The sequence below is a fragment of the Streptococcus mitis NCTC 12261 genome, assembly GCF_000148585.2.
In the GTDB taxonomy this organism is placed as follows: Bacteria; Bacillota; Bacilli; order Lactobacillales; family Streptococcaceae; genus Streptococcus; species Streptococcus mitis.
In genome coordinates this window covers 579,703-695,045 of the sequence record NZ_CP028414.1, presented here as the reverse complement: position 1 = coordinate 695,045, position 115,343 = coordinate 579,703, and the positions used below count along the sequence as shown (strand labels likewise).

Sequence of the window (115,343 nt, the reverse complement as noted above, 5' to 3'; positions counted from 1 at the left end):
AATGTGACCCGTATTATCCGTATAAGCGATATTCAACGCCTGCGATTTGTCCCTTCAACTGTCCAAACAGCCCAAAAAAATAGATTTAAGAAAGAGTGAGATGTAGTTGCTTCATCCCACTCTTTTTTCTTAGCGAATTTGTTCAAAATGTAAATGAACCGCGATGTGATCTCCATAACCACTTCTTTCCAAGTCACGTTGTAGACGATAGGAAATGTAGTGTTCTGCAATGGTAATGTAACCTGCACCCAGTAAACGATGTTCAACCAAAGACTGAATCATGCTGATGGTCGCACGTTCCACCTTGGCCTCTTCCAAATCCAAAACCACTTTCTTAGTGACTTGTGCAAGGTTTTGACGTAAATCATCTGTCAATACATAGACAGTCTGGGCTGCTTTTAAGATAGCTTGGTAAATCTTATCTGGATTAAATTCAGCAATTTCTCCATCACGTTTGATTACTTGCATAGGTATCTCCTTTATTCTTTGTTTTCTTTAATTTCTGCCAGCATTTTTTCTTCTTCTGCTGTCAGTTGATAATGTTCAAGCAAATCCGGTCTGCGTTCATAGGTTTTCTTTAAACTCTCATACAGGCGCCACTGACGAATCTTTTCATGGTGTCCACTCATCAGTACATCTGGCACAACCATACCTCGATAATCGTAGGGACGTGTGTACTGAGGATATTCGAGAAGCCCAGAAGAAAAACTATCATCTTGGTGGCTAGACTCCTTGCCAATCACTTCTGGAATCAGGCGTACCGTAGCATCAATCATGGTCATAGCTGCCAACTCACCACCAGTCAGTACATAGTCTCCCAGAGAAACCTCATCTGTCACCAAGGTCTTAATACGCTCATCATAACCCTCATAGTGCCCACAGATAAAGATTAACTCTTCCTCTTGAGCCAAATCCTCAGCATAAGCCTGATCAAACTGCTTTCCAGCAGGATCGAGGAGAATGACGCGCGGATTTTTCTTTTCAATAGCATCAAAGGCATCGAAAATGGGTTGGGCTCGGAGCAACATCCCCTGACCGCCTCCGTAGGGCTCATCGTCGACATGGCGGGCCTTTTCAGCATTTTCTCGAAAATTATGATACTGGATATCCAAGAGCCCCTTTTCTCGAGCCTTTCCAACGATTGAGTGCTCTAGCGGAGAAAACATCTCTGGAAAAAGGGTTAAAATATCAATCTTCATCGTCTAACCCTTCTAAGATTTCCACATCGACTCGGTTATTTGGAATATCAACATTGAGAATCACTGGTGGGATATAAGGCAAGAGCAAATCACGCTTGCCTTTTCGCTTGACCACCCAGACATCGTTAGCACCTGGTTGCAGGATTTCTTTGATGGTTCCAATCAAGTTATCACCCTCATAGACTTCCAAACCGATAATCTCGTGATAGTAGAATTCACCATCGTCTAGGTCATTCAAATCTTCCTCAGCAACCTTGAGACTGTATCCCTTGTACTTTTCGATAGCGTTGATATGGTACATATCTTTGAATTTAATAATGTCAAAGTTCTTCTGTTTACGGTGGCTAGCGATGGTCACTGTTTGAACAAACTGATCTTTTTCATCAAACAAAGCCAGCTCAGTACCTTTTTTAAACCGTTCTTCTGCAAAATCCGTCACAGACAAGACTCGCATCTCACCCTGCAATCCTTGCGTATTGACGATTTTCCCAACATTAAAGTAGTTCATCTTGTCTCCTGTACTTTATTTCTATCCATCTTATTCTAACAATTCTCGAATAATAGTCGCAATTTTTTCTGATTCTGACCATTGTAAATAATGGTGATTCCCTCCTAAAATGAGTTTAGTATTGGAAGTCCAATATTCTGATTCTCTGTACTCTTTTTCTCTATAAGGCTGACAAAAAATAAATACAGGGGTACAAGTTTCTATCGACAAATTCTCAAAATCTTCCTCAGTAATCTCTCCAGATATTTGAAATCCTGGATCTTGATTTTCCAACTCTGAGCCTTTTCCCTGCATTATTTCCCAGATTTCTTTATTAATTTCAGGTCTAAATGTTGCTTGAGTTAAGTTCTTAAAATAAAGTTCAGGACCACACTCGTCAATCAGCCTCATCTGCTCTTCCATTTCTGGATAAGAATTTTCTGAAAAATCAGCAAACATGACGTTTTTAGTTGTCGGTTCAATTGCTACTAAAGCCTGACACTTAATTGGTTTCTTGAGCAATTTACAAGCTAAAATTCCACTCAAACTATGTACACAAAGTATATATTCAGAAATCGCCAATTCTTCAAGTACTTCATAAACTGCATCTGCAAGATTATCCAGATTTTTTCCAGCTTGGTCATTCATCGGACTCCTACCTGTGTTCGGAAAATCAATAGTCAAATAACCAATTGTAGGAGGAAGTTTTTCAAGTATAAGTGAAAAATTTTCATAACTTGGTAGCAAACCTGCGCCACTTAAACAAACTAGCATTTTCTTTTGCTTTTGATAAGTAACAGAGAGACTACCAATTTCTGTAGATACTTCAATCCTCTTCATAAAGAAATCCACTCGTTCTATATAATGAATTATTAAAAATCCTTATCCTTTATTTTAACACGTTCCAAGGATTTTCTCAAGTTGGAGGAAGATACATAGAGGGGTCGCTATAGTCCAAAAAGTGCTAATAGTTTCCTCTTTAATGTTAATTTATATTTGAAAGATGAGATATTCACATTCCCATTATACATATTACTATAAAATGTATACTCGCCAATTTCACCCTGACTTGTTTTCCATTTCATTCTTAAACTAGGCATATTCTCTGGTAAATTTGTATGAATCAATAAGCATGTATAATTCTTTAAATTTTTAACTGTATGCAGTTTATCATTATCAACTAAACGATTACTTTTTGAATCATAGATTAAAGAATAAAATTCTATAATTTCAATATCAACTTCCTTTGGATAAAAAATCAAATGGTTATAATGTTTATCATTTTCATCATGTTTAAACTCATATATATGATGAAATCTCGTATGTAAGGAATCAAATTCGATTGGTTTAATTACCTGAATTTCGATATTATTGATATAGGCCTTATTCTGAAAACTAATTTTTAAAATTACACCTATAAAAGTCGAAATCTGTAAAATTCGCAATAACCAATCAATGTACATTGCCCAATCTATGTTTAAAATACAATCAATGTTCATTCTTTTCCAGTCCCCCTTCAAAAATCCTTCCAAATCCCGATTATGCTGTTACTTGATGGATGCTATTTTACACTTCTCCACACAAAAAAAGCGAGACATCCGTCCCGCCCTTCTTATTTTTCGTCAATAACGATTCTTACTTTTTTGTCTTCAGTTGGGACAGAGTAGACAATCGTTCTTATCGCAGAAATAGTGCGACCCTTACGACCGATTACACGACCCACATCGCTTTGATCAAGATCCAAATGATATTCCAAAAACTCTGGTGTATCTTCAATCTTGATAGTTAAGGCATCTGGTTGTGAAATCAAGGGTTTCACAATCGCAATAATGAGATTTTCAATCGTATCCATCTGTCAACCTACTTTAAACTTATTTTGAGAATTTAGAATCGTGGAATTTCTTCAATACACCTTCTTTTGAAAGGATGTTGCGAACTGTATCTGAAGGTTGAGCTCCATCAGCCAACCATGCAAGAACGCGGTCTTCTTTCAAAGTTACTTGGTTTTCAGCAACAAGTGGGTTGTAAGTTCCAACTGTTTCGATGAAACGTCCGTCACGTGGTGAACGTGAATCTGCTACGTTGATACGGTAGAAAGGTTTTTTCTTAGAACCCATACGAGTCAAACGGATTTTAACTGCCATTTTTAAAGTCTCTTTTCTTATTTTTTATTTCGGTGAAATAGCTAAGCTATTTAGCACATGTTCTATTATAGCAGATTTCTGGCAGGTGTCAAGAAAAAAACTTGACAGACTATAAAATTCTTAAACCTTTTAGAAATTTGTTATATTTTTAAAGAAAAATCAGAAAGAGAATGTCATGAATCCTTTTTTAGAAACATTTTATAAAGACCACCAAGTCAAACCCTTCATATCGCCTGAACGAGATTTGAATACTTGGCTCCTAAATCCTAAGCCCGTTCCCAAACGAAATATCAAGGATTTTAAGAACGATATCTACTAATTAATTTATAAAATATGAATTAATAGATTCTAAATAGGAGAATAATTTAGTTCTGTAAAAACTAACTTCTACACCTACAAAGCTTATTCTGACAGACTTTATAACAGTCTAAGAAAAAAGTAGAGATTCATAGAGTATCTAGATTTTCCAAATAATTGCCACCTTGGCACATAAATTCTTGCTTTCTAAATTTAAATGTGATATATTTATAACATAAAATTTAAGTGTTATATATTTATAAAATAAAAAAGGAGTCTATCATGAAAAAAAATCAAAAAATGCGTGGCCTCATTGCAGTGATTGCCGTAGCTCTCTTTATTGATTTTACTGTTTTATTTGGTTCTAATCTTAGTTGGGGACCCAAGTTAGTTATTACTGGTATTTCAGTGACAGGTCAAATTGTAGCTATTTGTAGCTGGCTACATAAGAGTCAGAAAGGTAAGGGAAAGATTATTTTTGACTTGTCTGCTAAGCTTTACACGATACTTGTGTTTGCAGCAAGCATTTTTTATACAGTAGGAATTTGGGTTGCGACCCCTAGCGTAAGTTCTGGTATTAAAGAATGGATTTTGGGAATTAGCCTCGTTATTGAAGTGATTATATTTGGTTTTTTCTCTTTAAAAAATGTCAAGGAAACTCCGGACGAACGCTTTTATGCTAATTTAGCCAAGGCAGCTAGCTTGATGTTTGTTTTTATACTAGGCGCACTGATGATCCTAGCAGTTATCATTGGGTATATGGGGTCTCTCACTCTTTACATGGGACAGATATTTATTAACATAGCTGTCTTGATTTGCATCTTTGCGGTTGTCTATTTTATCTTGGAACGTAGAGGATAAGCATGGCCAAAGAAAGCAAGATTATTACTAATCTCAAATCTGTTCGTGAGTCCACAGGCATGACCCAGCAGGAGTTAGCCGACCGCATCGGCATGCGACGCGAGACAATTCTGCACTTGGAAAATAATCGTTACAACCCTTCGCTAGAAATGGCTCTTAAAATTGCTCAAGTTTTTAATCTGAAAGTAGAAGACCTCTTTGAACTCAGACAGAAAGAGGAAGCATAATTCTTTTCGAGACCTAGTATTAAATTCATTGATTAATTAGGAATTGAAGGCAAAAGAAAAAATCCTTTGAAAATGTGCTCTTTTAAAATATAGTAATTCTTTCGAATTAACGTTTACTAATTGTGATGCTTTACGAGCTTTCTTAAGATCTGGTTCCAAAATACTTTGAGTATACTTATGGCATTGATGCCCCTAAGCAAGCGACTTTCTGGTTAGCTTCCTCTTAAACTGTCTTGTCACTAATATTTGAAATCCCCTTCCTTTTAGGGTACAATGGTAGAAATGAATTTTTGAGAGGAATAGAATGAAAAAAATAGCAACACTTCTTTTACTATCCACTGTAGCTCTAGCTGGATGTAGCAACATCCAACGTAGTTTGCGTGGTGATGACTATGTTGATTCCAGTCTTGCTGCTGAAGAAAGTTCCAAAGCAGCTGCCCAATCTGCCAAGGAGTTAAACGATGCTTTAACAAACGAAAACGCCAATTTCCCACAACTATCTAAAGAAGTTGCTGAAGATGAAGCTGAAGTGATTCTCCACACAAATCAAGGAGATATCCGTATCAAACTCTTCCCTAAACTCGCTCCTTTAGCGGTTGAAAACTTCCTCACTCATGCCAAAGAAGGCTACTATAACGGCATTACCTTCCACCGTGTCATCGATGGCTTCATGGTTCAAACTGGAGATCCAAAGGGAGACGGTACAGGTGGTCAGTCCATCTGGCATGACAAGGATAAGACAAAAGATAAGGGAACTGGTTTCAAGAACGAGATTACTCCTTATCTCTATAACATCCGTGGTGCTCTTTCTATGGCTAATACTGGTCAACCAAACACCAACGGTAGCCAATTCTTCATCAACCAAAACTCTACAGATACCTCTGCTAAACTCCCTACAAACAAGTATCCAAAGAAAATCATCGAAGCCTATAAAGAAGGGGGAAACCCTAGTCTAGATGGCAAACACCCCGTATTTGGTCAAGTGATTGACGGTATGGATGTTGTAGATAAAATTGCCAAAGCCGAAAAAGATGAAAAAGACAAGCCAACTACTGCTATCACAATCGACAGCATCGAAGTGGTGAAAGACTACGATTTTAAATCTTAAAAACCAAAAAATACAGTATCCACATTCGGTACTGTATTTTTTTGTCCTCATTTTTAAGTTAGATTATTAAAATCCCATATTTGGTCCATCCAGCCTTCATAGAAGTCTGGTTCATGGCAGACCATAAGGATAGATCCCTTGTATTCTTTGAGAGCGCGTTTGAGTTCATCCTTGGCATCCACATCCAAATGGTTGGTCGGCTCGTCCAGCACTAAAACGTTGTTTTCACGATTCATCAAGAGACAGAAACGAACCTTGGCTTGTTCCCCACCTGACAAGACCTGAATTTGGCTTTCGATATGCTTAGTTGTCAAACCACAACGGGCAAGGGCTGCACGAACTTCTGCTTGGTTAAGAGCTGGAAAGGCATTCCAAACAGCCTCTAGTGGTGTTTGACGATTGCCACCTTCTACTTCTTGTTCAAAGTAGCCAAGTTCTAGGTAGTCTCCACGTTCAACCTCTCCAGCGATTGGTGGAATAATGCCCAATAGGGACTTCAAGAGAGTTGTTTTCCCGATACCATTTGCCCCGATAATAGCAACCTTTTGATTACGTTCAAAGGTAAGATTTAAAGGCTTGGTCAGAGGACGATCATAACCAATTTGCAAATCCTTGGCTTGGAAGATAAAGCGCCCTGGCGTACGAGCTGATTTGAAATCAAAGGATGGTTTTGGTTTCTCACTTTGTAATTCGATAATATCCATCTTATCCAATTTCTTCTGACGAGACATGGCCATGTTTCGTGTTGCAACACGCGCTTTGTTTCGGGCAACAAAGTCCTTAAGGTCCGCAATTTCTTTCTGCTGACGTTCGTAGGCTGCCTCTAGCTGAGATTTCTTCATAGCATAGACTTCTTGGAACTGGTAGTAGTCACCAGAGTAACGCGTCAGCTGTTGATTTTCCACATGATAGACGATATTGATAACATCGTTCAAGAATGGAATATCGTGTGAAATAAGGACAAAGGCATTCTCATAGTTTTGGAGATAGCGCTTGAGCCAGTCAATATGCTCAGCATCCAAGTAGTTGGTTGGCTCGTCCAAAAGCAAGATATCGGGCTTTTCAAGGAGGAGTTTTGCCAAAAGCACCTTGGTTCTTTGCCCACCTGACAAAGAAGTTACATCTGTATCCATGCCAAAGTCCATGACACCAAGGGCACGCGCTACTTCGTCAATCTTAGCATCCAAGGTATAGAAATCACGACTCTCTAAACGATCTTGCAGTTCGCCAACTTCTTCCATGAGAGCATCAACATCCGCACCGTCTTCAGCCATTTCCATATAAAGGTCATTGATACGAGCTTCAGCTTTAAACAGCTCATCAAAAGCTGTACGGAGCACATCACGCACCGACTGCCCTTCAGCAAGGACTGAGTGTTGATCCAAGTAACCCGCAGTCACATATTTGGACCACTCAACCTTTCCTTCATCTGGCAGCATTTTACCAGTCACAATGCTCATAAAGGTTGATTTTCCTTCACCATTGGCACCGACCAGACCGATATGTTCTCCCTTAAGGAGGCGGAAGGACACATCTTCAAAAATTGCACGGTCACCAAAACCATGACTCAGATTTTTAACTTCTAAAATACTCATTTTAATTCCTTATCTTGTTTTTATGTAATTGTTTATAGAGAAGCCAAGCCAGATAGCCACCCAAGGTATTGGTCCACAAATCATCAATCTCAAAGACGCGATTAAAATCAAAGAAAAAATCTAAGACTAACTGCGTACACTCAATTCCTAGGCTTATAAGAAAACTGAAAAAGATCACTTTTCTTGTCTTACGCAAATTTGGAAGGAGATAAAGGAGTTGGAAAATCAGAGGAAAAAGTAAGAAGACATTGAGGATATTTTGTAGAAAAAGCCAACATAATTGTCCTATGTCACTCACCTCACCCAGTTTCCAGAGAGAATTGAAAGGAGTCAAAAGAAAAACCAGGCGTCCAAGATGCTGAATACCTGGAGTTTCCACCCCCACGGGAGAATGTTCTTGAGGAGTAAAGCAAAAGTAAACGATACAAATACTATAGAAAATGACTCCCCAGACCAAAATACGATTATAAGTCTTCTTCATCATTAAGGATTGACTGCTGCGACTGCTTTCTGGCGGTCACGTTTCATTGTATTAGAACGCAATTGTCCACAAGCTGCATCAATATCAGTACCATGCTCTTGACGAACCACACAGTTAACCCCTTTTTTCTTAAGCGTATCATAAAAGGCCAGGACGCGCTCTTTAGGACTACGGCTATATTGGTCATGCTCACTAACTGGGTTATAAGGAATCAAGTTTACATAAGACAATTTCTTGATATTCTTGAGCAATTCAGCCAATTCCAAGGCTTGTTCTACACCGTCATTAACTTCATTGAGCATGATATACTCAAAGGTCACACGACGATTTGTTGTTTCGATATAATACTCAATAGCAGCAAAGAGTTTTTCAATCGGAAATGCACGGTTAATCTTCATGATGCTTGAACGCAACTCATTGTTAGGTGCGTGAAGGGAAACGGCAAGATTGACCTGAACTCCTTCATTAGCAAAATCACGAATTTTATGGGCCAAACCTGAGGTTGAAACCGTGATGTGACGAGCACCGATAGCCATTCCCTTGTCATCGTTGATAGTACGAACGAAATTCAAGACATTGTTGTAGTTATCAAAAGGTTCACCGATTCCCATGACAACGATATGGCTGACGCGTTCATCCTGACCACGTTCATCAAAGTATTTCTGAACCAGCATGATTTGCGCTACGATTTCACCGTTATTGAGGTCACGTTGTTTCTTAATCAAACCAGAAGCACAGAAGGTACAACCGATATTACAGCCGACCTGAGTGGTCACACAGACTGACAGCCCGTAGTGTTGACGCATCAGTACTGTCTCAATCAACATACCATCAGGCAATTCAAAAAGATATTTAACGGTACCATCAGCAGACTCTTGAACGATACGCTGTTTCAAGGGATTGACCACAAATTGTTCATTGAGTTTAGCAATCAAATCCTTGGAAAGGTTGGTCATCTCTTCAAATGACTGGACACGTTTACGGTAAAGCCATTCCCAGATTTGATCTGCACGGAATTTCTTTTCTCCCTGCTCCAAAACCCATTCCTGCATGGTTTGACGTGTTAAACTATAAATTGACGGTTTCATTTCTTCTCCTTATTCTCTACTCACTTCTGACGAATGACAAAATGACGTTGCCCCTTGTCCTCTTTCTGAGAATGCTGGTCTTTCTGACGACGTCTATTTTTCTTATCTGCATTCGGTTTTCGTTTGGTTTGAGTCGGTTTCTTTCCTTTTCTAGAAGGCTGTTCTTCTTCCTTCTTACGCATTTTCTTGTCAAATGATGCTCGCTTAGGGGCTTCATTTGATAAGACAAAATAGGCACAACCATAACTACAATACTCTAAAAGGTAGTCTTGTAAACGACTGATTTTTTCAAGTTTTTCTTCTGTTCGATCATCCTTGTAAAAACCTCGTAGGCGAAGCTGTTCGTTGCTCCAGTCTCCCACGATATAATCAAACTTGGTTAAGACTTCTGAAAAACGCTGATTAAAAGCCGTCACATCAAAGGCATCCTTGATATTTTCCACCAAGGAAAAAGCTATCCCTTCCGTTTCAACCTTGTCCCCATGTAAATGGAACTCAGGACCAGGAAACTTGTTATAGTTGTATAATTCAGGTGCAATTTCTTTTCGCATAGATATCCTTTTTCCACGATTACTTAATACTTTATTCTACCATAATTTCTAGCAGTTAGCACGTTTCTCATAAAAATGAAAAAAGTCTGACGATTTTGTCAGACCAAAATAATATAACCTTAAAAAGAGAAGAACAATTCTTCCCTCCATATATCATATCATTATTTAGCAGCTGCGTACAATTCATCTACTTTGTTCCAGTTGATCACTGAGAAGAAAGCTTTGATGTAGTCAGGACGCACGTTGCGGTATTTCACGTAGTAAGCATGTTCCCAAACGTCCAAGCCCAAGATTGGTTTTTTACCTTCTGAGATTGGTGTGTCTTGGTTTGCTGTTGAAGTCACTTCAAGTTTACCTTCTTTGTTGACAACCAACCATGCCCAGCCAGAACCGAAACGAGTTGTTGCTGCTGCAGTGAAGGCTGCTTGGAATTCTTCAAATGAACCAAATGTTGCATCGATTGCTGCTGCAAGTTCTGCTGATGGAGCTGTTTTCTCAGGAGTCATCAATTCCCAGAAAAGAGCGTGGTTCAAGTGTCCACCGCCGTTGTTAATAAGTGCTTGACGGATATCAGCTGGAATAGATTCTACATCAGCAAGCAAGGCTTCAAGATCTTCACCGATTTCAGGGTGTTTTTCTAGAGCTGCATTGGCATTGTTGACATAAGTTTGATGGTGTTTGTCATGGTGCAAGTGCATTGTTTCCGCATCGATGTATGGTTCCAAAGCGTCGTATGCATATGGAAGATCTGGTAAGATAATAGCCATCTGTAATACCTCTTTTTCTTTCTATATGAAAATGATAACGCAAACATTCACTTTTTTCAAGTTTTTTGCTTATAGATGAGGAAATCACTGAGATACTTTCTAATAATACTCTTCGAAAATCTCTTCAAACCGCGTCAACGTCGCCTTGCCGTAGATATAATTACTGACTTCGTCAGTTTCATCCGCAACCTCAAAAACATGTTTTGAGCTGACTTCGTCAGCCTTATTTACAACCTCAAAGCAGTGCTTTGAGCAACCTACGGCTAGTTTCCTAGTTTGCTCTTTGATTTTCATTGAGTATAAAATAAGCAAATCAGCAAGAAACCCACGACAAGATAATCCTGACGCGGGTTATAGTTTCAAAAAAATGTCAATTAACCTGACTAGCAATCTGTAAGAGTGCCTTTTTCAAAAGGAAACCTTTTTCATAAAGACCTGTCTTAATCTGATAGTCTGTCTCAATCAAATAGGAAATAGCTTGCTTCAAAAAGCTCAAGGAAAGTCCTCGCGAATCCCTAAGCGCAAACTTAATCTGATAGGGATTTGGATTGCGTCCGAGAAAACTACCTAAACTACTTGCAATCTGCGATTCTGTTTGCCCAGACTCCGCCAAAATTTTCACCTGAGTAAAAGTCCGAAATTGTCCTAGCATGACTGCAATCAGTTTAATTTCATCTTCCCCTTGCAATGTCAAGTCTCTAACCAAATCTCGCGCCTGGTCCATCTTTTTAGTCAGAATAAACTGAGTTAAATCAAAAATATTGTCCTGCAAGGTCTTGGGAATTGCGTTAACAATATCCTCTTCCTCGATAACAGAGTCTTCTTTATAGGACTGTAAAAAGAGGAGATTTTTCTGGATTTCGCTAAATTGGAAACCAGACTTGATGAGGAGATTTTCAAAAGAATGATTGGCAAACTGCAGACCTTGTTTCTGACTCCACTTTTGAAAATACTGGCGCAATTCTTGTTCTTTGGCTTCTACTGCATCAAAGACCTTGGCATCACGCTTCAGTAATTTAACCAACCGTCTTTTACTATCCAGCTTTCCTTCTGCAAAGATTAACAACTTAGTTATTGGTGAAGGATTGTCAAGGTATTCCTCAAACGACTTGAGCTCAGCATCTGTTAAAAAGCGTTTCTTGGCTGTTGTGATATCGACAAAATGGTCTAATATCACGATTTTCTCATCCGCAAAGAAAGGAAGGCTGACCAACTCCAGTTCTACATCCTTATAAACCACTTCTTTCATATCAAAGTAGGCAAAGTTGAGGTCAGCAGAATCATAGCCAATCTGTTTCAACACTTGACTCTTCATCACTTCAAACTGACCCTGGTCTGTCCCTGTAAATAGGCTCAGACTAGGTAAATTTGATAAAGTCAACTTCTGGCTTTCTTCAATAGCTAGCATCTTCTCTCCTTTCTTCTGATTTTTCGATTTAATTTAGTCAATGTAGCGCAATTTCCCACGGAAATCTTCTAAGCTCTCATACCCTTTTTCCGACATGATTGCTTTCAGTTCATTGGTAATACGTTCGAAGGCACCAACACCTTCTTTGTGAAGGGTGGTTCCCACCTGTACCATACTAGCACCACAGAGGATGTGTTCAAAAGCATCTCGACCAGTCAGAACACCACCTGTTCCAATGATTTGGATTTGAGGATTGAGACGTTGATAAAAAGCATGAACATTGGCTAGAGCAGTCGGTTTGATGTACTCCCCACCAATCCCACCAAAACCATTCTTAGGTCGAATAACGACAGATTCATCTTCTATATAAAGGCCGTTCCCAATCGAGTTAACACAGTTGACAAACTTGAGCGGATATTTATTGAAAATAGCTGCCGCTTGGTCAAAGTGAACAATGTCAAAATAAGGTGGTAATTTAATCCCAAGAGGTTTGGTAAAGTAGGCAAATACTTCTGCCAAAATTCGGTCAGTTGTCTCAAAATCATAGGCAATCTGAGGTTTACCTGGAACATTTGGACAGGAAAGATTTAGCTCAGTCAGACCACGAAACTCACTCTCTTGGACTTTTTTCAAGATAGTATGGGTTTCCTCTGGAGACATTCCAACTAAGGATAGAAAGAAGGTACGATTCGGTTCCTTTTCTTGTAATTCCAGAAGATAGTTTAGGTAATAATCTAAGCCATTATTTGGCAAGCCCATAGAGTTGATGGAACCAAGTGGAACATCTTGATAGCGTGGCTCAGGATTTCCCTGACGAAAGTCCAAGGTCGCTGTCTTCGTGACAAAGGTTCCTGCTGCTGAGTTTTTAACGCCTTCTAACTCTGCTATCGTCATACAAGCCACACCTGCCGCATTCATCAAACAATTGTCAAACTCAAAACCAGCAATTTGCGTTTTCGTTGATACCATGATTCTGATCCTCCAGATTCCTTTTATTGCTAATATTATACCACATTTTCAGATTTTCTCTTTAAGAAAGGCATTTATAAGAAAAACGTTCGTTTTTTATCTATTTCCAAAAAGCCTCAAAACTAAATGTCAAAACTAAATTGATAGAATTTTTAGAAAATTTCTGTTTTTTTCTTTACAGTAAAAAAAAATTCTGCTATAATGACTCACATAATTAAATTAGAATTTAAGGAGAACGATATGACATCTGCTAAAGAATATATCCAAAGCGTGTTTGAAACTGTAAAAGCTCGTAACGGGCACGAGGCTGAGTTCCTCCAAGCTGTTGAAGAATTTTTCAACACTTTGGAACCTGTATTTGAAAAACACCCTGAGTATATCGAAGAAAATATCTTGGCACGTATTACTGAACCAGAGCGCGTGATTTCTTTCCGTGTTCCTTGGGTTGACCGTGATGGAAAAGTTCAAGTAAACCGCGGCTACCGTGTTCAATTCAACTCAGCTGTTGGACCATACAAAGGCGGACTTCGTTTCCACCCAACTGTAAACCAAGGGATTTTGAAATTCCTCGGATTTGAACAAATCTTTAAAAACGTCTTGACTGGACTTCCTATCGGTGGAGGTAAAGGTGGATCAGACTTCGATCCTAAAGGTAAAACAGATGCTGAAGTGATGCGCTTCTGCCAAAGCTTCATGACTGAATTGCAAAAATACATCGGCCCATCACTTGACGTACCTGCTGGTGATATCGGTGTTGGTGGACGTGAGATTGGTTACCTTTATGGTCAATACAAGCGTCTTAACCAATTTGATGCTGGTGTCTTGACTGGTAAACCTCTTGGATTTGGTGGTAGTTTGATTCGTCCAGAAGCAACTGGTTACGGTTTGGTTTACTACACTGAAGAAATGCTTAAAGCTAACGGTAACAGCTTTGCTGGTAAGAAAGTGGTCATTTCAGGTTCTGGTAACGTTGCTCAATACGCTCTTCAAAAAGCGACTGAACTTGGTGCAACTGTTATCTCTGTATCTGACTCAAATGGTTATGTCATCGATGAAAATGGTATCGACTTCGATCTTTTAGTTGATGTTAAAGAAAAACGTCGCGCTCGTTTGACTGAGTATGCAGCTGAGAAAGCAACTGCAACCTACCACGAAGGTTCTGTATGGACTTATGCTGGAAACTATGACATCGCTCTTCCATGTGCGACTCAAAACGAAATCAACGGTGAAGCAGCTAAACGTTTGGTTGCTCAAGGCGTTATCTGTGTATCTGAAGGTGCCAACATGCCAAGCGACCTTGATGCCATCAAAGTTTACAAAGAAAATGGTATCTTCTATGGACCTGCCAAAGCTGCCAACGCTGGTGGTGTAGCCGTTTCAGCCCTTGAAATGAGCCAAAACAGTCTTCGTCTCTCATGGACTCGTGAAGAAGTTGATGGACGTCTCAAAGACATCATGACAAACATCTTCAACACAGCTAAAACAACTTCAGAAACATACGGTCTTGATAAAGACTACCTTGCAGGAGCAAACATTGCTGCCTTTGAAAATGTAGCAAATGCTATGATCGCACAAGGTATTGTTTAAGATTTATTTGCTCAATCCTCAATCGCTTTGATTGGGGATTTTTTGGTTGAGTTAAACAGTTAGAAAATTACTTACTCGCCCCCTTTTTTGCCCCTTTTTAAACAAAAAGAAAAACCACTACTCCTAAGAATAGCGGTTTAATCATGTCTTTAAGCTACTAATGTAGTCGCTCTATTATTTAAGTGTTATGAATAACTTCAATATCTTTAAAGCTTTTTGTTAGATTTATAATTTCAACTATAGCCATCTCTACTCCTTAGTTTACAGCAAAAAATTATGCTTAATTTTTATTGTTTTTGTAAGAAATCAGCGAACCCAATACTATTCCATTCAACAATCCTAAAGAAATACCATATTCAACTGGAAAATCTAAAAAAATAGCAAACACTATTCCAATTATCACCCCTAGTAAGGCTGCTGTTGAAATTACATATTCATTTTCTTTCTTCATTTTCTGTACACCTCATTTCCTTTTTGTATATAAGCTGTAGTACTCTCCACCAAGAGCCATTAAGTACTTATGATTTCCTGACTCAACAATCTTACCACCTTTCATTACAAAAATAATATTCGCATCCTTAATCGTTGACAATCTATGAGCTACAATTATTTGAGTACAGCCCTGACTTTTTATATACTTTGTTATTCTTTCCTCATTAATAGTGTCTAATGTACTAGTTGCTTCATCTAAAATTACAATACTAAGATTATTTATTAATGCACGTGCCAGTGCTATCCATTGTCTTTGACCACCTGAAATATTTGAACCCATCTCTGAGATGATAGTATTAAATTTCATCGGCATAGCTATGATTTCATCATAGACTTGAACTGCTTTACAAACTTCCTCTATCTTTTGTGAAGTAACTTCGTGCTTTAAAGTTTTATTATCAAGCAATACTTCTGTTCAATAAAAATGAATCCTGTGGAACTACTCCTAAATTTTGACTTAATATTTTTTTATCTATTTGATTAATATTTACACCATCAAATAAAACTTTTCCTGTATCAATCTTATATAATTCTGATGGTATTTTTGATAACGTACTTTTTCCTGACCCCGGTTGACCGACTAGTGCAATTCTCTGTCCTGACTCAATAGTCAAATTTAAATTTTCTATTACAGGAGCTGAGTCTTTGGAATAAGAGAAAGATAGATCCTTAATATCTATTCTACTTCAAACGTTTCTAAACTATACTCCGGAAAATAATTTAACCAATAATTAACCATACTATCTTTCATCGTGTCCTCCAACCAGTACTAGGTCTTTAGATGATATCTAAAGACTTAGGTGTACACCTAAACATTTTATCCACCGACAATAATAATATCCATAACCAACAATAAAATTAGGGAATTTTTTAAAATTTTCTTCATATTTAGACTTCCTTTCAGTTTTTATTTATTGTACAATAAATAAGAATCAATTACTTTTTTGTTGGGAAAACGGGAAAATTATGAAATCAAAACTTGGTATAACACTCAGAAAAATTCGAAAAGGAAAGAAAATAAGTTTATCTTCAATTGCTGATAGTAATTTATCTAAATCTCAAATCTCTAGATTTGAACGGGGAGAATCAGAAATATCTTGTATTCGACTAATCAATATTTTAGATAAATTACATATAACTTTGGATGAATTTATTATTCTTCATGACAATAATTCTACTAAAACTGGATCATTCGCTAACTTGGTGCAATATATTCGAAAGCACTACTCCACAAAAAATTTTGATAGTATTATTGAATTACTATCAAACTCTTCAAGTTATAACTTGGGTCCTTATGAAAAGACAATGGTAAAATCGATTCTCTATACAACAAATAAAAATTTTCTCCCCTCGGATGAGGAGTTATTACAGCTAACAGATTATCTTTTTAAAGTTGAAAACTGGGGTTACTATGAAATTATCCTATTAGGTAACTGTGTAAGAACAATTAAATATAACTCCTACTTCCTACTAACTATAGAAATGTTAAAAAATTATATCTATTCAACATTAAATAAGACAAATAAACGGCTTGTTACACAATTGGCAATCAATTGCCTAATTGTTAGTATTGATAAAGAAGAATTTCAAAATTGTAGTTTTCTAATCAAAGAAATAAAAAAATTACTAAATAATGAATTAAACTATTATGAACAAACCGTCTTCTTATATACATGTGGATACTTTGAATTTAAGTGCAATCCTGCGAACGGAATCGAAAAGATGAAACAAGCACTTCAGGTATTTGAAATTCTAGGAGAACATAATATAAAAGCACAGTACCAAGAGCACTATGACAAATATATTAATCAATAGCATAAAGGTAGTTAATCTTTAACCACCATAGGATTAGTTCTTATTATTCCAAAAGTATTTCTATACTAATTTTTTTATCAAAATCCTTATCATTCAGTACTTTTACAAACATTTCTAAATTTTTTATTAAGCTCTCATACTCATAGAGATAATGATCTAGCTCCTTTTGAAACGCTCTTATTTCTTCGCTTACTTGTTCTACTGTAATTGATTCTGGCAAATTTAATTTTGAAAAGTCATATCTTGCAAGCTTTCGACTGCTCACATCATCACTCTTCAAATTGATAAGCACTTCCGCCATCTTATTTAAGTTGGCGATTTTTTCATTAATTTGATTTAGTTTTATATCTATCTCTGCTATTTCTTTTACTAACTCGTCTTTAATGTCTTGGTATTTCTTATCTGCTTCAGTTAATTCAATGAAGAGGTTAATCTCAGTAATCTTTTCCTGTAGACTCTTAACTGTAGGTCTTCTGTATGGTATTACTCGACTATCGTTGGTTAGCTGTCTTATCAATGTTCGTCCTTTGACATACTGATTCTTATCCGAATGTTCTTTGTTATAGACAAAGTATGAGGTTGTCTCACGTATAAAGATTTTATATTTTGTTTGATTCTCTTCTTCCAGAATATCTAATTGATAATTGGGAATGAAAATGAGACCACTCTGCTTAATACCAAAAGACACTTTGATATAAATGCCCTCATCAACTAGCTTCTCTATTTGGTTCTCTGCAAGTTCCACTTCAAATTCACGAACGGTATCTCGTTTTTCCTTAAATGTCTCAAAGGCTTCCTCAATCTCTTCAGTGGATACTTTATCCTTATCTCGTTCTTCTTGGAAAGCATGGTACTGTTCCTGTAAATTCTCTAATCCTTCTGAAGCAATGACTTCCTTATTTTTAAAATAATCTTGAAAAAATTTGACATCATATAATTTCTTATCACTTATTTTTTGATGACCCAAACTTATCTTTTGATTATCTTCTTCCAGGATAAAAGTTACATTTTTTTGTTTTAAGTCAATGGTTAGATTCAATTCTTTTGCTTTTGTTATTAAATCTTCTAAAGAATTGACACGGTTCAACAAAAATTCTAAACGACTTTCAATCTCTTGCTTAGCAAAATTCATTCTAAAAAATTTTTCATCATATAAATCTCGCTTGCTGAGTTGGCGTCCTCGAATTCGTTTTGTCATTGCTCGATCTGTCATCATGAATCGACTATGCTTCTGACTAAAATCAATATGAACATGTAACTGCACCGCTTTTTCTAAAAAATCATCAAAGGACCTTGACTGCTGCATCAAAAAATAAAGACGTTGTTTCAATTCAAATTTATGACTAGACTGCCTATATTTTTGATAGTCACGGTAAGAGAAACGCTTTTCAATAATTTTTGCCCCCGCCATTCTAGAAATACGGTCTGAAATCATACGTAAATTTCGTTCTAAGGCATAATTCCATATCAATTTTTTATCTGAATTACTGTCTATGGCATTGATTAAGATATGGTTGTGGGTATGATCTTTGTCTGTATGAGTCGCTACGATAAACTTAAAGCGACCTCCTGTCAATTCCATCATGGTCTCATAACCAATGCAGTTAATTTCTTCAGGTGTCAGATTATCTTCAGGAGAAAATGATTGAATGAGGTGATGAGCATGAATAGTTTGTTGGTGTTTTTCTTGTCGGTCGTTTCTGGATTCGTACAACTTGTCATTATTGGTGAAGTTGACATTGTACATCTCTACCATTTCTGCATGACTAGGGAAGTCCAAGTAATTGCTCATGCCAAAATCAGATACCAATTTCAAATTGTCCGTTTTATCAGGGTTGAGAATATACTTAATTAAACGCCTACGATATTTTTTTCCGTGCGTCGCAAAGTGTTTAGTAACTACCATGAAACTCCTTCAGTCTTTTCACCTCCACTTGAAATTCTTTGTCCACTTCCTTAATTAACTCTCCGACTCCTTTACTCAATTCTTGTAATTGGTCCTGAGAAATCAGATGGCTTTGATTAATCGCACGCGCAATTTGATTTATGTTATTTCCAATCCGTCTCAATTCAAAAACTAACTGGTCATAAGTATCAGTGTTAATCGTGACAAATGACATATTGGGATTAAGTAAAACTTTTCTGGCATAGACTGAGAAATTTTGACAATTGCTCTTAGCAATCCGTTCATTCAATTGGTGTAATTCTGGATCAGTTAGAAATACTTTTTTGAGATTAGTACGATAGCGATAAACCATTACATCCTCCTAACCCATATATTTTTCACGGAACTCACGACTGAGTGGCTGCATTTGATTCACTTCTGCAATCAATTCTTGAACGCAAGTCAATAAGATTGAGACGTGCTCTTGAGTCACTTGATGATTTTCTCTTGCGATAACCAGAACTTCATACACATCTCGACTAATCTGTTCAAACTTTTGAGACTGCCAAAGGGAGAACCAACTTTCAAAAATTCTATCCTGATAATTCTTTTTCAATAAATTTTGACGAAGAAATTCTGAGAAACTATCCACTTTTTGTTCCCTCATCATTTCTTTTATCTGTTTTTCTTCTTGTCTCGTGATTCTAAATTGCTTTCGGATTGACTTAATTTCTTGTCCCATTCTGATATCCCTTCAACATTCTACTTGTCTGACAGTGTAAGTCTACCTCACATTGTCAGTACGCTTCCTAAAGACCTCACTTGCTTCTTGTTCGGTCTTTGCGAGCTCAGATATTGTGTCCACAATATCCCAAAAATCATATCGCCTGCCATTTCAAACCTCACGGTTTAAAAAACAAACGATATGAAAATGTGGTGGCACGCCCCCAAACCCCCAAGATAAATCTAAATTAAAAAAAGTATAACAAATACTTTTTGATAAAATTATCACAGAAAAAAGAGCCCTATCGGACTCTTACAAATTAAAACAATGTCTCTGATATTCATACTGCCTAATCCCACTACTATCTTTGTTCATCTTGATAGAAAAAACAAAGTAATGATCACGATTGTCTAAAGATTTGCTTTTGTTTAATTTAAAATAATGTTTCTGAGACATAGCCATGGTGCGTAAAATATCATCAGTGATAAATGTTAATGGTATATCTAAAGCAGAATACTTGTAAAAATCTGACTCAAACCTTAAATAAGAATCAGAAAAATAATCTAGCTGTAATTTATCATCATATAATTCTTTACGATTCATATAAATCTACCCCTTCTATCTGTATATCGAGTATATCTCCCCATCTTAATCGAAGAAAACCAGAGTCTGATTTAATGGATATAGACTCTCTCCCAATCTCTTTAACAATACCCGATACTACTTTTCTTCTATTTGAGAGCTTACAAACAAAAGTTGCTGGGAATACATTCGTATAAAGTTGACGAACAAATAGAACTTTCTCTTCCATTGATAGGAAAATGGAGATGTCTTCTCTATTTTTTTCTTCCCAAAGAGAACTGGAATGTTCTGACAAAAAGAATCCCATCCACTTAGCCATCCCACGGTCTTGATACTCTCTTGCAGACAAAAAAGGTAAATAAGAACGATTCATCATTTTAGTCCATCTAATCCTCCAGCTGAATGACCACCAATGAGTTTACTTCTTGCGATTGTTCTAGAAGCTTGATCCAAGGCATTCCCTTTCAATAGTGAAGTAAAACCAAATTCTGTTCGAATAGCATCGATTGCGGACTGGAGCCTTTCTTCTTTTTCTATTTTCTCAACATCATCAAATAATGAAATCAATCCAAATGATTCATCTACTAAACCTGAATAGCTCACTGCAACACTTCTGATAGCTCCTGAAGTATATTTAGTGTGAATTAACTTTAAAACATAGTTTGTCAGTAGTGCTGTTTGATTAGTTGGTTCAATCTTCATTTGAGTATGAATAGATCGTTTCTGTTCCACTTTAGAATACCCTAAGTGTATAGAAACCACAGTTGCTTTCTTACCAGCTCTTCTCAATCTAACAGCAACTTGTTCTGCCATCTCACGAAGTATGATCTCAATATCTCTTTGTTTGACATAATCTCTAGGTAAAACTTGAGAGTTCCCTATCCCTTTTGACTTTGGCTTATAAGGTTTATGAACATTACTTTCATCAATCCCATTAGCATGAAACCATAACTCTAGTCCCATAATCCCAAGCTCTTTTTTAATCAAGTCAGGATTAGCCTTAGCCAATTCTTTAATCGAAAAGATGCCTAAACTATGTAATCTCTTCTCCATCCGATTCCCAATTCCCCAGAAATCTGTCATTTTAGGGATAGACCATACTTTCTTTTCAATATCTTCATAGGACCAATTGGCTCTCATTGTCGGAGTTTTTTTAGCCTCATTATCAAGTGCTAACTTAGCTAATAAGGGATTGGCATTAGACATACCTACCGTTGAATAGATTCCTGTTTTTCTCCAAATCTTTTTTTGAATAGCAGCTGAGATGATGTCTAACTTATCTTTTCGACTAATACTTTTATCAGGCACAAAATAATTTAATGAACTGGTTAAATCTATAAATCCTTCATCAATTGAGTAGGGATAAATATCTTCTGGTGCTGCAAAATCTTGAAAGATTTTTTGAATCTCCATATTGACTGCAATATAAGTATCCATTCTCGGAGGAACAATCACTGTTGATTTTGCCCAGTCCTCTATATAACGGACATAGTCTATCGTTGTCGGCAAACCTTGTTTTCTAGCATTATAGTAAGAGAACTTTCTAGTCTTTACATCAAATGGTAAATCATAGGAACGTCCAACATTTGATTTCCCAAATACCTTCTTAAACATAGGAGAGGAAGCAAGGATTAACCCAGCAGAATTATCTGCTCGACTCATAACACAAAGTGAAGTCTTAAGTGGATGCAGGCCTCTATCTACACACTCCACACTTGCGTAAAAAGATTTCATATCAATAAAGGCAATATCGCTTTTAGGTTCGAGACTATAATCAAACCAAGTCATACTCAATCCTCTAAAGGCATAAAGTTTCCAACAATTTTCCCTATGATACGAGGATTCTCATCATAAGGCGCAAACTTATCTGAATAGTTCCGATTGAGTGAAACTAAACGTAGCCCATTTTCTTCACGATACACTTTCTTGATATAGGTTTGACCATCCCAATCTATGGCATAGATAGCTCCATCATAATCAAATCCTGTTTGCTTAATAAGGGCTACAGAACCATTTTCATATGTTGGTTCCATCGAATTACCAAACACCCATGATGCAAAGTCATAATCAAATTGATGATTAAAGTAAACTGTATCGTAATTACCATCATCAAAATAAGCTGTTCCTGTACCAGCTGATAATTTTTCGTAGACCTTATAAGCAAAACGCTCAGGAATGTCTACAACCTTCTCATTCTGTTTGTTCAACAATTCTGTAGCATAATGAAGTGTCGCTTTTTGATTCTTTTCCGTTAGTTTGAGATAAGTTTCAACTATTTCATACTCTGATTCAAAATAGCAAGGGTCGACAGTTAAAATCTGGCTCAACTTACTTAGATTATTTTGATTCGGTTTTGTTTTACCTGATTCCCAATTAAAGTATGAGACTCTACTGATTCCCAAACTGGATGCAAGTTGTGATTGCGATAACCCTTGACTTTCTCTTTTTTCTTTTAATTTAGTAGGTGAAAACATTTGTTCTCCTTTTTGTAAGTTTATTAACTAACAAAAGAATACCATAGCTTGTTGAAAAAATCAAGAGTTTAATAACCCCCAAGTTCTAATTCCGAGAATACATTTGAAATAAAAAAGAATGCTGACAAATCAACATTCTTTTTATGTTCACTTTGATAAACATTATAAAATTTGTCTGTTTAGCTACCAAAAAGCTACCAATAGATTTGTAATTTTAAATAAATAAATTAGTAGTACTATATTTAAATACCTAGTTATCTAAAAGAATAAATTTACTAGATTAGTAAATTAAATTAGACTTTGTCAGTAATGACGTTACTCTCCTTACTTCAATACATTTGAAAGTAATGGGATTAGTTTTAAGCCGATTAGAACGATGCCTCCACCATGAATTTGTAAGAACTTTTCATATTGAAAATAAACAAAAGTGTTGAAATATAGCTGATTTTAGGGAAATACTTCTAGGTGTTTTCAATGTCAGGCTTTAAAAACGTGGCAAAAGTAGGGCAAAAACGAATGACTCGTATTTGGTTTGAAAACCTATAATACCTAATGTTTATGCTATTCTAGATATATAGTTTTGTTATAAATAAATGTCAGTGCGAGTTCAAATCGGAGGATAAAATGGAAAAACAAATTAATGAAAAAAAAAGCCTTGGTTCCCAAAGCTTTTTAATGTTATAAACTCATTAAAATAATCCCCAGTTAGATTTGGAATATTTTTTATTCTGTGTCATATAAAAATAAATAAAATGAATGGCTATAGCTAGAGCTAAAATGGTTGTTATACTCACTACTATTATAGGATTAGAAGCAAAGATTAAAGAGAGAATCAAGGCAGCCAGATAGAGTGTCGCTTGGACACAGTAGTAACTTTTCGAATAGCGAAGATAGTGTTTGTTATAGGGCCCATTTACTAGGACAGCAGCTTGAAAGAGGCCAAATCCGATATAAGAGAAGCTGGTTGCAAAGAGACGATTAGCTTCAGGATTCTGAAGAAAACTCATCGAAACGGTCATCATAAGAAGTCCAATGAAAATAGGATAGTGACTGTAAATTAGAAATAGTCCCTTTTGATTAGATTTTTCATCAATAGCATGGTCGAATTGACCAAAATAAAACAAGAACAGAGAAATCATAATAATGAAATAAAGAACCGAATAAATCGAGAAATTCTCGATTGTAAAGAAGTTAGCTAGCTCCGTAATCATCTCTCCAAACATAATAATGACAAGAAGGGAGATACGCTCGATTAAATGGGGGAGATTTACCTGGTAATGCTTATCTTTATTAAGCAAGATACTTGGCATAATAAATGTTAGCAGAATACTAGCAAATAAGATATAGACTCTAAGGTAAATAGGAAGAAGAGCTGCTAGATAGAATCCTAAACTTCCTAGACCTGTTATCCATAGAAAACCTTTGATACTTTCCCGATTAGCATCATCGGTTGATTTTCTAAAAAATTCAACCAAATATTGAAAAAATAAGGTAAGGGTTAATGTACCAATAGCCCAACAGAGATAATGAAAATATTGTTGCCAATCAGGTCCAATCATATTGGCTATAAAGAGTAAAATTCCCATTTTGATAAACATGATTACTATGTTAAATAAAGAGTTCTTTCCATAGCGATTGGTATAATCGGTTTGAATCATCCAGGAATCGATGAGAAACAAAGTAGCAATGAAAAAATCAAGGAAAGAATTCCAAGTCAAAATACCGTTATGAAGATGGTCAATTAAAGTAGTTACTTTTGAAATTGCAAAAACAAAAACTAAGTCATAAAAAAGTTCTGAAAATTCTACACGTTTATGTTTAATAAGAGTTGTCATCTTAAGACCTTTCTATTTTAGAAGTACAATTTATTATAACATAAAATGGTAATGAGAGAAAAGGAGATGCTTAAATAACTTCATGTGACGCTAATTGTCAAAACCTTGGAGCACATTTACCTCACGTACCAGCTTACAGGCGGAGTGTTTGATGATTGATAATGAAGAATAAGATTATACAATAAAAAAACACCTATAATATTTAGAAAAAATATCATCTAAATCTCCTTAGTCATGAAGTCTTTCGATAACTTTCATAAGTGGACGAATTTTTAATCTAGAGACAATACAAGAGGACCCGTTCTGAAAATGAACTAACCGATTTTCTTTATCAATTAAAGATATATTATAAGGATTTACGATAAATGATCTATGACATTGAAATAAACGTGGTTCCTGTTTAAGAATATCTGACAATTGTCCATAAAATTCAACTATGTCTCGTTTTGAATAGAGAGTCAACTTATGAGCAATTGTTGATGTTTCAATATACAATAAATCTTTAAAAGGGACTTGAATTTGAGCTTTGGATCCTGTAAATATAAAAGAGTCCTCAGATACTGTTATTCCTTGATTATCGCTAACACTTAAAATAACATTTTCAATTCGTTTGATAAATAATGGTTCAGGTAATTCTTTATCAATGAAATCAATAGCTGATACTAAATATTCAAAAGATACAGGCATAAACTCAGAATGAGATGTTACAAAAGCAATCACTGCTTGAGAATCAAGTTTTCTAATTTCTCTAGCAACGTCTAATCCTCTTTTGTCATCATCTTTTATTTCAATATCAAGTAAAAATAATTGATGATTTCCTCTCTCTGAAATGTCCTCTAAAAGCTGTTGAGGTTTTCCATAAACCTCAAAATGCCTATACTCAATCTTATTATCCACCAAAATTTTTTTGACAACATTTTCAATTCTAGTCTGTTGTAAAAAATTATCTTCTAGTATAAAAATATTCACTACTTCACTCCTATATATTTTTCCACTGATTTTTTAATATTGTAAAGTGTCTTCTAGAACAAGCGATGTCTGATACTCTATCATCCATAAACATAATCGTTCTTGTCTCATGATTAAATCCTGCTATTTTATCTTTATTCACAAGAAACTTTCTATGGCATCTAATAAGTTCTTCTGTACTTTCCTCTTCGATTTTAGCTAGTGAGGTTGAAGCTTCAAAATTCCCTTCTGCTGTTACAAAAAGAACAGCATGAGCTTTTGTAGGGTGAGTTGTAACATAATAAATTTTAGAGAGTGATACCTTTACGATAGCTCTATCTTGATATAAAATGTAGTCTTTCATATTTAGCCTCCTTCTATCAGTTTAATCTTATCAGAATGATGGAAATTAAATTATAAAAATCTCAAATGGTTTCTATACTATCTCAAATGGTAAAAATTTTCTTAATTTAGACATTTCATGATAAAATAGATACTTTTTAGTATCTCAATAATATTAATCTTTCTTCATTTGATAAACTAATTTCTAATGAAAGGAAAGCTATGAAGGCAATTCAAATTTTACACTACTCTTTATTTGGCTATATTTTATCTCTGTATTTAAAATATTATTTCTTAAAAAAACATTCAAAAATACAAAAATTTTACAAGGACATAAGATTAACTACAAATATAAATCTTCTACTTATCAGAAGTTAAGTAAGACAATATACCAAAAGCCTATGAAATCAACGTTTCTAGGCTTTTTTGTTTTTTTAATGTGGTTTTGTCTGATTAGAAGCAATTGACGTATTTTAACTGAAATTTAAAATTTCTTTCAAATATTTCCCCGTTTGAGACTCTTCACAACTGATAATATCTCTTGGTTTGCCTTCGAATAAAATATAACCCCCATTCTTTCCGCCCTCGGGTCCTAAATCAATTATCCAATCAGCTTGAGCAATAAGTTCTAAGCGATGTTCAATTATCACAACCGTATTCCCTTGATTGACGAGGCGTCTTAGTAAACTAAGCAGTTGTTCAACATCCTTACCATGCAGACCTGTGCTTGGTTCGTCGAGAACAAAGATTTGTCCTGACTCTTGTAACTTACTAGCTAACTTAACTCGTTGCACTTCTCCACCTGACAAGGTACTTGTGGGCTGACCTAAAGTCAGATAATCTAAGCCAACTTCCTTCATGACTGACAGAGATTGACAAATCTTATCGTTCGAAGAAAAAACTGTTAATGCTTCTTCGACAGTTAGATTCAAAATCTCTTCAATTGTGAAATTCTGATAACGATAGCTGAGCGCTTTAGGATTATAACGGTGACCCCCGCACTCCTCACAAACGACCTCAACTGAATCCGCAAAAGCCATGTCATAAACGATTTTTCCAGTTCCCTTGCAAATTGGACAAGCACCTTTTGAATTATAGCTAAACCAACTAGAGGTTACATTGTTGGCTTTGGCAAATAATTTTCGAATTTCATCCATTATTCCTAAGTAAGTTGCTGGTGTGGAACGAATGGAGGTACCAATAGGTTTTTGATCGATGATAATGGCATCTGGGTAATTTTCGATAAATTCGACACCAATCAGAGAGCTCTTCCCTGAACCCGCGACACCCGTTACTGCGGTCAAGATTCCCTTAGGGATTTTTGTATTAACCTGTTTAAGATTATTTGCAGTAGCATCTTTGATGGCAAAATATTCTGTCCAAGCTAGTGGGTCTTGATTCAGTCTAAGTGGTTGTTTTAGGACACGGGTTGTGAAGGTGTCAGCTTTTTGCAACTCTACAAGACTTCCTTGAAAAATTAGCCTACCGCCTTCCCGACCAGCCAATGGTCCCAATTCAATGACTTCATCCGCTAAAGCTAACATTTGTCGGCTATGTTCCACAACCAAAATATTGTTGTGCTTATCTCTTAAATCCAACAAGAGCTGACCGATTTTCTCGGCATCATGAGGGTGCAGACCTGCAGTCGGTTCATCAAAAACGTAGTTGACATTACTTAGGCTGGAACCAATGTGTCGCACCAACTTGACCCGTTGTATCTCACCACCTGATAAGGTTTCTGTCTTCCGAGACAAAGATAAATAACCAATCCCAACTGTCTCCATACGCTTAATAGCATACTTGATTTGTGCAACTAATGATTGACCTAAAGGACTATCAACTTCTTCAAGTAAAGGCAAGAGTTCACTGACTGATAAGTTCATATAGTCAACAATATTATGCCCGTTTATCTTAGAAGCTAAGGCCTTGGGGTTTAGTCCTGAGCCTTCACAACTGGCACAAGGTACCTGAATGACAAGAGATAGCACTTCTTCTTGCAATGATTTTTTCAGCTTAGAAATATCCCTTTTCAGATAGAGGCGGTAGAAACGCGGAATTACACCTTCATAGTCAACACGGTCCACACTCCCCGTATTATTAGAACGAAATTCAACCTTGACTATTTCATCGCTTCCTTCTCGCAAAATCTGCCATTCTTCCTCAGAAAAATCAGCTAACTTTTTATCTGCATCAAGTAAAGGATTATTTTTGTAAAGATAAGCCTGCCAGCCACTCGAAAATTGACTAAAATTAATAGCACCTTCATTCAATGATTTTGTGGTATCAAAAATCTTATCCTCAATTAACTGATAAACCTTCCCAATCCCAGTACAAATAGGACACATCCCTGCAGGATGATTGAAAGAATAAGCCATTGAGCCACCCGCACTCGGTTGACCAACCCGTGAAAACAGCAGACGAATAAGCGGAGCAATGTCCATAGCCGTCCCGACTGTTGAACGAGTATTAGTCCTTAAAGCTTTCTGATTGACAACGATAGATGGGGGTAAATTTTTAATTTCGTCTACGTGAGGACGCTCATAGTGAGGTAGCTTGTTCCGTAAAAAGAGAGGATAACTATCCTGCCACTGTCTACTACTTTCTCTTGCTAGCGTATCAAAGACAAGGGAAGACTTCCCCGAACCTGAAACACCTGCAAAAACCACTAGCTTATTCTTAGGAATCGTCACATCAAAGTCTTTTAGATTGTGCTCTTTAGCACCAAAAATTTCAATACTATCTATTTCCATCAATTATTCTCCATATTGTCAGTTAAAGTTAACAGCTCAGCTTTAGTAAATTCATTCTTCACAAGAGTTAGATATTTTCCTTGAAGTTCAACATATTTTTGCATATCCTCTTGCCCCATGCCCCTTATTGCTTCTTTTTCTGCTTCCACTATTTTAGCAACGGTCATCTCTATATAAGTTTTGCCTTTTTCAGTCAAGGACAATTTCTTACTCTTACGAGAACTTGGTAGTGGCGTCACCCTTACATATTGGTCAGCACTCAACTTTTTTACCGAAGAGTGAATGGTTTGTTTTGGGAACATCATCTGTTCAACCAAGTCCTGCTGAGTGATATCACCACTATTTACTAATAAAAAATAACAGACCCACACGCTACTCTCAGATAGCCCAAAATTCTTAGCCATGACACGATAAAGAGATGAGAATTCTTTCTCTTGTACTGATAATTGCTTTATAAAATCTGTTTCCAAAATAATTCCTTACATCTCTTTTAGTCTGATTTCGGATTAAATTATATCCTAAAAAAATATCTATGTCAAATAGAGAAGGAGGCAGTATCCTCCTTTCAACACTTAGTTCTTATTATTAATCAACTTTTCCAGCCTTTCTACAGCTCCTCTCATGGTGTCTTTTTGCTTTTTACAATAACTATAAATAAGCGGGACGGATAGGCTATCATCAAAAATATCATTGGCGATATCTAGTCTTGTAAAGTTACTATGGCATTCAGAAATGCGTTTCATCAGGGTTACCCAGTTATTGACATTGCTTTCCATGTATTCTTCATACTGACGGCACCCCTGCCCTCTCAGTTCGATAAAAACTCCCATTTTTGATTCCCAGTCTTTATTGAAGTTAACCTTTATCTCTGAGAAGGCATAATGCCTTTGGTACTTGTTTATCCCCCATTCATTGAGAACAAACTTATCTTTAGGAAGAATGAGGATTTTCTCAATGACATCATCTGGAGCTAAGCATTTAATCGTTACGGCTAAGTAGTCTAACATCACTGAGTTATCCATGTCTAGGCTCCAATAAATTTAATATCAGTTGCCACTAGTTTTAAGCCTCCCCAATTTCCACCACCATTATTATTAGCTCGCCAACTAAGGTGGACTTCTGGATTGACAAGTTCTACTACAAGTGAGTTCAGCTCATCCTTTTCAACGGATTTAGCCAACTTGTCAAGATTGTCTACAATCTCCAAGCGAATACCCTTGAGGTCATCAAGGGAATAGCCCAGGTCTTTCAAGGCTTGGATTTTGTCTGTATCTTGTACAGAGCAAGTAATTTTAGCTACTTCATCTGTCGCAATGCTTTCGCCATTGACATTTTTATAGACTGGTGCAACTCGCGAAGAAAGGATGGTCACTTTCTTTGGAATGTCAAATTGTGATTTATCCAATTTCAAGTCGCCAACTTTTATAGTTTCGTCTGTTAAGTTAAATTTTGTCAGTCTTCTTTTTCTGAGTTATTAAAATTGATTAGAACTTTTGAGGCTGGGCAAAATCTTAATTCCTGAAGAAAATGGAGTAAATCTTCCCACAAGAAAACGCATAATATCAAGCTTTTTTGAACTGCACCCCAAAAGTTAGACAGAGAAAATCTAACTTTTGGGGTATTTTTATTATGAAATTAACTTATGATGATAAAGTTCAGATCTATGAACTTAGAAAACAAGGCTATAGCTTAGAGAAGCTTTCAAATAAATTTGGGATAAATAATTCTAATCTTAGGTATATGATTAAATTGATTGATCGTTACGGAATAGAGTTCGTCAAAAAAGGAAAAAATCGTTACTATTCTCCTGATTTAAAACAAGAAATGATTCATAAAGTCTTACATGAAGGCTGGACTAAAGATAGAGTTTCTCTTGAATACGGCCTCCCAAGTCGTACGATACTTCTTAATTGGCTAGCACAATACAAGAAAAATGGGTATACTATTGTTGAGAAAACAAGAGGGAGAGTACCTAAAATGGGACGTAAGCCAAAAAAGAGACCTGAAGAGAGGACAGAATTAGAACGTCTTCAAGCAGAAAATGAGTACCTGAGAGCGGAGAATGCCATCCTAAAAAAGTTGAGAGAACTCCGATTGAAGGAGAAAAAAGAGAAAGAAGAAAGACAGAAATTGTTCAAGAATTAATGACTGAGTTTTCGTTAGATATTCTTCTAAAAGCCATTAAACTAGCTCGTTCGACCTACTACTATCACTTGAAACAACTAGACAAACCAGATAAGGACCAAGAGCTTAAAGCTGAAATTCAATCCATTTTTATCGAACACAAGGGAAATTATGGTTATCGTCGGATTCATTTAGAACTAAGAAATCGTGGTTATCTGGTAAATCAGAAAAGAGTTCAACGCTTGATGAAAGTACTCAATTTACAAGCTAAAGTGCGACAGAAACGAAAATATTCTTCTCATAAAGGAGATGTTGGTAAGAAGGCAGAGAATCTCATTCAACGTCAATTTAAAGGCTCTAAAACAATGGAAAAGTGCTACACAGATGTGACAGAATTTGCCATTCCAGCAAGTACTCAAAAGCTTTACTTATCACCAGTTTTAGATGGTTTTAATAGCGAAATTATCGCCTATAATCTTTCAACTTCACCTAACTTAGAACAAGTAAAAACGATGTTGGAACAGGCCTTCACAGAGAAACACTACGAGGATACGATTCTCCATAGTGACCAAGGTTGGCAATACCAACACGACTCTTATCATCGGTTCCTAGAGAGTAAGGGAATTCAAGCATCTATGTCGCGCAAGGGTAACAGCCCAGACAACGGTATGATGGAGTCCTTCTTTGGCATTCTGAAATCGGAGATGTTTTATGGTTATGAGAAGTCATTTCAGTCGCTTAAGCAATTGGAACAAGCCATTGTAGACTATATTGATTACTACAACAACAAACGAATTAAGGTTAAACTAAAAGGACTCAGTCCTGTGCAATACAGAACTAAATCCTTTCAATAATTATTTGTCTAACTTTTTGGGGTCAGTACATTTCAACACCTGATACTATGCGTTTTTTTTGATTTTAAAAACTTTTCGCCCAGCTCAAACAACTAACAAAAATTATAAGTATAGTTTATTTTATAATTTGAGATCTAACAATCATTTCGATTCGTTAAATCTTTCAATCTTTCTTCTCCAGATTTAAGCATCTCTTTCTCAACTTGATTCCATTCTCCAAATAGTAAATCATGAAGGACGGTTGCTGCTGAAGTTTTATCTTCTCCTGAATCATATACACAACTTCTATCTCGTTGATAAATTTGAATTCTTTCAAAGATAGCTAGTTCTTCCGATTGCCGTGTATTATCAACTAGATGATTTACAATGAAATCATGATGTTCTTTTGGAGTTGCGCGTGCTTGATTTGGATTGATAGCGTACAGTTCTTCGTATCGGATAAGAGTACTCAGATAGGACAGCTTAGGCTTTGTCGCAATTAAGGCTAATTGTACCTCATACCCCTTATTTTTCAAGAGTTTTGCTGTTTTCTTTGGAACATCAATCGTTCGTAAAGTTCCCTCTATCAAAAGATTGTATCCCAAATGACTCAATTCTCTTACTAAAGACTCTACCATTTTTCCTGCAAAATCTTTGGTGTATTCTACACTGTCTTTGCCATATTCTTGCTGCAGTTCTAAATAGTGTGGATGTTGAGAGCGAAAACTATCGCCATCTATGATAACAATATTTCCTTGAAATTCTTTCTGTTTAATACGATGAATTGTAGTCTTACCAGCACCACTTTGTCCTCCAAGTAAAATCGCTATAGGTTGCTTACTGGACTTTTTTCCTCTTGTCAGAGAACGAAGATTCCGCTCTAAAGCATGTTTGAATTCACTATCAGTATAATCTTGGATTTCCACTAGGCTACCATCCGTTTTTCAGATATCTCTAACATACGTTCAATTCCATCCAAATAGCCGCTATATCTCTCTATTTCATCAAAAGTTTCAACTAGATAGATATTCGTATGAATCAAATCAGAAAGATCATCACTCATTAAAATCCAAGGATTAGATTCATCATCAATGCTAATTCCCTGACTATCTTGATAACGATAGAGTCGTGATAATAGATTAGCTCCTCTTTCTTTCACAATTTCAATTTTTAAAGTCAATTCATAATCTTCAACAGGATTGAGCATTTTATCTTCTCCTACAATATCGACATAAGATACATTAAACTTCTGACAAATGATATCTATTAGTTCCGTAGAGACTGGACTAGTTCCATTTTCATAACGACTCAAGCTATTGCGAGAAATTCCTATAATTTGGGCAAATTCGGGTTGTGTTAAGTCATGTGTTTTACGTAAGGATTTTATGTTCTTTCCAATCATGGCAAACTCCTTTATTTTTATAAATCCATTATAGCATAAAAAAGCAAAACGCACCAAAAATGGTGCGTTATTTCTTGTTTTTCTAGCCTAAACTTTACTTCTATAAAAGCCACCTTAAAGAGTAATTCCTTTTTCGGTGGCTTTTCAAAATACTATACATTAAAATACTCTTGTTTAATTTTTGTAAGCAAATTGTTAGCAACAGAAGTTACACCAACATGCATCCGTTCAGGATCAGAATAATCTAGATTACGAGCATAGACTTCTGTAACAGTCTGAGCAATACGCTCATCCAATTTATAATTGGAGGCTTTTAATAGTGCACAAAATAATTCTGAACTATGTTAAAGGAGAACAATATTCAACTGTTCTCCAAAATAATTTTATTAAAAAGAAAAACCCTGCCAAATTAATTTTTGGTAGGGTTTTTGGTAGGAAACTAAATTTATTTATCAGTTTCTAAAATGTGTTCACGATTCTAAAAGGCTGATACTATAGTATTCCGAATTCTAATTGGTATATGCCTCTTATTTAAGAGTAACTGAAGCTCCAGCTTCTTCCAATTTAGCTTTGATTTCTTCAGCTTCTGCAGTTGCAACGCCTTCTTTAACAAGTGCTGGTGCACCGTCAACAAGTTCTTTAGCTTCTTTAAGACCAAGACCTGTGATTTCACGTACAACTTTAATAACGCCAACTTTTTTGTCACCTGCAGATGTCAATTCAACGTCGAATGAATCTTTAGCAGCACCAGCGTCAGCAGCACCAGCTGCAGCAACAGCTACAGGAGCGGCTGCAGTTACACCAAATTCTTCTTCGATAGCTTTTACAAGGTCGTTCAATTCAAGGATTGAAGCTTCTTTAATTTCAGCAATAATGTTTTCAATGTTCAATGCCATTGTTATTTCCTCCAAATATGTTTTAAATTTATAATAGATTTTCGTAGCTAAGCTACGCTGCGTAGCTTAAGATTAAGCTGCGTCTTCTTTGTTGTCTGCAACCGCTTTGACTGCAAGAGCAACGTTGCGCACTGGCGCTTGAAGTACAGAAAGGAGCATAGAAAGAAGTCCTTCGCGGTTTGGAAGAGTTGCAAGAGCAAGAATCTCTTCTTTAGATGCGACAGCGCCTTCGATTGCACCACCTTTGATTTCAAGTGCTTCAGCGTTTTTAGAAAAGTCGTTCAAGATTTTCGCTGGTGCGATAACATCTTCGTTAGAAAATGCTACTGCAGATGGTCCAACAAATACTGATGCAAGATCTTCAAGACCAGCTTTTTCAGCTGCACGACGCAAGATTGAGTTTTTAATGACTTTATACTCAACTTCGTTTCCACGAAGCTCACGACGAAGAACTGTATCTTGCTCAACTGTCAAACCACGAGCGTCTACAACGACGATAGATGCAGCAGCTTTCATTTTCTCAGCTACTACGTCAACTAGTTCCGCTTTCTTAGCAATAATTGCTTCACTCATTAGTGTGTTCACCTCCGTAATTATTTTGCTTGGGAAATTTTTCCAAAAGAAAAACGCGCCCAAACCTAGACACGAAAGTACAATACGCTTCTTTTTACATGATACGTTTTGTCCTCGGTAGGATACTTATGAGTCGAGCTCCCCTACTGTCTTAGGCAGTTTTTTCAAACCGTATATAAGTATAGCATAGTCAAAAAAAGAATGCAAGATTTTTGCAAACTTTTTTTAAAATTTTTTCGTGATTTTTCTTTTAAAGTTCTACTGTCAGGACTTGACCTTGCTTAACTACTGGTTCTCCAGCAATATAAACATCATCAACATCACTGGATTTGACTGCATAGACAAGATGAGAGAGCATATTTGCCTGAGGTTGGAGATGGATTTTCCCTTGTGGTTGGATGACCAGAAAATCTGCTTGCTTGCCAACTTCCAGACTTCCTATCTGTTCGTCCATTCCAAGAACCTTAGCACCTTCTATCGTTAGAGCTTTGAGGGCTGTTTCGATTGGAAACTGGCTGGCATCCCCACTTTTCATTTTCTGTAAGAGAGCTGCTGTTCGTCCTTCCTCAAACATATCAAGGTTGTTGTTGGAAGCAACTGAATCTGTCGCAATTCCCACAGCCACTCCCGCTTTTTGGAGCTGGATAATTGGAGCAATTCCTGATGCCAGTTTGAGGTTACTGATAGGATTGTGGGCAATAGCCACTTGAGAGGATGCCAAGCGCTCAATTTCTCGCTCGTTTAATTCTACCCCGTGAGCAAAGACAGACGGATAGTCTAAGTAACCCAGTTCTTCTAGAAAGGCGAGGGGACGTTTGCCGTATCGTTTCAGGATAATGCCAGATTCCTCCTTAGTCTCCGCAACATGAATATGGATAGGAATATTCAACTCTTTTGCCATATCTAAGCTTTCTTCCAGCAAGTCTCTACTGCAACTGTAGGGAGAGTGTGGGGCTACCATAACCTTGAAATTTGGATTTTTATATCCTAAAATTTCCTCAATGATAGCTCGTGTTCTAGCAATGGTCTCAGCAGTTGTCTCCGCCTCAGAAGAAAAAAGGGTAGGAGAAAAATAACAACGTATCTTGGAAGATTTCACTGCCTGATAAATCCGCTCAATATCCACACCATTGGGATTATACATATCGTTAAAGGTTGTTGTTCCTGACTGGAGCATTTCTGTCAGCGCTTCTTTGACCGCCTTGGTAGTCATGTCTGGAGTAAACTCAGCTTCTGCAGGCCAAATATAATCATTGAGCCATTCATGGAGATTGCTATCATCTCGAATCCCTCTCAAGCCTGTCATAGCAGAATGGGTGTGGCAATTGACCAATCCAGGCATAATCCAAGCTCCCTGATAGTCTATAATCTGCTCAGCTTGTTCTAAAATCTTTTGCTTCTCTTGACCTACATAGACGATTTGAGAATCCTTAACGGCTAAGATTCCATCTAGATAGACATGGAAATCTTGGTTACAAGTCACGATATTTACATGCTGATAGACTTTCATTCTAGGCTCCTTTTCTAAAAGACAATTTATACTCTCTTCAAACCTCTGCAGATTCACCTTGCCGTAGATATATGTTACTGACTTCGTCAGTCTTATCTACAACCTCAAAACAGTGTTTTGAGCAACCTATGGCTAGCTTCCTTGTTTGCTCTTTGATTTTCATTGAGTATTACAGTGAATAATTTTTCTAGCTATTGTAACAAAAAAGTCACCCGAAGGCAACTTTTTTCGTCCATAAAATTTCAAAAGAGAAAGGATTATTCAGAGCTAAAAGATGCAGCTTGCTGCATTTGGTAATACTTACCCTTTCTAGCTATGAGATCCTGATGATTCCCATACTCAACAATGTCGCCATCCACTAAGACTAGAATCATATCCGCATCCTGAATGGTTGACAAGCGGTGGGCAATGATAAAGCTTGTACGTCCCTTCATGAGTTTGGCAAAGGCATCCTGTACCAGCACTTCTGTCCGCGTATCAATGGAGGACGTCGCCTCGTCTAAGATAAGAATCTTGGGAATAGCTAGAAAAACTCGGGCTATGGTCAAGAGCTGAGCCTGACCGACAGAGAGAGATTCTCCAGCATTTTCCAACTTGGTATCGTAACCCTGCGGCAACTGTTGGATGAAAAAGTCTGCATTGGCTGCTTTGGCAGCAGCAATCACTTGCTCCCGACTGGCATCAGGATTTCCAAAGGCAATATTGTCATGAATGGTCCCTTGCTTGAGCCAGGTTTCTTGGAGCACCATGCCAAACTGCTGACGTAAAGAGGCACGACTATAGTCATAAATGGATTTCCCATCCAGCAAGATATCTCCCGAGTTAATGGGATAAAAACGCATGAGGAGATTGATAAGGGTTGATTTTCCAGCACCTGTCGGACCAACAATAGCCACCTTGCTACCAGCTGGAATATCAATAGATAAATCCTTAATCAAAATCTTTTCAGGATGGTAACCAAAAGAGACATGTTTAAAGGAAATAGCTCCTTTAACTTGGTCACTGGTCAAGACTTCCTTACCAGTTTCAGCCAGCTCAGTGCTATCTAAGACAGCATAGACACGCTCTGCGCAAGCAAGAGCACTTTGCAATTCGGCTAGAACTGAGGAAATATCGTTAAAGGGCTTAGTGTACTGTTGGACATAATTCAAAAAAGTCACTAAACGCCCGATAGTCAAGGTAGAGCCTATCATTATACGATAAGCTCCCACTCCAGCTAGAAGCGCATAAATGAGCGCATTTACAAAGCGAGTCGAAGGATTAACTGTTGAAGAATAAAAGATAGCTGACTGAGAATAACCTGCATAATTGGCATTAGCCTCGTGCAGCCTTTGGATAAACTCTTCCTGAGCATTAAAGGACTGGATAATGGTCTGCTGGCTCAACGATTCTTCAATTAATTGTGTCTGAATCCCCCTCGTCTCTGTTTGCTTCTGGAAGAGATGATAGGATCTCTTGGCAATAAAGCGTGAAATTACCATAGACAGTGGCGTCAACAGCAAGACCAAAAGAGTCATGAGGAGATGAATTTGAATCATGGCTAGAATGCTGACTAAAATCATCAAGACACCAATAAAAAATTGGTTAAATATCATGGTCAAACCAGCTGCCAACTGCTCGATGTCTGTGGTCACACGACTGACCATCTCTCCACTTCCTTGACGATCCACAAAAGCAATCGGTAACCGATGAAGCTTATGTATGATTCGCTCTCGCAAGTCTCTGGTATAAGAGAAGATTAGGCGATTATAAATAAGAGGATTTATCCATTGTACCAGTGTATTTCCTATGACTACCAAAATCATCTGTAGGAAAATCTGCCAAAAAACTGGTGAAGAGCCAGTCACTAGGACTTGGTCGATGACCTGTCCGATTAAGATTGGTAGGTAAATCGACAAACCAACCTGAGCAATAGTTCCTAGAAAGGCTAGGAAAAGGAGGAAGGGATGGCTTGCTAAATCTTTTGCCAAACGTTTGAGCGTCTGGTTTGCAGTTTGTCGTCTCATACTAGTCCTCCTTACCATGTTGGGATGCATTGATTTCGCGATAAACTTGACTGGATTTCATCAAGTCCTCGTGATTGCCGATAGCTAGGAGCTCACCTTTTTCCAAGAGGAGAATCTGGTCTGCCATCTGAAGCGTCGAAGTCCGTTGAGAAATCAAAATTAAGCTCGTGTTTGGTAAGTTCTCTCGAATAGCTTTCAAGAGTTTGGACTCGGTAATGGTGTCGAGAGCTGAGGTCGCATCATCTAGGATGAGAAATGAAGCTTGGCGCAAGACTGCTCGTGCGATAGACAGCCTTTGTTTTTGACCGCCCGAGAAATTTCGCCCTCCTTCCTCAACTAGGGCATCCAAGAGTCCTTCCTTTTCACTGACAAAATCCTTTGCTTGCGCAATTTCCAAGGCCTGCCAGAGTTCTTGGTCAGATAGTTCTTGATCTAAACCTATAGTCAAGTTGGAACGAATGGTTCCTTTAAAGAGTTCGACTTTTTGGGGCACATAGGCAATCCAAGACCGCCACTGCTTCAAATTAAGAGGACTACCTCCATCTCGATAAAGGTCAATGCTCCCCTTGTCTGCTGGATAAAGTCCAAGGATGAGTTGCACCAAACTTGATTTACCAGAACCCGTTCCCCCAATGATACCAAGGATTTGCCCTTGCTTCATATCAAAGGAAATGTCTCTCAGAGAAGGCTGGGCCGCATCAGGATAGGTAAAGGTCAGGTCTTGAACTTGTAAAACCTGATCACTTGTAGCTTGCTTTTGTTCTAATTCTGAATGGAGGTCTTCTGGAGCTTCGGCAAAGACTTCCTCAATTCGCTTAGCTGAGATATAGGACTGGTTGAGAGAATTTATCAGCATGGCTAGCTTGACCAATTCCACCAAAATCTGTAAGAGATAGTTGATAAGGGCAATGAGAGTACCTTGACTGAGCAATCCTCCTTGAATAGAAACATATCCCTTCCAGATAATAATAAGGAGAGTTCCATTTACAATCAGATAGGTCAGAGGTGTTAATAAGCTAGACCAGAAACCTGTTTTTTCTTGCAATCTGGCATAAACTTGGTTAAGGGTCTGAAAAATCTGTAACTCTCGTCTTTCTTGTCCAAAAGCCCGAATAACCCGCATCCCTTGTAATTGCTGGCGCGTTTCTTGAACTAGTTGATCTGTTTTCTTTCTGAGACTACTGTAGAGAGGATTAACCAGTTTAGAAAGCACTACAATAACAATGGTCAAAATGACAACCATGACCAAGAACCAGAAAGTCAGCTCAGCTGAGATGCGATAAGCCATAAAAATGGCACCAAAAACGATAATAGGCGCTCGCAAAAAGAGACGCAGGAATTGATTGATACCAGTCTGAATCTGGTAAGTGTCCGAAGTCAAGCGAGTGATCAAGCTAGAAGTTGTCAAACGGTCTCTGCTGTCCTTAGGTAAAGACAAAATATGACGATAAAGATCGTTTGTCAATTCCTTGGCAAAACCTACCGCTGCATTAGCTGAGTAAAACTGGGCTATTAAGGCCACTACAACACCAATTACTGCAAAGCTAAGGAGCAGGCCAATCTGCATCCATAGATGACCTTGATTTCTTTGGGGCAAGGATTGGTCAACAATCCCAGCAATCACCATGGGAACCAAGAGTTCAAAAACAGCTTCTAGCAGCTTGAACAAGGGAGCCAAAATTGATTCTTTGATATAGGGTTTAAAGTAAGATAGTAAGTGTTTCATAAATCCCTTCTATTCGTTTTCTAGAAATGAAGAAAGTGGGAAGCACCCACCATCTCTGATTTATTTGTTTAAGTAAGGTAGTAGATAGCCATATCCTTCCTCTTCCATCTCATCCTTGGATACAAAACGCAAGGATGCAGAATTAATACAGTAACGCAGGCCACCTAACTCCTGAGGACCATCTGTGAAAACATGACCCAAGTGAGCATTTCCTGACCGAGAACGAACCTCGATTCGCTCCATTCCATGACTCATGTCCTTGTAATAGTGAATCAACTCTTTGGAAATCGGACGGCTGAAACTTGGCCAACCACAACCTGAGGCAAACTTATCCTTGGCAAAAAAGAGTGGCTCACCCGTTGTAATATCTACATAAATCCCTTCTTCAAAGGTTTGGGCATAGGCATTGGTAAATGGAGTCTCTGTAGCAGCTTCTTGGGTAACACGATAGGATTCTTCTGATAAGCTTTCCTTTAAAACCTCTTGGCTAGGCTTTTCATAGTTTGCTGCATCAATCAATGGCTTCTCAGCATCGGTCACATCGATATGACAGTAACCTGAAGGATTCTTCTTAAGATAGTCTTGGTGGTAATCTTCAGCCAGAATGTAATGACGTAGTTTCTCCACCTCTACTGCAATCTTTCGCCCAAGCATGCGCTCCTGCTCCTGCACCACTGTGTAGATAGCTGGCAAATCAGCTTCATCTTGGTAATAAATTCCGGTCCGATATTGGCGACCACGGTCATTCCCTTGTTGATTGATAGATAAAGGGTCGATGACACGGAAATAATAAAGCAAAATCTCTCTGAGTGACACTGCTTTCTCATCGTAAATCACTTGAACTGTTTCTGCATGGTCTGTTTCCTTGAGCAGCTGGTAATTGGTCGTTTCGACTTGTCCATTAGCATAGCCAACACTGGTTGCTAGCACTCCAGAAATGCGTGAAAAATACTCCTCTAGACCCCAAAAACAACCACCTGCTAGATAAATTTCTGCCATCTTTATTTCTCCTTTATCAAGTCTTTAACTAATACTCTTCGAAAATCTCTTCAAACCACGTCAGCTTCCATCTGCAACCTCAAAACAGTGTTTGAGTATCCTACGGATAGCTTCCTAGTTTGTTCTTTGATTTTCATTGAGTATAAACTTCTTTTCAAAAAAAGGATAGGAAGCCCTCTGGTCGAGAGTTTCCCCATCCTATCTTCTATTCTTTATTTTGCTTCGACACGAACACCTTGGGTATCAACCTTCAAGTCATGCAGTTTTCCTTTGAAGGGTTGCTTTTCCAATTCTGCCTTAATCGTTGGCATCTTGTCATGAGAAGCCAAGACCATAACTGTCGGCCCAGCACCAGAGAGGTAGGTTGCATAGGCACCATTTTCTTTGGCTACTTGCTTAATCGTCGCAAATTCTCTCACCAAGTCCTGACGATAGCGCTCGTGGAAGAGGTCTCCCTCGATTGCTTGCCCAGCAGTCGCCATGTCTCCTGCCAACAAGGCCGCAACCGCCACATTGGCGATAGAACTAGCTGCAACAGCTTCCTTGTAAGACAATTTTTTAGGCAAGACACCACGGCTGTCTCGAGTACGCAATTCATAGTTGGGAATGTAGGCTAGGAAATCACACTCTGGAAAGTCTGCTACGATAGCAGAAACTTGCCCTTCAACAGAGCTTGCAATAACGAGATTACCATAAATGGCTGGAGCCACATTGTCTGGATGTCCTTCAATCTTGGTTGCTAACTGTAATTTTTCATGATCAGACAAGTTGAGCTGACCCAGTTGGTTGGCTAGTTCAATCCCAGCAACAATAACCGAGCTAGAAGAACCCAAACCACGCGCCAAGGGAACATCACTGGTCATTTTCAGGCGTCTAGGTTTCAAATCTGGTACAATTTGCAAGGCGATTTTGAGCAAGAGATTACGCTCGTCATGTGGAATCCATTTGCCAATCTGGTGTTCAATCAGCCACTCATCCCGTTCTTCACAGACCTCTATTTGAAGATACTTGGTTACAGCTACACCGACCGAGTCAAAACCTGGCCCGATATTGGCACTGGTTGCAGGTACAATAATCTTCATCTTATTCTCCTAGCACCTTGAAGGTATTCAAGAGGTCGAATTCTGAAACCTTCTTCAATTCAGCTGAGACATTTTCAAGCTGGGCTTTATTAATCTTGTGTGTGATGATCACAACACGCGCCTTATCACCTTCTTTGCCATCTTGGAGGATTTGCTTGAAGGAAATATCTTGAGCGTTGAAGATTTCAGCCAATTTCAAGACCTGACCTTTTGAGTCTGGAGCCAAGATTGAGAAGTAGTAATTTGCTTTAACGTCTTCAGGATTAGCCAAGACCAAGTCACGGCTATATTCGTTGAAGTCTTTGCCAATGGTACCATCATTCAAGCGACGAACGATACGGACAATATCCGCCACAACACTTGTTGCAGTTGGTTTTTGACCAGCACCTGGTCCGTAGTACATAGACTCACCAATACCGATAGATTCTACAAAGACAGCATTCATTACTCCATTCACACTGGCAAGTGGATGCGCTTTAGGAAGGAAGGTTGGAGTCACTTCTGCAGCAATTCCTGAAGGAGTTTCCTCAATAGAACCAACCAATTTCACTACATAACCAAGCTCTTGAGCTACAGCTACATCTTCTGGTGTGATGTTACGAATTCCCTTGTGGGCTACGTCATCGAAGGCAACCTTCATGCCAAAGGCAAATTGGCTCAAAATCACCATCTTGTAGGCTGCATCAATCCCATCTACGTCATTTGTAGGGTCACTTTCTGCAAATCCAAGTCTTTGTGCTTCTGCAAGAGCATCATCGTAAGACCAGCCTTCTTCGACCATCTTGGTCATCATGAAGTTGGAAGTTCCGTTGACCACGCCAAGCACGCGCGTGATTTTATCAGAAGCCAAGGAATTTGCTAGAGTGCGAAGAATTGGAATCCCACCAGCTACTGCTGCTTCGTAGTAAAGTGCTACCTTGTTAGCTTTAGCAATTTCTAGCAATTCTGCGCCATGGACAGCCAAAAGGTCCTTGTTAGCAGTAACAACGTGTTTCCCAGCTTCCAAGGCACGAGTGATAAAGGTCTTAGCAGGTTCGATACGCCCCATCAATTCCACTACGATCGTAATGTCTTGGTCTGACAAAATATCATCCACATTTGTTACAAAGTTAAAGTCATTCCCTGCTGCAAGCAAGCGATTCTTTTCATCTTCATCCTTAACCAATACCTTAGCAACTTCAATCTCTGAATGTGCTGATTGATTGATTTTTTCTCCATTTTCCTTTAGGAGGAAAGGCACGCCACTTGCAACGGTACCAAATCCTAGTAAAGCAATTTTAACTGTCATGTTTGTCTCCTTGAAATTTTCTAATATAGCCATTATAACAGAATTTTGTGAAAATTCCTATTATAGTAATTCACTATTTCAGTCTAGAAAAGAAAAAACGAATCATATGATTCGCTCTTCTTAAAATCTAGAAATAGCTTTCCAGAAAGGATTATCCAATCTTTTGCAGATTGAGCACTGCATCGTGATTCAGCAAGACTTGGCCATACTCTTGCAAGACTGAACGACTGATATCACTATCTTCCGCAAACTCGCGCATACGGGCCAAGAGCCAAGCTGGATATGGACTTGGATGATTTTCAATATCCACTAAAATGGTCAAATAATAGCGCTCATTCATCTTGTAGAGTTCAGAAGTTTCCATCTCAAAAGTCACTGTCTTGGCAAAAGCCACCAAGTCAGCTAACTTAGAAAAAGAAAGGATGTAATAGATGTACGGCTCTTTCTTGCTTTCACCTTCTTGTTCAGCCTGCTCTTGCTCTTCCTCCTTGGCTTCAACCTGCTCTAGAGATTGAATCGCTTCGATATCATCCTTGGTTTTGTCTGCGATGCTTTTTTCCAAGGTTTTGATAAATTCATCTGGAGACATTTGAGCCAATTCTTCCATATCTGGTAAATCCGATAAATCTTCAAAATCTAGATTTTGATCAATCTTTGATTTGGTTACAAAGACATCTACCTTATCAGGTTTTGGAGTCACACGGAAGCTCAACATACCTGTATCTAGGAAGCTATCAGGCATCTCTAACTCATCCAAGATAGCATAAAAGAACTCTTCTGTTTTTTCTTGAGGAACGAGAAAGTCAGCAATCTCCATTCCTCGATCCATCAAATCCTCTAAAGACATCGTGATTTTTAAAGTTGTATCACTGATTTGTTTCATTTTCATTGCTAGTAACCTCATACTTTCAGTTCTATCTATTATACTAGATTTTTACGATTTTATCAAAAGAAGGCTCCTTTGTCGATATAGATTTTCCATAGGGTAACTTCTGTAGAAGACCCTAATACTCTTCGAAAATCTCTGCAAACAAATAGAAAAAGCCTTCAAAATCGGCTCTTAGCCAACTTTGAAGACCTAATACATCAGAAAGCTTATAGTTTAAAGGTTGCTACACCGAGGATAGAACGATTTAAGTTTCGAAGAATTTGAAGACTTTGTTCAAATTTCTTATAACGAGTCACTCCGTATTCTTCAACAAGAAGGACTGTATCTCTTTCTAAAAGAGATGGTACATCTTGTAAATCTACAAAATGCATTCCTTTCAAAGCCTCTTGATTTTGTTTTAATTTATCCAGAATAGCTTTATTTGAGCTAACGATAGTCAATTCTTGTCCAGCATTTTTGTATGATAGAATATCTGCTAGATTAGCAATTGTTGTAATCTCTGTTACAAAATCAATTTGATACTGAGAAAAATCACCTGCTCTATTGATTGTTGGGTTAAAGAGATAAACCAATACATTTCCCATCACAACCAAAATCACACAAACTACTCCAATAACAGCTAGACGAAGAATCAGATTCTTGACGTTTAATCCAAGCGCTGTCTCACCGTTTGCGTTCAATTCTTTAGAGTTGATGGTTTCCAATTTTTCAATTTTCACGTTTGCATAGGTATTTTTAAATTTATCAACCAGTGCATCGATCTTTTTCTCTAACAAGTCGTTGGCATCTTTACTTGGTGTCAAAATTTTCACACTAACCCCTGCATCGTCAATCATATAGTAGACAGTCAATTTTTTCCACCAATAGTCACTTGTAGAATTTTTCAAGGTTGTCTCTGTCGTATCCAATTCACTGGCAATTTTTTTCAACTCACTAGGCTCTACATCATTGAAAAGATAAGCTCCATTCAAATTCCCATCAATCAATTTTCCGTAGAAATCACTATAACCACCAATTTGATGATTCAAAATCGTTTTAGCTGAATCTTCTGGAGGTGTGATTTTATAGCTGATATAAGTTGAATAACTTGTTGTGTCTTTGACAGTATTTTTATTCTTAACTGCTTTAATTGTAAATGGTACAGCAATGAGAGCAAATAAAGCGATGAGAGCTAGAATATTTGCTTTTCGTTTTTTGTATAGATTTGCAAACAAATCAGCTACTGAATAATGTTCAAACATGATTTTTTTCTCCTTTGTTTAGTAGATACTGGTTCTCTTTTGTAAGCATTTTCGCTACGAATATAATCACAAGAACAATTCCCCAGAATTGCATTGTAAATAAATTGAAGAAACTTTCTGAAAAGCTACTTCTTGGCATAAAGAATAGATTATTCAAAATGAGTAGGGACAAGGCAAATAAGATTGTTCTTGAACGATAGGCTACTTGCAACATGGCTATGAATAGCATACCTAGCAAGAGACTAAGTAGAAAGACTCCTATCATACCATAGTCGGTATACAACTCCATAATGTAGCTACTTCCGATACCATGTCCTTTCAAGTATTCCTTGTTCAAGACAAGATAGGATAGATTATGGGCATAACTATTACTATCAATAGCTAGTTCCACACTATTGGTTGTATGTTCAAAGGCTTTTCCTCCGAAAATGGCCCCTAAACTTCCCCTTGCAAAATAATCAATAACAGGACCAAAAGTAAAATTGCGTAAATCTCGGTAAGGTAGGCTACTGTTAAATAGAAAACCTCGAGCCAAAACACCAAAACTGGTTCCTTGTTTATAGATAAAGTCAAGCAGGATATCCCAGAAACCTGTATGGGAAACCTGGACATTATCCCGTACATAATTGAGTATTCCCATCGCTAACATGAGAATAGGAGAACCTACAAAAATCGCTAACTTTTCTTTAAATCCAATCCATTTTCCCTTTTCTGTTTGCTCCCGCATAAAGTAATAAACAAAAGCAAATAGAATACTTAAAATAAAGGGATTTCGTGTCCCGATTGCCAAATGAATGGTATTGGCTGCAATAAAGGAGACAAGCACTGCTGTTGCCTGCAATTTCTTTGGCTTGGTTGCCAAATACATACACATTGCATAGACCGTAAATGTTGATAAGATATAGGTAAAATAGGGCAGTTTACTTTCAAAATTTGCATAGTAGGCATAGTAGGAAGTCTGCAAGCGATACAGGAGCCGTTCAAATAAGCGAATGAAATAGAAAGGATAGGTTAGAAGAAAAACTCCTAGCGATACAAAGCGCAACCGCTTGATGTAAACCTCTTTTAGAGAACTTCCTATCTTGGGTACTTGTATTTTCTTTCTAGCTATAAAATAGCGAGCTAGGAGCCCCCCTGTGGTCAATCCCAATATCGAAACCATGACGACTATAAAGGCAAAGCGATAGGCTATGGGATGATAGGTATCCAAAGCACCATCCCTAAAGTAATCAATGGTCGGCCTTGATACCAGAAATACAAAAATAGTTAAAAAGAAAATAAAATGGATTAAGTAATACTTGATATCATTCCAACAAGCAATTAAGCTACTAACCAGTAAGAACAATAAAGTAGAAAGCAAGCTAACATTGTTATTATTAAACAGATACACAATTCCACTTACTATCGTCAAGGCATAGCTGACTATGGTCAAACTAAATAATAATCGTTTTCCATCAATCACTTACTCACCCCCGTTCTAATGTAATTTTTTAGATTTTTCAATATTTTTTAGTAATAAGAATCGGTATAAGGAAATATTTATGAATAGAGCCAAAACACTAATTCTTCTCCCCTTACGGAAAATTGGATTCCTAGCAATAGCAAAGGCATGGCCTTTTAAAAAACGATGAATCTGAGAATAGGCTTCAAATTGTTTATACTGATCATCTAGCAACATCTTATCCAGAATAAAGAAGTGGGCATAGGCCAATCTGAAAAAAGCAACCTCTTTCAAGTCAGGATAGTTTTTCACAACTTCATTGTAAAACTTTTGGTAGATATCAATATAGGCTAAATCCTTCTCTGCATAGGGTTTAGTCGTAATACTATCCCCTCTATGGAAATAGTAATAATAGGGTTTGGTATTAACAACGTACTTCTTGGTCAACTTGATTAAATCAAAATGATAATAAGCATCTTCGTAAATCAATCCCTTTGGAAAGGATAGTGCAGTTGCAATCTCTCTCTTGATTAGCTTATTGCAAATCGTCCCAGGTATTTTTTCACCTATGAGGTATTCCCTCAGAAATGTTTGAGAATCACAGACAAAATAGTCATCCTGATTGGTTGATTGTGGGCTTTCATCATTAGCATAGACATTCATGACACCACAGCTCGAAACATCCGCATCTTCTTGAATTAATTGCTCATATAAACTCTGAATCATTTCTGGATGGATATAATCATCTGAGTCAATAAAAATCAGATAATCCCCGTGGGCCTGCTTCATTCCATCATTTCGTGCTTGCGACAATCCTTCATTCTTTTTATGAAGTACTGACACCCTGTCATCTTGTTCAGCGATTGAATCACACAAGTGACCACTCTCATCTGTTGCACCATCATCAACAAGAATAATTTCCAGATTTTGATAGGTCTGCTCCTGAATGGAAGCTATCGATTTTTCTAGGTACTGCGCCACATTATAGACTGGCACAATGACACTAATTAATGCAGTTTCCATGCTACTCCTCTAATAGTTTTTCTACTTGTTCGATTTGTTTGGCAATTGTAAATTGTTGAATGAATTGGCTAGCCTCATTGACATCAAAGTTTGAGGCAGAGGTCATGTAGTTCGTAATTGCCTGAGCTGCCTCTTGATTGCTCTCAATGATTTGTCCAAATCGTCCTTCTTGTGATAGTTCCTCAGCCCCTCCGACATCCGTAGAGACAAAAGGAAGTCCCAGACTCAAGGCTTCCACATACACTCCAGGAAAACCTTCTTGTTTAGACATAGACAAGAGAACCTTCATCTGAGATAAATACTGATAAGGATTTTTTTGATAACCAAGGAAATGTACATAGTCTTCAAGCTCATATTCTTTAACTCGTTTTTTCAGTTCCTCTTCCATATCTCCAGCCCCGATAAAATAGAGATGATAGTTTTTTCCCTCTTGGTGTAATAATCGTATCACTTCCACCACACGGTCAGAACCCTTATTTTCCTCAATCCGTCCGATAGTACAGATACTTTGAGGCGCAATCTCGATATCGATCTTCTCTTGAGATTTTTCTAAAATAGTCTTAAAATCATATCCATTGTAGACTGTCTGTAATTTCGAAGCATAATCTGGATAGACTTCCTTGATAGAATTGCTGGTTTTATTCGAAATTCCTACAATGGTATCCGCAGCATCCAACTGGCGTCTATGTGACTCCCTTTTTGAGCTATCCTTAAGAAATTCTTCGATACTTCCATGAATCCAAGAGATTTTCTTGACTTCTTTTCTTTTAGAGAACAACAGTGGAGGATTCATAATAGTAAAAGAAACTTCAACATCATAGTCATCTTTCACAAGCAAACGACGGGTCAGTCTTGGAAAATAAATTCTCATTCTCCACAAAAGAGCTCGAATCCATCTGGCTTGGCGATAATCCTGAAAGGATTTTAAAATGCGTACATGCTTGGGAACAGATTCATATCCCTTATCAAAATGTTCCATTTCAAGAATATCAATATCATACTTTTCTGGATCTAGATTTGAAACAATGGTAGATAGAATCTTCTCTGCGCCACCCCCGAGAGAAAAAGACCACATAAAAAATAATATTTTTTTCTTAGCCACCATATTCTCCCTTGTATTCTGTATAAGACTTATCCATATCAGCGATGACAGCATCATGATGTGGTACTTGCTTGTCTGCTGGTGGAGGTGTCATATAATCCCCAAAAGCAGTGCTGAGATAAGCATCATAGCCGACTGGAACGGGCATCTCTGTCTCTTCAAATGGCAAGAAAAGATTATCCTCAAAAGATTCGATTAGGTACTTGTTTCTCATGTAACCAGGACCCGAGCATAATTCCGTGATTCCATCGCTCTCAGCTAGACTGTACTTGGTCATTTCTTTTTCAGCTTTTTTCCAAATACGATAACGGAGAGATTTTGGAGTCAACCCCAGTAAAATACGGCTTCCCCACTTCATAAGTGCGCCATGTTTTTCTGGAATAGTTTGCGCACAAAAAAGAGAATAAATCAAGGCCCAACGAACCTGTTTTTTCCGTTCAGCTGGATTTTCAGGATAATAATCCAAAGGCAACACATCCAAGGCCAGACCATGTGGCAATTCTAAATCCTGCTGATAAGGTTTGATACAGGTCGTTTCCTTATCACGAATGGTAATAAAAAGATTGCGGTCGACAAAATCCTTGTTACTCTTCGACAAGAAATAACGTTCATCTGCATAACGAGGCCATAATTCTGCCAATTTTTCATAATCCTTACGGGGCATAAAAAAATCTAGATCATCATCCCAAGGAATAAAACCCTTGTTTCGAAGGGCACCAATAGCACCTCCACCACAGAGATAACAAAGCAAATCATGTTCTTTACAAAAGGCCACAAAATATTCAGCCATCTCCAGACTTCGAGCCTGAATAGCTTTTAAATCAGTCATATTGTTCATTATTCTTTCTATCGTATCGTTCCATTATACCACAAATAAGGGATGAAAATCTATTGCAGACTGTAAAAAATCAAAGCCTGACTGCTAGATACATAGCCTTCAAACTTTGATTTTTCTATCTTATCTCATTCCCATTTGAGATAGCTTGGTTTGATATTTATTTTGGTCTACTAAGAGTGCCTGTCCTCCATAGACATCATAGGCATCGACCCAATCACCTAGTTCTGGAACTGTTAATCTCTCAATACCATTTTGCGCTCCATCTAGGAAGGATAAGCCATTGGTCAATAAGAAACTATAGGGAACATTCGTAGAGGTCATACCAAAGACCTTACCTAATGCTTCTGATCCAGTAAAGAGTTTAGTTGGATCCTTGAGTTGTTGCAGAACAGCTGTCAACACTTGCTGTTGTCTCTTGGTACGACCGTAATCACCTTCATCATCATCACGGAAGCGAGCATAATTTAGCAAGGTTGAACCGTTCATCTGCTGTTTCCCAACTTTGATAGTCTGAGTTGGTGACTCTGTTTCCGTAGCATGTAAATCATCTCCGACTGTAGCTTCGGTTAAAGGTTGACCTTCTAAGGTTGAGAATTTGGCATCAATCGTTACACCGTCAGGGAAGAGAGTGTCAATAGCAGTTGCGAAGGCCTGGAAATCTACCAAAGCGTAATATTTAATATCCAAGTCAAAATTGTCTTTTAGGACTTTTCGAACCATTTCTGCCCCTTTTTGCCCCTCTTGTTCCCCCAACTCATAGGCTACATTTAACTTATTATCGGACTGCTTTCTACCATTAATGACTTGACTGTATCCGTCTATATAGACCAAATTGTCACGCATAAAGCTGGCCAGTTTGATTTTTTTATCTGAGCCACCAACGTTTAGAACCATAATCGAGTCCGTTCTCGTCTCAGCACTGTTTTGGCCAATCCGTCCATCCGTCCCCATAATCAAAATATTGACCCCATCCTTGGTATCTTGACCATGAAAAACTTCTACTTGAGCTGCCTTAGCATTGGCAGGTTTGGTTGGATCCGCATTTGAATAACCTTTTAGGAACATAAAAATCATACCAAAACCAACACAGGCTAGAAGAGCAAGCAATCCTGCAAAAATGCGACCCCAACGAATCTTACGTTTTTTGGACTTAACCTTTGGATGAGAATGAGTTTTCTGGTATTTTTTTGCACGACTACGGTTACCATAGGATGGAAGAGGAGACTGATTGACTGGCTCCATGAAAGACTCTTCCATATCGTGATTTTCATTATAAATTTCTGGTGAAACTTCACTACCACTAGCCATATTTAACTTACCTTGCAAGTAAGCAAACTCCTTTTTCTCTCGCTCATTGAGGTAATGAATGTTCTTAAAAAGATAGTCATAACGCAACTGCTCGTGATGGCTTAAGGGATTTTCTTTACTCATCTTCTCTCCTTTCCATGGTCTGATATTGGATAAATGGGATAGGCACCCAGAACTTTATACTGGATTCCAATCGCTTCTAATTCTTTTTGGGCAAAGTGGACCAAGTCCTTATCAGCATAGTCCACATCAATAATGAAAAAGTATTCTCCCAGCGCTGTCTTGAGTGGCCGACTTTCAATTTTTGTCAGGTCAATTCCTCTCCAAGCAAAGGTCGACAGGGCCTTATAAAGTGCACCTGGAAGGTTGTCCGGTAAGGTCAAGGCCAAACTCATTTTCTCAGTTTGTGCTTGCAAGGGAATGGCTGCACCTTCAGCTCCCAAAACCCAGAAACGTGTGAAATTAGCTTCCATTTCTTGAATATCTTCAGCAATCAGTTCTAAGCTATATTCTTCAGCAGAACTTCTTGGTGCAATGGCTGCATAAGGCTGGTCTGGATGTTCGGAAATAAAACGGGCCGCATAAGCTGTACTAGCTGTTACCTCAATTTGGGCCTCTGGATATTGTTCATCGATGAATTTCTTTCCTTGAGCCAAAGCCTGAGGATGAGAAAAAATCTTTTCAATCTTAGTATGACCTGGAACCACCATCAACTGCTGATGAATAGGCTGAACGATTTCTGCCACTGCTTGAATGCGAGCCTGATGAAAAAGGTAGTCCAAGGTTTCATGAACACTACCCTCGATAGAATTTTCAACTGGCACCACAGAATAGTCCACTAATCCTTGCTCATAGGCCTTGATGACATCTGTAATGTTGGCAAAAGCCTGCAATTCCTCCTGAGGAAAAGCTGTCTGCACAACGTGGTGTGAAAATGATCCCTTGGGACCTAGATAAGCAATTTTCATCTCAGTTCCTCTATAATTTCCTCTGGGCTTAGCTTGGTCACATCCAAAATCCGACTAGCCACTTCCTCATACCAAGCCTGTCTTTCTTGGAAAATAGCTGCAAGTTCTTCCTTGCTATTATTTAGAAAAAGCGGACGCTGATTGTCCTTATCAGCTGCGATACGGTGGTAGAGGGTTTCAAAATCAGTTTTCAGGTAGATATTATCAGAATTTGTCTTTAGTAAGTCACGATTTCGCTGAGAAATAACCACTCCTCCGCCAGTTGACACAACTTTGTCTCTTTGTAGTAACTCAGCTAGGATTTCTGACTCTACCTGACGAAAAGATTCTTCTCCCTTTTCCGAGAAAAATTCCGCAATAGACATGCCTAAGCGCTTCTCTATCAGAGCATCCATATCGAGATAAGCTGGATCCAAGCCTCTTGCAATAGTCGATTTGCCAGCTCCCATAAAGCCTAATAACACCTTAGCCATGAATCAAGTTCTCCAAATCATCAAAGAAGCTAGGATAGCTGGTATTGATGGCTTCTGCACGATCAAGCTCCACTTCTCCTTCAGCAACCAAGAGGGCCGCGATAGCCGTCATCATGCCGATACGATGGTCTCCAAAAGTATTGACTCTAGCACTGTTAAGGGCTGATTTTCCTTTGATAATCATTCCATCTGCCGTAGGAGTAATATCTGCTCCCATACTATTTAAGGCGTCTGCCACAACCTGAATGCGGTCTGTTTCCTTGACCTTGAGTTCCTCAGCATCCTTAATAACTGTTACACCTTGAGCTTGGGTCGCAAGTAGAGCGATAATGGGCAATTCATCAATCAAGCGTGGAATCAAAGCGCCACCAATCTCTGTTCCTTTCAAGTCAGAAGACTCAACAGTCAGGGTTGCAGATTTAGCGACTGGGTCAATTTCAGTAACTTCTAATTTTCCACCCATGGCGCGAATGACATCAATGATACCTGTACGCGTTTCGTTGATGCCCACATTTTTAAGCACCACACGAGAGTTTGGAACAATCAAACCTGCGACCAACCAAAAGGCTGCACTGGAAATATCTCCTGGTACGACCACCTTCTGTCCTGTCAATTTTTGTGGCCCTTGGACTGTGATTTTCTTACCGTCCACACTTAAATGACCACCAAATTGTTGCAACATATCTTCAGTATGATTACGGGTGCATTCTTTTTCGATAATCACTGACTCCCCCTGAGCTTGCAAGGCCGCAAACATCAAGGCTGACTTCACTTGAGCAGAGGCAATTGGCAATTCATAATGAATAGGTCTTAGGTTTTTCGTCCCTTTTAAATGAAGGGGAGGCAGGTCTCGCTCAGTTTGCCCTGAAATACTGACACCCATTTTTTTCAGTGGAATAGTCACGCGGTCCATAGGACGTTTGGAAAGACTATCATCTCCAAACATTTCTACTTCAAAGTCTGCACCAGCAAGAACACCTGAAATCAGGCGAATCGAGGTTCCAGAATTTCCCATATCAAGGGCATTTTGCGGAGCTTTTAAACCATCCATACCTACACCTTGAATGGTAATAACCTCATCTTTATCCTCAATCTCAACACCAAGGTCACGAAAGACTTGCATGGTCGAAAGAACGTCTTCACCTCGCAGAATATCATAAACCTTGGTCTCACCCTCAGCCAAACTTCCAAAGATAATAGAACGGTGACTGATAGACTTGTCACCTGGAACTCGGATACTGCCATGTAAGTGGCTAATGTTTGTTTTTAGTTTCATACTGGACCTCATACTTGCAATACTTTTACCTATTTTATCATAAAAAGCCAGAAATTCCTTAAAAATTCCTGACTTTATGATAGTTATTTTCTTATTTTAGCAATTCTGAAACTGGTTCGAAAACAATTTTTTCAATGTCAGAAAGGTAAATTGCCAATTGTTGTTGCTTGGTAAAGAATTCTGACAAGAGGCTATTCCCTTGAATCTGCTTGCCAAAGCCTTCCATTTTCGCTTGAAAGGAAGCGTCTGGCATTTGACCTGTCTGTGCTAGTCTTTGAATTTCCTCTTGGAAAGCAACATATTCTGTAAAAATTTTGCTTGCCTCAGCATCTGCTGCAATCGCATCTTTAGCTGCTTTGACAGCCTTGTATTCTGGTAATTCGCGTAGACCGCGACTGAGTTCATTTGCACTATCGTAAATATTTGACATGATTTTCTCCTTATTTAATGACGACTGTGTAGTCGGTATTTTCTGTTATGAGATGCTCAGCTCGTTCCAAGTCTTGAGCATTTTTAAATGAAATTTGTAGAATCCCGTGAATATCTTCACGGTTTTCCTCATTGATGTGAATATTGACCAAGGAAGTTCCACGTAGTAGTTCCAAAATCCTCAAGATGACATCTTCTTCATCAGGAACATCTACATAAAGGTCATAAGAGCTATCCACACCGCCACGCTTATGGATTTCCATAGCCTGACGTTGCTCACGCGCTTGGTTGAAAAAGTTCCAAATCTGCTCTTCATCTCCCTTGCTAATGGCTTGTCCAACCTCATCCAAACGTTCCTTAAAATCCTCAATCCGCTCTAGGATAGTCTCACGATTAGACAAGAGAATAGAGGTCCACATACCTGGTTCGCTTTCCGCAATCCGAGTCATATCTCGAAAACCACCGGCCGCAAAACGCCTTGCCATCTCATGTTCTTGAGCATAGACTGCCGTCTGCTCCATGAGACTAGAGGCTATAATATGAGGGAAATGGCTGATCTGAGAAGTTACCCGATCATGCTCCTTGGCATCAATCTCGATAAAACGGGCATGAAGACCTGAAAGCAAGTCCCTCATTTCCTCAAGCGTGTCCTGACCTGTCAGACTCGAAGGTGTAAAGATATAATAGGCATTTTCAAAAAGATTGACATCCGCAGAAGCAGCCCCCGTCTTATGACTACCAGCCATGGGATGGGCCCCGACAAAGCGAACAGGTTTGCAAGCCAAATATTGCTCCGCCGCATCCACAATGGCTGACTTGGTCGAACCAGCATCTGATATAATCACGCCTTCTTTCAAGTCCAAGTTAGCCAATTCCTTAATGAAAGCAATAGTTTGTTTGATTGGCAAGCTGAGAATAATAATATCCGCAAGAGGAGCAAAACTGGCAAAATCATCTGTTGCACGGTCAATCATGCCCTCTTTCAAGGCGACATCTCTCGAAGCTTGACTGCGATTATAACCTACAATTTCATAATCTGGATGATCGCGTTTGATCCCGAGTGCCATAGAGGCACCAATCAGACCAAGGCCTGCGATATAGACTGTTTTTGCCATAGGAACTCCTTAATAGTTCTTTGCATACTCTCGATGTTTGGATACCGCTTCTTTTAATTCCTCTAGATTGTCTGATGAGAATTTTTCAAGGATTTCTTGTGCCAGAACCGTTGCCACAACAGCTTCCATGACCACTCCTGCAGCTGGAAGAGCAGTCGGATCACTTCTCTCCACAGTTGCCTTGTAGGGTTCATGGGTTTCGATATCCACACTCATGAGTGGTTTGTAGAGAGTAGGAATGGGTTTCATCACGCCACGAACAACGATGGGTTGCCCATTGGTCATACCACCTTCAAAGCCCCCTAGATTGTTGGTACGACGAGTATAGCCGTCTTCTTTAGACCAGAGAATTTCATCCATAACTTGGCTACCTTTGCGGTAACCAGCTTCAAATCCAAGGCCAAATTCCACCCCTTTAAAGGCATTGATAGAGACAACTGCTTGGGCAAGTCTGGCATCTAATTTTCTGTCCCATTGGACATAGGAACCAAGACCAACTGGAACACCTCCAACGACTGTCTCCACAACCCCACCGATGGTATCACCGTCACGTTTGATTTGGTCAATATAATCCTTGATTTCCTGTTCCCTTTCTTGGTTGACAATAGAAACTTCAGACTGGGCAGCTCTTTCCTTAATCTCAGCAACTGTCAGATTCTCAGGAACATCGATTTCCTTGCCACCAAAGACCACGACATGGTTAGCCATTTCCATATCCAGCTCAGCCAAGATGCGTTTGGCTACTGCCCCAACTGCCACCCGCATGGTGGTTTCACGAGCAGATGAGCGCTCCAAGGAATTACGCAAATCATCAAAACGGTACTTGATGCCCCCAACCAAGTCGGCATGACCTGGACGTGGATGGGTGATTTTCCGTTTGCTTTTAAGGCGGTCTTCAATGTCCTCCGCAGACATGATATCCAGCCATTTTTGATGGTCCTTATTGACGACATCCATGGTAATGGGAGCCCCAGTAGTCCTCCCATGGCGAACACCCGAAGTAAAGATAACTTGGTCGCTCTCAATCTTCATACGACCACCGCGGCCGTATCCACCCTGACGACGTTTCAAATCCTCATTGATATCCTCAGCTGTCAAAGGAAGTCCAGCTGGAATTCCCTCAATGATAGCTGTCAGACGGGGGCCGTGTGATTCTCCTGCAGTTAAATATCTCATACACTCTCCTTATTTTACCAAGTAGTCTTTCATCTCTTCCAGAGAAACTGGGTGAATAGTCGCTGAACCAAGCTCTGGTACCAAGACCAATTTCAAGGTATTGCCACGTGCTTTCTTATCATGAGTCAAAGCCTGATAAAGCTTGTCAACATCCCAGTTTTCATAATCAACAGGCAAGCCAAATTTCTGACACATCTCTATAATAGACTGGGTTATTCCTTCTGGCATGAGACCTTTTTCCTCAGCAACCTTGGAAATCTGTACCATACCCATAGCCACAGCTTCTCCATGCATGACTTTCCCATAACCAGCCGTTGCTTCAATGGCATGACCAATAGTATGGCCAAAGTTGAGGTAAAGGCGTACACCATTGTCCAGCTCATCCTCAACCACCATCTTGCGCTTGACCTGACAAGAATGTTCAATCAAGATCTCTGCATGCTCCAGAATGCTCTCAACAGAACCATCCAGCTCCGTCAAAATTTTCCACAGTTCTGGATCCTCAATCAAGCCATATTTGATAACTTCACCCATCCCTTCAATCAACTCTCTTTTTCCAAGCGTTTCAAGGACAAGTGGATCAATCAGAACCCCATCTGGCTGGGCAAATGTCCCCACCATATTTTTAGCAAATGGAGTGTTGACACCTGTCTTTCCGCCGATAGAAGAATCCACCTGAGCTGTCAAGCTGGTCGGAATCTGAACAAAATGAATGCCCCGCATATAGGTAGAGGCTACAAAACCAGCCAGGTCCCCAACGACACCGCCACCAAGAGCCACGATTCCATCGCTACGAGTCAACCCCTGCTTAACTAGGAATTCATAGACTTTCTGAACAGTAGTTAAATTCTTTCTTTCTTCCCCTTCTAAAAAGTCAAAAACTGCTACCTGAAAACCAGCATCTTCTAGGCTGAGCTTGACCTTCTCTGCATAAAGAGAAGCTACATGGTTGTCTGTTACAATGACTACTTTTTGAGGTTGCCAGAGCTCTCGCAACCATTGACCAGCCTGAGCCAGACAGCCTTTTTCAATCTGAATATCATAAGGATGGTGAGGAATATCGATTCTGATTTTCATAGGAGAATCTCCCTTTCTTTATTGGTATTTTTCTGTTAAAGACTGCCAAATCTCTTCCGTTGGCATTTCCTTTCCTGTCCACAGTTGAAAAGCTTCTGCAGCTTGATAGAGCAACATTCCCAGACCATTGACTGCTGGATTGCCCTGACTTCTGGCCCATTTCAAAAATGGTGTTTCAAAGGGTTTGTAAATGATATCTGCTACTAAGAGAGTTTCTGATAGGACAATGTTTTCAGGAACTGGAGATGATTGACCATCCATGCCCACACTGGTCGCATTGACAAGTAAATCCGACTCAGCAATCCTTGCTTGCAGTTCAGAAACATCTTCTAAAGCATACAAGTCCACTTTAAAGCCTGTCTGCTCCTGTAACTTGTTCAGGTAAGGTCTTGTTTTTTTCATAGAAACTGAACGAACAAAGACAGAAATCTGACTGACACCATCCAAAATAGCCTGTGCCAAGATTGATTTAGCCGCACCACCTGCACCCAGCAGGGTCATCTTCTTACCTGAAATTGTAAAAGAAGGCAAGCTCTTAAAAAATCCCTTGCCATCTGTATTATATCCAATTAAATTGCCATTCTCATTGACAACCGTATTAACCGCACCAATCAAGCGCGCTTCATCGCTCAGCTCATCCAAATAAGAAATCACTTGCTCCTTATAGGGCATAGAAAGGTTAATTCCAAACATCTGGTAGCGACGAATATTGGCCACTGTTTCTGCCAAGTCACCCGCTTCAATCTCCCAAGCCACGTAAGCACCATTGGTATCTGTCGCCTCAAAGGCACTATTGTGAATAAAGGGGGAAATAGAATGCTTAATAGGATTAGCAACAACGGCAGCTAAACGTGTATAGCCATCAAGCTTCATCCAAAATCTCCCGAATTTTTTTCATGTTAGCTAAGGAAATCTGACCTGGGGCACTTGCCTCATCTAGACTAGCAAAAGACCAGCTAGAACCCGTCACATCCGCAGTGATACGAGAGACCTTGCCCACCTTGCCCATAGAAATGGTCACATATTCCTGCTCAGGATTGAGGATTTTAAAGCCTCGTGTATAGTTCATCAAGTCTAGCACATCCTGCTCCGTGTGAGCCATCACCGCAACCTTAACAAGTTTTGGATTTAAGCTCGTCAACTCTGACAAGATTTCCATCATATTTTCAGGTGTTTCTTGGAAATTATGGTAACTCAAAACGAGATTTGGGAAGTCCAGCATTTCCTCAAAAACATCCTTGTAGCTATAGTACTCAAAATCAATATAGTCTGGTTGATAGAGTTGTGCCACTTCCTTGATTAGATGGATATATTCTTCTGGAGAAAGGTCGATTTCTCCCCCTTCAGAGCGAGTTCGCAACGTGAAAACTAACTCACGGCCAGCGAATTTTTCAAAAATAGCTGGAGCCACCTGCAAAATCGCTTCCTTAGGCAGATAGTCGGCACGCCATTCAATGATGTCGGCATCTAGGTACCTCGTGACATCCAGAGCCTGGACCTCCTCTAAACTTCTTGGCATTACTGAAACAATTAATTTCATTTACTAACCTTCATACTAATCACCTTGAGGTAATTACTACTTTCATCTTTTTTATTATAGGCAAAATCTGCTGGAAGACCGTATTTATTTAAAATCTGGTAACTTCTTCCTGCAAAGCCTTTATCAATTTGTTCTGTAAATTTCTGGCGGGATACATTGGCAGCATTGGTGCTGGCAATAATAATACCGCCCGGATTTAAAATCTCAAGACTTTGGGATATCAACTTATGATAATCCTTAGCCACAGAAAATGTTTGTTTTTTGTTCCGAGCAAAGCTAGGCGGATCTAGGACAATCACATCATAGGTCAAGCCTTTTCGCTTGGCATACTTGAAATACTCAAAAACATCCATAACTATAAAACGATGGTCGTCTGTGCTGATTCCATTAGCCTGAAAATGCACTTGAGACAATTCTCGTGAACGTTTAGCTAGGTCAACCGAAGTAGTCTGGCTTGCTCCTCCCATGGCCGCAGCCACTGAAAAGGCTGCTGTGTAGGAAAACATATTGAGCAAGGATTTACCCATAGCCAATCCATCCACTAAACTACCGCGAACTTCATGCTGGTCTAGGAAAATCCCTGTCATCAAGCCATCGTTCATAAAGACTTGATACAGAACACCATTTTCCAAAACAGTGAAAAAGTCAGGTGCTTCTTGACCATAAACATGGGCAGATTCATAGTCCAAACCCTTAAAACGGATCTTCTCATATGCTCCTAACACCTCAGGAAAAACCTGTCTAAAAGCTTCTGAGATGGTCTGACGAATCTGATAAACATAAGAGTTATACCAAGAAAAGACAGCATAGTCGCCATAAAGGTCCACTGTCAGACCTCCAAAGCCATCTCCCTCTTGGTTGAAGAGACGAAAGGCAGTAGTCAAATCATCTTGATAGTAGGCACTTCTCTTTTCTTTAGCTTGTCTAAACAGTGCTTCAAAGAAAGCTTGATTGAAGGTCACCTTGTCTGTGCTGACAAACCAGCCCAAGCCTTTGTTTTGCTGAGAAAGGTAGGCAGTCCCAAGAAAGGTTCCTTCCTGACTCTGCACTTCTACTTCCTGATCCTTGAGATTGATATTCTCAAGATCGCTGGCTTCTAGTAAAACTAGTCCCTTTGAAAGCTTTTTTTCAACCCTTTTGTTGACTCTTATTCTATTCATAGTCACTATTATAGCAAATTTTGTGACAATTCTCAAAAAAGAAACTACCCTTGCTTTTTTACTCTAGTTTTAAAAAATGGTATACTAATACTAATAAAAACTTAGGAAGTAATTGTGTGAGAATCAATTTTAACAAAATCCAAAAAGCCATGGGTACCAGACTGGGTTTTGTCCTAACCCTTTTAATCCTCTATTGGCTCAAAACCTTACTAGCCTATACCGTTGACTTTAATTTAGATATTCAATTGGGCAAGCTGCAAGGGAATTACCTTGCCTTTATCGCTTTTTTCAATCCCCTTCCTTTGGGACTCCTCCTGCTGGCTCTAGCCCTCTATGCTCGGTCAACCAAGATCTTTTATGGCCTTAGTATAGCTATTTATAGCCTTTTGTTCATTTGGCTTTATTCCAATATCTTTTACTATCGAGAATTTAGTGACTTTATCACGGCCAATACCATGAAAGTGGTCAGCAAGGTGTCTGTTGGTACTGCCGAACTAGAGTTACTACGCTTTTGGGATTTCATCTATTTTATGGATTTCCCATTGCTGGCTTATCTTCTCTATAAGAAGCTCATCCAGTTGGATAGGAGACCTTTCAAATTCCGCTCCAGTGTTGCTATCACAGCTCTCTCAGCCCTGCTCTTTTCTGCTAATCTTTTCTTGGCTGAAATCGAACGTCCCGATCTCCTATCGCGAGGATTTTCGAATTATTATGTTGTCCGCGCCCTCAGTTTGCCAGCCTTTTTAGGCTATAGTGCCAACCAATCATACAGCGCAAACAAAGAACGTGCTAAGGCTTCTGAGACTGATCTTCAACCTATTACAGATTATATTCAAGAACATTCTGCTAAGCCCAATCCAGACTATTTTGGCTTGGCCAAAGGAAAAAATGTGATTTATCTCCACTTGGAGAGCTTCCAGCAATTTCTTCTTGACTATAAACTCAACATAGATGGAACTGAGCATGAAGTCACTCCCTTCCTTAATTCCCTCTACCATTCGCAAGCAACCCTAGCCTTTTCGAATATCTTTAACCAAGTCAAGGCTGGTAAAACCTCAGATGCGGAAACCATGCTAGAGACCGGTTTGTTTGGACTTGACCAAGGTTCTTTCATGGTCAATTACGGTGGTACCAATACCCAGCAGGCTGCTCCTTTTATCCTATCAAAAAACGGCTATCAATCGAGTGCCGTCTTTCACGGTAATATCGGGACCTTCTGGAATCGGAATACGACCTATAAACAATGGGGCTACCAATACTTCTTTGATGCTTCCTATTTTACCAAGCAAGACAGTAGCAATTCTTTCCAATATGGTTTGAATGATAAAATCATGATGAAAGATTCTATCCAATATCTGGAGCATTTGCAGCAGCCTTTTTATGCCAAGTATATCACGGTGTCCAATCACTATCCCTATGCTAGCAATCTGACTGGCGATGAGCTTGGTTTCCCCTTGGCCAAAACCAAAGACGAAACGATCAACGGCTACTTCCAAACAGCCAACTATCTGGATAGTGCTATCAAGGCCTTCTTTGACTATCTCAAAGAAAGCGGCCTCTATGAAAAATCCATCATCGTCATCTACGGAGACCATTATGGAATTTCTAACTCCCGCAATCCTGACCTCGCTCCCTTGATTGGCAAGACTTCTGAAAACTGGTCGAATTACGACAATGCCATGTTGCAACGAGTGCCTTTTATGGTAGTCATGCCTGGCTATAAAAAAGGGCAAATCATTAATACCTACGGTGGACAAATCGATATCTTACCGACTCTCGAACACCTCCTTGGTATTAAGTCCAATTCCTTCCTTCAAGTTGGACAAGACCTCCTGTCTCCAGATCATCAAGAAATCATTGCCTTTCGAACTGCCAATTCCTTCGTCACACCAAAATACACCAGTTATGACGGACGAACCTACTACACTGAGAGCGGTCTTGAAATCAGCAATCTTGATGAACAAGCTCAGACTGAACTAGAAATTGTTCGTCAAGCAGCTAGTCAACAGCTAAAAATCAGCGACCAGATTCAAACTGGTGATTTGATACGTTTCTACCAAGCAGATCATCTTGGAAAAGTTGATACAGAAAGTATTTCTTACCTCAATTCCTTGCCAATTCTGCAAAAGATTGAACAGGAAAAAGGAAGTCAGTCAACTAGCCTCTTTAGCCAACGACAAAGTAAGACCAGTGCTGACCTTTTCAAGGCACCAAGTTACCAAGAACTCCATCCAGAGTCGGCAGAAACCGAATCAAAATCACAATAAAAATGCTCTTCCGTCTTGGAGGAGCATTTCTTTTTATAAAATTTATCAAGTAAGCGACAAACTACCTCATCTTTTTTCTATTTCTGCTAATATGCGTGACAGGTAGTAATGATAGCTAAATATAGCAAGACCAAGCAGAAGGATAAGAACTCCTACTCCCAAGCTGATGGCAAAGATAGTGGAGAGAGACTGAACCAAGAATAAGCTCCCTATTACAAGGGCCATTAGGATTGCACTATAAACCAAAATCAAAACAATTGCTACTATACGATTTGAACGGTTTACCAAGTCCGTAATGTTACTCCAATTGGTTGACAGATTCTTCACATCCTTAAAATAATGGTGACAAGAAAGGATGACACTGGCAAGGGTCCAGACTACAAGAAGGTAAATCATCGAAAGGATGGGCAAGCCTAAATATAGAGAAAGACCAAGTAAAGTCAGAACTGGTAAAAAGGACTGGACAGCAAATATAATCCAAAATTTCACTTTTACATAACGAGCAAAGTCAAAGGGTAAACTCTTCAGAAAATCAACATTTTCCCTCTCCAAGGATAAGGCAATTGAATGCAGGCTGGTGATATTGTTATTGACAACAGCTAGAAAGAGACCTATAAAAAACAAGGGTAACCAGTATGGAGGATGAATGTCTGGAACTATCTGAGAATCTCGGATGTTGGAAATCAGACCGATCATCATGAGATAAGGAAGGAAAGCACTTGTAAAAAGCACTGTAATCACGCCAGTCCCCTGTCCCAAAAGGGTGAGGTGGTAGCGTAAAACCATACGGAAAAAGCCCTTTTTAGTAGTTGAGAGCCCCTCCTTACTGCGACGTTCTTTTATGACCTTCTCCTCACTGTTAAGTAGGATCACGTCATAAAAATGAGGAAGAACTTTCTTTTTGGTCAGGTAAAGCAAGAAAACAGTTAGAATTATCCAAGCGAGCAGACCCAGGATGGCTTCTGTTGAAAAAGGCTCCACTGCTATTTTGTAAAAGAGATGAATAGGATAAAGAAGAGGTGGAATGTCTCTAACTCTGTCAACTATAACTCCAGAAGTCGACTGTAGAAAGAAGACAAATATTAAAGGTATGAGAACTCCTATCCCAATCATCACATTCGAAAAAATAGACTGATACTTTCTGAAGACCGTAGTCTGAGCCAAGAAATGTACTGCCACTACCATCACTAGAGTCACAGAGACAAATAATAAGGTCAAGGACAGTAGCATCAAAGGAAAACCCAGCCAAAGAGAAGGAGCTAGCCTAATGTAGAGGGCTAGAAAATAAGCTAGGATTGGTACAATTCCAGCTAGAGCTGGCAAGAGGACAGACAGTCCTTTAGCAATTATAATCTCTGATTCTTTAAAAGCATAGGGCCTATAAGATGCCAAGTCCTTACTCTCATAAAAGACATTGTAAAATGCAGTGAAAGAAGTTGAAAAAGCAAGCACTAGAAAAATAGCAACCATGAAACTAAAATGAACAGGACTTTCCTCAAAAGGAAAACGAAAGGCTATATTACTAAAAAAGATAAGTAATAAAAGACTGGAAAAAATGTAAGAACTTAGGACTCTAGCGGAAACATTTACTTTTTTTCCAGGATTCTTAGCTTGCTTCTTTCGTAGGTTAGCCAGATTAGCTTCTTGAGATGAATAGAGGATATTGATATCAACTAATTTTTTAATGACCTTGAGACGCATCTGAAACCTCCTCTTTTCTACCAGCAAGGCTAAGATAGATACTTTCTAAAGACTGGTCTGGATTGTCTTTTCTCAAGTCCTCTACGCTACCACAATAGATCAAATGCCCCTTTTTCAAAATGGCAATCCGATCACAGACTTGCTCAGCTACCTCTAGGACATGAGTTGAAAACAAGACCGTCTTCCCTTTTTGTGCATGTTCCTTCATCATTTTCTTCAAATCAAAGGCAGCCTGAGGATCTAAACCAGTCAAGGGTTCGTCCAAGACCCAAATATCAGGATCAGACAATAGTGCTCCGATGACAAAGACTTTCTGACGCATTCCGTGAGAAAGAGTTTCAATAACCTGATAGCGATTTTCAGCAAAATCAAAAACACTTAATAGCCTAGCTAGACTAGCCTCCAAATCAGAGCTAGTCAGATCATAGGATGAAGCAATCAATTCCCAAAATTCATTGGCCGTTAAGCGTAAAAATAAGTCAGGCGAGTCTGCTACATAACCAATCTTTCGTTTGATAGCCAAGCGATTTTCCGATAACTCCTGACCGTCTACCAAAATACGACCACTACTTGGTGAAATGATACTGACTAGAGACTTTATGGTGGTCGATTTTCCAGCCCCATTATGGCCAATCAAGCCCATAATCTCCCCATTTTCAATCTGCAAATTGAGATTGCTTAAAGCCTCTTTATCACCATACAACTTACTAACATTTTGAAATTCAATCATGAGAAATCTCCTCTCTTTATCTATGTAATTTACTATAATTATAGCGCTTTCATTTTAAAAATCAACATTTTATATAAAATAGTCAAAAACTTATTATTCAGTTTTACGCAAACGTTTGAGCTAACCGATACTTTATGATAGAATAAAGAACAAGATTGACAAGTAAGAGGAAACATCATGCAAAATCAAACACTCATGCAATACTTTGAATGGTATCTGCCCCACGACGGCCAGCACTGGACGCGTCTAGCTGAAGATGCTCCACACCTAGCTGATCTCGGCATCAGTCATGTCTGGATGCCACCAGCTTTCAAGGCTACCAATGAAAAAGATGTAGGTTATGGGATCTATGACTTATTCGACTTAGGAGAGTTTAATCAAAAAGGCACTGTCCGCACCAAATATGGTTTTAAAGAAGACTATCTTCAAGCTATTCAAGCCCTAAAAGCGCAGGGAATTCAACCTATGGCAGATGTGGTGCTCAATCACAAGGCTGCTGCTGATCACATGGAAGCCTTTCAGGTTATTGAAGTGGATCCTGTAGACCGTACAGTTGAACTTGGTGAACCCTTCACCATCAATGGCTGGACTAGCTTTACCTTCGATGGTCGCCAAGATACCTACAATGACTTCCACTGGCACTGGTACCACTTCACAGGTACAGACTACGATGCCAAACGCCGCAAGTCTGGGATTTATCTGATTCAAGGGGACAACAAGGGTTGGGCAAATGAGGAATTAGTCGATAATGAAAACGGTAACTATGACTACCTCATGTATGCCGACCTAGACTTTAAACATCCTGAAGTCATCCAAAATATCTATGACTGGGCTGACTGGTTCATGGAAACGACTGGTGTAGCTGGTTTCCGCTTGGATGCCGTTAAACACATTGACTCTTTCTTCATGAGCAATTTTATCCGTGATATGAAGGAAAAATACGGTGAGGATTTCTATGTTTTTGGTGAATTCTGGAATCCTGACAAGGAAGCCAATCTAGACTATCTTGAAAAAACGGAAGAACGATTCGACCTTGTTGATGTTCGTCTCCACCAAAATCTCTTTGAATCCAGTCAAGCTGGCGCAAACTATGACCTTCGTGGTATTTTCACAGATAGCTTGGTTGAACTCAAACCTTACAAGACTGTAACCTTTGTCGACAACCACGATACCCAACGTGGTCAGGCTCTTGAGTCTACTGTTGAAGAATGGTTCAAACCAGCAGCCTATGCCCTCATTCTATTACGCCAAGACGGCCTTCCATGTGTCTTTTACGGAGACTACTATGGGATTTCAGGGCAGTATGCTCAACAAGATTTCAAAGAAGTCCTTGACCGCCTCCTAACCATCCGAAAAGATTTGGCCTATGGAGAACAAACAGACTACTTTGATGACGCAAACTGTATCGGTTGGGTACGTTCAGGTGCTGAAAATCAATCCCCAATCGCAGTCCTTATCTCAAATGACCAAGAAAACAGCAAGTCAATGTTTGTCGGCCAAGAATGGGCTAACCAAACCTTTGTAGATTTACTTGGCAACCACCAAGGTCAAGTTACAATTGATGAGGAAGGTTATGGACAATTCCCAGTCTCAGCTGCTTCGGTAAGTGTCTGGGCAGCCAATACAATCTAATAGTTCATAATAATCAAGTCAGGTCCAAACGGATTTGGCTTTTTTGTAGTCAAAAAAGACCTACCCACCAAATGGATAGATCTTTATACTCAATGAAAATCAAAGAGCAAACTAGGAAGCTAGCCGCAGGCTGCTAAAAACACAGTTTTAAGGTTGTAGATAAGACTGACGAAGTCAGTTACCTATACCTACGGCAAGGTGAAGCTGACGTTGTTTGAAGAGATTTTCGAAGAGTATTACTTGGTTACAATTTACCTGCTACTGCATCCAACAATTCTTGGATCTTAGCTTGATTGCTTCCTCCTGCCATGGCCATGTCTGGTTTACCACCACCACGTCCATCGACGATTGGTGCCAATTCTTTGACAAGGTTTCCTGCATGAAGGTCTTTTGTCTTGCTTGCTACAAGGACATTGACTTTGTCACCGATAGCGGCAACTAGGACAAGAAGATCAGAGTAGTCTTTTTGTTTCCAGTTATCCGCAAAAGTACGAAGGGCACCAGCGTCAGATACAGATACTTGGCTAGCAATGTAACGGTGACCATTGACTTCCTTCACATCCTTGAAGATATCGCCTGCTGCTGCAGCTGCGGCTTTTTCTTTCAATTCAGCATTTTCTTTTTGCAATTGACGAAGTTGTTCTTGAAGTCCTTCTACCTTGTGAGGTACTTCTTTAAGTTGAGGTGCTTTCAAGGTTGCTGCGACAGCTTTAAGAGCGTCTTCTTGTTCACGGTAGGCTTCAAAGGCTTCCTTACCAGTCACTGCCAAGATACGGCGAGTTCCTGATCCGATACCTTCTTCTTTGACAATCTTGAAGAGGCCAATTTCAGAAGTGTTGCCAACGTGGGTACCACCACAAAGCTCGATAGAGTAGTCACCGATAGTCACGACACGAACTTCCTTGCCGTATTTCTCACCAAAGAGGGCCATAGCACCCATTTCTTTGGCAGTGTCAATATCCGTTTCAACTGTCTTCACTTCAAGAGCTTCCCAGATTTTTTCGTTGACTTGCTGCTCAATCGCACGCAATTCTTCAGCAGTCACAGCTTGGAAATGGGTAAAGTCAAAGCGAAGGAATTCAACTTCATTAAGAGATCCTGCCTGAGTTGCATGGCTTCCAAGGATATTGTGAAGGGCAGCGTGAAGCAAGTGAGTCGCAGTGTGGTTTTTCATGACACGGTGACGACGATTGGTATCAATTGCCAAGGTATATTCTTGGTTCAAGGCAAGCGGTGCAAGGACGTCAACAGTGTGAAGAGCTTGTCCGTTTGGTGCTTTTTGAACATTGGTCACAGTAGCCACGACCTTACCTGACTCATCCAAGATTTGTCCGTGGTCAGCGACCTGTCCACCCATTTCAGCATAGAATGGCGTTTCCGCAAAGATAAGAGAGGCAGTTCCTTCTGATACAGCTTCTACTTCTGCATTGTCAGCCACGATAGCCACCAATTTAGAAGATAATTGGCTAGCATTGTAGTTGAAGACACTTTCTACAGTGATGTTTTGAAGGGTTTCATTTTGCATACCCATTGAACCACCTTTAACAGCTGACGCACGCGCGCGTTCTTGCTGTTCTTTCATGGCTGCTTCAAATCCTTCACGGTCTACAGTCATCCCAGCTTCTTCAGCGATTTCTTCAGTCAATTCAACTGGGAATCCATAAGTGTCATAAAGTTTGAATACATCTGAACCAGCAATGACAGATTGACCTTTTTCTTTCAAGTCAGCTACAATGCCTTGGGCAAAGTGTTGACCTGAGTGAAGGGTACGAGCAAATGACTCTTCCTCGCTCTTAACAATTTTCTCAATAAAGTCACGTTTTTCAAGCACTTCTGGATAGTAGCTTTCCATGATTTTTCCAACGGTTGGAACGAGTTTGTAAAGGAAAGGCTCGTTGATTCCCAATTTTTGACCATGCATAGAAGCACGACGGAGAAGACGACGAAGGACATAACCGCGGCCTTCATTTCCTGGAAGAGCACCATCACCGATGGCAAATGAAAGGGAACGGATGTGGTCAGCGATGACCTTAAAGCTCATGTTGTCGCCATCTTGGTCATAAACCTTACCAGACAATTTCTCCACTTCACGAATGATTGGCATGAAGAGGTCTGTTTCAAAGTTAGTCTTAGCACCTTGGATAACGGCCACCAAACGCTCCAAACCAGCGCCCGTATCAATGTTCTTGTGTGGCAATTCCTTGTACTCGCTACGAGGAACAGCAGGGTCTGCGTTAAATTGTGACAAAACAATGTTCCAGATTTCGATATAACGGTCATTTTCGATATCTTCTGCAAGAAGGCGAATACCGATATTTTCTGGGTCAAAAGCTTCTCCACGGTCAAAGAAAATTTCTGTATCTGGTCCAGAAGGTCCCGCACCGATTTCCCAGAAGTTGTCCTCGATTGGAATCAAGTGACTTGGATCCACTCCCACTTCAATCCAGCGGTTGTATGAATCTTTATCATCTGGATAGTAGGTCATGTAAAGTTTTTCAGCAGGAAAATCAAACCATTCAGGGCTTGTCAAAAGCTCATAAGCCCAAGTGATGGCTTCGTCACGGAAGTAATCTCCGATAGAGAAGTTCCCCAACATTTCAAACATGGTATGGTGACGTGCAGTCTTCCCTACGTTTTCAATATCATTGGTACGGATAGCCTTTTGGGCATTGGTAATACGTGGATTTTCAGGGATAATGGTTCCGTCAAAGTATTTCTTAAGGGTTGCTACCCCAGAGTTGATCCACAAAAGTGTTGGGTCATTTACAGGAACCAAGCTCACTGATGGTTCTACAGAGTGACCTTTGGTCGCCCAGAAATCAAGCCACATTTGGCGTACTTGTGCACTAGATAGTTGTTTCATATTGTCTCCTTATTTACTTGTTTAATGTGATTGGCTTTCCAGCATTTCCACATAGTCAATCGCGACACAGAGGGAAATGACTAGGTCTGCATAAGCATCCTCCAGAACCGTTACGCTATAGGTAGAGGTCAGATGGAAGAGTTCCTTCTTAATTTCCGCAATCAGCTGATCGCGATCATCCAGCAATTTGAAATTCAAATCCCAGATATTGCCCTCGATACGAAGACCTAGATTATCAAACTCATACTTATCTCGCCAGAAGGTCAACTTCTTGCGAATGACAAAACTCGAGCCATCCCAAAGCTGAATCTCAAAACGAGGTAGCAAGGTCAAGATTTCTTTACTAATCTGACTAACCTGTTCACCAGTCGCATCATAGATGGTAAAAGTTTTGGGAATCTTAAAAAATGATCCCTCCACCTGATAGGCAATTTCTCCTTTGTCATCCTTGATAGCGAAGCGTTCGCCTCCAAGACGAAACTTTTGTTTGACAAGAAATGTTTTCATCAACACCTCCAAAAATCAAAAGACAAGCTCATATCACGAAGGGCGAAAAACCGCGGTACCACCTTCATTCAATGAACTTGTCATTCTCTTATTCTTATGCAATTGTATGATTGAGTAGCATGACTTTCTAGCTTAGATGGCTCGCAGCACCGCCATTTCTCTGGACTAAGATAATTGAAAATCAATTCTCAACTTTCTTATTATAACGTTTTTTTAAGCTTGCGTCAACTGGAAATCATCTTAACTAATAGTAGTGAGGTAGGAGGGAAGACCTTTTAAAAATTTAACTACTAGTTTCGAAATGTAAGTAGTAATATTTAATTTATTTCTAAAATCTTTCTATCTAGCATAGCCCTAGAAGGCTATATAAAACCCTCCAGCGCTGTTTAGTATGTCCCCCCTACACTGATAAGATTCCACTCAGAGTAGCTTATCTTGAACAATTTTGGGGATTTTGTGTCTTCGTCATATACTACGAGATAGTGCCCTTCATCATTCCAAAACTTGCCCAATACCTCGGAGTCTCTTAAATCCATTTTCTGGTTTAAGTAGTCGCTAGTATACTCAATTTTTGGTGCATCTTTTACCCCAGCAGTAGAAAAACTGCTACCAATAAAGATAAAAGCATAAAATAGCACCACAGCAATCCCCAAGAATTTAAAGATTTTATAGTTTGTATTATTGTTTTCCATGTTTGTATATTCCTTTTCTTTCTATTTTGTGTTTCCTTAAATCCCAAGAGGGAATTTTACCCCCTTATCCAACTAAATCATTAAGCCAATTTTTTCAATCACTTCTTGGATCTCATCTAGCGATACTAGAAACCACTCTTTAGGGACAAAGCTATCTCCATTTGGTGCTATTAATTCCATATCTAACTGCTTGTCTGCAAAATAATGATGAAGAGTAGTTTCTAATTTTCGAGCGCTGAAATTTTGAACCTCAAAACTAGCTACTAAACGGACAGGAGCAAAAAGATAGGTTCCTTCTCTTTCTGAATTTGCTAACCGTTTTTCAATTTGATCCTGTGTAAAACCGATTTTATAGAGATTACTGATGTTGGCAATTTGAGGATTGCTACTCAAAGATTTCACTACATAGATATATCCAGTTGTAATTCGTTCGCTTGGACTGATAACAGTCATCACATCTTCTATCAATTCTGTTACCATTCGTCCATGGCGCGTTCTATCGTGCAGATTAGATACAAAAGAGCGGAGTAAGGCCTTCTTATTTTCTGTACCATTTTCATATACGAGATGAAGTTCAGCATTAGTATAACCATTCTTATCAGTGAAGTCTTCTCCTTTAGAAACAACATAAACCATTACTCCATTATCCACATAGAACATACCAGGTTTAATTTCTTTTTCTTTTATCACATCAGACTTTCTGACTTGACGACGACCTTCACTAATTTCATCATGAACACGAGTAAATAATCCCTGATAATCTTCAAAATTTCCCATCCGTTTACGTGTTCGTGTTTTATCACGCGCTTGAATCGTTCGTTTATAACGTGAGACATCAAATAAAGATTTTTCAGCACCATTTACTGACTCAAACAATTTATCTGATAAAATATCTGTTAAACTAGCAGGACTTGAAATAGGGGTCTCGGACTCAACTATATCTATTTTTAGTAGCCCAAATTCATCATAAGGTTCTAACTTTCGGATGCTATTAGGAGATTTTCTAATACCATTCAATCGAGAAAATAAACTGCGTTCTTTAATATTTCTAGACTTTTGTGGCTCTTGCCCATTATTTTCTCTCACCCAATCTATAATTTCTAAAAATTTCTCTACTTCATGATCTGTAACTATTTTTTTCTTAGGTTTTAAAGGAGTTATTAAATGTTCAAAATCAGAATCATTAAAAATGTCATTTAAGTTTTTGAAATCAGTCATTACCGCTCTCCATCTTCAGCTTCATCTGAGATAATTGTAACAAAGCATAAGCAAGTCTCTGTTCGTACTTATCGTGACTTGATTTATCTGGATGACGACCATTTTCTTTCAAAAATTGCTTAATTTGAGGATAAAGAATTAACAGTTCTTCTTCAGAAAACTCCATCTTCTGACCATCCATATAATCTTGTATCAGACGTAAAGTCGGAGCATCAATTTCACGTGATATAACTTCGTAAGCTCTCTGGAAGGGATTAATCTGATCAATCAAATCAATAGATAACTCATCAATATTCACAAATTTATCTGCCATTTTTAGAAAATCTGTTTGCCCTACTCCCTCTTTCCGTTCAGCTGATTGAACCACCGATTGACTAATAAACTGTTGACGAACTTCTTCAACTTCAGCCCCACTTAAGTCAGGGTAGATTTGTTTAATGATGGCTGGAATCATCTGCTTATTAATGACTTCTGCATCCGTTCCTGCAGCAATTGCAGTTTGGATACGCGGTTCTTGCAATATACTAGCACGTAAGTCATTCAAATCATTTTCTATGATATCCTTTGTTCTCTGTGTACTAGGCTCTTTTAAGCCTTTAACAAACATTTCGGCACCAGAAGATTTCTGGTCTTCTCGGTCTTTTCGTTTGAACTTGAAATTTGGCGCTAAAACAGACTCCATCAATAGACTAGCTGTAATGGCCTTCATAACATTATTCACAGCGAAGAAAACTTCATCATCTTGAGCATCTGGTTGAGAAATGAGATTGGTAAATTGAGCGTGTGACTTATTGGAACTATCGCGTGTTACTCGACCTATAATCTGAACAATTTCTGTTAGCGACTGACGATAGCCAATCGTCAAAGCATACTCAGCATAAGGCCAGTCAAAACCTTCTTTAGCCATACCAAGTGCAATAATGATATCGAGATCATTTAAACTGCTCATCTTGTTTAGGTAATCCTGTACTTTTTCACGTTCTTCTTCTGTGACAAGGTCTGCAACTTTCAATACACGACCTGTTTCCTCAGTAACTAACCATAATCCAGTCTTAGGATCTGGAACTGCTTGCCCCAGTTCGTCTAAAATTCGGTCAACTTCATCATACTTATCCTTGGTTGACTCACCTGAGTTTACATTGGGAATATGAATAATGGTTTTCTTGCTCGTGTCCAGTACTTCGTGCAAAGCATCCGTATAACGACCACGATAAAAGTTATAGCCCATGGCAAAACTTTTCAGATATTTGTACCCCTCCAACTGTTCATAATAAGTATAGGATACCTTGTCGAATTTTTGCTCATCTTCAGGTGCCAAAATAGGTACAGAATCTCCACGGAAATAAGAGCCCGTCATAGCTACTACATGGGCTGTTGAATTGGCTAATATGTTTCTTAAGGCATTTCCTAAAACTGAATTATCATCTTGAGATACATGATGAAATTCATCGATAGCTAAAAGAACATCATTAAAATCACTATCAGCCAGCTGTTCAAAAGCAAAACGCAAGGTGGCATGCGTACAGATTAAAACTCTATCATCAGGAGACTCTGAATGCATAAAGTCTACAAACTGTTTTACCTTACTTTTACTGGTCCCTTGTTCAGTCAAATTATTTTTGGAAAGAACTTCCCAATCCCAGTAAAAACCATAATCTGTCAATTTTGTTGAACGAAACGATTTTCCGATAGATCTTTCTGGAACAGCTATAATAGCTTTTTTCAGACCTTGAGCATGTAATTTATCAAGAGCAATAAACATCAAAGCTCTCGACTTACCAGATGCAGGAGGCGCCTTAATCAATAAGTGTTGAGAAGTTCTCTTAGCATATACCCGCTCCTGCATTTCACGCATACCAAGTGCATTATTAGATTGACTAGCACCTGTACCATTGTAATTAATTTCAAATATATTTGAGGTCATTTCGCTTCCTTTTCTGTCATTTCTTTATACAGATTCAATAAGACACTGAGCCTTTCTTCATCTGATTCAAAAGGCTTTTGCTGGTAGGCACGTTCTACGATACCATCAATTTTTTCATGTGCTTGACGAAGACGTTCGTTCATCGGTTTATTGGCTCCACCGTACAATTCAGCCAAGGTTCCACCTTCTTCTTCTCGAACATCCAGCATTTCAAAAACAGCTTCTTCAAGCATATTTTTCCGACTATCTGAAAGTTCTGGAATTGGGAATGTATTATAAACCAGTCCAGCTGAATAACGCAAACGTGTCTCTAATTTTCCTCCAATAGATTCTAACCAAACCATATGCATTTTGGATTCTAAGATACCAAGAAGCCAAATAGGAGCATTGTAAATAACCATAGCAGAATCTGATACAATTGTGTCATCTTCAATAAATCCCATAGGTACATAAGTACGAGATTCTGATGATACACGTGGAACAATAATGGCTTGACAACCTTCTATATCTCCTTTTTCATATGCTTCGTCGTATTCACCTCGTTGTACAAATTTCCATGGCGTAGACGCAGTTTCTCTTGTTCCAGCAGCCTTAGAATTCAGGCGTTCTTGCCTTACATTTTCAAATAATTGATGGAATTCCTGGATCTTATCTAATTTAGTATATTCATCTTGATCAATCCAAATAGTATATCTAAAATTTCCATTGATATACTCATCTGCTCCAATATACTTTTTAAAATACACTTCAGTTTCAGGATATCTTTGAACTAATTTATTTTTATCATCATTTGTCAATATTAGATATTTACTTCTTGGCATATTCCCAAAGACTATTTTTGGAAAATTATTTAACTTCTCTGAATCATTGTGATTAGATACAATAATATCATCTGCGAAAGCTAGATAGGGATTTATATTCTTTCCATAACTTTCTCCCTTATCACTATATATAATTTTTTTCTTATCATTTTTATTTGAAAATCCAATAATCGTAACTGTAACCCCTGCATTATGGGCCGCGCTATTGTTCCATTTAAAAGATTGATATGCAAAGGAAATTTGGCCATATCGTAGAAGAACACTCCACAAAATTGAAACTTGCTCACCTTGATTTATTGAATTTGTTGTTACAAAAGCATATTGAGCATTTTTACCATAAATAAGGTGAGTTGCCTTATAAAACCATCCCGAAATATAATCTAATTTTTTAGAAGAAATTTCTGAACAAATCACATTTTCTAGTTCCTTCTTTTGTTCCAAGGTCATTTTTTTAGAGCCTATATACGGCGGATTCCCAAATATATAAACTTCGTCATCTGCCTTAGCATTTAACACAATTTCCCAGTCAATTCTTAGGGCATTCCCACAAACGATATTTCCAGCTTCTCTTAAGGGTAATAGTCTTGGATGGACATCAGCAAGCGCTTCTTCCATCTCCACATTCATCTGGTGTTCCGCTATATACAAGGATAGCCTTGCTACTTCATGAGCGAAATCATCCAATTCAATTCCTGAAAACTGGGATAGAGAAATCTTAGACGCATCAGCAATCAATTCTCCTTGATAAACAGCTTTTTCATTCAAGGCTTCACGAATTTCACGCTGTTTGACTAAGATATTGATTTCTAAACGACGAAGTTCTTTATAGGTAATGATGAGGAAATTTCCAGAACCACAGGCAGGGTCTAAAAACTTGATAGAGGCCATACGAGTAAGTAAATCTTCTAACTTAGGTAAGATTTGTCGCAATTCCTTGCGACGATGTTCATCGCTAAAGTCACCACCTCCTATATAATAATCAGCTCGTTCTTCTAATTCCGTAAATGCTACTCGTAAATTATCTAAAAATAGTGGTTTGATGACCTTCATAATATTGGGCACGCTAGTATAGTGCATACCCGATGTTGATCTTGCTTCTGCATTTGCCACAGTTTGGATCATTGATCCCAAAATATCTGGATTGATTTCATTCCAGTTGAGCAATTCCCCTGCTTCAATGAGTAGTTGACGAGTTCTTTTATTAAAAATAAGGTCATGATGTGGCTCTGAAAAAAGCTTACCATTTACATAAGGAAAATCTGATAACCACGACTCCAAATCCTGACGACTAAATTCAGGCATATCTAAAACAGTAAATAGTTTTCTAACACACTCATTCAAGTCAGAACCATCTTCGGATGTCCTCATCTTAATAACATTTGTGAAAGCTCCCTTGGAGATGATATTTGTATCTTCTGCAAATAGTAGAAAAAGAACACGAATCAAAAATAAATTAAATGATTTACCATCAGTTTCAGTGATTGCTAGTTCAGGATTGATAGAAATTAGTTCATCATAAAGTTTGGTGAAACGCTCTGCCGCTTTTACATCAGCAGGGTTTTCCTTATCATAATCAATCTTTTCAATTCCATTCCAAGGTAAAAAGAAATCACAATGGGCTGGTAAATCATTAAAAGAAATTGCTAGAGTTAGACCTGTCTGTGTATCCTTTGCATATAATTCTTGAAAATCTGTTGTAATAATAAATCGAGATTTTCGAACCTGCCCCTCCAACTCTTTATCAATCTCAGTCAGAGCAAGTAATGGCTGATTTTCAACTTTACGAAAGTATAATTTATTTTTTATTATAAAATCATCAGATGCCACTTTACTTGCTCTTGTTATGGTCGTTTTAGTAATGTCAAATAATGAAATAAAATCAATAATAAATGTCGATTCATTAAGATTCTCTACTAAAACCTTGGTTCTATCCTCAATCTCAGTGATATTTAATAACTTTTTAGCCATTAGATACCTCCAAGAAACGCAAAAAGCCTACTGGATTTTCAGTAGGTTTCAATCTATATTTTTCACATATTTTTATTAGGTTATATATATATATATATATATATATATATATGCATTTGCGTAGTCTGACTCATTTTGAACTCCTTTAGAATTAAATTTTCAGAGATGCTATAAACAATTCTAATAACTCTCAGCCTAAAACTATTATACCATGATTTCTATTTTTTCAAAAAAACGAACCAGATTAACTGATTCGTTTCGTGACTGCTAATCTCCTACTTCCGATACATTTTAAACTGTAGGAAGAGGTCGCTGTATTTTCCCGTCCATTTATGGTCAAATTTCTCATAAACTTCTAGGTGTTTCATGGTTTCAGCATCTGGATAGAAGGCCTTGTCTTCTTTTTTCTCCTCTGGGAGTAGTTCCTTAGCTGGTAGGTTTGGTGTTGAATAGCCGACATACTCCGCATTTTTAAGAGCATTTTCGGGTTTCAACATAAAGTTGATAAAGGCATAGGCTGCGTCTTGGTTTTTGACTGTTTTGGGAATGACCATATTGTCAAACCAAAGGTTGCTGGCCTCAGTCGGTACTACATAGCGTAGATTTTCATTTTTTTCTAGCATTTGGCTGGCTTCACCTGAGAAGGTCACACCGATAGCAGCGTTGTTCTGAATCATATAGCCCTTCATCTCATCCGCCACAATAGCCTTGATATTTGGAGTCAATTTATAGAGCTTATCCACTGTTTCTTCCAACTGCTGGGTATCCTTGGAGTTGAGGCTGTAGCCGAGGGAGTTGAGCCCCAGTCCCAATACCTCACGCGCCCCATCAAAGAGCATGATAGAGTTCTTATACTCTGGTTTCCAGAGGTCGTCCCAATGCTCAGGAGCCTCATCTACCATGGTTTCATTGTAGACAATTCCTAAGGTTCCCCAGAAGTAAGGGATAGAGAATTTATTGCCTGGGTCAAAGGACTGGTTGAGAAACTCTGGTCCGATATTTTCAAGACCTTCAAGTTTTGAATAATCAAGCGGTACCAAGAGGTCTTCGTCCTTCATCTTGTTAATCATGTATTCACTAGGAATGGCAATATCGTAGGTCGTTCCACCCTGCTTGATCTTGGTATACATGGCTTCATTGGAGTCAAAAGTCTCGTACTGGACTTGGATTCCTGTTTCTTCTGTGAACTGAGTCAAGAGTTCAGGATCTATATAGTCCCCCCAGTTGTAGATAACCAGTTTTTGACTATCTCGGCTATTGATTTTACTATCTAAATGCGTCGCAATTCCCCATAAGACGAGGATAATGGCTACAATTCCTGCTAAAAATGAATAGAGTTTTTTCATGCTTGCTCCTCCTTCTCACGTGAGATAAAGTAATAACCAACAACTAGGATAATACTAAAGAGAAAGACAAGGGCAGACAGGGCATTGATTTCTAGCGAAATCCCCTTGCGAGCACGAGAGTAAATCTCGACTGACAGGGTTGAAAAGCCATTTCCCGTCACAAAGAATGTCACGGCAAAGTCATCTAGCGAATAGGTGAAGGCCATGAAATAACCTGCAATTATAGACGGTGTCAGGTAAGGAAGCATGATTTCCTTGAACATCTGAAATTGACTGGCACCAAGGTCATAGGCCGCATGAATCATGTCACCGTTCATTTCCTTGAGACGAGGCAGGACCATCAAGACCACGATAGGAATCGAGAAGGCCACGTGACTAGATAGAACGGTCAAAAAGCCAAGTGAAAACTTGAGTTGAGTAAAAAGAATCAAGAAGCTGGCACCAATCATAACATCAGGCGCAACCATGAGGATATTATTGAGTGAAAGAAAGGCTTCTTGGTATTTCTTACGAGACTGGTAGATATAAATAGCTCCAAAAGTCCCGATAATGGTCGCTATCAAGGCTGACAGGAAGGCCAAGAAAAAGGTCTGAGTCACAATCAACATAAGGCGACCATCGCCAAACATAGTTTTAAAATGGCTCAAGCTAAAGCCTGTAAAGCTATTCATGTCATTGCCTGCGTTAAAGGCATAGCCAATCAGATAAAAGATTGGCAGGTAGAGGACAAGAAAGACCAGTCCCAGATAAAGGTTGGCAAATTTTTTCATCGTTCTCTCCTTTCCTTGGTCACCCACATAGTGATGAACATGGTCAAGATGAGAATTACACCGATGGTTGAACCCATACCGTAGTTGTCATTGGTTAGGAAATTCTGTTCAATAGCCGTTCCCAGCGTAATAACACGGTTCCCACCAATCAAACGGGTCAGCATGAAGAGGCTCAAGCTGGGGATAAAGACAGACTGAACTCCACTTCGCACACCATTCATCGATAAAGGGAAGATGACATGGCGGAAGGTTTCCCACTTGGTCGCACCTAGGTCATAGCTGGCATTGATGAGATTGTTGTCCATATCGTCCAAGACATTGAAAATGGGCAAAATCATAAAGGGGAGCTCGATGTAGCTTGCGACAAAAATAAAGGAGAAATCAGTAAAGAGCAACTGTTGCGAACCGATTCCGATAAATTCCAAAAATTGGTTAATAGAGCCATTTTGACCAAAAATTCCGATAAAGGCATAGGCTTTAAGGAGCAAATTGATCCAGGTAGGCAGGATAATCAGCATAAGCCATAGTTGACGGTGTTTGAGACGGGTCAAAAAGAGGGCTGTCGGATAACTGATAAGCAGGGTCACAAAGGTCACAATCCCTGCATAAAGCACTGAGTTGAAACTCATTTTAAGATAGGTCAAGTTTTGTGACGCAAAGTAAGATTTATAATTTTCTAAACTAAACTGACCTTCAATGTTGAAAAAGGATTGTCCGAAAATCAAGACCAAGGGTGCGAGGACAAAGAGTACAATCCAAAGCATGTAGGGCACTACAAAGAGTTTAGAGCTTGTTTTCTTCATCTCTTTCCTCCTCGATTGCATTGATCAGACCTGCTTCTTGCTCTTCGATTTCTACGTACTCCTCAATACGAGCATCGAACTCTTCTTCGGTTTCATTGAGACGCATGATGTGGATGTCTTCTGGTTCAAAGTCCAGACCGATTTCCTCACCAACAATGGCCTTACGAGTCGAGTGGATCATCCATTCATTTCCAAGTTCGTCATAGGCGATAATTTCATAGTGAACCCCACGGAAAAGCTGGGTATCGACCTTAACTTGGAGCTTGCCTTCTTCAGGAAGGGTAATCCGCAAGTCTTCTGGACGAATAACAACCTCAACAGGTTCATTTGGCTTCATCCCACCATCGACCGCTTCAAAGCGTTTGCCGTTAAACTCAACCAAGTAGTCCTCAATCATGGTTCCTGGCAAGATATTTGACTCACCGATAAAGGTGGCAACAAAGTGGTTAATTGGCTCGTCGTAGATGTCCACAGGTGTTCCTGACTGGACAATCTCACCATCGTTCATAACAAAAATCCAGTCACTCATAGCCAAAGCTTCTTCCTGATCGTGAGTAACAAAAACAAAGGTGATTCCCAATCGTTGTTGCAGTTCACGCAGTTCGTACTGCATGTCTGTTCGTAATTTTAAGTCCAACGCTGACAAAGGCTCGTCCAACAAAACCACACGAGGTTGGTTGATGATGGCACGTGCAATAGCCACACGCTGACGTTGTCCTCCAGAGAGTTTACGGATGGAACGTTTTTCGTAACCTTCTAACTGAACCATCTTGAGAACTTCCGCTACGCGTTTCTCGATTTCTTTCTTGTCAATTTTACGCAAGCGGAGTGGAAAGGCAACATTTTCAAACACATTCATATGTGGAAACAAGGCATAGGATTGGAAGACCGTATGGACGTCTCGCTTGTTGGTTGGGATGTCGTTGATACGAACACCGTCCAGCAAAATATCTCCAGTCGTAGCATCCAGTAAACCTGCAATGATGTTAAGGATAGTTGATTTCCCTGAACCAGACGCGCCTAGAAGAGTATAGAACTTCCCTTCTTCCAACTCAAAGTTGATATCTTTGAGAACCTTGGTGTTGCTGTCTTCAAAAACTTTAGAGACGTTTTTGAATTCAATAATTGGTTTTTTCAATTGTCATTTATTCCTTCTTTTTCATAGATTAACAGATCAGGGCTCTGTCAGGCCGCTACTACCTCGCGTAGGAGATTGAACTGCCTACATTCTTCTGCACTGACGATAGGCTTTCACCCCCTTTCCATGACATAGCAGCAGCTTTTCAACTACAGCTTCCTACTTGCTTTCACCCAAGATACGAACTTCTCTCTCAAGAGTAACGCCAGAGTGTTCCTTGACTTTTTCGATAACAGACTCAATCAAGTCCTCGTAGTCTTTAGCCGTTCCATCAGCGACATTGATCATAAAACCTGCGTGTTTTTCTGAGACTTCTACTCCACCAATACGATAGCCTTTCAAGCCAGCTTCAGAAATTAACTGACCTGCAAAATGCCCTACTGGACGCTTAAAGACCGAACCACAAGATGGATATTCTAAAGGTTGCTTGAGTTCACGTAGATGCGTCAAGCGATCCATTTCTTGCTTGATAACCGGATGGCTTCCTGGGGCTAGGGCAAATTTAGCTGATAAGACAACTGCACCAGACTCCTGAATGGCTGAATGGCGGTAACCAAAAGCCAAGTCCTTGACAGATAGGGTCTCGATTTCTCCATCCTTGGTCAAAATTTTACAAGACTGTAAGATGTGGGCAATCTCGCCACCATAGGCACCCGCATTCATAAAGACAGCACCACCGACACTTCCAGGAATACCACAAGCAAACTCAAAACCAGTCAAACTATGACGGAGGGCAATGCGAGTTGTTTCAATCAAGTTAGCACCAGCCTCAGCTTCGATGGTATAGCCATCAACGGAAACATGATTGAGCTTGTCACACAAGATAACAAATCCACGAATCCCACCATCACGAACAATGATGTTGCTAGCATTTCCCAGCACCATCCAAGGGATATTTTCTTGATTGGCAAATTTGACAACGCGCGCCAACTCAAAACGATTTCGTGGAAAGACCAAATAATCGGCCTCTCCACCTACTTTTGTATAACTATAGCTATGCAAGGGTTCTTTGAAACGGATATCAATCCCTTCTAAGATTTCAAGCATGTTTTCTTTTACTGACATGACACTCTTCCTTTTACAAAATTCATTCCATTATACCATTTTTAAGACCATTTGACGACCCTAAAAAAATCTTGGGCTTATTTTAAACAAAAAAAGAGGTTTCCCCCTTTTTCTTATGATTTTTTGCAAAAGATAGCCTTGGTTCCATAGGCAACTAGGATCAGTTCAACTAGTAGAATGACTTCAACTAAGACTGGACTTGTAAGCCAGCCAACTTGGGCTAGAGATGGTGCCAGGTCAAAGAAGGCATGTAGGCCATAGGCTGCTAGGAGATAAATCCATTTCTTCTGGCGAACAGCTTGGTAAACCCAAACAGTCAAAAGCAATTGGAAACCTAGAGCCAAAATTCGCTCAAAACCAAGCAAATAAATCTGCCAGACAGAAAGTGACTGAATGGTTTTTAACATATTTTCAGACAGCAATTGCATGACCTGTGGATTCTGAGTTTGAACTGCTGAGAGAACGATGTAGAGATTAATCAAACTAGTAAGACCTAGGAAAATCAACTCCAAGCCACCATGCCCCAATCCATAAGCCAAGGCATCTGCCTTTTCCAAACTTCTCTTTTTCTCCAACCATTTGAAGAAAATAAGACGAGCCGTTTCCTCAAAAAATGCTGCCATGGCTAGGCCATAGATGATATAGACAAGCGGATGGTCTTGTAAGAGGGCAATACTACCGTCTTTTTGAGGATGTAAAACCAAGATATGCACCAGTTTTTCCAAAATCTGTGAAGAGACAAAGAAGGCAACAGCCCCCAAGCCCAAGACAGCTAGATTAATCTGGTGTTTCTTTTTGGCATACCAAATGCTTCCTATCAAGAAAGCCAGCAACAGCAACATGGTAATAATGATATGAATGGTCATTTTCTTCTCCTATTCCGCCTTTTCAATATCTTTTTTCATCTCGTCAACATTGAACTTAGCAAACAAGTATTGACGATCTTGGACTGGAAAACGTTGGTCCAACTGGTCAACCGCTCCCACCTCGATAATCCCTTCCTTGATGACAAAGTCCATGACATGCCCACCGAAGGTCAAATCATCTGAGATGAAGTGTAGATGATAGCCTGCCACACTGACTCCATGGAAAATCTCTGGCGTCCAGAAACCAACGATGGTTCCCACCACATTGTCACGACGATATTCAGGTTGATGGGTTGCGACATCAGCAAACTTGGTCTCTGGTGTCGACTTGGGAATCATACGCACATGCATATGTGAAAATTCCCCACGAATCTTGATAGAGCGGAAAAGATTTTCCCCGTCATAATAAGACTCGATTCGCTCTTCCAATTCCTTGTCTGTCATCTCAAACCGCTGGCGGAAAATGACCTCTGCTTGATGCGGTACTACTGCTGCATAAGGAATGAGAGCATCTGGTGATACTTCTACAATTTCTGGTTGCTCTCCTGATCCTTTGGCCTGATAAGCCTTGCCATCCAAGACAATCAATTCCCCATCAATGGAATCCAAGGTTCCCAAACCAAGGTCACCATGCTCTAGCAATTCTCCTACTGTCATGGTACCACCATAAAGGCCAGCCATCAAGGCTCCAAGGGTATTGTATTGAAATAATTTCACTGGTTCCTGCACGTTCTTATCCATTCACTTTCTTGTCTGTTATACTCAATGAAAATCAAAAAGCAAACTAGGAAGCGAGCCGCAGGTTGCTCAAAGCACTGCTTTGAAGTTGTAGATAGAACTACATATATACGGCAAGGCGAAGCTGACGTGGTTTGAAGAGATTTTCGAAGAGTATTATTCTATAAATGTTACTCCTAAGTATACCACATTTGCCCCTAGATGTGAACGAGAGAAACACCCTAGACATTGCCAAGAAAGAAAAAAAAGGGTACAATGTAACAAAATCAAGGGAGGTCTGGAATGAAGAAACAAAGCAAGTACCAAGAGGTCGTAGCTTATCTAAAAAATAGTATCGAGTCTGGACGCTTTCCAACGGGTAGCCGACTGCCTTCTATCCGTCAACTGAGCCTTGACTTTCATTGTAGCAAGGACACCATTCAGAGAGCCCTTCTGGAATTACGGCACGAACAATACCTCTATGCCAAGCCCCAGAGTGGCTACTATGTCCTAGAACAAGGGCAACACCAGGATCTAGAAATCGAAGTCACTGACGAACATGCCAGTGCCTATGACGATTTCCGACTCTGTGTCAATGAAACCTTGATTGGCCGGGAAAACTACCTCTTCAACTACTATGACAACCAAGAAGGATTAGAAGACTTAAGACAATCCATTCATAAACTCCTCTTTGACCAAGCCCTCTACTGCAAGGCTGACCAACTGGTACTGACTTCTGGAACCCAACAAGCCCTTTTTATCCTTTCTCAAATTTCCTTTCCTAGTCAAGCCAAGGAAATCTTGGTGGAACAGCCGACCTACCATCGGATGAATCGCCTCTTGATTGCTCAGGGATTGGACTATCAAACGATTGAACGAGGCATTGATGGGATTGACTTGGAGGAGCTGGAAGGTCACTTCAAAACAGGAAAAATTAAGTTTTTCTATACCATTCCTCGATTTCACTATCCTCTGGGACATTCCTATTCAGAGCAGGACAAACGAGCTATTCTTGACTTAGCTGCCAAGTATGGTGTCTATATCGTAGAGGACGACTATCTGGGGGATTTGGACTCCAAGAAGGGCCAGACCTTCCACTATCAGGATACAGAGAAGCGCGTCATTTACATAAAGTCCTTCTCAACCAGCCTCTTTCCAGCCCTGCGGATAACAGCACTCATCCTTCCAAATGCTATCAAGGAAGCCTTTGTGGCCTACAAAAATATCCTAGACTACGACAGCAACCTCATCATGCAAAAGGCCCTGTCACTCTATATTGACAGTCAATTATTTGAGAAAAATCGGCTAGCTCGCTTATCCAATCAGGAAGACTACCAAAAACAAATCGAGGAAAGACTAGATAACACTCCTTGTCCCCTTCCTCACTTTCCCCTACACGATGGTTTATTACTTGATCTCAGACAGTATCCTAAAATCGCCAGTCTCAAACACAGTCAACTGGGCTTAGACTTCTTTGAAGAGGCCTATTTAAGCACCTGTCCTTATCAATTTGCCAAGGTGTCCTTAGACAATCTGGAAAATGTTTTAGACTATTTAAAAGCAGAATTGGATTGACTTCCAACTCTGCTTTTTTCTTATACTCTTCGAAAATCAAATTCAAACCACGTCAGCGTCGCCTTACCGTACTCAAGTACAGCTTGCGGCTAGCTTCCTAGTTTGCTCTTTGATTTTCATTGAGTATTATTCTTCAACTTCTGTTAAGGTTGCCGCTTTTTCAAGATATTTTTGGTAGGTACCGTCATCCTTGAGTTTTTGGATGACCTTGTCCACCACTTCTTTTAAATCAGCACTATTTTTTCTAAGGGCAACTGCATTAGCTTCGCCGTCCTTCATCTTCAAGCTGACAGTTGCGACAGCTAAGTCGGCGTTTTTAGCAGCATAGCTAAGGGCAACAGGCTCATCCATGTGAACAGCATCTACTTTTCCAGCCTGCAATTCATTGACAGCTTCACCCATATTGGTTAGGGAAGTCAATTGAGCTTTTGGCAATTGTTCCTTGACCATAGCTTCTGGAACAGTCCCTTTTTGGGCTGCAATATTAGCACTTTCAAGGCTAGTTAAATCCTTGTATTTTTCTACATCAGACTTACGAACCAAGAAACTAATCTTGTTTTCATAGTAAGGGATTGAAAAATCAAAGACTTCTTTTCTCTCATCAGTAGCACTAATTCCTGCAACTGCTAGGTCAGCCTTCCCAGTTTGAAGACTGGTCAAAACATTGTCAAAACTCATGCTTGAGATTTCCAATTTCACCCCAAGTTCATCAGCGATAGCTTGGGCCATATCAATATCCGCACCGACTACCTGATTTTTCCCGTCAACTAAGGATTGGAATTCAAAAGGTGCATAGTCAGGACTAGTCGCCACAACTAATTTCCCCTTTTGCTTAATGGCCTCAACAGCTGACTGAGAACCATTAGAACCCGACTGGCAAGCCACTAAGAAGAAACTTGCAAGAAAGCTACATAAAACAAATATCCATTTTTTCGATTTCATAAATAAACGACCTCTCTGTTAATTTTGTATAATTATAACTCTATCCAAGTTGCTTGTCAAGTGTTTTTTTGAATTTTTATCTTAAAAATATTTTTTTCATTCAAAAAAGGAGCTATCTATTGATTTCAAGCTCCTTTTTATACAGAATGACTCTATTTTATAGTTCGACAATCTTACCTGTTTCAAAGTAAACAACCCATTCACAGATATTCTTGGCATAGTCTCCAATACGTTCCAAGAAGGCAATCACTTGGAAATAATCACGACCTGTAACAATGGCATCAGGATTTTTCTTGATTTCTTCTGTAGCCAAGTCACGAATGCTATCAAAGTAATGGTTGATTTTTTCATCCATTGCTGCTACTTCATAGGCCTGATCTACTGAACCATTGAGATAGAGTTCAAGGGCTGCTTCGACGAAGTTCTTGACATCGCGACCCATTCTCTTTATTTCTTCTTCAACAGCTGGGATGCGTTGCTCCCCCTTCATACGAATTGCCGCCTTGGCAATGGAAACGGCATGGTCACCCATACGTTCCAAGTCAGATACAGCCTTCAAGACTGTCAAAACAGTACGCAAGTCCTGAGAAACGGGTTGTTGAAGGGCAATCATTTCAAATGATTTCTTTTCCAATTTCACTTCGTATTCGTTCACTTCTGCATCGTCTTCGATGACTTCCTTGGCCAAATCACGGTCATGCGTAACAAAGGCACGCACTGTCCGATTGATTTGGGATAGCACTTCTTGTCCCATTGCATAGAACTGGTTGTGCAATTTCTCCAAATCTTCTTCAAATTGAGAACGTAACATCATTTATCTCCTTATCCAAATTTTCCTGAAATATAATCTTCTGTTTCCTTGTGTTGTGGGTTGAGGAACATCTTCTTAGTATCGTTAAACTCAATCAAATCTCCATCTAGGAAAAATCCTGTCTTGTCAGAGATACGAGAGGCTTGTTGCATGGAACGCGTAACCAAGAGCATGGTGTATTTATCTTTTAGAGCATACAAGGTTTCCTCAATCTTACCAGCCGAGATAGGGTCCAGAGCTGAAGTCGGTTCATCCAAGAGAATGATTTTAGGACTAGTTGCCAAGACACGGGCAACGCAGACACGTTGCTGTTGTCCGCCTGAAAGCCCGATAGCTGAATCATGCAGGCGATCCTTGACCTCATCCCAGATAGAAGCTCGTTGCAAGGCTTTTTCAACCGCCTCATCTAGAACCTGCTTGTCCTTCACTCCATTGATACGAAGCCCGTAAACAACATTTTCGTAGATAGACATAGGGAAGGGGTTTGGTTGTTGGAAAACCATACCGATTTCCTTCCGCAATTCAACTGTATCTGTACGCGGGCTGTAAATGTTGTGGCCGTTATAAACCACTGAACCAGTTGTGGTTACCTCTGGATTAAGATCCCCCATGCGGTTGATAGCCTTTAGGAGGGTTGATTTCCCTGATCCAGATGGACCGATCAAGGCTGTAATTTCCTTGGGTTGGAAAGATAGGGAAACACTATTCAAGGCCTTTTTTTGATTGTAGTAAACGGACAGGTCTGACACCTGTAAAATCGCTTCTGTCATACTGTTTCCTTTCTATCCAAAGTGTCCTGTTACGTAGTCATTGGTTGACTGTAGTTTGGCATTTTGGAAAATATTAGAGGTCTTATCGTACTCGATCAAGTCACCCAAGTAGAAAAATCCTGTGTAATCACTAGCACGCGCAGCCTGCTGCATGCTGTGGGTCACGATGATTATGGTGAAATCTTTCTTCAATTCCAACATGGTTTCTTCCAGCTGAGCTGTCGCAATCGGATCCAAGGCTGACGCTGGCTCATCCATCAAGAGAATATCTGGTTTAACAGAGATAGCACGAGCGATACAGAGACGTTGTTGCTGACCACCAGATAGGGTCAAGGCTGACTTGTGCAAATCGTCTTTGACCTGGTCCCAAAGGGCAGCCTGACGGAGAGAGGTTTCCACAATTTCATCCAAGACTTGCTTGTCCTTAACTCCTGCACGTTCATGGGCAAAAGTGATGTTACGGTAGATAGACTTGGCAAAGGGATTTGGTCGTTGGAAGACCATTCCAATATGCTTACGCATCTCATAAACATTGATTTCTGGGCGGTTGACATCAATTCCTTGATAGAGGATTTGACCTGTGACCTTAGCAATATCAATGGTATCATTCATACGGTTGAGACTGCGGAGGTAGGTTGATTTCCCTGAACCAGAAGGGCCAATTAAGGCCGTAATTTTATTTTTTTCAAATTGCATATCGATGCCCTTGATGGATTCTTTTTTACCGTAGTAAACATGTAAATCCTTAGTAGAGAGGGCCACTTTCTCTTCAGGAAAGGTGATGATATACTTTTCATCCCAATTATATTTTGACATGGCTTCTCCTTTAGGCAGCGGTTAATTTCTTATGTAGATAGCTTCCGAGTTTGCGGGCTCCAAAGTTAAAGATGAGGATAAAGATGAGGAGCACGGCCGCAGAACCTGCTGATACGATAGTTCCATCAGGAATGGTACCTTCACTGTTGACTTTCCAAATGTGGACAGCCAAGGTTTCTGCTTGACGGAAGATTGAGATTGGGCTAGTCACACTGAGAATGTTCCAGTTTGACCAGTCCAGGGCTGGAGCGGATTGTCCTGCTGTATAAATCAAAGCAGCAGCCTCACCAAAGATACGACCAGAAGCTAAGACGACCCCAGTCACAATACCTGGAAGAGCTTCTGGAATGACCACATGGACCACTGTCTCCCAACGAGAAATCCCAAGGGCCAAACCAGCCTCACGTTGCGTATGGTGAACGTGTTTCAAGCTGTCCTCAACATTTCGAGTCATCTGAGGCAAGTTAAAGACTGTCAAGGCCAAGGCACCTGAAATAATTGAAAATCCATACTCAAACTGAACTACAAAGATCAAGTAACCAAAGAGACCCACAACCACTGATGGCAGTGAAGACAAGATTTCAATACAGGTTCTGACAAAATTGGTCACAGGACCTTTTTTAGCATATTCAGCTAGGAAAATCCCAGCCCCCATAGACAAGGGAACAGAGATAATCAAGGTAATAACCAAAAGGAAGAAGGAATTATAGAGCTGAATTCCAATCCCTCCGCCTGCTTGGTAAGAAGATGATTTGCCAGTCAAGAAAGACCAAGAGATGTGGGGCAAACCACGAACCAAGATATAAAGAATCAAGGATGCCAAGATGGCAACGATAATTCCTGCAATTGAGTAGAGGACAGCTGTTGCAATTTTATCTAATTTCTTAGCGTGCATAGTTTTTCTTTCCTCTTTCTTTCGTAATCAATTTAATCACACTGTTGAAGGCCAAACTCATCAAAAGCAAGACTAAGGCCAGTGACCAGAGAACGTTATTGTCAACGGTTCCCATAACAGTATTTCCGATACCCATGGTCAAAACAGAGGTCAAGGTCGCAGCAGGTGTTGTTAGTGAAGTTGGGACTACGGCTGAGTTTCCGACCACCATCTGAATGGCTAGAGCTTCACCAAAGGCACGCGCCATCCCAAAGACCACTGCTGTAAAAATCCCTGAACGCGCTGCCTTCAAGGTCACGCGCCAGATGGTTTGCCAGCGAGTGGCCCCCATAGCCAAACTAGCTTCACGATAATGACGAGGCACCGCACGCAAGCTATCGGTTGTCATAAAGGTTACCGTCGGTAAAATCATGACAAAGAGAACAAAAATCCCTGACAGAATCCCAAAACCAGTTCCACCAAAGATACTACGGACAAAAGGAACTACGACCTGCAAACCAATAAATCCATACACAACTGAAGGAATCCCGACCAGCAATTCAATGGCTGGTTGCAAGATTCTAGCACCTTTTGGTGAGACCTCCGTCATAAAGACTGCCGCACCAATGGCAAAAGGAGTTGCGATAAGTGCTGATAGGATTGTGACAATAAAGGAACCCAAAATCATAGGAAGGGCACCAAATTGTTTACCTGAAGGATTCCAAGTTTGGCCAAAGAGGAAATCAAAGATATTAACCCCATTTACAAAGAAGGTAGACAAACCTTTTTGGGCTACGAAAATCAAAATCATAGCCACGATGATAACAATCAAAGACAGACAGGCAAAGGTCAAGCCTTTTCCTAATTTCTCTAGACGAGAGTTCTTTGAGGGAGAAAGTAATTTTTTAGCTAATTCTTCTTGATTCATTAGTGACTCCCTTCTAGTGCTGTCACCGTTCCTACAGCATCTTTTTCAACCTTCATTTCCTTGACAGAAATATAGCCCATTCCCTTAACGATTCCACTTTGCGCTTCATCAGAGAGGACAAAGTTGAGGAATTCTGCCACCAATTCATTTGGTTGACCTAGGGTGTACATGTGTTCATAAGACCACAAAGGCCAGTTATTGCTTGTAACATTTTCTGCAATCGGCTCATAGCCGTTCAACTTCATGCGTTTCACCGAGTCATCCACATAGGCAAAGGCTAGGTAAGAAATGGCTCCTGGTGTCTGGGAAACAATGTTTTTGACCATCCCATTTGAATCCTGTTCTTGACTCTGCACGGCCGATTGACCATCCATGATAACACTATCAAAGGTTGCACGTGAACCTGAACTTGCCGCACGGTTGATAATGGAAATGGCTAGGTCTTTCCCACCGACTTCTTTCCAGTTGGTCACTTGACCTGTGAAGATGCTACGGAGTTGTTCAGTTGTCAGATTTTCAACATCAACTTCCTTGTTCACAATCACTGCCAAGCCCGCTACAGCAACCTTGTGATCTACTAGAGCTGATGCGTTGATACCGTCTTTTTCCTCGGCAAATACGTCTGAATTTCCTACATCAACGGCTCCAGACTGAACCTGAGACAGACCTGTACCAGATCCTCCACCTTGGACGTTGACTGTTTTCCCAACGTGCAGAGAGCCAAATTCATCTGCTGCTGCTTCGACCAAAGGCTGAAGAGCCGTTGAACCAACAGCTGTCATGGATTCCCCACGATCAATCCAGCTAGCACATCCCGCCAAAGAACCTGCTAGCAAAAGAGCCGCAAGGGATAGAGCGAGTTTTTTCCTTTTTTTCACTGTTTTTCTCCTTGAAAATAATGGTGAATGCTGTGAATTTTTTCAACTATTTATTTATGTTTTTCTTTTGAAAATTGGGAGCCAACTGAAGTTCTTTGCTTAGTTTTACTAGTCATTTGCTCAGTTACCTTGCCCACCAATTTTGACTTAAAATGAAAGACAATTTGAAAAAAATCCATACTTCCACTATAACATAGACAAGCTACTTTGACTAGCATTTTCTCTTGAATCTGAGGCCTTTAGGAAAATAATTTTTCAAAACATTTCCAGTCACCTTAGCAAAGCCCAAGCCATTACCTTTAACCAAAACTTGGTACCAACCATTTGGCAGACTTTCTGCCAGCTGAACGGTTTCTCCAGCGACATACTTTACAAACGCTTCTTGATCAATTTCAACAGACTGCTTGACCTGACTCGGTTTCAAGGCTAGACCAAGAGCAAAACTAGGCTCAAAGCGTTTCTTCTTAAAAGTGCCTAGATGCAGGCCATTCCGAGCAATCTTGAGTTTCCCTAAATCTGGCAAAAGTTCTGGCAGGAGATAGAGTTGGTCACCAAAAGTCTGCAAGATACCCGGTAGATTAACTATCAAGTGGTTTTGGGCAAATTCCTGCCACAAGACAACTTGTTCTCGGCTGAGATTGCTCTTACTTGCCTTAAATTTAGGAGCTGGATTGTCACCCTTAAACTGTAGATGAGCTACAAACTGCCCCTCTCCCTTAAAATGATGTGGGTACATACGAGCCGTTTCTGGCAGGTCAATACCAGCTACCATTCCATTGATATGATCAACTGGTAACAAGTCAAAATCATACTCTTCCAGCAACCAATTGACGATCTCTTCGTTTTCCTCGGGTGCCCAGGTACAGGTCGAATAAACCAGACGACCACCTTCAGCTAGCATGGTTACCGCATCCGCTAGAATTTCTCTTTGCAAGCTAGCACATTGACTAGGATAATCAAGACTCCAATAGTCCATAGCATCTGGTTGCTTACGGAACATCCCTTCACCAGAGCAAGGGGCATCAAGGACAATGAGGTCAAAATAGCCCTTAAAAACCTTGGCCAAACGGTCAGCAGATTCATTGGTCACCACAACATTTGTCGCTCCAAAGCGCTCCATGTTTTCTACTAAAATCTTAGCCCGTTTGCTTGAAATTTCATTGGAAACAAGGAGACCCTCCCCTGCTAGATAGGCTGCTAATTGAGTTGATTTACCACCCGGTGCAGCTGCCAAATCCAAGACCTTCATACCAGGGCTGGGCTGGGCTACCTGAGCAACCATCTGAGCAGCGGGTTCTTGCGAATAAACCAACCCTGTAGCATGCTCAGGCGATTTCCCTGAAACCTTCCCATAGTGGCCCCAAGGAGTTTGAGGAATGGCATCAGGAAAGGAAACTGTCGCTTCTTTTAAAGGATTGATCCGAAAAGCCGAAACCGCTTCCTCCTCAAAAGAGGCAAGAAAATCTCTTGCCTCATCTCCTAATATCTCTTCATATTTTTCAACAAATCCTTCTGGAAATTGCATCTAAGTTCTTTTCCTTTCGTAAATATAGGACTGAATTTCCTCCTGCATCTCAAGAGGTAACATCATGACCGGTTGTCTGGTTTGAAAATCAAGCGGTTGACCAGATAGGGTCACAACCCGATAGCCCAGACTTTCCCCTAAAATACTTGCAGCGGCATAATCCCATGGTTGCAGATAGGTGACATAGGTCAACAAACGCCCTGACAAAATCTTGGCAAAACTAATGGCCGCACTCCCATAGACACGTACACCGAGGACCGCTCGACCCAAATCAGCCAGACCCCATTCATTGGTTTCCAGCATACCACTATTCCCTGCAATAAGGAAATCTCCAAGTGGTTTTGCTTTAAAGGGAGCTAGGGGCCTATCATTTAGACAAACTGGAAATTCCCCACCACCGTGGTAACAATCCCCTTTGACCACATCATAAATCAGACCAAACTGTCCCTGACCATTTTCAAAATAAGCCATCATGACAGCAAAATCTTCCTGCTGGGCCACAAAATTATTGGTCCCATCGATGGGATCAATGACCCAAACCTTACCCTCTTTAACCGAGGCTCGCAGACACCCTTCTTCAGCACAAATCTTATCCTCAGGATAACGAGACAAAATCTCACTAACCAAGAGTTCCTGAACTTCCTTGTCCAGTCTGGTCACCAAATCTGTTGGAGAGGACTTGGTTTCAACACACAAGTCTTCCTGCATATGGTCAAGAATGTACTGACCCGCCTTATTGACAAGCTCTTTAGCAAATTCAAATTTACTTTCCAAGAGAAATCTTCCCTTCCCCTTTTTCCTTGGCAGTCTGAACTGCTCGATAAAGCGAATAGCCACTAACTGTTTCAAATTCTCGTCCCAAACGTTTTTCTTCGCTCTTGCTTGGCACGACCGCTTTGAATCCCTTATAGGAGTCCAGTAACTTTTTAGCCTCTACCTTGCCTTCATAGGCAGCTTCAACATCATTAAAAAAAGAAAGCACTGAAGCAAGTTCTTCAGTGCTCCACGACAAATCTAGTGGGTAACTATACTGTTTGTTCATTAACTAATACCAGCTCTCATTCTTGCTTCTTTTAGTTCTTGCTTACGGTAACTACGAGGGAGAAAAGCACGAATCTCATCTTCATTAAAACCGATCTGCATACGTTTGGCATCGATAATAATTGGACGACGCAAAAGACTTGGATACTGCTCAATCAAATGAAGCAATTCTGATACCGAAATACTTTCTACATCAATATCTAATTTTTGAAAAATTTTTGAACGAGTTGAAATGATGTCATCAGTACCATTTTCGGTCAAGGAAAGGATGTGTTGCAATTCTTTTCTTGTTAAAGGACTGGTCATAATATTGTGTTCCTCAAAGGGAACCTTATGTTTTTCTAACCAGGCCTTTGCCTTACGACATGAAGTACAGCTCGGTGATAGAAATAGTGTAATCATGCTTTTCTCTTCTTATCTATACTTTGCTACTTCTATTATACAAAAAAATAAAGCGCTTGACTAGAGATTTTTAGAAAAAAAAGCCTATTTTTTCAAGAAAAATAGACTGTTTGCGAACGATTAACTCTTTTTAGATTTGATTAATTCATTCTTGACAATAGTTTCGAATCACATACCTAATTGATTTATGCAAAATAAGAATATCTTTCGTTTCACTTCCTACGGCTTTTCAGGTATAGAAAACCAAAGAAGCTTTCATAGAGGGCAAAAAAGAGGAGGAAGGCATGAAGGAAGAAAGTCTCTGGTAAAATCAGAATCACTGGATCCTTGGCTGGATCAAAAAGCCAAGTATCATCTCCCACAAAGAGAATTTGATGGAAAAGGGTAAAGAATTGGTCAAAACCAATCAACACTCCTCCAAGGCCAATCAGCAAAGGCAAAACCACTAGAGTCAGAAGCCCTTTACTAAATAGAGATAAAAAGCCCTTTTTCACAATCCTATTGACAAAGACGTAAAAACTTGGCAGTGTCACTAAAGCTACTAGCTGAACCAGGTGAAAGAGGTTCTTGACCACTGCAAAATGGTGTAGCCCAGCAGCTGACGAACGAAAATCTGGCATCTCTAGGACCTGACTAAATGGATTGGTCAGATAATTCATCAAGATATGAAAGTTGTACTGAATGGTTTCTGGTTTTAAATAGACCCGATCCGTTAAACTTAACCACTGAATTTCCAGCGGATAAAAAATCCAAGCCAGATAGATAGTCAGAAGGATTGAGAGGGAGAGAAGAAAGAGCATAGAGCTCCAAAAGGTCAGTTTAGTTTTCATCAAAATCCCACTCCGCAAGGCTAGAAACCACATGAGTCGGTGCAATTGGTAGGTCTGCCACTTCTTCTGCCTTGGTAAAACCTGTTGTCACCAAGAGCGTTGGAATGCCGTTGTCAATCCCAGCCCGAATATCTGTCAGATAGTTGTCCCCAACCATAATCAACTCTTCACGTTCCAAGCCTAAGTGCTCAACCGCCTTGTCCATAATGATAGCATTTGGTTTCCCGATATAAACAGGCTTCACTCGTGTTGCCACTTCAAGCAGCGTAATCAGTGAACCAGCACCTGGCAAAAGACCGCGTTCTGTTGGAATGTTAAGGTCAGGGTTGGTTCCGATAAAGTGAGCACCCTTTTGGATAGCTAGAGTTGCTGTCGCAAATTTTTCATAGTCAACTTGCCAGTCCAGGCCTACTACCACATAGGCAGGATTATCCTTGTCTTCCACATAACCAGCCGCCTTGATGGCTTCCTTGAGTCCTGCTTCTCCGATGACATAGACTGTCTTTTCAAGTCCCAAGTCGTTCATATAGTCGATAGTCGCCAAAGTCGCTGTGTAGACAGTCGATAGAGGAGTATCAATATTAAAATTCTGAGCCAACATCTCCTGAACACTCTCTGGAGTGCGGGTTGTATTGTTAGTCACAAAGAGATAGGGGATGTCTCGCTTTTGCAATTCGTGGACAAAAGCCTCTCCTGCTGGAATTCGATCTTTCCCCTTATAAATGGTTCCGTCTAAATCAATTAAATAGCCTTTATACTTCATATTTTTCTCTAATCCTTCTTCATTTCTTGCCAAGTGATGATAGCTTGGGCATTGGTAGCCCCGTCGCTTGTAATCTCATGCTTGCTTTCCAGTCCAGTCCGTTCAACAGCCGATGTAATCACCCCACCTGGTCTAACTTCCTTGACATACTTGAGGTTGATTTTCTTGGGAATATATTGGGTCAAAAAATCCGCTCCCATAACCTCAAAAATCCAGTCCAGATACTTACTGTTATTAACATGACCATTCATATCCAAGTCGTAAAAACGAACATGGTAATCCTTGCTGAATGGTTCTTCCAAAGACTCATACTTTGGCCCACGGATAAGCTTTTTATCAAAATCAGACTGATACGGAGCCACAATCTCAGGTTCGACAGCATGGACTTTTCGACTGTCGCGGTCCATGAGAACAAAGGTCGCCATCATGTGGATGAGTTCCTGACCTGCTTCATCATAAATGTTAAAGCGACGGTAGCAAAAGAGCCGATTGTAGCTCAAAGCTTCCGTTTCGATGGTAATTTCTTCCGCAAAACGAGGCAAACGAACCACCTCAATATCGTATTCTGTGATAATCCAGACCAGATTATGCTCTTCCAAAATGGCCTTATCACTAACTCCTAACTCAATCGACTGCATCCCTGAAACTTGAAGGGATAGCAAAATCACATCTGGAAGCTTGATATGACCGTTCATATCAGCCATATCAAAAGGAATTTTCATTTTCATTCGATAAGTTAAGCCCATCATCTACTCCAAAATAAATCGTTCTGCTACGGTGTCTCCTAAAAAGAGACCTCTTTTTGTCATACGAACTCGGTCACCATCTATTTGCATGAGACCTTGTTGAACCAATTCTCTGACAATTTCTCCATAAAGTCCATCAAAAGATCTTCCAAATTTTTCCTCAAATCGCGCCATGGAGACTCCTGATTTCTTGCGAAGCCCCAGGAACATTTCTTCTTCCATTTGCTCCTTTTGACTCAGGTGCTCTTCTGTGATGCGCGCATTGCCTTCCTCAACCGCATTTAGATAATGACGAATGGGACCATGATTCTTATAGCGCACCCCATTGACATAACCAGATGCCCCAGCACCGATGCCATAGTATTCAGCATTGTCCCAGTACATGAGGTTGTGGCGACTTTCAAAACCAGGCTTTGAGAAATTGGAAATCTCATAATGCTCAAAACCAGCTCGCTCCAGCTCTGCAATGATGTACTCAAACATCTCAGCTTCCAGTTCCTCCTTAGGCAGAGGCAATTTCCCTCGTCGCATACGGTTCATAAAGACCGTATGATTTTCCAAAATCAAGCTATACAAACTCATATGGGGAATATCCAGCCCAATGGCCTTAGCCACATTTTCCTTGACCTGCTCCATGGTCTGGCCAGGCAGCGCATAAATCAAATCAATGGAGATGTTGTCAAAACCAGCCAGTTTCAGGCGGTCGATATTTTCATAAATATCCTTCTCCAAATGACTGCGCCCAATCTTTTTCAGCATTTTGTCGTCAAAGGTTTGCACACCTAGCGAAACACGATTGACAGCCGAGTTTTTCAAAACAGCTATCTTATCTGCATCCAAGTCGCCTGGATTGGCTTCAATGGTCAACTCTTCTAAGAAAGACAAGTCCAAGTTTTTAGTCAAGCCCTTCAATAACACCTCCAGTTGAGAAGCTGACAAAGCTGTCGGTGTGCCACCACCGATATAGAGGGTTCTCAACTTTTGAATATCATAAGATTGAAACTCTTCTAACAGATGTTCCAAATAACTATCTACCGGCTGATTCTTGATAAAAACTTTTGAAAAGTCACAATAATAACAAATCTGGGTACAAAACGGGATGTGCACATAGGCTGACGTTGGTTTTTTCTGCATAGTAATTATTATACCACAAAGACCGGCTACGAGAAAAAAATCACCATCCCCAGATACATAGTCCGTCCAGAGATGGTGATGGTTTATTCTTCTGTTATGTCAATAACAATCTCTTCTGATTCATCAAGAGTTTCAGCCTTTTCTTGCCATTGCTCCTTGAGATTATTGAATTGATCTTTTGATGCTTCTGTCGCTTGACGAACACATGATTTGGCTTGAGAAAGGACACTGTCCACAGTGATTTCACCTGACTCAACCTGTTCTTTAGTTTTAAGAACAAAATCTGTAGCCTGCTCCTTGACTTCTGTCAGTTTTTCACAGACCTGCTCCTTGGCATACTCAGGATCTTCTCTCAAATCATCTAGAAAATCTTGAGCCTGACTGCAAACTTGTTTGCCCTTGTCGCTTGTTAAAAACAAGGCGAGAGCTGCACCTGAAACGGTTCCTAAAAGGATTGAGGATAGTTTACCCATAAGAATTCTCCTTTTTTATTTTTTGAAAAATTTACTTGCTACACGAAGAGCTGACAAACTTGCACCAGTCTTAAGTGTTTTTGAACCAGCTGAAGAAGCTTTCTTGCTCAAGACACGCGCATGGTCATTGAGGTCTGAAACAGATAGAGATAAATCTGCCACTGCACTAAAGAGTGGATCAATCGTTGCCACCTTGACATTGATATCATCTGCCAAGACATTGACCTTAGCCAGCAATTCATTGGTATGATGCAAGGTCACATCCACATCTGAAGTCAAGGTTTTAATCGTCTTCTCTGTTTCATCGATAACACGTCCAAGCTTTTGTACAGTAATGATTAAATACACTAAAAATACAATCAAAGCAAGGGCTACAAGAATATATGCAACTTCTAACATTTAGTTTTCCTCCTCTGAAATATAGTAAGGGGCCTTCTTTCGATTTTGATATAGAATGATAAAAATACCAAGACCGATAAGGACAACTGATAGCCATTGAGACACTCGAAGACCAAAGAACATGAGACTATCTGTCCGCATACCTTCGATGACCATACGACCGAAACCATACCAAATCAAATAGAAAGCAGTGATATGACCTCGTCTAAGACTCTTCCATTTTCGTCTGAATATCAGAATCAAGGCAAATCCAAGTAGATTCCATAAAGACTCATAAAGGAAGGTCGGCTGACGGTAGCTCCCCTCAATATACATCTGGTCACGGATAAAGCCAGGTAGATAATCCAGATTATCCACTGCTGCACCATAAGCTTCTTGGTTAAAGAAATTGCCCCAGCGCCCCAAACTTTGGGCAATCATGACGCTAGGCGCCGCAATATCTAGAAAATCCCAAGTATTGATGAGTTTACGATCAGCAAAAATATAGAGTACAAGAGCCCCAGTTATCAAACCACCGTAAATGGCCAAACCACCATTCCAAATGGCAAAAATTTCTCCCAAGTTCTGACTATAGTAATCAAAACGGAAAATGACATAGTAGAGACGAGCTCCTAAAATAGCCAGAGGAAAGGCTATCAAGATAAAATCTAAAATATCGTCTGGTATAATTTTCTTTCTAGGCGCTTCTTTCATGGTCAAATAAACCGCAAGAATCAAGCCTGTCACAATACACAAGGCATACCAACGAATGGCTAGAGGGCCTAGATGAATAGCAATTGGATCAAGCATTAGGCACCTCGTTTTGAGCAATAAGATTTGTCAAGCGTTCTTCGAACAAACGCGTCGCATCAAAGCCCATTTCCTTGGCACGATAATTCATGGCAGCAGCCTCAATCACGACAGAGATATTACGACCTGTTTTAACTGGAATGCGGATACGAGGAATGCCTACGCCAGAAATTTCTATTTCCTCTGCATTGTTTCCAAGGCGATCAAAGGTCTTATGCGTATCATAATTTTCCAAGTAAACAGCCAGCTGGACTTGTGAAGAATCCTTGACCGCACTCGCACCGTAGAGGCTCATAACATCGATAATCCCAACCCCACGAATTTCAATCAAGTGTTTCAAGATTTCAGCTGGTTCACCCCAAAGAGTAATCTCATCCTTGGCAAAGATATCGACACGGTCATCAGCTACCAAGCGGTGACCACGTTTGACAAGCTCTAGACCTGTCTCACTTTTACCAATTCCACTATCGCCCTGAATCAAGACACCCATACCATAGATATCCATCAAGACACCGTGCACACTGGTACGTTCTGCCAAACGAGAATCCAAATAGCTAGATAACTCTCCAGACAATCGACTGGTCGCCGTACGGCTAGTTAAAATAGCAATCTTACATTCTCTAGCTGCCTTTAGCATCTCCTCAGGAACCACCAAACCACGAGCAACAATAACCGCAGGTGTCTCAGGTAGAAACATTTTTTTCAAGACTTGGTAACGGTTGTGAGAGGACATCGAAACGAGATAGGACCACTCCTTCATTCCCAAAAGTTGAATCCGCTCAGGCGTATAATAGTCAAAATAGCCCGTCATTTCAAGACCAGGTCGCGTAATGTCCGCGGTATTAATTTCCTTTTCAAGTAATTCTGGTTCGCCATAGACAATGTCTAGTCTAAGCTTTTCAATCACTTCTTTTACTAAAACCGACATCATTTCCTCCTTCAATCGAGTTCTTTTTACTATTATATCAAATTGTCCTTAGAAGTTTCAGATTTTTGCAGGCTTTGAAGTATTTATTTATACTCAATGAAAATCAAAGAGCAAACTAGGAAACTAGCCGCAGGTTGCTCAAAACACTGTTTTGAGGTAACAGATAAGACTGACGAAGTCAGTTACATATACCTACGGCAAGGCGACGTTGACATGGTTTGAATTTGATTTTCGAAGAGTATTAAAAGAAAAAAGACTAGATTTCTCCAGCCTTTCATTTCTAATTAGAATTTTTTACGTTTACGAGCTGCTTCTGATTTACGTTTACGTTTTACAGAAGGTTTTTCATAGAATTCACGTTTGCGTGTTTCTTGAAGAGTACCAGCTTTAGTAACCGCACGTTTGAAACGACGAAGTGCGTCGTCAAGAGATTCATTCTTACGTACTACTGTTTTAGACATTTTTTTCACTCCCTTCAAGTTCAAGATCTATTCTATTTTACACGTAAAAGGAATAATTGTCAAGAAAAAATCCGGTTTAATTTTGATTTTTTCTTCCATTTATACAAGTTATACAAGTCTTGAAAGAATCAATTAAATAGAGAAACTGAAAGAGTTCATTTTTTTATTTTTCTAACAAGCTGAGCGCTTCAGCATCTGCAATGATGGTCACATCAGGGTGATTTTGGAGGCTACTTGCTGGTAGGTTCTCAGTCACTGGGCCAGACACTGTTCCTGCAATGGCTTCTGCTTTCGACTCACCATAAGCAAATAGAAGGATTGACTTGGCATCCAAGATATTTTTAATCCCCATTGAAATGGCTTGGGTTGGGACGTCTTCAATCTTGTCAAAGAAACGTGCGTTTGCTTCGATAGTAGACTTGTCAAGTTCTACAAGGTGAGTTTGACTGTCAAATGGAGTACCGGGTTCATTAAATCCGATATGTCCATTGCGACCGATTCCCAAGATTTGGAGGTCAACTGGATGGTCAGCCAAAATTTGGTTGTAGCGTTCAACTTCAGCTTCAGCATTGTCCTTAACTCCACGAGGTAAGAAACTTTCTTTAAATGGGTTTTTGGTTAAACAAGTTTTCTTGCATGAAGTAACGATAAGACTGTGGGTTGTCCCCATCAAGGCCTACATACTCATCAAGGTTGACACTGGTTAAATTTGAAAAATCAAGGTCACTCTCAACAATTTCCTTGTAAAATTCAAGTGGGCTACTTCCAGTCCCAAGTCCTAGGGTTTTAGCGCCGTTGGCCATTTTTTCCTTCAAAATCTCAAAAGCAACTTTTCCACCTTCGATTTGGTTTTCAACTTTAATAACTTTCATCTTTTTATCCTCCGTTTCAATCTATATTTATTATATGGTATAGACCAATTTTTGTCAAGTGAAAACGATTTAATTTTCAAAAAAAGAGCGACTATACTTGAAACATGTTATAATGGATAAGATTAGAACTTAGAAAGAATGAACAGATATATGAATACAGCTGATTTTGATTTCCACTTGCCTGAGGAATTGATTGCCCAAACGCCTCTTGAAAAACGGGACGCCTCTAAACTCCTCATCGTCAACCGTGAGACGGGAGAAATGCAGGATAAACACTTCCACTCTATTATTGTATATGCTGGAACCTGGCGATGCCCTTGTCATGAACGACACCCGAGTTCTCCCAGCCCGCCTCTATGGTCAAAAGGAAGAAACTGGAGGTCATGTGGAACTTCTCCTGCTCAAAAATACTGCTGGAGATGAGTGGGAAGTTCTGGCTAAACCTGCCAAACGCCTCAAGGTCGGTACTCGTGTCAGCTTTGGTGATGGCCGTCTCAGCGCTGTTGTTACGGAAGAATTGACTCACGGGGGCCGCATTGTCCGCTTTGAGTACCAAGGAATTTTCCTAGAAGTTTTGGAAAGTCTAGGAGAAATGCCTCTGCCACCTTATATCCACGAAAAATTGGATGACCGTGAACGCTATCAAACCGTCTACGCCAAGGAAAGTGGCTCTGCTGCAGCACCAACTGCTGGACTACACTTCACTAAAGAACTGCTGGCAGAAATCCAAGCTAAAGGTGTTCATCTAGTCTATCTGACTCTTCATGTCGGGCTTGGAACCTTTAGACCTGTTTCAGTCGACAATCTGGACGAACACGAAATGCACTCAGAATTCTACCAGCTTTCTGAGGAGGCTGCTGCCACCCTTCGATCTGTCAAGGAAAATAGTGGTCGCGTCATCGCTGTCGGAACCACTTCTATCCGCACCTTGGAAACTATTGGTTCCAAGTTTGATGGGCAAATCCAAGCAGATTCTGGCTGGACCAATATCTTTATCAAACCTGGGTATGAGTGGAAGGTCGTGGATGCCTTCTCAACCAACTTCCACCTTCCAAAATCAACTCTGGTCATGTTGGTTTCTGCCTTTGCAGGTCGCGAATTAGTCTTAGATGCCTACCACCATGCTATCCAAGAACACTACCGCTTCTTTAGTTTTGGCGATGCCATGTTTATCTATTAATTTCATAATGAAAAAACGCATATTATCAGGCATTATAAAAACTTGATAGTATGCGTTTTGCTATGGATAAAAATTGAGTTAATTTATTCTCAAGCTCGGATCTTTCAAGCTCTGAACACTGGCATTGATAACCGCGCCGACAATCAAAATCTTAGCGATGAGAATAAACCAGAACATCATGACCACCACGACGACGGAACTGAAAAAACGCACGTCTACTAGGCGATTGACATAATTGTTAATATAGACTGAAAAGATATTGAGCAGTAAGACCAGAGTCAGCATGACAAAGGCACTACCTGGTAATACAGAGCGAATTCGTAGGACCTTAACATTAGGCAGGAAGTAATAAAGCATGACCAAGATTGCAAAAATCAAGGCATAGACCAAGGGGCCTGTTAGGTCTTGCAGATAATCAAAGATAGGACTATCCGATTTCCAGTAGCTCTTGATAAGGTTGAGAAGCATGCGACCAAAGACACTGAGAAAGAGGGCTAAAGCAAAGAGAATCTGCAAGCCAAAACTGACAAACAAACTCATAAGCTGATGGGAAATCATTCCACGATTTTTAGCTACTCCGTAAGCTTTATTAAAGGCTTTCTGTAGGAAATTCATGGATTTTGAAAAGGTCCATAGAGCTGACAAAACCGCAAAACTCAATAAGCCTGTTGACGGTTGGGTCAGCACTTCTGTAATAATCTTTGCAACCACATCATACATGGTATCGGGCAAAAATTCATTGACAACCTTTAAAAAATTAGAAACTGGAATCCGAAAATAAGGGAGGATATTAACCACCACCAAAAGCAGGGGGAAAATCGAAATCAACCAATAGTAGGCTACTGCGACACTGGTCAACTCACTATCTGATGCTTGATAATAATGCAAAAAAGCTTTTAATAAGGGCTTATCTATCAGCTCTTTCCACCACTTTTTCATGTCACACTCCTTCACTTATAATCTTATACTCAATGAAAATCAAAGAGCAAACTAGGAAGCTAGCCGCAGGCTGTACTTGAGTACGGTAAGGCGACGCTGACGTGGTTTGAATTTGATTTTCGAAGAGTATTAACTAATTTCTTCTTACCAATTCCACCATATCATAAGGCAGGGTATTGGCAGCTTCCTTCAAGGAATAGTTCTCTAGGTTATTTACATTTTGTCGTAACTTCTTGGCATACTTGGTCGTAATCAATCGTTTTTCTTCGTATTCGAAAATCAACTTGCGCTCCAGATAATAGCCTCTCAGCATTTCATCGATATTGTTGGGTTTGACACGATTGATAACCCGTTCGACAAAGGCACCACTGGTGATAATAGCTGTTTCTCTGAGACGAGAATCCTGCATGAAACTGATCAAAGAACTCTTATAAACCCCTTTTAGGTTCTCCAGACTTTCGATAATCATCTCTGTATTTTCTAGATAGAGCTCTGCAATTTGATCATAGTCAAGGGCTCTGAGTTTCTGTGATTCTTCATTTTTCCAACTGCGGAAGGTCTTGCCAAAGGTAAAGACTTCGTGTAGGAGAAAACGTAAAATCCGCAAGGAAACAAGGAAATAATAGGTCAATCGTGACGCAAACTTACGATTGATACTTTGTTCCATGTTTTTCAAATAACGTTGGTAAACCCGATAAGCACGCTCACTCATCTTGCCTTCTTCGTAAGCCTGTTCTAAACCATCACTTTCAATACTGAGGATGAGAAGTTTTAAGCCCTCCCAGTCTTCTTGAGCCCCCTTATTTTCTTGACTCAGGATGAGATTTTCAATACGTCCATGATAATTGTCAATAGCCGCATAGAGAGGGAGCTTATTTCTGGTATCTTCCAACTCTTTTTCCAACTCTAGCGTTACTTCATTCAAAATGGCGATATGCATAAGATAGTCCTTGCTTTCTTCCTGTTCATCAGAAAGATGAGGCAAGACCACGAGGCCTGTTAAAAAGCTTACAAGAGTCACACCTGCGACAAGGAAAAGCAAGAGAGGATACTCCTGTTCTAGATTACTTGGTATCAGAAGGATCGTAGCAATCGACACCGTTCCCTTGACACCTGAGAAAGTCAAAAGAAGCATGTCCTTCATATACTTATTTAGTTTTTTCTTAAGGCGTCGGGTCCTATAAGCATAATAGCCATAAATCATGACAAAACGAATGGCAAAGAGGACAAAGGTAAGGGCTATAAGAGATACCAATAACAGTAAGGGATTATAGATTGGGTTGGTCAAGATAGGCTCTGCTATCATTTCCAACTCCATCCCTAAAATCACAAAGACAGAACCGTTCAGCATAAAGGTTACTGTATGCCAGACCGTCTCGGTCACCGTATCCACTTGGGCTTCAAGGAGCGTAATTTTCTTAAAACGGCTTGCCTTTAAAATCCCAGCAACTACAACGGCAATAATCCCTGAAACGTGGACTTCTTCTGCCAGGAAGAAGGTTACCAAGGGCAAACTCAATTCTAATAAAAGTTCGCTGGCAATATCCGTTGCTCGTACACTAAGTAAGAAACTATGGAGGAAACGGTTGGTCATGGCTGTTAAAAAGCCAATCAAAAAACCGCCTAGGATTGAAAAGATGAGCGAACTACTCGCTTGCCCAAGGGAAAAGGCCCCAGTTGTCCAAACTGTCAAAGCTACCTGAAAGGCAACCAAGCCAGAAGCATCATTCAAGAGTCCTTCACCCTTAAGGATATTGGACACGCGCTTAGGAAAGCTAAACCGCTCCGAAAGAGAGGCAAAGGCTACCAAGTCCGTAGGGCCAAGTGCCGCCCCAACAGCCAAGCAAGCCGCCAAGGGAAGACTGAGCCAAAGAAGATGGGACAAGCCACCCAAACTCAGGGTCGAGATGAAAATCACTGGAAATATGAGATAAACAATGATTCGCCAGTGTTTTAAAATAGCCGTAATATCTGCTTCCTCCGACTCTCGGAAAAGCAAGGGCCCGATAACCAGTGCCAAAAACAACTCCGTATTGAGGTGAAAGTCGGTATTGGGTAAAAAAAGACCAATCACGATTCCCAAAAGAATCTGCACCAAAGGGAGAGGCAAAAAGGGCAGGAGCTTATTGGTTGTACTTGAGACAATCAAGACCAGTAAAAATAGGATAAGGTAAATCAGTAATTCCACGGACTTCCTCCTTAATTTTTTTTACAACAGGATTCAAATATCTCCTTCTGCTCTTTGATTTTTTGATCAATCTTGGAACAATCCTTGTGCTCAATTTTTCTCTGGCACCGTTCCATCTCAAGAGCAACTAATTTTTTCTTGATTTTAAGCATTTTTTTGCTCATGTGTGCTTGGTCTAACACACCCACCGCTCGTTCGTGTTGGGTTGATTCAACAAAATTCTGGCGCATGGCATCCAGCTTTTCACGTAGGTATTGTTTATCCATGTCTATATCTCTCTAATTTTTCAATCATCACTAAAAACGGTGGGTTGTTGACTTGGTTCAGGGTTCGGTAAATGGCAGCTGTGTACTCTTGTTGGTTCAACTGGCTGACAAAATCCAAGACAGCATCCCTCTCTAGGTCGCCTCCTTTATGACCATAATAGATCATGATAGCAATCCGTCCACCTTTGACAAGCAAATGACACAGCTTTTCTAATGCTTCAATCGTTGTCTGAGGTTGGGTAATGACTGACTTATCAGCTGATGGCAAATAGCCCAGATTAAAAATCCCTGCCTTGGCTTCTGTCACAAACTGGTCCAGTGTCTCGTGACCTTGCAAGATTAACTGGGCATTTGTCATTCCAGCTTGGTCCAAACGCTCTTGGGTCTTTTCCAAGGCTTGCTCCTGAATATCAAAGGCATAGACTTGCTTAGCTAGTTTCGCTAAAAAAATCGTGTCATGACCATTACCCATGGTCGCATCCACTACGATATCCTCTTTTGTCACTACCTCAGCCAAAAAATCATGTGCCATCTCAAGTGGTCTTTTCATTTTCAAACTCCTGTTTTACAGCCTTGCATCCTTGAATACTTCCACGACGTCGCATCTCCATCTCAATGCTGTTGAGCACTTCCCACTTATTGAGGCTCCACATAGGCCCAATCAGCATATCTCTAGGTGCATCTCCTGTGATTCGATGGATGACGATATGCTTGGGAATGATTTCCAGTTGGTCACAGATGACCTTGACATATTCGTCCTGACTCATCAGTTGCAAACGTCCCTCGTGGTAGTCCCGTTGCATACGAGTATTGGTCATCAGGTGAAGCAAGTGCAGTTTAATCCCTTGAATATCGTTATCCGTGACACAACGGCGGACATTTTCAATCATCATCTCATGGGTTTCACCAGGAAGTCCGTTGATCAAATGAGAAACAATCTCAATCTTGGGATATTTTCTCAAACGCTTGACCGTCTCCACATACAACTCATAGGAGTGGGCACGGTTAATCAGGTCAGAGGTTGTTTCATAAGTGGTCTGCAAGCCCAATTCAACCGTCACATGCATGCGCTCCGATAATTCAGCCAAATATTCGATGGTTTCGTCTGGTAAACAGTCTGGGCGCGTTCCAATATTGATTCCCACCACACCTGGCTCGTTGATAGCCTGCTCATAGCGCTCTCGAATGACTTCCACCTTTTCATGGGTGTTGGTAAAATTTTGAAAATAAACCAGATACTTCTGCACATCTGGCCACTTGCGGTGCATAAAGTCAATTTCCTTATAAAATTGCTCTCGGATAGGCGCATCCGGTGCTACGATAGCATCTCCAGAACCTGAAACCGTACAAAAAGTACAGCCTCCATGAGCCACAGTTCCATCACGATTGGGACAGTCAAATCCCGCATCAATCGGGACTTTAAAGGTCTTTTCTCCAAAGAGTTTTCGATAATAATCATTCAAGGTGTTATAAGATTTCATAACTTTCATTATAACAAAAAACATCTACAATCTCAAAAGCCTGACTTTCCTATAAATTCCTCTGTTTCTCGTTTCCATTAGCGATTTTTTATGATACAATATGGGTATGATTTTAATGAAATTAGCATCTATTTTATTATTGATACTGACCCTAGTAGTCTGCATTATCATAACCAAACTTTTTAGATTAAAAAAACTAGGACGAAACTTTGCGGATTTGGCTTTTCCAGTCTTGGTATTTGAATATTACCTTATTACAGCTAAAACCTTTACCCATAATTTCCTCCCTAGACTGGGCCTAGCCCTCTCACTCTTAGCCATTATTCTCGTCTTTTTCTTCCTTCTGAAAAAACGCAGTTTTTACTATCCTAAATTCATCAAATTCTTCTGGCGTGCAGGATTCTTATTAACCCTTGTCATGTATATCGAGATGATTGTTGAATTGATGGCCCTCTAGCTGAATCTTATATGAGACATAAAAAATAAAGGATTTAACCCTTTTGACTTGGGTAAATCCTTTTTTCTTGTTTAAAAATCGTTTGAGCAGAGCGTTTCCAAGCGAGACTTCACTTGTCTCGCTTGGGAACACTGCACAGAATAAATCTTATGAGAAAGTTACATTCCTCAAATCAATCTTATCCGATCCACTCACCGTTTTCATTTACTTGATAACCATCCGGAGTTACTGTATTGACAGCAAGGGATCCATTTGCATCAACATAATACCATTTGTCTCCAACTTGGAACCATTGACTTGTCTTCATCGAACCTGATGCATCAACATAGTACCACTTACCATCTTGATCCAAAATCCACTCATTAGATGACATTGCACCTGATTGATTCAAGTAATACCATGCACCTGATTGATCTTTAATCCAGCCAGTTTCCATTTTTCCTGTTTGATCAAAGTAATACCAAGTATCTCCATCTTTGACCCAACCCTTAGCCAAGTCCCCATTTTGTTGACGATAATACCATTTACCATCTTCCTTGTTCCATCCAGGTTTTTTGCTTTCCTGAGTAGGAGCTTGTATCACAATGTTCGGAGCAACTGATAGATGATTTTTAAAATCTGAACTGTTACTTGTCACACCATTATTTGATGGATTTGGAATGACAATATTTGGATTCGGATTTGCTCCTGGTTTTTGTTCCGTAGGTTGACTGCTACCATTGTCTTGATGTCCACCCGCCGGCGTCTCAATGTTACTTGTTTTCTTCTTAGTACCTACCAACAGAATTCTATTTACAGGTTCTTCCAGAATCTCACGTGATTTTTCTTTATTCTTGCCATCAGTCGTTACTTCTGTATAGATACGTTCCTTACCAACTTTACCTTCTTGCAACAGGCGAACTTCTCCCTCAAACAGAGTATCGTCTTTTTGTTCAAGAGTTTGGAAGTTCAATTCTTTGTCTACCACTTCAAGACTAGGCAAGTCATATTGAGCAGGAGCTACAAGTTTTGCGTCTATCACTTTTTCCTTAGTCAATTTAATCCGGTATTCTTTGACATTCTTACCACTCTCTGATACCAGACGGACTAATACAGGAAGATTTTCATTTCCACTATCCACAATTGTAGATGTGACTTGATCTTTCCCTTCTACAGTGATTTTTGGACGTTCCCCTTTATAAATCAATTCATAGTCCAAACGATTTTCAGAGAAGTCAGGAAGCTCTTTACCATCTACTAAAATTCTTCCCTCTGTGCTCTCTTTTGCAAGCTCACTTGGTGCTCGGAAACTTAATTCAGTTAGTGCAACCCCATTTTTATCTGCTTTTCTGTCCATACGCCATCTCATAGCTTTGGTAGTCACAGCTTTAAAGGTCACATTGATCTCATTTCCAGCTTGAATTTCTTTGTCTGCGTAATAAGGAACAAGTTCCCAATTATCAGGGTTATTAAATGGATGATTTGATTCGTAGCTGTAGTTTGAATAGTAAACCGGAACATCAAAGTCAGGACCGATGTATCGTTCCAATACGAGTTTAGCTGGGGCATCTGTTCCACTATCTGCAAAGAAGTTTAGTTTAGCTTGTGAAACCTTTCTATCCACAATTTTACCATTCTTTTTAAAGATAACACCAACTGATACTTCTGGATTAGCAGATGGAGTAGCGGACCAGTTTGTCCAACGGTTGTCTTGATTTCGGTCATTATCATTTAAATAGTCTACACGGTCGTTCGAATTATCATCCAAATCATTAGTAGCTGAAGCAAAAGCCTGACTATGAGTAGCAAGATAATCTGGATTATCAGAAAGTGATCTACCGACCTTGTCCGTTACTCGAACAGATAATTCTACTGGGACCTCACTACCAACTACATGGCCTTTAATTGTATATTCCCCAGCTTTGTTTAAGGTAGAAGCAGGGACTTTTTCCCATTCAACTGCCAAATCTTTTACGTCATAACCGCTCTTACCTGCGAAATAAACTGGAACCTTATTTGGCAATTCCAAAGGTTGACCTAACTGCAACAATTGAGACTGTTTTGCAGAAGCAATTGGTTTACGAGCCAACAAATCTTTATCTTTTGTAAAGTGAAGGTTGTATTCTCCAAGAATATCGCCATTTTCTGCTTTCACAATAACACGGACAGGATCGCCCTCTTTCACGCTAGGAACCACTGTAGCAAGTCCATTATTTGTGATACTAGCTGTTACTTCTGGAATTTTTCCATCACTATAGTCTAAATAGTAATCTGTTAAGTCTGGATTAAAGTGAGGAAGATCTTTTCCAGCAACCTTAATGTTAGTAGTTGCCTCTTTAGCTGGTGCTACCTTTTTAGAGAAAACTTGTAATTCTGTAATGGATGTTCCAAGTTTATCATCAGCTCTTGTCATGCGAATACGTACCGCGTAGGTATCCACCTTATCAAAACTGAAATGATTCATTTCTCCAGCTTTTAACTGATCTGGAGCCTTAAGATTTGTGACTGGTTTCCAATTTTTACTGTCATTAAATACGTGGTTTTCACCCTCTACATAACCAGGATTCTTCGGTGCAGTTGGAGCTTTTTCACCAACATAATACTCAATGACGTAAGATTTTGGAGCACCTACACCGCTATCTTCATAAAATGCTACATTCAAGTTATCGACCGAACGTTTTGTCAAAATACCTGAATCTCCAAAGAGTACCCCTACTGAAGCTTCTTCAGAACGTTTCCAGTTTGACCAACGATTTGCAGGCTGATCACCGTAAGAAATCACTTTATCATTTACATTAGATACTGGGTCATAAGAATGAGAATCTGATGCAAAGGCAAGTGGTAATTCTGAACCTGTCCATTGATCTGAAATATTCTTCCCAATTTCTGTTTGACTCGATACACGAACATGTAATTTCGTTGTCAGTTGTGTTCCTTCTACATGGCCTGTTACAGTAAAGATTCCTTCTTTTGCATACTGGCTTGCATCAATAGTGTCCCAAGCCACCTTAGCTGAAGATACTTGGCCATTTGAATAATAAGTTCGGACACTTTCTGGCAAGGTTGGTGCCTCAGAAATTGGTGTTGTGATGCTCACATCTTCAACTTTTACAATTCCTTCTACTGATACTGTCGCACGAGCTTCTTGATTCAATCCTTCAACCTTACCAAGTACTTCAAAAGTATGATATTGATTTAATTTTTCAGATGGAATCGAATCCCAAACTACCTTATGAACTTTTGGAAATCCTTTATCGTACTCAACTGTTACTGTAGATGGAAGATTTGGTGTTTGGTGCAAATCTGTCACAAGGCTAACTGGGCGAATGGCCTGAACAACTTTATCTTCAGTATTTGCTGCGATCGTTAGAGGAAGTTCTCCTTTTGCACCTTCATATTGAGCTTGTAAAGTGAGACTACCCGGTTTATGCAACTCTAGCATTCCCTTATTAACAGAGACTCCTCCCTCGCCTTGGCTTGAGAAAGTCACCTTATCAGTTGGTAAAATAGCTTCAGTTCCATCCTGATAACGGGCTAAAACTGTCACTTTAACAGTTTGATCTTCTTTGAGGCTAGATACTTGATCCACTCTGAGACTCAAGCTTTCAATTTGTGGAGAATCAACAAGGAACTGAACAGCATAGGTTTGTAACTGTCCCCCGTCTTTAGGCTGAATGTAGATACTAGCACGCATTCCATTGGATTCATTTGCCTGAATCACGTTCACATCGGCATTTTCAGCACTAGCACTGACTTCTGGAATTTTTGCTCCATAAGAAAGTTTGTGATAATGTACAGGATGCTCTTTTGAAAGTTCCGTAACACTTTCACCACCTACTGCTATATTTGGTGTAACTTGAGACAATTCCTTACCATCATCAACTATCAAAGTAGCGTGGATGGTTCTATCTCCTAATTGGCTAGTCATCTGAATATGTGCCCCCGGAGTAGATAACTTCTCTTTATCTTCTGGTGAAATTTCCCAATTTTCAACTTCATAATTGTGAATACGACCATCTGTTGAAACAAGTGAAACAAGTTTATCCACAGAACTCAAGTCTGTTCCAGGTGTGATGCGTTTAACAGCTGGAAGTTCATTCGCAACTGTAAGTACTTCAACACGAGCCTCAACTTCACGTCCATCAGACATACCTTTTACAGTTACAATTCCAGCTTGACTGACATCTGCTTGAGACCAGGTTACAGGACGTTTTTCACGACTACCATCACTATATACAAATGGCACTGTCTGAGGCATTTTAAGTTTTTGTCCTAAAACTGTCCGAACTTTTGGTATTTCTGTTCCTAAAACAGTTTTTTCTGACTGGTCTGACTTACCTGTAAAAACTGTAACTTGATCTGATTTCAACAAGCCTGAATATGCTGTAAGGGTAAATTTACCTGCTTGATCAGTCGATTTAACAATCGCTACCCCTTTACCATTAAAGGCTCTACGAATCCAAGAACCATCTGCTTGTTCTTTATAACGTTCACGACTAGCTTGCTCACCATTATCCACACCAACCAGTTGACCTTGTCCATGAAGTTGGAAGTGAACTAGATTGTTAGCAGTTGGCACAACATTACCCTTGCTATCTACAATTTCGTAATAGATATAAGTCAAATCTTTTCCATCTGCAGCGATTGCATTTTCTTCCTTAACCAAACGGACACCTGCAGGTTCACCAGCAGTTACAATCTTATCACGAGCAATTTCCTTGCCAGACTCATCTCGAGCTACAGCTTCCAAAGTTCCCGGTTTATAAGCTACTTTCCACTCCAAGTATAGTTCTTGAGGATTTTCACCTTCTTGATATGTTCGACCGTCACTTGTTTGTTTTTTGTTGAATTTTTTAAGACCTAGTGACTCATTATTTAAGAACAACTCAACACTGGCAGCATTGGAATAAGCTCTAACTGGAATTCGATTTTCAGCGTCTGCAACATTATCTGCCAATTCAGTCTTTTCCCAGTTCCAGTGAGGAAGTAAATGAACCATTGGTTTTTTCTTGGCAGAAACCCACTGACTTTGGTAGAGATAATAGTCATTTTTTGGAATACCTGCGGTATCAACAATACCAAAGTAGGAACTTTTTACTGGTGTACTATTTTGATTGTGCCATGGTGTTGGTTCACCAATATAATCCGTACCGGTCCAAATGAATTGTCCAGCGTATCCTGGATGATCTCTATCGAAGGTCCATGATGCTGTAGCAGTTTTACCCCAACCAACACGATCATTACCATAATCGGATTGTTCGTAATTACGCCAATATTGGTTACTTCCTACCCACTCACTCTCTGGATGGAAATAACTTCCTCTTGTACGAGTTGCTGAAGATGTTTCTGAACCATAGATGAGCCATTTCGGATGTTTCGCATGAAGAGTTTGATAATTTTCTTCAGAGTAATTCAATCCAACTGCATCCAGTTCATCTGCAATCTTTTCATGGTCCCCAGTTCCATCTCCGAAACGGAATTTATCAGCTCCCATGGTTACATAACGTGTCTTATCAACAGATTTCACCACTTTGACCAAACGTTTGACAGTTACCAGTGAATGGGCTTTCCCATCTGCTTCACCGATTTCGTTACCAATAGACCACATAACAACAGCAGGATTGTTTTTATCTCTTTCTACCATTGTTCGAAGATCGTAGTCGGACCATTTTTCACCTTTTCTTGCTTCAGGGTGGGTAGCATCTTTTTCAAAGAAACGACCATAGTCGTATGGTTTCTTACCTCCATACCAAGTATCAAAAGCTTCTTCTTGAACAAGCAAACCGAGCTCAGCTGCAATCTGCAAGGTCTGAGGACTTGCTGGGTTGTGAGTCGTACGAATCGAATTCACTCCCATTTCCTTCATTTGTTTCAGACGACGATATTCTGCCTTATAGTTTTCTTCTGCTCCTAGCGCTCCATGATCATGGTGCAATGAAACACCGTGGAACTTGATGTGTTCACCATTTAAAGAGAACCCTTGGTCTGGAGTCCAGTTATAGTAGCGATAACCAAATAAATCTTTCTTTGCATCTACAAGCTGACCATCTTTGTAAACACGAGTTACCATCTCATATAAAGCAGGTTTGTCAGATGACACTGTCCACAATTTTGGTTTTTCAACCTCTAATGCTGAATCCAAATGAATGGTTTCCTTAGCTTTTAGAGTTTTACTCTCAGTTCGAACAAGTTCTGTAACTGCCTTACCACCTCGTTCAAAAATTTGATACTCTGCTACAATTTCATGGTCTTTATTATCTGTATTAACAATTTTACTGCTTACTTGGGTTTCAACTTTTCCTCCTTGTTGACTTTCTAGTTTTGGAGTTAGAATAGTTGTCCCATTCTTTTCAACATGAATCTTGTCTGTTACCTGCAATGATACGTCTCGATAGATACCACTTCCTGAATACCATCTACTACTTGGTTGCTTATTAACTGCATGAACAGAAATGACATTTTCTCGCCCATCTTTATGGAGATAGTTACTAATGTCATATGAAAATTGATTGTAACCATTTGGATAGTGACCAACTAGTTGGCCATTGACGAATACTTGTGAATCCATGTAAACACCATCAAAGGTTACACGAACATCTTTATTCAAGTCCTTTTCATCTAACTTAAAGGTTTTCCGATACCAGCCATCTCCACCATTCAATTGACCGCCTTCGTTTTGAGCTGGTGAATCATGGTCAAAATCAAAATGAATACTCCAGTCATGAGGAAGATCCATTTTTTTCCATGAAGAAATATCTGCGTCTGGTTTTACAGCTTCCTTTGCATTGGCATTTAGTTTAAAGTGCCAATTCTGGTTGAAGGAAATGTTTCTATCTTCAATTAACTTATCAACTACTTCATTCGTAGCAGATTTGAATTCTTGCTTATCTTTTGAAACAGAACGATCTTGTGATTCTGCTTTATTTGTTTCTTCAGATTTATTTTTATCTTCAGATTTATCCGTTACCTCAGTCTTATTTGTTTCTTCAAGCTTATTTCTATCCTCAGGCTTGTTCCTTTCTTCTGTTTTGTTTTCGACTTCAGCCTTACCTTCTTCTAAAGGAACTGATTGATTATTGGCAACTGAAACTAAAGGTTGATCTGCGTGAGGTTTTACTACTGCATCACTACCATCCGCATTTTCCTTTAGAGATACATTTTCAGCTTTAACAGGTTGCTCACTTGCTTTTTCAGTCGTAACACCTTCAGCTTTATGTTCACTTGAGAGTCCAGTAGTTTTCAGGTTTTCAGACTGGTGCTCAGTCCTATTTGTTAACACAATTTCTTCAGCATTTTCGTTGGCATATACCGAAGAAGATAGACTAACGCCTGCCCCTAATAATAGAGCACATGTCCCTATAAGCACCGAGCAAGCACCGACTGAAAATTTTCGAATACTATACACTCTTTTTTTGTTCCAATTACCTTTTTGCATGTAATCCTCCTTTTGGTAACCGCTTTCATTTTATCTGAGAGCAATCTACTTATTATAATTATCTTATAATACGATTTTATAACCAATAAAAAATTTGTCAATCGAATACAGATAAAAACAATGTTTTGGAATGTTTTTTATAAAAATTGGAGAGTTTTTAAAAAGTATTGAAGTAGAATTTATTATAATAAAAATGATTTCCGACTTTCTTTAAAATTTTAAGACGGAATAGTTTTTTATTATCCCAAACAGAAAAAATCTTTCTTAAAGATTTAAACATACAAAAAGAGCAAACGAATATTTCAGTTTTTTTCTGATTTCG

Annotated in this window: 111 protein-coding genes, 3 pseudogenes and 1 other annotated feature (1 of these 115 running past the window's edge); of the genes and pseudogenes, 13 read left to right on the top strand and 101 right to left on the bottom strand. The window is 39.6% G+C overall.

Going from position 1 to position 115,343, the window contains the following annotated elements:
- Nucleotides 1–99, top strand: the 3' portion of a protein-coding gene (locus tag SM12261_RS03775) for a hypothetical protein (RefSeq protein WP_001216102.1). 222 nt of this gene lie to the left of the window's left edge; only the last 99 of its 321 coding nucleotides appear in the window; its start codon lies off the left edge, out of view; its stop codon occupies nt 97–99.
- Between the two features lie 30 nt (nt 100–129).
- Here the strand turns inward: SM12261_RS03775 and SM12261_RS03770 are convergent, their stop codons facing one another.
- From SM12261_RS03770 to rpsP, 7 genes are all read right to left on the bottom strand, one after another.
- Nucleotides 130–468 carry an ATP cone domain-containing protein gene (locus tag SM12261_RS03770; RefSeq protein ID WP_001196038.1) on the bottom strand — a complete coding sequence of 113 codons (339 nt, stop codon included), beginning with the start codon at nt 466–468 and terminating at the stop codon, nt 130–132.
- An 11-nt stretch (nt 469–479) separates the two neighbouring features.
- On the bottom strand, nt 480–1,199 hold the full coding sequence (trmD, locus tag SM12261_RS03765) for a tRNA (guanosine(37)-N1)-methyltransferase TrmD (RefSeq protein ID WP_000686917.1): 720 nt from the start codon (nt 1,197–1,199) through the stop codon (nt 480–482).
- Nucleotides 1,189–1,707 carry a ribosome maturation factor RimM gene (gene rimM, locus SM12261_RS03760; protein ID WP_001105912.1) on the bottom strand — a complete coding sequence of 173 codons (519 nt, stop codon included), beginning with the start codon at nt 1,705–1,707 and terminating at the stop codon, nt 1,189–1,191. Before rimM ends, trmD begins: the two co-directional genes overlap by 11 nt.
- A 30-nt stretch (nt 1,708–1,737) precedes the next feature.
- Nucleotides 1,738–2,526: an alpha/beta fold hydrolase gene (locus tag SM12261_RS03755; protein ID WP_000821028.1), complete on the bottom strand. Its 789-nt coding sequence runs from the start codon at nt 2,524–2,526 to the stop codon at nt 1,738–1,740.
- A gap of 107 nt (nt 2,527–2,633) precedes the next feature.
- On the bottom strand, nt 2,634–3,185 hold the full coding sequence (locus SM12261_RS03750; RefSeq protein ID WP_004239319.1) for a hypothetical protein: 552 nt from the start codon (nt 3,183–3,185) through the stop codon (nt 2,634–2,636).
- 113 nt (nt 3,186–3,298) lie between these two features.
- The gene (kphA, locus tag SM12261_RS03745; protein WP_000379617.1) at nt 3,299–3,538 is read right to left on the bottom strand and encodes an RNA-binding protein KphA; all 240 of its coding nucleotides are present in this window, start codon (nt 3,536–3,538) and stop codon (nt 3,299–3,301) included.
- Nucleotides 3,539–3,557: 19 nt separating this feature from the next.
- The gene (gene rpsP / locus SM12261_RS03740; protein WP_000268760.1) at nt 3,558–3,830 is read right to left on the bottom strand and encodes a 30S ribosomal protein S16; all 273 of its coding nucleotides are present in this window, start codon (nt 3,828–3,830) and stop codon (nt 3,558–3,560) included.
- 175 nt (nt 3,831–4,005) lie between these two features.
- Here rpsP and SM12261_RS09485 point away from each other — a divergent pair, with 175 nt between their 5' ends.
- The 4 genes from SM12261_RS09485 (at nt 4,006) to SM12261_RS03725 (ending at nt 6,323) form a co-directional block, all read left to right on the top strand.
- Entirely contained in the window at nt 4,006–4,149 is a 144-nt protein-coding gene (locus SM12261_RS09485; RefSeq protein WP_001067872.1) for a hypothetical protein, read from the top strand.
- A gap of 260 nt (nt 4,150–4,409) precedes the next feature.
- Nucleotides 4,410–4,988 carry a hypothetical protein gene (locus SM12261_RS03735; protein ID WP_000742118.1) on the top strand — a complete coding sequence of 193 codons (579 nt, stop codon included), beginning with the start codon at nt 4,410–4,412 and terminating at the stop codon, nt 4,986–4,988.
- Nucleotides 4,989–4,990: 2 nt separating this feature from the next.
- The gene (locus SM12261_RS03730) at nt 4,991–5,215 is read left to right on the top strand and encodes a helix-turn-helix transcriptional regulator (RefSeq protein WP_001041099.1); all 225 of its coding nucleotides are present in this window, start codon (nt 4,991–4,993) and stop codon (nt 5,213–5,215) included.
- 304 nt (nt 5,216–5,519) lie between these two features.
- Nucleotides 5,520–6,323 (top strand): peptidylprolyl isomerase, encoded by an 804-nt coding sequence (locus SM12261_RS03725; protein ID WP_000717398.1) that lies wholly within the window; start codon nt 5,520–5,522, stop codon nt 6,321–6,323.
- Between the two features lie 53 nt (nt 6,324–6,376).
- Here the strand turns inward: SM12261_RS03725 and SM12261_RS03720 are convergent, their stop codons facing one another.
- From SM12261_RS03720 to SM12261_RS03685, 7 genes are all read right to left on the bottom strand, one after another.
- Nucleotides 6,377–7,918: an ABC-F family ATP-binding cassette domain-containing protein gene (locus tag SM12261_RS03720; RefSeq protein ID WP_000025380.1), complete on the bottom strand. Its 1,542-nt coding sequence runs from the start codon at nt 7,916–7,918 to the stop codon at nt 6,377–6,379.
- 1 nt (nt 7,919) lies between these two features.
- Nucleotides 7,920–8,402 (bottom strand): VanZ family protein, encoded by a 483-nt coding sequence (locus SM12261_RS03715; protein WP_000976729.1) that lies wholly within the window; start codon nt 8,400–8,402, stop codon nt 7,920–7,922.
- Nucleotides 8,402–9,487 carry a dual-specificity RNA methyltransferase RlmN gene (rlmN, locus tag SM12261_RS03710; RefSeq protein WP_000804766.1) on the bottom strand — a complete coding sequence of 362 codons (1,086 nt, stop codon included), beginning with the start codon at nt 9,485–9,487 and terminating at the stop codon, nt 8,402–8,404. The genes SM12261_RS03715 and rlmN overlap by 1 nt, the downstream gene beginning before the upstream one ends.
- Before the next feature lie 20 nt (nt 9,488–9,507).
- Nucleotides 9,508–10,038, bottom strand: a complete 531-nt coding sequence (locus SM12261_RS03705; RefSeq protein WP_001224347.1) for a YutD family protein — start codon at nt 10,036–10,038, stop codon at nt 9,508–9,510.
- A gap of 161 nt (nt 10,039–10,199) precedes the next feature.
- Nucleotides 10,200–10,805 (bottom strand): superoxide dismutase SodA, encoded by a 606-nt coding sequence (gene sodA / locus SM12261_RS03700; RefSeq protein WP_000974733.1) that lies wholly within the window; start codon nt 10,803–10,805, stop codon nt 10,200–10,202.
- A 370-nt stretch (nt 10,806–11,175) separates the two neighbouring features.
- Nucleotides 11,176–12,213, bottom strand: coding sequence for a DNA polymerase III subunit delta (gene holA, locus SM12261_RS03690; RefSeq protein ID WP_135781821.1), 1,038 nt, complete (start codon nt 12,211–12,213; stop codon nt 11,176–11,178).
- A gap of 33 nt (nt 12,214–12,246) precedes the next feature.
- On the bottom strand, nt 12,247–13,182 hold the full coding sequence (locus tag SM12261_RS03685) for a dihydroorotate oxidase (RefSeq protein WP_000255154.1): 936 nt from the start codon (nt 13,180–13,182) through the stop codon (nt 12,247–12,249).
- Nucleotides 13,183–13,422: 240 nt separating this feature from the next.
- Here SM12261_RS03685 and gdhA point away from each other — a divergent pair, with 240 nt between their 5' ends.
- Complete coding sequence (gene gdhA, locus SM12261_RS03680; protein ID WP_000199543.1) at nt 13,423–14,769, top strand: NADP-specific glutamate dehydrogenase; 1,347 nt, start codon at nt 13,423–13,425, stop codon at nt 14,767–14,769.
- Between the two features lie 280 nt (nt 14,770–15,049).
- Here gdhA and SM12261_RS09480 read toward each other — a convergent pair whose 3' ends face one another.
- Genes SM12261_RS09480 through SM12261_RS09675 form a run of 3 tightly spaced genes read right to left on the bottom strand, consistent with a single transcriptional unit; the run spans nt 15,050 to nt 15,875 of the window.
- The gene (locus SM12261_RS09480; RefSeq protein WP_000711945.1) at nt 15,050–15,220 is read right to left on the bottom strand and encodes a hypothetical protein; all 171 of its coding nucleotides are present in this window, start codon (nt 15,218–15,220) and stop codon (nt 15,050–15,052) included.
- A 12-nt stretch (nt 15,221–15,232) separates the two neighbouring features.
- Nucleotides 15,233–15,667, bottom strand: a complete 435-nt coding sequence (locus SM12261_RS03670; RefSeq protein WP_135781820.1) for an ATP-binding cassette domain-containing protein — start codon at nt 15,665–15,667, stop codon at nt 15,233–15,235.
- Nucleotides 15,660–15,875 carry an ATP-binding cassette domain-containing protein gene (locus tag SM12261_RS09675; protein WP_265094651.1) on the bottom strand — a complete coding sequence of 72 codons (216 nt, stop codon included), beginning with the start codon at nt 15,873–15,875 and terminating at the stop codon, nt 15,660–15,662. The genes SM12261_RS03670 and SM12261_RS09675 overlap by 8 nt, the downstream gene beginning before the upstream one ends.
- A 352-nt stretch (nt 15,876–16,227) precedes the next feature.
- Between SM12261_RS09675 and SM12261_RS03660 the strand changes: the two genes are divergently transcribed.
- On the top strand, nt 16,228–17,076 hold the full coding sequence (locus tag SM12261_RS03660) for a helix-turn-helix domain-containing protein (RefSeq protein ID WP_000837479.1): 849 nt from the start codon (nt 16,228–16,230) through the stop codon (nt 17,074–17,076).
- A gap of 43 nt (nt 17,077–17,119) precedes the next feature.
- Here the strand turns inward: SM12261_RS03660 and SM12261_RS03655 are convergent, their stop codons facing one another.
- From SM12261_RS03655 to SM12261_RS03585, 15 genes and pseudogenes are all read right to left on the bottom strand, one after another.
- Nucleotides 17,120–18,982, bottom strand: coding sequence for an SAG1250 family conjugative relaxase (locus SM12261_RS03655; RefSeq protein ID WP_000261797.1), 1,863 nt, complete (start codon nt 18,980–18,982; stop codon nt 17,120–17,122).
- Nucleotides 18,969–19,334, bottom strand: coding sequence for a plasmid mobilization relaxosome protein MobC (gene mobC / locus SM12261_RS03650; RefSeq protein WP_000263039.1), 366 nt, complete (start codon nt 19,332–19,334; stop codon nt 18,969–18,971). Before mobC ends, SM12261_RS03655 begins: the two co-directional genes overlap by 14 nt.
- A 9-nt stretch (nt 19,335–19,343) precedes the next feature.
- Nucleotides 19,344–19,703: an SAG1252 family conjugative relaxosome accessory protein gene (locus tag SM12261_RS03645; protein WP_000529547.1), complete on the bottom strand. Its 360-nt coding sequence runs from the start codon at nt 19,701–19,703 to the stop codon at nt 19,344–19,346.
- A 294-nt stretch (nt 19,704–19,997) separates the two neighbouring features.
- Nucleotides 19,998–20,288, bottom strand: a complete 291-nt coding sequence (locus SM12261_RS03640; protein WP_001080187.1) for a DUF5960 family protein — start codon at nt 20,286–20,288, stop codon at nt 19,998–20,000.
- Nucleotides 20,278–20,643 (bottom strand): hypothetical protein, encoded by a 366-nt coding sequence (locus tag SM12261_RS03635; protein ID WP_000981959.1) that lies wholly within the window; start codon nt 20,641–20,643, stop codon nt 20,278–20,280. Before SM12261_RS03635 ends, SM12261_RS03640 begins: the two co-directional genes overlap by 11 nt.
- The gene (locus SM12261_RS03630) at nt 20,640–22,055 is read right to left on the bottom strand and encodes a Y-family DNA polymerase (protein WP_000219659.1); all 1,416 of its coding nucleotides are present in this window, start codon (nt 22,053–22,055) and stop codon (nt 20,640–20,642) included. The genes SM12261_RS03635 and SM12261_RS03630 overlap by 4 nt, the downstream gene beginning before the upstream one ends.
- Nucleotides 22,056–22,057: 2 nt before the next feature.
- The gene (locus SM12261_RS03625) at nt 22,058–22,741 is read right to left on the bottom strand and encodes a LexA family transcriptional regulator (protein WP_000492701.1); all 684 of its coding nucleotides are present in this window, start codon (nt 22,739–22,741) and stop codon (nt 22,058–22,060) included.
- A gap of 324 nt (nt 22,742–23,065) precedes the next feature.
- On the bottom strand, nt 23,066–23,134 hold the full coding sequence (locus tag SM12261_RS03620; protein ID WP_373852502.1) for a Maff2 family mobile element protein: 69 nt from the start codon (nt 23,132–23,134) through the stop codon (nt 23,066–23,068).
- Nucleotides 23,135–23,430: 296 nt separating this feature from the next.
- On the bottom strand, nt 23,431–24,576 hold the full coding sequence (locus SM12261_RS03615; protein WP_000209246.1) for a low temperature requirement protein A: 1,146 nt from the start codon (nt 24,574–24,576) through the stop codon (nt 23,431–23,433).
- 228 nt (nt 24,577–24,804) lie between these two features.
- Complete coding sequence (locus SM12261_RS03610; RefSeq protein ID WP_001019941.1) at nt 24,805–25,545, bottom strand: response regulator transcription factor; 741 nt, start codon at nt 25,543–25,545, stop codon at nt 24,805–24,807.
- A 10-nt stretch (nt 25,546–25,555) separates the two neighbouring features.
- On the bottom strand, nt 25,556–25,888 hold the full coding sequence (locus SM12261_RS03605; RefSeq protein ID WP_000656278.1) for a LytTR family DNA-binding domain-containing protein: 333 nt from the start codon (nt 25,886–25,888) through the stop codon (nt 25,556–25,558).
- A gap of 451 nt (nt 25,889–26,339) precedes the next feature.
- Nucleotides 26,340–28,616 (bottom strand): ATP-binding cassette domain-containing protein, encoded by a 2,277-nt coding sequence (locus SM12261_RS03600; RefSeq protein WP_000401876.1) that lies wholly within the window; start codon nt 28,614–28,616, stop codon nt 26,340–26,342.
- Entirely contained in the window at nt 28,616–29,086 is a 471-nt protein-coding gene (locus SM12261_RS03595) for a MarR family transcriptional regulator (RefSeq protein ID WP_000447038.1), read from the bottom strand. Before SM12261_RS03595 ends, SM12261_RS03600 begins: the two co-directional genes overlap by 1 nt.
- Nucleotides 29,087–29,248: 162 nt before the next feature.
- Nucleotides 29,249–29,638: pseudogene (locus tag SM12261_RS03590) on the bottom strand (replication initiation factor domain-containing protein); the annotation flags it as partial.
- 2 nt (nt 29,639–29,640) lie between these two features.
- A complete protein-coding gene (locus tag SM12261_RS03585) occupies nt 29,641–30,072 on the bottom strand; it encodes a hypothetical protein (protein WP_025169729.1) in 432 nt (143 codons plus the stop codon).
- Nucleotides 30,073–30,245: 173 nt separating this feature from the next.
- On the opposite strand from SM12261_RS03585, the gene SM12261_RS03580 reads away from it, so the two are divergent.
- A protein-coding gene (locus SM12261_RS03580; RefSeq protein WP_115262387.1) for an IS3 family transposase occupies nt 30,246–31,594 on the top strand; the annotation gives its coding sequence in 2 pieces (ribosomal slippage) (nt 30,246–30,687 and nt 30,687–31,594; 1,350 coding nt in all).
- 134 nt (nt 31,595–31,728) lie between these two features.
- Here SM12261_RS03580 and pezT read toward each other — a convergent pair.
- From pezT to SM12261_RS03440, 27 genes are all read right to left on the bottom strand, one after another.
- Nucleotides 31,729–32,499 carry a type II toxin-antitoxin system toxin PezT gene (gene pezT / locus SM12261_RS03575; protein WP_000405376.1) on the bottom strand — a complete coding sequence of 257 codons (771 nt, stop codon included), beginning with the start codon at nt 32,497–32,499 and terminating at the stop codon, nt 31,729–31,731.
- Complete coding sequence (gene pezA, locus SM12261_RS03570; protein ID WP_000579609.1) at nt 32,499–32,975, bottom strand: type II toxin-antitoxin system antitoxin PezA; 477 nt, start codon at nt 32,973–32,975, stop codon at nt 32,499–32,501. Before pezA ends, pezT begins: the two co-directional genes overlap by 1 nt.
- Before the next feature lie 527 nt (nt 32,976–33,502).
- A complete protein-coding gene (gene rplL / locus SM12261_RS03565; RefSeq protein WP_001196965.1) occupies nt 33,503–33,871 on the bottom strand; it encodes a 50S ribosomal protein L7/L12 in 369 nt (122 codons plus the stop codon).
- 72 nt (nt 33,872–33,943) lie between these two features.
- On the bottom strand, nt 33,944–34,444 hold the full coding sequence (rplJ, locus tag SM12261_RS03560) for a 50S ribosomal protein L10 (protein ID WP_001287267.1): 501 nt from the start codon (nt 34,442–34,444) through the stop codon (nt 33,944–33,946).
- A 38-nt stretch (nt 34,445–34,482) separates the two neighbouring features.
- Nucleotides 34,483–34,618, bottom strand: a sequence feature (ribosomal protein L10 leader region).
- 76 nt (nt 34,619–34,694) lie between these two features.
- The gene (locus SM12261_RS03550; RefSeq protein WP_000870440.1) at nt 34,695–35,954 is read right to left on the bottom strand and encodes a TRZ/ATZ family protein; all 1,260 of its coding nucleotides are present in this window, start codon (nt 35,952–35,954) and stop codon (nt 34,695–34,697) included.
- Between the two features lie 257 nt (nt 35,955–36,211).
- The gene (locus SM12261_RS03545; protein WP_001254284.1) at nt 36,212–37,960 is read right to left on the bottom strand and encodes an ABC transporter ATP-binding protein; all 1,749 of its coding nucleotides are present in this window, start codon (nt 37,958–37,960) and stop codon (nt 36,212–36,214) included.
- A 1-nt stretch (nt 37,961) separates the two neighbouring features.
- The gene (locus tag SM12261_RS03540; protein WP_000681728.1) at nt 37,962–39,686 is read right to left on the bottom strand and encodes an ABC transporter ATP-binding protein; all 1,725 of its coding nucleotides are present in this window, start codon (nt 39,684–39,686) and stop codon (nt 37,962–37,964) included.
- 60 nt (nt 39,687–39,746) lie between these two features.
- Nucleotides 39,747–40,685 (bottom strand): peptide-methionine (R)-S-oxide reductase MsrB, encoded by a 939-nt coding sequence (msrB, locus tag SM12261_RS03535; protein ID WP_000818182.1) that lies wholly within the window; start codon nt 40,683–40,685, stop codon nt 39,747–39,749.
- A 212-nt stretch (nt 40,686–40,897) separates the two neighbouring features.
- Nucleotides 40,898–41,767, bottom strand: a complete 870-nt coding sequence (gene thrB, locus SM12261_RS03530; RefSeq protein WP_000692425.1) for a homoserine kinase — start codon at nt 41,765–41,767, stop codon at nt 40,898–40,900.
- A gap of 1 nt (nt 41,768) precedes the next feature.
- Complete coding sequence (locus tag SM12261_RS03525; RefSeq protein WP_000216346.1) at nt 41,769–43,055, bottom strand: homoserine dehydrogenase; 1,287 nt, start codon at nt 43,053–43,055, stop codon at nt 41,769–41,771.
- A 151-nt stretch (nt 43,056–43,206) separates the two neighbouring features.
- On the bottom strand, nt 43,207–43,944 hold the full coding sequence (gene mecA / locus SM12261_RS03520; protein WP_000782682.1) for an adaptor protein MecA: 738 nt from the start codon (nt 43,942–43,944) through the stop codon (nt 43,207–43,209).
- Nucleotides 43,945–44,150: 206 nt separating this feature from the next.
- Nucleotides 44,151–45,185 (bottom strand): teichoic acid biosynthesis protein TarQ, encoded by a 1,035-nt coding sequence (gene tarQ / locus SM12261_RS03515; protein WP_000461491.1) that lies wholly within the window; start codon nt 45,183–45,185, stop codon nt 44,151–44,153.
- Nucleotides 45,178–46,647, bottom strand: a complete 1,470-nt coding sequence (locus SM12261_RS03510; protein ID WP_004238693.1) for an O-antigen polysaccharide polymerase Wzy family protein — start codon at nt 46,645–46,647, stop codon at nt 45,178–45,180. The genes tarQ and SM12261_RS03510 overlap by 8 nt, the downstream gene beginning before the upstream one ends.
- Nucleotides 46,648–46,662: 15 nt before the next feature.
- Nucleotides 46,663–47,649 (bottom strand): glycosyltransferase family 2 protein, encoded by a 987-nt coding sequence (locus tag SM12261_RS03505; protein WP_000446965.1) that lies wholly within the window; start codon nt 47,647–47,649, stop codon nt 46,663–46,665.
- Between the two features lies 1 nt (nt 47,650).
- Nucleotides 47,651–48,754 (bottom strand): glycosyltransferase, encoded by a 1,104-nt coding sequence (locus SM12261_RS03500; protein WP_000225887.1) that lies wholly within the window; start codon nt 48,752–48,754, stop codon nt 47,651–47,653.
- The gene (locus tag SM12261_RS03495; protein ID WP_001061995.1) at nt 48,744–49,589 is read right to left on the bottom strand and encodes a LicD family protein; all 846 of its coding nucleotides are present in this window, start codon (nt 49,587–49,589) and stop codon (nt 48,744–48,746) included. The genes SM12261_RS03500 and SM12261_RS03495 overlap by 11 nt, the downstream gene beginning before the upstream one ends.
- 120 nt (nt 49,590–49,709) lie before the next feature.
- Nucleotides 49,710–51,020 carry an LCP family protein gene (locus SM12261_RS03490; protein WP_000032338.1) on the bottom strand — a complete coding sequence of 437 codons (1,311 nt, stop codon included), beginning with the start codon at nt 51,018–51,020 and terminating at the stop codon, nt 49,710–49,712.
- Nucleotides 51,017–51,865 carry a prephenate dehydratase gene (pheA, locus tag SM12261_RS03485; protein ID WP_000686445.1) on the bottom strand — a complete coding sequence of 283 codons (849 nt, stop codon included), beginning with the start codon at nt 51,863–51,865 and terminating at the stop codon, nt 51,017–51,019. The genes SM12261_RS03490 and pheA overlap by 4 nt, the downstream gene beginning before the upstream one ends.
- Nucleotides 51,862–52,338 (bottom strand): shikimate kinase, encoded by a 477-nt coding sequence (locus SM12261_RS03480; protein WP_001151349.1) that lies wholly within the window; start codon nt 52,336–52,338, stop codon nt 51,862–51,864. Before SM12261_RS03480 ends, pheA begins: the two co-directional genes overlap by 4 nt.
- Nucleotides 52,331–53,614, bottom strand: coding sequence for a 3-phosphoshikimate 1-carboxyvinyltransferase (gene aroA, locus SM12261_RS03475; RefSeq protein ID WP_004238699.1), 1,284 nt, complete (start codon nt 53,612–53,614; stop codon nt 52,331–52,333). The genes SM12261_RS03480 and aroA overlap by 8 nt, the downstream gene beginning before the upstream one ends.
- A gap of 91 nt (nt 53,615–53,705) precedes the next feature.
- Nucleotides 53,706–54,044 (bottom strand): YlbF/YmcA family competence regulator, encoded by a 339-nt coding sequence (locus tag SM12261_RS03470; protein ID WP_000065969.1) that lies wholly within the window; start codon nt 54,042–54,044, stop codon nt 53,706–53,708.
- A 10-nt stretch (nt 54,045–54,054) separates the two neighbouring features.
- The gene (locus SM12261_RS03465) at nt 54,055–55,158 is read right to left on the bottom strand and encodes a prephenate dehydrogenase (RefSeq protein WP_001140859.1); all 1,104 of its coding nucleotides are present in this window, start codon (nt 55,156–55,158) and stop codon (nt 54,055–54,057) included.
- Between the two features lie 9 nt (nt 55,159–55,167).
- Complete coding sequence (gene aroC, locus SM12261_RS03460; RefSeq protein WP_001269850.1) at nt 55,168–56,334, bottom strand: chorismate synthase; 1,167 nt, start codon at nt 56,332–56,334, stop codon at nt 55,168–55,170.
- 9 nt (nt 56,335–56,343) lie between these two features.
- Nucleotides 56,344–57,411 (bottom strand): 3-dehydroquinate synthase, encoded by a 1,068-nt coding sequence (aroB, locus tag SM12261_RS03455; RefSeq protein ID WP_000702141.1) that lies wholly within the window; start codon nt 57,409–57,411, stop codon nt 56,344–56,346.
- Nucleotides 57,412–57,429: 18 nt separating this feature from the next.
- Complete coding sequence (locus SM12261_RS03450; RefSeq protein WP_000762510.1) at nt 57,430–58,284, bottom strand: shikimate dehydrogenase; 855 nt, start codon at nt 58,282–58,284, stop codon at nt 57,430–57,432.
- Entirely contained in the window at nt 58,274–58,951 is a 678-nt protein-coding gene (gene aroD / locus SM12261_RS03445; RefSeq protein WP_000767784.1) for a type I 3-dehydroquinate dehydratase, read from the bottom strand. Before aroD ends, SM12261_RS03450 begins: the two co-directional genes overlap by 11 nt.
- Complete coding sequence (locus SM12261_RS03440; protein WP_001079971.1) at nt 58,948–60,111, bottom strand: class I SAM-dependent rRNA methyltransferase; 1,164 nt, start codon at nt 60,109–60,111, stop codon at nt 58,948–58,950. Before SM12261_RS03440 ends, aroD begins: the two co-directional genes overlap by 4 nt.
- A gap of 149 nt (nt 60,112–60,260) precedes the next feature.
- Here SM12261_RS03440 and SM12261_RS03435 point away from each other — a divergent pair, with 149 nt between their 5' ends.
- Entirely contained in the window at nt 60,261–62,378 is a 2,118-nt protein-coding gene (locus SM12261_RS03435) for an LTA synthase family protein (protein ID WP_029689639.1), read from the top strand.
- Nucleotides 62,379–62,444: 66 nt separating this feature from the next.
- Here SM12261_RS03435 and SM12261_RS03430 read toward each other — a convergent pair whose 3' ends face one another.
- Together SM12261_RS03430 and SM12261_RS03425 are read right to left on the bottom strand one after the other, a co-directional pair.
- Nucleotides 62,445–64,079 (bottom strand): hypothetical protein, encoded by a 1,635-nt coding sequence (locus SM12261_RS03430; protein WP_001237553.1) that lies wholly within the window; start codon nt 64,077–64,079, stop codon nt 62,445–62,447.
- Nucleotides 64,060–64,809, bottom strand: a complete 750-nt coding sequence (locus SM12261_RS03425) for an ABC transporter ATP-binding protein (protein ID WP_000569200.1) — start codon at nt 64,807–64,809, stop codon at nt 64,060–64,062. Before SM12261_RS03425 ends, SM12261_RS03430 begins: the two co-directional genes overlap by 20 nt.
- 177 nt (nt 64,810–64,986) lie before the next feature.
- Here SM12261_RS03425 and SM12261_RS03420 point away from each other — a divergent pair, with 177 nt between their 5' ends.
- A complete protein-coding gene (locus SM12261_RS03420) occupies nt 64,987–66,441 on the top strand; it encodes an alpha-amylase (protein ID WP_001181037.1) in 1,455 nt (484 codons plus the stop codon).
- A gap of 244 nt (nt 66,442–66,685) precedes the next feature.
- On the opposite strand, the gene alaS is transcribed toward SM12261_RS03420, so the two are convergent.
- From alaS to budA, 13 genes are all read right to left on the bottom strand, one after another.
- Nucleotides 66,686–69,304, bottom strand: coding sequence for an alanine--tRNA ligase (alaS, locus tag SM12261_RS03415; RefSeq protein WP_000811735.1), 2,619 nt, complete (start codon nt 69,302–69,304; stop codon nt 66,686–66,688).
- Between the two features lie 21 nt (nt 69,305–69,325).
- Entirely contained in the window at nt 69,326–69,811 is a 486-nt protein-coding gene (locus tag SM12261_RS03410) for an LURP-one-related/scramblase family protein (RefSeq protein WP_000847050.1), read from the bottom strand.
- Between the two features lie 386 nt (nt 69,812–70,197).
- Nucleotides 70,198–70,503 (bottom strand): hypothetical protein, encoded by a 306-nt coding sequence (locus SM12261_RS09475; RefSeq protein WP_000429945.1) that lies wholly within the window; start codon nt 70,501–70,503, stop codon nt 70,198–70,200.
- A gap of 72 nt (nt 70,504–70,575) precedes the next feature.
- Complete coding sequence (locus SM12261_RS03400; RefSeq protein ID WP_000129158.1) at nt 70,576–71,721, bottom strand: GIY-YIG nuclease family protein; 1,146 nt, start codon at nt 71,719–71,721, stop codon at nt 70,576–70,578.
- Nucleotides 71,714–73,645 (bottom strand): DEAD/DEAH box helicase, encoded by a 1,932-nt coding sequence (locus SM12261_RS03395; protein WP_000203250.1) that lies wholly within the window; start codon nt 73,643–73,645, stop codon nt 71,714–71,716. The genes SM12261_RS03400 and SM12261_RS03395 overlap by 8 nt, the downstream gene beginning before the upstream one ends.
- Nucleotides 73,642–76,434, bottom strand: a complete 2,793-nt coding sequence (locus SM12261_RS03390; RefSeq protein ID WP_001085248.1) for a class I SAM-dependent DNA methyltransferase — start codon at nt 76,432–76,434, stop codon at nt 73,642–73,644. Before SM12261_RS03390 ends, SM12261_RS03395 begins: the two co-directional genes overlap by 4 nt.
- A gap of 275 nt (nt 76,435–76,709) precedes the next feature.
- The gene (locus SM12261_RS03385) at nt 76,710–77,780 is read right to left on the bottom strand and encodes an ABC transporter substrate-binding protein (protein ID WP_000737964.1); all 1,071 of its coding nucleotides are present in this window, start codon (nt 77,778–77,780) and stop codon (nt 76,710–76,712) included.
- Nucleotides 77,777–78,550: an ABC transporter permease gene (locus SM12261_RS03380; RefSeq protein ID WP_000712740.1), complete on the bottom strand. Its 774-nt coding sequence runs from the start codon at nt 78,548–78,550 to the stop codon at nt 77,777–77,779. Before SM12261_RS03380 ends, SM12261_RS03385 begins: the two co-directional genes overlap by 4 nt.
- Complete coding sequence (locus tag SM12261_RS03375; RefSeq protein WP_000753806.1) at nt 78,547–79,353, bottom strand: ABC transporter permease; 807 nt, start codon at nt 79,351–79,353, stop codon at nt 78,547–78,549. Before SM12261_RS03375 ends, SM12261_RS03380 begins: the two co-directional genes overlap by 4 nt.
- Nucleotides 79,334–80,491 carry an ABC transporter ATP-binding protein gene (locus SM12261_RS03370; protein ID WP_000742895.1) on the bottom strand — a complete coding sequence of 386 codons (1,158 nt, stop codon included), beginning with the start codon at nt 80,489–80,491 and terminating at the stop codon, nt 79,334–79,336. Before SM12261_RS03370 ends, SM12261_RS03375 begins: the two co-directional genes overlap by 20 nt.
- Before the next feature lie 159 nt (nt 80,492–80,650).
- On the bottom strand, nt 80,651–81,556 hold the full coding sequence (gene murB, locus SM12261_RS03365) for a UDP-N-acetylmuramate dehydrogenase (protein WP_000111599.1): 906 nt from the start codon (nt 81,554–81,556) through the stop codon (nt 80,651–80,653).
- Nucleotides 81,557–81,669: 113 nt separating this feature from the next.
- Nucleotides 81,670–82,422, bottom strand: coding sequence for a YhfC family intramembrane metalloprotease (locus SM12261_RS03360; protein ID WP_000152234.1), 753 nt, complete (start codon nt 82,420–82,422; stop codon nt 81,670–81,672).
- Nucleotides 82,423–82,431: 9 nt separating this feature from the next.
- Nucleotides 82,432–83,163, bottom strand: a complete 732-nt coding sequence (gene budA, locus SM12261_RS03355; protein WP_000360315.1) for an acetolactate decarboxylase — start codon at nt 83,161–83,163, stop codon at nt 82,432–82,434.
- 279 nt (nt 83,164–83,442) lie between these two features.
- On the opposite strand from budA, the gene SM12261_RS03350 reads away from it, so the two are divergent.
- Nucleotides 83,443–84,714 (top strand): aminotransferase-like domain-containing protein, encoded by a 1,272-nt coding sequence (locus SM12261_RS03350; RefSeq protein ID WP_000744843.1) that lies wholly within the window; start codon nt 83,443–83,445, stop codon nt 84,712–84,714.
- Between the two features lie 126 nt (nt 84,715–84,840).
- Here SM12261_RS03350 and SM12261_RS03340 read toward each other — a convergent pair whose 3' ends face one another.
- The 21 genes and pseudogenes from SM12261_RS03340 to SM12261_RS03240 all read right to left on the bottom strand — a co-directional run bounded on the left by SM12261_RS03340 (nt 84,841) and on the right by SM12261_RS03240 (nt 101,096).
- A complete protein-coding gene (locus SM12261_RS03340) occupies nt 84,841–85,656 on the bottom strand; it encodes an ABC transporter substrate-binding protein (protein WP_000837375.1) in 816 nt (271 codons plus the stop codon).
- A 157-nt stretch (nt 85,657–85,813) separates the two neighbouring features.
- Nucleotides 85,814–86,467 (bottom strand): phosphate signaling complex protein PhoU, encoded by a 654-nt coding sequence (phoU, locus tag SM12261_RS03335; protein WP_000946458.1) that lies wholly within the window; start codon nt 86,465–86,467, stop codon nt 85,814–85,816.
- 11 nt (nt 86,468–86,478) lie between these two features.
- Entirely contained in the window at nt 86,479–87,237 is a 759-nt protein-coding gene (pstB, locus tag SM12261_RS03330) for a phosphate ABC transporter ATP-binding protein PstB (protein WP_000133483.1), read from the bottom strand.
- 12 nt (nt 87,238–87,249) lie between these two features.
- Complete coding sequence (pstB, locus tag SM12261_RS03325; RefSeq protein ID WP_000049857.1) at nt 87,250–88,053, bottom strand: phosphate ABC transporter ATP-binding protein PstB; 804 nt, start codon at nt 88,051–88,053, stop codon at nt 87,250–87,252.
- Between the two features lie 10 nt (nt 88,054–88,063).
- Nucleotides 88,064–88,948, bottom strand: coding sequence for a phosphate ABC transporter permease PstA (gene pstA, locus SM12261_RS03320; protein WP_000543046.1), 885 nt, complete (start codon nt 88,946–88,948; stop codon nt 88,064–88,066).
- Nucleotides 88,938–89,855, bottom strand: a complete 918-nt coding sequence (gene pstC / locus SM12261_RS03315) for a phosphate ABC transporter permease subunit PstC (protein ID WP_001070902.1) — start codon at nt 89,853–89,855, stop codon at nt 88,938–88,940. Before pstC ends, pstA begins: the two co-directional genes overlap by 11 nt.
- A complete protein-coding gene (locus tag SM12261_RS03310; RefSeq protein WP_000746323.1) occupies nt 89,855–90,733 on the bottom strand; it encodes a phosphate ABC transporter substrate-binding protein PstS family protein in 879 nt (292 codons plus the stop codon). Before SM12261_RS03310 ends, pstC begins: the two co-directional genes overlap by 1 nt.
- Nucleotides 90,734–90,944: 211 nt before the next feature.
- Nucleotides 90,945–92,258, bottom strand: coding sequence for an RsmF rRNA methyltransferase first C-terminal domain-containing protein (locus tag SM12261_RS03305; protein WP_001160245.1), 1,314 nt, complete (start codon nt 92,256–92,258; stop codon nt 90,945–90,947).
- Nucleotides 92,259–93,032 (bottom strand): inositol monophosphatase family protein, encoded by a 774-nt coding sequence (locus SM12261_RS03300; RefSeq protein WP_000444054.1) that lies wholly within the window; start codon nt 93,030–93,032, stop codon nt 92,259–92,261.
- The gene (locus SM12261_RS03295; RefSeq protein ID WP_001041977.1) at nt 93,022–93,300 is read right to left on the bottom strand and encodes a UPF0223 family protein; all 279 of its coding nucleotides are present in this window, start codon (nt 93,298–93,300) and stop codon (nt 93,022–93,024) included. The genes SM12261_RS03300 and SM12261_RS03295 overlap by 11 nt, the downstream gene beginning before the upstream one ends.
- A complete protein-coding gene (locus tag SM12261_RS03290; RefSeq protein WP_000631254.1) occupies nt 93,300–93,701 on the bottom strand; it encodes a Spx/MgsR family RNA polymerase-binding regulatory protein in 402 nt (133 codons plus the stop codon). Before SM12261_RS03290 ends, SM12261_RS03295 begins: the two co-directional genes overlap by 1 nt.
- 212 nt (nt 93,702–93,913) lie before the next feature.
- Nucleotides 93,914–94,531, bottom strand: coding sequence for a TIGR01906 family membrane protein (locus tag SM12261_RS03285; protein ID WP_000850641.1), 618 nt, complete (start codon nt 94,529–94,531; stop codon nt 93,914–93,916).
- Nucleotides 94,521–95,294 (bottom strand): TIGR01457 family HAD-type hydrolase, encoded by a 774-nt coding sequence (locus SM12261_RS03280; RefSeq protein WP_078228289.1) that lies wholly within the window; start codon nt 95,292–95,294, stop codon nt 94,521–94,523. The genes SM12261_RS03285 and SM12261_RS03280 overlap by 11 nt, the downstream gene beginning before the upstream one ends.
- Nucleotides 95,295–95,302: 8 nt before the next feature.
- Nucleotides 95,303–96,040 carry an acyl-[acyl-carrier-protein] thioesterase gene (locus tag SM12261_RS03275; protein ID WP_004238705.1) on the bottom strand — a complete coding sequence of 246 codons (738 nt, stop codon included), beginning with the start codon at nt 96,038–96,040 and terminating at the stop codon, nt 95,303–95,305.
- A 3-nt stretch (nt 96,041–96,043) separates the two neighbouring features.
- A complete protein-coding gene (hemW, locus tag SM12261_RS03270; RefSeq protein ID WP_001170063.1) occupies nt 96,044–97,174 on the bottom strand; it encodes a radical SAM family heme chaperone HemW in 1,131 nt (376 codons plus the stop codon).
- Between the two features lie 83 nt (nt 97,175–97,257).
- Nucleotides 97,258–97,647: a YtxH domain-containing protein gene (locus tag SM12261_RS03265; protein WP_000517384.1), complete on the bottom strand. Its 390-nt coding sequence runs from the start codon at nt 97,645–97,647 to the stop codon at nt 97,258–97,260.
- Between the two features lie 15 nt (nt 97,648–97,662).
- Complete coding sequence (locus SM12261_RS03260) at nt 97,663–98,046, bottom strand: DUF948 domain-containing protein (RefSeq protein WP_000895044.1); 384 nt, start codon at nt 98,044–98,046, stop codon at nt 97,663–97,665.
- Entirely contained in the window at nt 98,047–98,835 is a 789-nt protein-coding gene (gene lgt, locus SM12261_RS03255) for a prolipoprotein diacylglyceryl transferase (RefSeq protein ID WP_000886651.1), read from the bottom strand.
- A complete protein-coding gene (gene hprK / locus SM12261_RS03250) occupies nt 98,828–99,763 on the bottom strand; it encodes an HPr(Ser) kinase/phosphatase (RefSeq protein ID WP_000115152.1) in 936 nt (311 codons plus the stop codon). The genes lgt and hprK overlap by 8 nt, the downstream gene beginning before the upstream one ends.
- Before the next feature lie 284 nt (nt 99,764–100,047).
- Nucleotides 100,048–100,224 carry a 30S ribosomal protein S21 gene (gene rpsU / locus SM12261_RS03245; protein ID WP_000048054.1) on the bottom strand — a complete coding sequence of 59 codons (177 nt, stop codon included), beginning with the start codon at nt 100,222–100,224 and terminating at the stop codon, nt 100,048–100,050.
- A gap of 163 nt (nt 100,225–100,387) precedes the next feature.
- Nucleotides 100,388–101,096 (bottom strand): annotated as a pseudogene (locus SM12261_RS03240) (glucosamine-6-phosphate deaminase).
- A 150-nt stretch (nt 101,097–101,246) separates the two neighbouring features.
- On the opposite strand from SM12261_RS03240, the pseudogene queA reads away from it, so the two are divergent.
- Nucleotides 101,247–102,276, top strand: a pseudogene (queA, locus tag SM12261_RS03235) (tRNA preQ1(34) S-adenosylmethionine ribosyltransferase-isomerase QueA).
- Between the two features lie 78 nt (nt 102,277–102,354).
- Here the strand turns inward: queA and SM12261_RS03230 are convergent.
- The 5 genes from SM12261_RS03230 to mnmL form a co-directional block, all read right to left on the bottom strand.
- Complete coding sequence (locus SM12261_RS03230; RefSeq protein ID WP_078228296.1) at nt 102,355–103,215, bottom strand: YihY/virulence factor BrkB family protein; 861 nt, start codon at nt 103,213–103,215, stop codon at nt 102,355–102,357.
- A 133-nt stretch (nt 103,216–103,348) separates the two neighbouring features.
- Complete coding sequence (locus SM12261_RS03220) at nt 103,349–105,403, bottom strand: cation:proton antiporter (RefSeq protein ID WP_000421669.1); 2,055 nt, start codon at nt 105,401–105,403, stop codon at nt 103,349–103,351.
- Nucleotides 105,404–105,414: 11 nt separating this feature from the next.
- Nucleotides 105,415–105,669, bottom strand: a complete 255-nt coding sequence (locus tag SM12261_RS03215) for a hypothetical protein (RefSeq protein WP_000361091.1) — start codon at nt 105,667–105,669, stop codon at nt 105,415–105,417.
- Nucleotides 105,662–106,219 (bottom strand): tRNA 5-(aminomethyl)-2-thiouridylate-methyltransferase MnmM, encoded by a 558-nt coding sequence (mnmM, locus tag SM12261_RS03210; protein WP_000828409.1) that lies wholly within the window; start codon nt 106,217–106,219, stop codon nt 105,662–105,664. The genes SM12261_RS03215 and mnmM overlap by 8 nt, the downstream gene beginning before the upstream one ends.
- Entirely contained in the window at nt 106,203–107,159 is a 957-nt protein-coding gene (gene mnmL / locus SM12261_RS03205; protein WP_025169734.1) for a tRNA modification radical SAM protein MnmL/YtqA, read from the bottom strand. Before mnmL ends, mnmM begins: the two co-directional genes overlap by 17 nt.
- 91 nt (nt 107,160–107,250) lie before the next feature.
- On the opposite strand from mnmL, the gene SM12261_RS03200 reads away from it, so the two are divergent.
- Nucleotides 107,251–107,607 (top strand): DUF3397 family protein, encoded by a 357-nt coding sequence (locus SM12261_RS03200; RefSeq protein ID WP_000525400.1) that lies wholly within the window; start codon nt 107,251–107,253, stop codon nt 107,605–107,607.
- Between the two features lie 178 nt (nt 107,608–107,785).
- On the opposite strand, the gene SM12261_RS03195 is transcribed toward SM12261_RS03200, so the two are convergent.
- Entirely contained in the window at nt 107,786–115,021 is a 7,236-nt protein-coding gene (locus SM12261_RS03195; RefSeq protein ID WP_001169031.1) for an Ig-like domain-containing protein, read from the bottom strand.
- Between the last annotated feature and the right edge of the window lie 322 nt (nt 115,022–115,343).

Bases quoted from the DNA above. Each gene is read 5' to 3' on its own strand.
- mnmM (WP_000828409.1), bottom strand. From the start codon at position 106,219: ATGAAAAGACCACTTGAGATGGCACATGATTTTTTGGCTGAGGTAGTG.
- SM12261_RS03625 (WP_000492701.1), bottom strand. From the start codon at position 22,741: ATGTTTTCACCTACTAAATTAAAAGAAAAAAGAGAAAGTCAAGGGTTA.
- rplL (WP_001196965.1), bottom strand. From the start codon at position 33,871: ATGGCATTGAACATTGAAAACATTATTGCTGAAATTAAAGAAGCTTCA.
- SM12261_RS03705 (WP_001224347.1), bottom strand. From the start codon at position 10,038: ATGCGAAAAGAAATTGCACCTGAATTATACAACTATAACAAGTTTCCT.
- SM12261_RS03550 (WP_000870440.1), bottom strand. From the start codon at position 35,954: ATGAAAGTCTATCAGCATGTAAATATCGTGACTTGTAACCAAGATTTC.
- SM12261_RS03725 (WP_000717398.1), top strand. From the start codon at position 5,520: ATGAAAAAAATAGCAACACTTCTTTTACTATCCACTGTAGCTCTAGCT.
- SM12261_RS03505 (WP_000446965.1), bottom strand. From the start codon at position 47,649: ATGGAAACTGCATTAATTAGTGTCATTGTGCCAGTCTATAATGTGGCG.
- SM12261_RS03360 (WP_000152234.1), bottom strand. From the start codon at position 82,422: ATGACCATTCATATCATTATTACCATGTTGCTGTTGCTGGCTTTCTTG.
- SM12261_RS03285 (WP_000850641.1), bottom strand. From the start codon at position 94,531: ATGAAAACTAAACTGACCTTTTGGAGCTCTATGCTCTTTCTTCTCTCC.
- SM12261_RS03465 (WP_001140859.1), bottom strand. From the start codon at position 55,158: ATGGCAAAAACAGTCTATATCGCAGGCCTTGGTCTGATTGGTGCCTCT.
- SM12261_RS03350 (WP_000744843.1), top strand. From the start codon at position 83,443: ATGAAGAAACAAAGCAAGTACCAAGAGGTCGTAGCTTATCTAAAAAAT.
- SM12261_RS09485 (WP_001067872.1), top strand. From the start codon at position 4,006: ATGAATCCTTTTTTAGAAACATTTTATAAAGACCACCAAGTCAAACCC.
- SM12261_RS03420 (WP_001181037.1), top strand. From the start codon at position 64,987: ATGCAAAATCAAACACTCATGCAATACTTTGAATGGTATCTGCCCCAC.
- SM12261_RS03340 (WP_000837375.1), bottom strand. From the start codon at position 85,656: ATGAAATCGAAAAAATGGATATTTGTTTTATGTAGCTTTCTTGCAAGT.
- SM12261_RS03660 (WP_000837479.1), top strand. From the start codon at position 16,228: ATGAAATCAAAACTTGGTATAACACTCAGAAAAATTCGAAAAGGAAAG.
- tarQ (WP_000461491.1), bottom strand. From the start codon at position 45,185: ATGTTTGAACATTATTCAGTAGCTGATTTGTTTGCAAATCTATACAAA.
- budA (WP_000360315.1), bottom strand. From the start codon at position 83,163: ATGGATAAGAACGTGCAGGAACCAGTGAAATTATTTCAATACAATACC.
- SM12261_RS03490 (WP_000032338.1), bottom strand. From the start codon at position 51,020: ATGAGTAAAGAAAATCCCTTAAGCCATCACGAGCAGTTGCGTTATGAC.
- SM12261_RS03395 (WP_000203250.1), bottom strand. From the start codon at position 73,645: ATGACCTCAAATATATTTGAAATTAATTACAATGGTACAGGTGCTAGT.
- SM12261_RS03375 (WP_000753806.1), bottom strand. From the start codon at position 79,353: ATGAAGAAAACAAGCTCTAAACTCTTTGTAGTGCCCTACATGCTTTGG.
- SM12261_RS03540 (WP_000681728.1), bottom strand. From the start codon at position 39,686: ATGAAACACTTACTATCTTACTTTAAACCCTATATCAAAGAATCAATT.
- lgt (WP_000886651.1), bottom strand. From the start codon at position 98,835: ATGCTTGATCCAATTGCTATTCATCTAGGCCCTCTAGCCATTCGTTGG.
- SM12261_RS03645 (WP_000529547.1), bottom strand. From the start codon at position 19,703: ATGGGACAAGAAATTAAGTCAATCCGAAAGCAATTTAGAATCACGAGA.
- murB (WP_000111599.1), bottom strand. From the start codon at position 81,556: ATGTCAGTAAAAGAAAACATGCTTGAAATCTTAGAAGGGATTGATATC.
- SM12261_RS03735 (WP_000742118.1), top strand. From the start codon at position 4,410: ATGAAAAAAAATCAAAAAATGCGTGGCCTCATTGCAGTGATTGCCGTA.
- SM12261_RS03280 (WP_078228289.1), bottom strand. From the start codon at position 95,294: ATGAAGTATAAAGGCTATTTAATTGATTTAGACGGAACCATTTATAAG.
- SM12261_RS03470 (WP_000065969.1), bottom strand. From the start codon at position 54,044: ATGTCAAATATTTACGATAGTGCAAATGAACTCAGTCGCGGTCTACGC.
- aroD (WP_000767784.1), bottom strand. From the start codon at position 58,951: ATGAAATTAATTGTTTCAGTAATGCCAAGAAGTTTAGAGGAGGTCCAG.
- thrB (WP_000692425.1), bottom strand. From the start codon at position 41,767: ATGAAGATTATTGTACCTGCAACCAGTGCCAATATCGGGCCAGGTTTT.
- trmD (WP_000686917.1), bottom strand. From the start codon at position 1,199: ATGAAGATTGATATTTTAACCCTTTTTCCAGAGATGTTTTCTCCGCTA.
- rplJ (WP_001287267.1), bottom strand. From the start codon at position 34,444: ATGAGTGAAGCAATTATTGCTAAGAAAGCGGAACTAGTTGACGTAGTA.
- hemW (WP_001170063.1), bottom strand. From the start codon at position 97,174: ATGCAGAAAAAACCAACGTCAGCCTATGTGCACATCCCGTTTTGTACC.
- SM12261_RS03230 (WP_078228296.1), bottom strand. From the start codon at position 103,215: ATGAAAAAGTGGTGGAAAGAGCTGATAGATAAGCCCTTATTAAAAGCT.
- rpsP (WP_000268760.1), bottom strand. From the start codon at position 3,830: ATGGCAGTTAAAATCCGTTTGACTCGTATGGGTTCTAAGAAAAAACCT.
- SM12261_RS03770 (WP_001196038.1), bottom strand. From the start codon at position 468: ATGCAAGTAATCAAACGTGATGGAGAAATTGCTGAATTTAATCCAGAT.
- gdhA (WP_000199543.1), top strand. From the start codon at position 13,423: ATGACATCTGCTAAAGAATATATCCAAAGCGTGTTTGAAACTGTAAAA.
- SM12261_RS03685 (WP_000255154.1), bottom strand. From the start codon at position 13,182: ATGGTATCAACGAAAACGCAAATTGCTGGTTTTGAGTTTGACAATTGT.
- pstB (WP_000133483.1), bottom strand. From the start codon at position 87,237: ATGACAGAAGCGATTTTACAGGTGTCAGACCTGTCCGTTTACTACAAT.
- SM12261_RS03265 (WP_000517384.1), bottom strand. From the start codon at position 97,647: ATGGGTAAACTATCCTCAATCCTTTTAGGAACCGTTTCAGGTGCAGCT.
- SM12261_RS03755 (WP_000821028.1), bottom strand. From the start codon at position 2,526: ATGAAGAGGATTGAAGTATCTACAGAAATTGGTAGTCTCTCTGTTACT.
- SM12261_RS03385 (WP_000737964.1), bottom strand. From the start codon at position 77,780: ATGAAAAAACTCTATTCATTTTTAGCAGGAATTGTAGCCATTATCCTC.
- SM12261_RS03750 (WP_004239319.1), bottom strand. From the start codon at position 3,185: ATGAACATTGATTGTATTTTAAACATAGATTGGGCAATGTACATTGAT.
- alaS (WP_000811735.1), bottom strand. From the start codon at position 69,304: ATGAAACAACTATCTAGTGCACAAGTACGCCAAATGTGGCTTGATTTC.
- mnmL (WP_025169734.1), bottom strand. From the start codon at position 107,159: ATGAAAGTTATGAAATCTTATAACACCTTGAATGATTATTATCGAAAA.
- SM12261_RS03450 (WP_000762510.1), bottom strand. From the start codon at position 58,284: ATGAAGCTTGATGGCTATACACGTTTAGCTGCCGTTGTTGCTAATCCT.
- msrB (WP_000818182.1), bottom strand. From the start codon at position 40,685: ATGGCAGAAATTTATCTAGCAGGTGGTTGTTTTTGGGGTCTAGAGGAG.
- SM12261_RS03480 (WP_001151349.1), bottom strand. From the start codon at position 52,338: ATGGCTAAGGTGTTATTAGGCTTTATGGGAGCTGGCAAATCGACTATT.
- phoU (WP_000946458.1), bottom strand. From the start codon at position 86,467: ATGTTACGTTCTCAATTTGAAGAAGATTTGGAGAAATTGCACAACCAG.
- rimM (WP_001105912.1), bottom strand. From the start codon at position 1,707: ATGAACTACTTTAATGTTGGGAAAATCGTCAATACGCAAGGATTGCAG.
- pstA (WP_000543046.1), bottom strand. From the start codon at position 88,948: ATGCACGCTAAGAAATTAGATAAAATTGCAACAGCTGTCCTCTACTCA.
- SM12261_RS03435 (WP_029689639.1), top strand. From the start codon at position 60,261: ATGGGTACCAGACTGGGTTTTGTCCTAACCCTTTTAATCCTCTATTGG.
- SM12261_RS03635 (WP_000981959.1), bottom strand. From the start codon at position 20,643: ATGATGAATCGTTCTTATTTACCTTTTTTGTCTGCAAGAGAGTATCAA.
- aroC (WP_001269850.1), bottom strand. From the start codon at position 56,334: ATGAGATATTTAACTGCAGGAGAATCACACGGCCCCCGTCTGACAGCT.
- SM12261_RS03525 (WP_000216346.1), bottom strand. From the start codon at position 43,055: ATGACAGTTAAAATTGCTTTACTAGGATTTGGTACCGTTGCAAGTGGC.
- SM12261_RS03605 (WP_000656278.1), bottom strand. From the start codon at position 25,888: ATGAAAGACTACATTTTATATCAAGATAGAGCTATCGTAAAGGTATCA.
- SM12261_RS03260 (WP_000895044.1), bottom strand. From the start codon at position 98,046: ATGTTAGAAGTTGCATATATTCTTGTAGCCCTTGCTTTGATTGTATTT.
- SM12261_RS03500 (WP_000225887.1), bottom strand. From the start codon at position 48,754: ATGGTGGCTAAGAAAAAAATATTATTTTTTATGTGGTCTTTTTCTCTC.
- aroA (WP_004238699.1), bottom strand. From the start codon at position 53,614: ATGAAACTAAAAACAAACATTAGCCACTTACATGGCAGTATCCGAGTT.
- pstB (WP_000049857.1), bottom strand. From the start codon at position 88,053: ATGTCAAAATATAATTGGGATGAAAAGTATATCATCACCTTTCCTGAA.
- pstC (WP_001070902.1), bottom strand. From the start codon at position 89,855: ATGAATCAAGAAGAATTAGCTAAAAAATTACTTTCTCCCTCAAAGAAC.
- SM12261_RS03290 (WP_000631254.1), bottom strand. From the start codon at position 93,701: ATGATTACACTATTTCTATCACCGAGCTGTACTTCATGTCGTAAGGCA.
- SM12261_RS03390 (WP_001085248.1), bottom strand. From the start codon at position 76,434: ATGGCTAAAAAGTTATTAAATATCACTGAGATTGAGGATAGAACCAAG.
- SM12261_RS03655 (WP_000261797.1), bottom strand. From the start codon at position 18,982: ATGGTAGTTACTAAACACTTTGCGACGCACGGAAAAAAATATCGTAGG.
- SM12261_RS03720 (WP_000025380.1), bottom strand. From the start codon at position 7,918: ATGAGTATTTTAGAAGTTAAAAATCTGAGTCATGGTTTTGGTGACCGT.
- aroB (WP_000702141.1), bottom strand. From the start codon at position 57,411: ATGAAAATCAGAATCGATATTCCTCACCATCCTTATGATATTCAGATT.
- SM12261_RS03425 (WP_000569200.1), bottom strand. From the start codon at position 64,809: ATGATTGAATTTCAAAATGTTAGTAAGTTGTATGGTGATAAAGAGGCT.
- SM12261_RS03730 (WP_001041099.1), top strand. From the start codon at position 4,991: ATGGCCAAAGAAAGCAAGATTATTACTAATCTCAAATCTGTTCGTGAG.
- SM12261_RS03295 (WP_001041977.1), bottom strand. From the start codon at position 93,300: ATGAACAAACAGTATAGTTACCCACTAGATTTGTCGTGGAGCACTGAA.
- pezA (WP_000579609.1), bottom strand. From the start codon at position 32,975: ATGATTGGAAAGAACATAAAATCCTTACGTAAAACACATGACTTAACA.
- SM12261_RS03640 (WP_001080187.1), bottom strand. From the start codon at position 20,288: ATGAATCGTAAAGAATTATATGATGATAAATTACAGCTAGATTATTTT.
- SM12261_RS03200 (WP_000525400.1), top strand. From the start codon at position 107,251: ATGGGTATGATTTTAATGAAATTAGCATCTATTTTATTATTGATACTG.
- mecA (WP_000782682.1), bottom strand. From the start codon at position 43,944: ATGAAAATGAAACAAATCAGTGATACAACTTTAAAAATCACGATGTCT.
- SM12261_RS03615 (WP_000209246.1), bottom strand. From the start codon at position 24,576: ATGACAACTCTTATTAAACATAAACGTGTAGAATTTTCAGAACTTTTT.
- SM12261_RS03430 (WP_001237553.1), bottom strand. From the start codon at position 64,079: ATGCGTCTCAAGGTCATTAAAAAATTAGTTGATATCAATATCCTCTAT.
- mobC (WP_000263039.1), bottom strand. From the start codon at position 19,334: ATGGTTTATCGCTATCGTACTAATCTCAAAAAAGTATTTCTAACTGAT.
- SM12261_RS03495 (WP_001061995.1), bottom strand. From the start codon at position 49,589: ATGAACAATATGACTGATTTAAAAGCTATTCAGGCTCGAAGTCTGGAG.
- SM12261_RS03715 (WP_000976729.1), bottom strand. From the start codon at position 8,402: ATGATGAAGAAGACTTATAATCGTATTTTGGTCTGGGGAGTCATTTTC.
- SM12261_RS03380 (WP_000712740.1), bottom strand. From the start codon at position 78,550: ATGAAAAAATTTGCCAACCTTTATCTGGGACTGGTCTTTCTTGTCCTC.
- pheA (WP_000686445.1), bottom strand. From the start codon at position 51,865: ATGAAAATTGCTTATCTAGGTCCCAAGGGATCATTTTCACACCACGTT.
- SM12261_RS03275 (WP_004238705.1), bottom strand. From the start codon at position 96,040: ATGGGCTTAACTTATCGAATGAAAATGAAAATTCCTTTTGATATGGCT.
- holA (WP_135781821.1), bottom strand. From the start codon at position 12,213: ATGCTAGCTATTGAAGAAAGCCAGAAGTTGACTTTATCAAATTTACCT.
- SM12261_RS09480 (WP_000711945.1), bottom strand. From the start codon at position 15,220: ATGAAGAAAGAAAATGAATATGTAATTTCAACAGCAGCCTTACTAGGG.
- SM12261_RS03545 (WP_001254284.1), bottom strand. From the start codon at position 37,960: ATGAGACGACAAACTGCAAACCAGACGCTCAAACGTTTGGCAAAAGAT.
- rlmN (WP_000804766.1), bottom strand. From the start codon at position 9,487: ATGAAACCGTCAATTTATAGTTTAACACGTCAAACCATGCAGGAATGG.
- SM12261_RS03440 (WP_001079971.1), bottom strand. From the start codon at position 60,111: ATGAATAGAATAAGAGTCAACAAAAGGGTTGAAAAAAAGCTTTCAAAG.
- SM12261_RS03305 (WP_001160245.1), bottom strand. From the start codon at position 92,258: ATGCAATTTCCAGAAGGATTTGTTGAAAAATATGAAGAGATATTAGGA.
- SM12261_RS03600 (WP_000401876.1), bottom strand. From the start codon at position 28,616: ATGGAAATAGATAGTATTGAAATTTTTGGTGCTAAAGAGCACAATCTA.
- SM12261_RS09475 (WP_000429945.1), bottom strand. From the start codon at position 70,503: ATGGAAAACAATAATACAAACTATAAAATCTTTAAATTCTTGGGGATT.
- SM12261_RS03630 (WP_000219659.1), bottom strand. From the start codon at position 22,055: ATGACTTGGTTTGATTATAGTCTCGAACCTAAAAGCGATATTGCCTTT.
- sodA (WP_000974733.1), bottom strand. From the start codon at position 10,805: ATGGCTATTATCTTACCAGATCTTCCATATGCATACGACGCTTTGGAA.
- SM12261_RS03195 (WP_001169031.1), bottom strand. From the start codon at position 115,021: ATGCAAAAAGGTAATTGGAACAAAAAAAGAGTGTATAGTATTCGAAAA.
- SM12261_RS03410 (WP_000847050.1), bottom strand. From the start codon at position 69,811: ATGAAAACATTTCTTGTCAAACAAAAGTTTCGTCTTGGAGGCGAACGC.
- SM12261_RS03400 (WP_000129158.1), bottom strand. From the start codon at position 71,721: ATGACTGATTTCAAAAACTTAAATGACATTTTTAATGATTCTGATTTT.
- kphA (WP_000379617.1), bottom strand. From the start codon at position 3,538: ATGGATACGATTGAAAATCTCATTATTGCGATTGTGAAACCCTTGATT.
- SM12261_RS03215 (WP_000361091.1), bottom strand. From the start codon at position 105,669: ATGGATAAACAATACCTACGTGAAAAGCTGGATGCCATGCGCCAGAAT.
- rpsU (WP_000048054.1), bottom strand. From the start codon at position 100,224: ATGTCTAAAACAGTAGTACGTAAGAATGAATCTCTTGACGACGCACTT.
- hprK (WP_000115152.1), bottom strand. From the start codon at position 99,763: ATGTCGGTTTTAGTAAAAGAAGTGATTGAAAAGCTTAGACTAGACATT.